Annotated in this window: 95 protein-coding genes, 1 tRNA gene and 1 pseudogene (2 of these 97 cut by a window edge); 68 read left to right on the plus strand and 29 right to left on the minus strand. The window is 71.3% G+C overall.

Translation table 11 applies throughout. The features are described from left to right. Positions 1-228, plus strand: the 3' portion of a protein-coding gene (locus tag ACFYV1_RS10305) for a DUF3040 domain-containing protein (protein ID WP_389394995.1). Its footprint begins 177 nt before the window's first position; the window shows 228 of its 405 coding nt (coding positions 178-405); its start codon lies off the left edge, out of view; the stop codon is at positions 226-228. Positions 229-392: 164 nt separating this feature from the next. Here ACFYV1_RS10305 and ACFYV1_RS10310 read toward each other — a convergent pair whose 3' ends face one another. From ACFYV1_RS10310 to ACFYV1_RS10325, 4 genes are all read right to left on the minus strand, one after another. Then, positions 393-2,921 carry a transglutaminaseTgpA domain-containing protein gene (locus tag ACFYV1_RS10310; protein WP_389394996.1) on the minus strand — a complete coding sequence of 843 codons (2,529 nt, stop codon included), beginning with the start codon at positions 2,919-2,921 and terminating at the stop codon, positions 393-395. Then, positions 2,918-4,282 carry a DUF58 domain-containing protein gene (locus tag ACFYV1_RS10315; protein ID WP_389394997.1) on the minus strand — a complete coding sequence of 455 codons (1,365 nt, stop codon included), beginning with the start codon at positions 4,280-4,282 and terminating at the stop codon, positions 2,918-2,920. The genes ACFYV1_RS10310 and ACFYV1_RS10315 overlap by 4 nt, the downstream gene beginning before the upstream one ends. Further along, entirely contained in the window at positions 4,282-5,328 is a 1,047-nt protein-coding gene (locus ACFYV1_RS10320) for an AAA family ATPase (RefSeq protein ID WP_389394998.1), read from the minus strand. The genes ACFYV1_RS10315 and ACFYV1_RS10320 overlap by 1 nt, the downstream gene beginning before the upstream one ends. Positions 5,329-5,527: 199 nt before the next feature. After that, entirely contained in the window at positions 5,528-6,073 is a 546-nt protein-coding gene (locus ACFYV1_RS10325; protein ID WP_389394999.1) for a beta-class carbonic anhydrase, read from the minus strand. Positions 6,074-6,346: 273 nt separating this feature from the next. On the opposite strand from ACFYV1_RS10325, the gene rsmH reads away from it, so the two are divergent. From rsmH to ACFYV1_RS10405, 16 genes are all read left to right on the plus strand, one after another. After that, complete coding sequence (gene rsmH / locus ACFYV1_RS10330) at positions 6,347-7,303, plus strand: 16S rRNA (cytosine(1402)-N(4))-methyltransferase RsmH (protein ID WP_389395000.1); 957 nt, start codon at positions 6,347-6,349, stop codon at positions 7,301-7,303. Positions 7,304-7,355: 52 nt separating this feature from the next. Then, on the plus strand, positions 7,356-7,979 hold the full coding sequence (locus ACFYV1_RS10335; protein ID WP_389395001.1) for a septum formation initiator family protein: 624 nt from the start codon (positions 7,356-7,358) through the stop codon (positions 7,977-7,979). 4 nt (positions 7,980-7,983) lie between these two features. Further along, complete coding sequence (locus ACFYV1_RS10340) at positions 7,984-9,963, plus strand: peptidoglycan D,D-transpeptidase FtsI family protein (protein ID WP_389395002.1); 1,980 nt, start codon at positions 7,984-7,986, stop codon at positions 9,961-9,963. A gap of 15 nt (positions 9,964-9,978) precedes the next feature. After that, positions 9,979-11,661, plus strand: coding sequence for a UDP-N-acetylmuramoyl-L-alanyl-D-glutamate--2,6-diaminopimelate ligase (locus tag ACFYV1_RS10345; protein ID WP_389395003.1), 1,683 nt, complete (start codon positions 9,979-9,981; stop codon positions 11,659-11,661). A 4-nt stretch (positions 11,662-11,665) separates the two neighbouring features. Then, complete coding sequence (gene murF, locus ACFYV1_RS10350) at positions 11,666-13,093, plus strand: UDP-N-acetylmuramoyl-tripeptide--D-alanyl-D-alanine ligase (RefSeq protein WP_389395004.1); 1,428 nt, start codon at positions 11,666-11,668, stop codon at positions 13,091-13,093. Continuing rightward, positions 13,090-14,160 (plus strand): phospho-N-acetylmuramoyl-pentapeptide-transferase, encoded by a 1,071-nt coding sequence (gene mraY / locus ACFYV1_RS10355; protein ID WP_389395005.1) that lies wholly within the window; start codon positions 13,090-13,092, stop codon positions 14,158-14,160. Before murF ends, mraY begins: the two co-directional genes overlap by 4 nt. Next, on the plus strand, positions 14,142-15,572 hold the full coding sequence (gene murD, locus ACFYV1_RS10360; RefSeq protein ID WP_389395006.1) for a UDP-N-acetylmuramoyl-L-alanine--D-glutamate ligase: 1,431 nt from the start codon (positions 14,142-14,144) through the stop codon (positions 15,570-15,572). Before mraY ends, murD begins: the two co-directional genes overlap by 19 nt. 536 nt (positions 15,573-16,108) lie before the next feature. After that, the gene (gene ftsW, locus ACFYV1_RS10365) at positions 16,109-17,419 is read left to right on the plus strand and encodes a putative lipid II flippase FtsW (RefSeq protein WP_389395281.1); all 1,311 of its coding nucleotides are present in this window, start codon (positions 16,109-16,111) and stop codon (positions 17,417-17,419) included. A gap of 6 nt (positions 17,420-17,425) precedes the next feature. Continuing rightward, complete coding sequence (gene murG, locus ACFYV1_RS10370) at positions 17,426-18,520, plus strand: undecaprenyldiphospho-muramoylpentapeptide beta-N-acetylglucosaminyltransferase (RefSeq protein ID WP_389395007.1); 1,095 nt, start codon at positions 17,426-17,428, stop codon at positions 18,518-18,520. 13 nt (positions 18,521-18,533) lie between these two features. Beyond that, complete coding sequence (locus ACFYV1_RS10375; RefSeq protein ID WP_389395008.1) at positions 18,534-19,349, plus strand: cell division protein FtsQ/DivIB; 816 nt, start codon at positions 18,534-18,536, stop codon at positions 19,347-19,349. Between the two features lie 284 nt (positions 19,350-19,633). After that, positions 19,634-20,845: a cell division protein FtsZ gene (ftsZ, locus tag ACFYV1_RS10380; protein WP_389395009.1), complete on the plus strand. Its 1,212-nt coding sequence runs from the start codon at positions 19,634-19,636 to the stop codon at positions 20,843-20,845. Next, positions 20,842-21,591, plus strand: coding sequence for a peptidoglycan editing factor PgeF (gene pgeF, locus ACFYV1_RS10385; RefSeq protein ID WP_389395010.1), 750 nt, complete (start codon positions 20,842-20,844; stop codon positions 21,589-21,591). Before ftsZ ends, pgeF begins: the two co-directional genes overlap by 4 nt. Continuing rightward, positions 21,588-22,307, plus strand: coding sequence for a YggS family pyridoxal phosphate-dependent enzyme (locus ACFYV1_RS10390; protein WP_389395011.1), 720 nt, complete (start codon positions 21,588-21,590; stop codon positions 22,305-22,307). The genes pgeF and ACFYV1_RS10390 overlap by 4 nt, the downstream gene beginning before the upstream one ends. Positions 22,308-22,431: 124 nt before the next feature. Then, positions 22,432-23,037 carry a cell division protein SepF gene (locus ACFYV1_RS10395; protein ID WP_389395012.1) on the plus strand — a complete coding sequence of 202 codons (606 nt, stop codon included), beginning with the start codon at positions 22,432-22,434 and terminating at the stop codon, positions 23,035-23,037. A gap of 68 nt (positions 23,038-23,105) precedes the next feature. Then, entirely contained in the window at positions 23,106-23,402 is a 297-nt protein-coding gene (locus ACFYV1_RS10400) for a YggT family protein (protein ID WP_005318710.1), read from the plus strand. Between the two features lie 49 nt (positions 23,403-23,451). Further along, entirely contained in the window at positions 23,452-24,561 is a 1,110-nt protein-coding gene (locus tag ACFYV1_RS10405) for a DivIVA domain-containing protein (RefSeq protein ID WP_389395013.1), read from the plus strand. Positions 24,562-25,314: 753 nt separating this feature from the next. Here the strand turns inward: ACFYV1_RS10405 and ileS are convergent. Beyond that, complete coding sequence (gene ileS, locus ACFYV1_RS10410) at positions 25,315-28,452, minus strand: isoleucine--tRNA ligase (protein WP_389395014.1); 3,138 nt, start codon at positions 28,450-28,452, stop codon at positions 25,315-25,317. Positions 28,453-29,002: 550 nt separating this feature from the next. On the opposite strand from ileS, the gene ACFYV1_RS10415 reads away from it, so the two are divergent. The 4 genes from ACFYV1_RS10415 to ACFYV1_RS10430 are packed head-to-tail and all read left to right on the plus strand — an operon-like array spanning position 29,003 to position 32,371. Next, positions 29,003-30,295: a TraR/DksA family transcriptional regulator gene (locus ACFYV1_RS10415; protein ID WP_389395015.1), complete on the plus strand. Its 1,293-nt coding sequence runs from the start codon at positions 29,003-29,005 to the stop codon at positions 30,293-30,295. A 59-nt stretch (positions 30,296-30,354) separates the two neighbouring features. Next, entirely contained in the window at positions 30,355-30,915 is a 561-nt protein-coding gene (gene lspA / locus ACFYV1_RS10420; protein ID WP_389395016.1) for a signal peptidase II, read from the plus strand. A gap of 17 nt (positions 30,916-30,932) precedes the next feature. Continuing rightward, the gene (locus tag ACFYV1_RS10425; RefSeq protein ID WP_389395017.1) at positions 30,933-31,874 is read left to right on the plus strand and encodes an RluA family pseudouridine synthase; all 942 of its coding nucleotides are present in this window, start codon (positions 30,933-30,935) and stop codon (positions 31,872-31,874) included. After that, the gene (locus tag ACFYV1_RS10430) at positions 31,871-32,371 is read left to right on the plus strand and encodes a GNAT family N-acetyltransferase (protein WP_389395018.1); all 501 of its coding nucleotides are present in this window, start codon (positions 31,871-31,873) and stop codon (positions 32,369-32,371) included. Before ACFYV1_RS10425 ends, ACFYV1_RS10430 begins: the two co-directional genes overlap by 4 nt. Positions 32,372-32,493: 122 nt before the next feature. Here ACFYV1_RS10430 and ACFYV1_RS10435 read toward each other — a convergent pair whose 3' ends face one another. Continuing rightward, positions 32,494-33,666, minus strand: a complete 1,173-nt coding sequence (locus ACFYV1_RS10435; protein WP_389395019.1) for a mechanosensitive ion channel family protein — start codon at positions 33,664-33,666, stop codon at positions 32,494-32,496. Between the two features lie 45 nt (positions 33,667-33,711). On the opposite strand from ACFYV1_RS10435, the gene ACFYV1_RS10440 reads away from it, so the two are divergent. Further along, positions 33,712-34,281: a dienelactone hydrolase family protein gene (locus tag ACFYV1_RS10440; protein ID WP_389395020.1), complete on the plus strand. Its 570-nt coding sequence runs from the start codon at positions 33,712-33,714 to the stop codon at positions 34,279-34,281. Between the two features lie 70 nt (positions 34,282-34,351). Here the strand turns inward: ACFYV1_RS10440 and ACFYV1_RS10445 are convergent, their stop codons facing one another. The 5 genes from ACFYV1_RS10445 to ACFYV1_RS10465 all read right to left on the minus strand — a co-directional run bounded on the left by ACFYV1_RS10445 (position 34,352) and on the right by ACFYV1_RS10465 (position 40,476). After that, positions 34,352-35,353: a zinc metalloprotease gene (locus tag ACFYV1_RS10445; protein WP_389395021.1), complete on the minus strand. Its 1,002-nt coding sequence runs from the start codon at positions 35,351-35,353 to the stop codon at positions 34,352-34,354. A 284-nt stretch (positions 35,354-35,637) separates the two neighbouring features. Next, entirely contained in the window at positions 35,638-37,287 is a 1,650-nt protein-coding gene (locus ACFYV1_RS10450) for an alkaline phosphatase D family protein (RefSeq protein ID WP_389395022.1), read from the minus strand. A 233-nt stretch (positions 37,288-37,520) separates the two neighbouring features. Then, positions 37,521-38,336 (minus strand): thioredoxin domain-containing protein, encoded by an 816-nt coding sequence (locus ACFYV1_RS10455; RefSeq protein WP_389395023.1) that lies wholly within the window; start codon positions 38,334-38,336, stop codon positions 37,521-37,523. Between the two features lie 59 nt (positions 38,337-38,395). Continuing rightward, on the minus strand, positions 38,396-39,085 hold the full coding sequence (locus tag ACFYV1_RS10460; protein ID WP_389395024.1) for a hypothetical protein: 690 nt from the start codon (positions 39,083-39,085) through the stop codon (positions 38,396-38,398). Positions 39,086-39,150: 65 nt separating this feature from the next. After that, entirely contained in the window at positions 39,151-40,476 is a 1,326-nt protein-coding gene (locus ACFYV1_RS10465; protein ID WP_389395025.1) for a DUF2252 domain-containing protein, read from the minus strand. Between the two features lie 223 nt (positions 40,477-40,699). Here ACFYV1_RS10465 and dnaE point away from each other — a divergent pair, with 223 nt between their 5' ends. Beyond that, entirely contained in the window at positions 40,700-44,239 is a 3,540-nt protein-coding gene (gene dnaE / locus ACFYV1_RS10470) for a DNA polymerase III subunit alpha (protein WP_389395026.1), read from the plus strand. A 108-nt stretch (positions 44,240-44,347) separates the two neighbouring features. Here the strand turns inward: dnaE and ACFYV1_RS10475 are convergent, their stop codons facing one another. Then, positions 44,348-44,521, minus strand: a complete 174-nt coding sequence (locus ACFYV1_RS10475; protein ID WP_389395027.1) for a hypothetical protein — start codon at positions 44,519-44,521, stop codon at positions 44,348-44,350. Between the two features lie 235 nt (positions 44,522-44,756). Here ACFYV1_RS10475 and ACFYV1_RS10480 point away from each other — a divergent pair, with 235 nt between their 5' ends. The 4 genes from ACFYV1_RS10480 to ACFYV1_RS10495 are packed head-to-tail and all read left to right on the plus strand — an operon-like array spanning position 44,757 to position 48,568. Then, positions 44,757-46,049, plus strand: coding sequence for an NYN domain-containing protein (locus ACFYV1_RS10480; protein ID WP_389395028.1), 1,293 nt, complete (start codon positions 44,757-44,759; stop codon positions 46,047-46,049). Positions 46,050-46,069: 20 nt separating this feature from the next. Continuing rightward, a complete protein-coding gene (locus ACFYV1_RS10485) occupies positions 46,070-47,044 on the plus strand; it encodes an ABC transporter ATP-binding protein (RefSeq protein ID WP_389395282.1) in 975 nt (324 codons plus the stop codon). Beyond that, complete coding sequence (locus tag ACFYV1_RS10490; RefSeq protein WP_389395029.1) at positions 47,041-47,865, plus strand: ABC transporter permease; 825 nt, start codon at positions 47,041-47,043, stop codon at positions 47,863-47,865. Before ACFYV1_RS10485 ends, ACFYV1_RS10490 begins: the two co-directional genes overlap by 4 nt. A 34-nt stretch (positions 47,866-47,899) precedes the next feature. Further along, positions 47,900-48,568: an ABC transporter permease gene (locus ACFYV1_RS10495; protein WP_389395030.1), complete on the plus strand. Its 669-nt coding sequence runs from the start codon at positions 47,900-47,902 to the stop codon at positions 48,566-48,568. Between the two features lie 95 nt (positions 48,569-48,663). On the opposite strand, the gene ybaK is transcribed toward ACFYV1_RS10495, so the two are convergent. From ybaK to ACFYV1_RS10515, 4 genes are all read right to left on the minus strand, one after another. Beyond that, the gene (gene ybaK / locus ACFYV1_RS10500; protein ID WP_389395031.1) at positions 48,664-49,161 is read right to left on the minus strand and encodes a Cys-tRNA(Pro) deacylase; all 498 of its coding nucleotides are present in this window, start codon (positions 49,159-49,161) and stop codon (positions 48,664-48,666) included. Between the two features lie 17 nt (positions 49,162-49,178). Continuing rightward, positions 49,179-49,919, minus strand: a complete 741-nt coding sequence (locus ACFYV1_RS10505) for an LON peptidase substrate-binding domain-containing protein (protein WP_389395032.1) — start codon at positions 49,917-49,919, stop codon at positions 49,179-49,181. Between the two features lie 5 nt (positions 49,920-49,924). Then, positions 49,925-50,956, minus strand: a complete 1,032-nt coding sequence (locus tag ACFYV1_RS10510; protein ID WP_389395033.1) for a hypothetical protein — start codon at positions 50,954-50,956, stop codon at positions 49,925-49,927. Positions 50,957-51,059: 103 nt separating this feature from the next. Beyond that, on the minus strand, positions 51,060-52,664 hold the full coding sequence (locus ACFYV1_RS10515; protein ID WP_389395034.1) for an oxidoreductase: 1,605 nt from the start codon (positions 52,662-52,664) through the stop codon (positions 51,060-51,062). A 152-nt stretch (positions 52,665-52,816) separates the two neighbouring features. Between ACFYV1_RS10515 and hisD the strand changes: the two genes are divergently transcribed. From hisD to ACFYV1_RS10570, 11 genes are all read left to right on the plus strand, one after another. After that, complete coding sequence (hisD, locus tag ACFYV1_RS10520; protein WP_389395283.1) at positions 52,817-54,151, plus strand: histidinol dehydrogenase; 1,335 nt, start codon at positions 52,817-52,819, stop codon at positions 54,149-54,151. Further along, a complete protein-coding gene (locus ACFYV1_RS10525; protein WP_389395035.1) occupies positions 54,148-55,260 on the plus strand; it encodes a histidinol-phosphate transaminase in 1,113 nt (370 codons plus the stop codon). Before hisD ends, ACFYV1_RS10525 begins: the two co-directional genes overlap by 4 nt. Continuing rightward, a complete protein-coding gene (hisB, locus tag ACFYV1_RS10530; RefSeq protein WP_389395036.1) occupies positions 55,257-55,853 on the plus strand; it encodes an imidazoleglycerol-phosphate dehydratase HisB in 597 nt (198 codons plus the stop codon). The genes ACFYV1_RS10525 and hisB overlap by 4 nt, the downstream gene beginning before the upstream one ends. Next, positions 55,850-56,017, plus strand: a complete 168-nt coding sequence (locus ACFYV1_RS10535; RefSeq protein ID WP_389395037.1) for a hypothetical protein — start codon at positions 55,850-55,852, stop codon at positions 56,015-56,017. Before hisB ends, ACFYV1_RS10535 begins: the two co-directional genes overlap by 4 nt. After that, positions 56,014-56,664, plus strand: coding sequence for an imidazole glycerol phosphate synthase subunit HisH (gene hisH / locus ACFYV1_RS10540; protein ID WP_389395038.1), 651 nt, complete (start codon positions 56,014-56,016; stop codon positions 56,662-56,664). Before ACFYV1_RS10535 ends, hisH begins: the two co-directional genes overlap by 4 nt. After that, positions 56,664-57,389 (plus strand): bifunctional 1-(5-phosphoribosyl)-5-((5-phosphoribosylamino)methylideneamino)imidazole-4-carboxamide isomerase/phosphoribosylanthranilate isomerase PriA, encoded by a 726-nt coding sequence (priA, locus tag ACFYV1_RS10545; protein WP_389395039.1) that lies wholly within the window; start codon positions 56,664-56,666, stop codon positions 57,387-57,389. The genes hisH and priA overlap by 1 nt, the downstream gene beginning before the upstream one ends. After that, entirely contained in the window at positions 57,386-57,799 is a 414-nt protein-coding gene (locus ACFYV1_RS10550) for a RidA family protein (RefSeq protein WP_389395040.1), read from the plus strand. The genes priA and ACFYV1_RS10550 overlap by 4 nt, the downstream gene beginning before the upstream one ends. Next, complete coding sequence (hisF, locus tag ACFYV1_RS10555; protein WP_389395041.1) at positions 57,796-58,551, plus strand: imidazole glycerol phosphate synthase subunit HisF; 756 nt, start codon at positions 57,796-57,798, stop codon at positions 58,549-58,551. Before ACFYV1_RS10550 ends, hisF begins: the two co-directional genes overlap by 4 nt. Before the next feature lie 338 nt (positions 58,552-58,889). Continuing rightward, positions 58,890-59,819 (plus strand): alpha/beta hydrolase, encoded by a 930-nt coding sequence (locus tag ACFYV1_RS10560; RefSeq protein ID WP_389395042.1) that lies wholly within the window; start codon positions 58,890-58,892, stop codon positions 59,817-59,819. A gap of 267 nt (positions 59,820-60,086) precedes the next feature. Then, entirely contained in the window at positions 60,087-62,861 is a 2,775-nt protein-coding gene (locus ACFYV1_RS10565; protein ID WP_389395043.1) for a LuxR C-terminal-related transcriptional regulator, read from the plus strand. Positions 62,862-63,014: 153 nt separating this feature from the next. Next, a complete protein-coding gene (locus ACFYV1_RS10570) occupies positions 63,015-64,424 on the plus strand; it encodes a PucR family transcriptional regulator (RefSeq protein ID WP_389395044.1) in 1,410 nt (469 codons plus the stop codon). A gap of 378 nt (positions 64,425-64,802) precedes the next feature. Here ACFYV1_RS10570 and ACFYV1_RS10575 read toward each other — a convergent pair whose 3' ends face one another. Next, entirely contained in the window at positions 64,803-65,435 is a 633-nt protein-coding gene (locus tag ACFYV1_RS10575) for a TIGR03085 family metal-binding protein (RefSeq protein WP_389395045.1), read from the minus strand. A gap of 84 nt (positions 65,436-65,519) precedes the next feature. On the opposite strand from ACFYV1_RS10575, the gene hisI reads away from it, so the two are divergent. From hisI to lgt, 11 genes are all read left to right on the plus strand, one after another. Further along, positions 65,520-65,891, plus strand: a complete 372-nt coding sequence (hisI, locus tag ACFYV1_RS10580) for a phosphoribosyl-AMP cyclohydrolase (protein WP_389395046.1) — start codon at positions 65,520-65,522, stop codon at positions 65,889-65,891. An 11-nt stretch (positions 65,892-65,902) separates the two neighbouring features. Next, positions 65,903-67,414, plus strand: coding sequence for an anthranilate synthase component I (locus ACFYV1_RS10585; RefSeq protein WP_389395047.1), 1,512 nt, complete (start codon positions 65,903-65,905; stop codon positions 67,412-67,414). Positions 67,415-67,421: 7 nt separating this feature from the next. Continuing rightward, the gene (locus ACFYV1_RS10590; RefSeq protein ID WP_389395048.1) at positions 67,422-68,060 is read left to right on the plus strand and encodes a TIGR02234 family membrane protein; all 639 of its coding nucleotides are present in this window, start codon (positions 67,422-67,424) and stop codon (positions 68,058-68,060) included. A gap of 116 nt (positions 68,061-68,176) precedes the next feature. After that, positions 68,177-68,431 carry an HGxxPAAW family protein gene (locus tag ACFYV1_RS10595; protein WP_389395049.1) on the plus strand — a complete coding sequence of 85 codons (255 nt, stop codon included), beginning with the start codon at positions 68,177-68,179 and terminating at the stop codon, positions 68,429-68,431. An 82-nt stretch (positions 68,432-68,513) separates the two neighbouring features. After that, entirely contained in the window at positions 68,514-69,104 is a 591-nt protein-coding gene (locus tag ACFYV1_RS10600) for a DUF2752 domain-containing protein (RefSeq protein WP_389395050.1), read from the plus strand. A 127-nt stretch (positions 69,105-69,231) separates the two neighbouring features. After that, the gene (gene trpC / locus ACFYV1_RS10605) at positions 69,232-70,041 is read left to right on the plus strand and encodes an indole-3-glycerol phosphate synthase TrpC (protein ID WP_389395051.1); all 810 of its coding nucleotides are present in this window, start codon (positions 69,232-69,234) and stop codon (positions 70,039-70,041) included. A 7-nt stretch (positions 70,042-70,048) separates the two neighbouring features. After that, the gene (trpM, locus tag ACFYV1_RS10610; RefSeq protein ID WP_389395052.1) at positions 70,049-70,438 is read left to right on the plus strand and encodes a tryptophan biosynthesis modulator TrpM; all 390 of its coding nucleotides are present in this window, start codon (positions 70,049-70,051) and stop codon (positions 70,436-70,438) included. Between the two features lie 470 nt (positions 70,439-70,908). Then, complete coding sequence (gene trpB, locus ACFYV1_RS10615; protein WP_389395053.1) at positions 70,909-72,201, plus strand: tryptophan synthase subunit beta; 1,293 nt, start codon at positions 70,909-70,911, stop codon at positions 72,199-72,201. Beyond that, a complete protein-coding gene (trpA, locus tag ACFYV1_RS10620) occupies positions 72,198-73,013 on the plus strand; it encodes a tryptophan synthase subunit alpha (RefSeq protein WP_389395054.1) in 816 nt (271 codons plus the stop codon). The genes trpB and trpA overlap by 4 nt, the downstream gene beginning before the upstream one ends. A 63-nt stretch (positions 73,014-73,076) precedes the next feature. After that, complete coding sequence (locus ACFYV1_RS10625; RefSeq protein ID WP_389395055.1) at positions 73,077-73,916, plus strand: DsbA family protein; 840 nt, start codon at positions 73,077-73,079, stop codon at positions 73,914-73,916. Positions 73,917-74,069: 153 nt separating this feature from the next. Next, positions 74,070-75,089 (plus strand): prolipoprotein diacylglyceryl transferase, encoded by a 1,020-nt coding sequence (gene lgt / locus ACFYV1_RS10630; RefSeq protein ID WP_389395056.1) that lies wholly within the window; start codon positions 74,070-74,072, stop codon positions 75,087-75,089. A 316-nt stretch (positions 75,090-75,405) separates the two neighbouring features. Here the strand turns inward: lgt and ACFYV1_RS10635 are convergent, their stop codons facing one another. The 7 genes from ACFYV1_RS10635 to ACFYV1_RS10665 all read right to left on the minus strand — a co-directional run bounded on the left by ACFYV1_RS10635 (position 75,406) and on the right by ACFYV1_RS10665 (position 83,838). Beyond that, on the minus strand, positions 75,406-76,206 hold the full coding sequence (locus tag ACFYV1_RS10635; protein WP_389395057.1) for an HpcH/HpaI aldolase/citrate lyase family protein: 801 nt from the start codon (positions 76,204-76,206) through the stop codon (positions 75,406-75,408). Then, positions 76,203-77,408 (minus strand): CaiB/BaiF CoA transferase family protein, encoded by a 1,206-nt coding sequence (locus ACFYV1_RS10640; protein ID WP_389395058.1) that lies wholly within the window; start codon positions 77,406-77,408, stop codon positions 76,203-76,205. The genes ACFYV1_RS10635 and ACFYV1_RS10640 overlap by 4 nt, the downstream gene beginning before the upstream one ends. Then, on the minus strand, positions 77,405-78,292 hold the full coding sequence (gene rbsK / locus ACFYV1_RS10645) for a ribokinase (RefSeq protein ID WP_389395059.1): 888 nt from the start codon (positions 78,290-78,292) through the stop codon (positions 77,405-77,407). Before rbsK ends, ACFYV1_RS10640 begins: the two co-directional genes overlap by 4 nt. Next, positions 78,289-79,824: an ADP-ribosylglycohydrolase family protein gene (locus tag ACFYV1_RS10650; protein ID WP_389395060.1), complete on the minus strand. Its 1,536-nt coding sequence runs from the start codon at positions 79,822-79,824 to the stop codon at positions 78,289-78,291. Before ACFYV1_RS10650 ends, rbsK begins: the two co-directional genes overlap by 4 nt. After that, the gene (locus tag ACFYV1_RS10655; RefSeq protein ID WP_389395061.1) at positions 79,821-81,023 is read right to left on the minus strand and encodes an ADP-ribosylglycohydrolase family protein; all 1,203 of its coding nucleotides are present in this window, start codon (positions 81,021-81,023) and stop codon (positions 79,821-79,823) included. Before ACFYV1_RS10655 ends, ACFYV1_RS10650 begins: the two co-directional genes overlap by 4 nt. Before the next feature lie 56 nt (positions 81,024-81,079). Beyond that, entirely contained in the window at positions 81,080-82,579 is a 1,500-nt protein-coding gene (locus ACFYV1_RS10660) for an ADP-ribosylglycohydrolase family protein (protein ID WP_389395284.1), read from the minus strand. A 233-nt stretch (positions 82,580-82,812) separates the two neighbouring features. Next, a complete protein-coding gene (locus ACFYV1_RS10665) occupies positions 82,813-83,838 on the minus strand; it encodes an ADP-ribosylglycohydrolase family protein (RefSeq protein ID WP_389395062.1) in 1,026 nt (341 codons plus the stop codon). A 244-nt stretch (positions 83,839-84,082) separates the two neighbouring features. Between ACFYV1_RS10665 and ACFYV1_RS10670 the strand changes: the two genes are divergently transcribed. From ACFYV1_RS10670 to ACFYV1_RS10700, 7 genes are all read left to right on the plus strand, one after another. Continuing rightward, the gene (locus ACFYV1_RS10670; RefSeq protein ID WP_389395063.1) at positions 84,083-84,811 is read left to right on the plus strand and encodes a VIT1/CCC1 transporter family protein; all 729 of its coding nucleotides are present in this window, start codon (positions 84,083-84,085) and stop codon (positions 84,809-84,811) included. 409 nt (positions 84,812-85,220) lie between these two features. Then, the gene (gene gltB / locus ACFYV1_RS10675; RefSeq protein ID WP_389395064.1) at positions 85,221-89,792 is read left to right on the plus strand and encodes a glutamate synthase large subunit; all 4,572 of its coding nucleotides are present in this window, start codon (positions 85,221-85,223) and stop codon (positions 89,790-89,792) included. Continuing rightward, a complete protein-coding gene (locus ACFYV1_RS10680) occupies positions 89,785-91,245 on the plus strand; it encodes a glutamate synthase subunit beta (RefSeq protein WP_389395065.1) in 1,461 nt (486 codons plus the stop codon). The genes gltB and ACFYV1_RS10680 overlap by 8 nt, the downstream gene beginning before the upstream one ends. A gap of 225 nt (positions 91,246-91,470) precedes the next feature. Beyond that, positions 91,471-92,187 carry a vWA domain-containing protein gene (locus ACFYV1_RS10685; RefSeq protein ID WP_389395066.1) on the plus strand — a complete coding sequence of 239 codons (717 nt, stop codon included), beginning with the start codon at positions 91,471-91,473 and terminating at the stop codon, positions 92,185-92,187. A 111-nt stretch (positions 92,188-92,298) separates the two neighbouring features. After that, a complete protein-coding gene (locus ACFYV1_RS10690) occupies positions 92,299-92,772 on the plus strand; it encodes a pyridoxamine 5'-phosphate oxidase family protein (RefSeq protein ID WP_389395067.1) in 474 nt (157 codons plus the stop codon). 360 nt (positions 92,773-93,132) lie between these two features. Then, on the plus strand, positions 93,133-93,336 hold the full coding sequence (locus ACFYV1_RS10695) for a cold-shock protein (RefSeq protein WP_005318814.1): 204 nt from the start codon (positions 93,133-93,135) through the stop codon (positions 93,334-93,336). Between the two features lie 102 nt (positions 93,337-93,438). Further along, entirely contained in the window at positions 93,439-95,145 is a 1,707-nt protein-coding gene (locus ACFYV1_RS10700; protein ID WP_389395068.1) for a DEAD/DEAH box helicase, read from the plus strand. A gap of 69 nt (positions 95,146-95,214) precedes the next feature. On the opposite strand, the gene ACFYV1_RS10705 is transcribed toward ACFYV1_RS10700, so the two are convergent. After that, positions 95,215-96,117: a hypothetical protein gene (locus ACFYV1_RS10705; protein WP_389395285.1), complete on the minus strand. Its 903-nt coding sequence runs from the start codon at positions 96,115-96,117 to the stop codon at positions 95,215-95,217. Positions 96,118-96,304: 187 nt separating this feature from the next. On the opposite strand from ACFYV1_RS10705, the gene ACFYV1_RS10710 reads away from it, so the two are divergent. Beyond that, positions 96,305-97,120 (plus strand): S1 family peptidase, encoded by an 816-nt coding sequence (locus ACFYV1_RS10710; RefSeq protein ID WP_389395069.1) that lies wholly within the window; start codon positions 96,305-96,307, stop codon positions 97,118-97,120. 217 nt (positions 97,121-97,337) lie between these two features. On the opposite strand, the gene ACFYV1_RS10715 is transcribed toward ACFYV1_RS10710, so the two are convergent. Then, a complete protein-coding gene (locus ACFYV1_RS10715; RefSeq protein WP_389395070.1) occupies positions 97,338-99,086 on the minus strand; it encodes a beta-galactosidase family protein in 1,749 nt (582 codons plus the stop codon). Positions 99,087-99,210: 124 nt separating this feature from the next. Here ACFYV1_RS10715 and ACFYV1_RS10720 point away from each other — a divergent pair, with 124 nt between their 5' ends. The 5 genes from ACFYV1_RS10720 to ACFYV1_RS10740 all read left to right on the plus strand — a co-directional run bounded on the left by ACFYV1_RS10720 (position 99,211) and on the right by ACFYV1_RS10740 (position 106,360). Beyond that, positions 99,211-100,098 (plus strand): helix-turn-helix domain-containing protein, encoded by an 888-nt coding sequence (locus ACFYV1_RS10720; RefSeq protein WP_389395071.1) that lies wholly within the window; start codon positions 99,211-99,213, stop codon positions 100,096-100,098. An 11-nt stretch (positions 100,099-100,109) separates the two neighbouring features. Next, positions 100,110-100,490 (plus strand): chorismate mutase, encoded by a 381-nt coding sequence (locus ACFYV1_RS10725; RefSeq protein ID WP_389395072.1) that lies wholly within the window; start codon positions 100,110-100,112, stop codon positions 100,488-100,490. Between the two features lie 251 nt (positions 100,491-100,741). Then, the gene (pepN, locus tag ACFYV1_RS10730) at positions 100,742-103,237 is read left to right on the plus strand and encodes an aminopeptidase N (RefSeq protein ID WP_389395073.1); all 2,496 of its coding nucleotides are present in this window, start codon (positions 100,742-100,744) and stop codon (positions 103,235-103,237) included. Positions 103,238-103,550: 313 nt separating this feature from the next. Continuing rightward, complete coding sequence (locus tag ACFYV1_RS10735) at positions 103,551-104,921, plus strand: pyridoxal phosphate-dependent decarboxylase family protein (RefSeq protein WP_389395074.1); 1,371 nt, start codon at positions 103,551-103,553, stop codon at positions 104,919-104,921. Continuing rightward, on the plus strand, positions 104,918-106,360 hold the full coding sequence (locus ACFYV1_RS10740) for a lysine N(6)-hydroxylase/L-ornithine N(5)-oxygenase family protein (protein ID WP_389395075.1): 1,443 nt from the start codon (positions 104,918-104,920) through the stop codon (positions 106,358-106,360). Before ACFYV1_RS10735 ends, ACFYV1_RS10740 begins: the two co-directional genes overlap by 4 nt. Positions 106,361-106,474: 114 nt before the next feature. Here the strand turns inward: ACFYV1_RS10740 and ACFYV1_RS10745 are convergent, their stop codons facing one another. Then, a complete protein-coding gene (locus ACFYV1_RS10745) occupies positions 106,475-108,286 on the minus strand; it encodes a bifunctional metallophosphatase/5'-nucleotidase (RefSeq protein WP_389395076.1) in 1,812 nt (603 codons plus the stop codon). A 109-nt stretch (positions 108,287-108,395) separates the two neighbouring features. On the opposite strand from ACFYV1_RS10745, the gene ACFYV1_RS10750 reads away from it, so the two are divergent. Further along, positions 108,396-109,151 (plus strand): SIMPL domain-containing protein, encoded by a 756-nt coding sequence (locus tag ACFYV1_RS10750; RefSeq protein WP_389395286.1) that lies wholly within the window; start codon positions 108,396-108,398, stop codon positions 109,149-109,151. 134 nt (positions 109,152-109,285) lie between these two features. After that, a complete protein-coding gene (pyk, locus tag ACFYV1_RS10755) occupies positions 109,286-110,713 on the plus strand; it encodes a pyruvate kinase (RefSeq protein WP_389395077.1) in 1,428 nt (475 codons plus the stop codon). 10 nt (positions 110,714-110,723) lie between these two features. Here pyk and ACFYV1_RS10760 read toward each other — a convergent pair. Continuing rightward, positions 110,724-111,289: pseudogene (locus tag ACFYV1_RS10760) on the minus strand (transcriptional regulator). A 109-nt stretch (positions 111,290-111,398) separates the two neighbouring features. Further along, positions 111,399-111,473: transfer RNA gene (locus tag ACFYV1_RS10765), tRNA-Leu, on the minus strand. Between the two features lie 96 nt (positions 111,474-111,569). Here ACFYV1_RS10765 and ACFYV1_RS10770 point away from each other — a divergent pair. From ACFYV1_RS10770 to ACFYV1_RS10785, 4 genes are all read left to right on the plus strand, one after another. Further along, positions 111,570-112,226, plus strand: a complete 657-nt coding sequence (locus ACFYV1_RS10770) for an ANTAR domain-containing response regulator (RefSeq protein WP_389395078.1) — start codon at positions 111,570-111,572, stop codon at positions 112,224-112,226. A gap of 533 nt (positions 112,227-112,759) precedes the next feature. Further along, positions 112,760-113,917, plus strand: coding sequence for a branched-chain amino acid ABC transporter substrate-binding protein (locus ACFYV1_RS10775; RefSeq protein ID WP_389395079.1), 1,158 nt, complete (start codon positions 112,760-112,762; stop codon positions 113,915-113,917). A 135-nt stretch (positions 113,918-114,052) separates the two neighbouring features. Continuing rightward, entirely contained in the window at positions 114,053-114,976 is a 924-nt protein-coding gene (locus tag ACFYV1_RS10780) for a branched-chain amino acid ABC transporter permease (protein WP_389395080.1), read from the plus strand. Then, positions 114,973-115,343: the beginning of a branched-chain amino acid ABC transporter permease gene (locus ACFYV1_RS10785; protein ID WP_389395081.1), read on the plus strand. Its footprint extends 988 nt past the window's final position; only the first 371 of its 1,359 coding nucleotides appear in the window; it begins with the start codon at positions 114,973-114,975; the stop codon falls past the right edge of the window. The genes ACFYV1_RS10780 and ACFYV1_RS10785 overlap by 4 nt, the downstream gene beginning before the upstream one ends.

Genomic DNA, 115,343 nt, shown 5'->3' on the forward strand with positions numbered 1-115,343 from the left:
ATGGTCGCCCAGCAGATCTGGATCAGCGTGGTGGGCTTCCTCGTGATGCTCGGCTGCGCGGTTCTCGCGGTCACCGGCTGGCGCAAAGCACCGAAACCGGGCGAGCAACAGACGACCGCCGGCACGCAGGGGCGTCGAAAGTCGCACCAGCACCGGTCGATGATGAACCGGATCGAACAGCGCTGGCAGCGCCGCCGTGACGAGCAGGGCGGGCAAGGCGGCAACTGAGACCGCCGGCAGTCACTCGGCCACTGACGTGGCTGCCGTGGCCGCACATTCGACAGTATGTGTGAGGGGCGACGCTCGACAGCGTCGCCCCTCACACATGTCTCCAGTTGTTCCGGGGCCGGGGCCGGGCGGGTGCCCGGCCCCGGAACAACTTCCGAGCGTCCTCAGCCCCGCTGCCGCAACGGGCGGCGCAGGACCTCCGCCCAACGGTCCAGCCGCAACCTGCGGACGTTCCACCTGTCCGTGACAGCCGACCAGCGTTCCGACAGGGCCCATACGACCCGCACGGAGGAACGCGGCAGCAGCAACGCCCGCATCCGGGTCCCGAAACCCACCGCCCCGATCAGACCCGTCTGGATGCGCCGGGCGTCGGCGGCGAGTTCCCCGCCGGACTGCGGCACGGGCGCGTACAGGACCTGCTCCACCGAACGGGCCATCCGGTGCACGGCAGCCGCCGGCTCGTCCTCCAGCTTGCCCAGCCGGACGATGCGTGCCGCCGCCTTGCGCGGCGTCAGCGCGTCGTCGGGCAGGATGCCGACGTCCCAGGCCGAGTCGGTGACCTCCTGCCACGCCGCCAGTGTCCTACGGGTCACGTCCACGGCCGTACGTCCGCCGGTTCCGGTGCCACCCGCCTCGAAGACCACGCCGGAGGACCCCGGAAGGTGAGCGTCCGGACCCGGCGGCGGTGCCGGGGCCTTCGCCGAGCGGCGTACGGGTGCGGTCAGGCGCCGCGACCGGGCCATGAGCCGCAGCAGCAGCGGCACCGAGAGCAGCAGCAGTCCGGCCACCACGCCGAGGGCCGTCAGCACGACCGTGCCCAGGGCGGAGCCTGCGGCTGCCGGGGGCTGGACGTCACGCGGCTCGGCCGCTCCGCACTCGCCCATCTGACGTTCCTGCCGAGGGCAGGCGTCCTGGGGCCTGTTCGTCTCCTCCGGAGCCGCGGACGTGCCCGCCTCCGGCTGCGCCGGGTCGGAAGGACTGCCGGTGGGAGCCTGCTCCTGCGTGTACTCGGGCTGGAAGCCGCGCCTCGGCGTCGGCTCGAACCGGGTCCACCCCACGCCCTCGAAGTACAGCTCCGGCCAGGCGTGGGCGTCACGCAGACCGACCGACACCGTGCCGTCGGACTGCGCCGTGCCCGGCTGGAAGCCCACGGCGACCCGGGCCGGGATGTCCAGGGTCCGGGCCATCGCCGCCATCGAGAAGGAGAAGTGGATGCAGAAGCCCTCCTTCTGCTTCAGGAACCGGCTGATCGCGCTGACGCCCGTACCGGAGCGGACCTCGGTGCTGTAGGTGAAGCCGCCGCTCGTGGAGAACCAGTCCTCGAGCCTGGCCGCGCGCTCGTAGTCGTTCGACGCGCCCTCGGTCACCGTGAGCGCGGTCCGCCTGACGTCGTCCGGCAGCACGTCGGGGACCTGCGTGTACTCCTGAAGCAACGGGGCGGGCGCCGCGGGAGCTTCGGCCAGCTGCTCCCTGGTCGGCTTCACGATCAGACTGCTGACCGAGTACTGCACACCGGCGGTGGTCTGCGAGCGGTCGCCGACCAGCGTCCGGCCGGCCGGTTCGTAGCGCCAGCGGCCGTCGATGGCCACGGTCGTCGCCGGATAGGGCATCGGCAGCCAGTTCTGGCGGTACGACCCGGCCGCGGACAGGTTCGTCTTCACCTCGGTGACCTGGACCGACGGGCTCAGGCCGGCCGGCTCCGGCAGCCGGTCCGGGACACCGGTGACCTTGCGTTCCGAGGAGCGCCACGATGTGCCGTCGAACCGGTCGAGGGCCAGGATCCGCAGATACATCTCCTGGTTGTCGGTCGCGTTGCTCCGGTACCGCAGCACCTCACGGTTCTGCGGCTGGTTCAGATCGTCCTGCAACGAGACCAGCGGGTTGACGGCCGAGATCGTGCCGCCGCCGCCGTCCCCGCCGCCGGGACCGTTTCCCACACCGCCGAGCAGCCCGCCGTCCAGGGCGGGCAGCGCCGCCGGCACGACGAGTGCCACGCCGAGCGCGAGCACACCGATCCTGCGGCCGGCGCGGATCGGTGCCTGGGGCCGCCCTTCCGTCGGGTCGAAGCCGCCCGTCGAACGGTTCCGGCCTCCGGCGGCACCACCGAACACCCGCCCCCACTGGGACAGCCGGTCACGGCCCTCCGCGAGCAGCAGCAGCAGGTAGCCGGTGGCGGCCAGCAGGAACCACAGCCAGCTGGTCCCGCCGCCGGAGAGGCCGGCGGCCACGGAGTAGAGCGCCAGCAGCGGCAGGCCGGCCGGGGCCGCGGTTCGGAACGTCACCGCGAGCGCGTCCACCACGAGACCGATGACCAGCACACCGCCGATCACCATCAGCCGGATGCCGTCGGTCGCCGGGGCGGGGATCGCGTACTGGCCCACGTCGTCGGCTCCGGCGCGCAGCAGCTCGGCGAACCTGGCGAAGGCGTCGGGTCCCGGCAGGACACCGAGGACCGCCTGACCGCGGGCGAAGACGACGGTCAGCGCGAGCACTGTGACCAGGACCTGCACCGCCAGGGTCAGCGGCCTGGCCAGCGGGACCCGTCTGGCGAGCGCGCCCGCGCCGGACTGGATCGCCAGCAGGAAGGCCGCCTGGAACAGCCAGTTGGGGGGATCGACCAGCGGCAGAATGGCTGCCGCCGCCATCAGGGTGGCGGCGAAGGCGCACACCGTGAGCCTTCCGCGACCGCTCATGACCAACCTCCCGGGAAACCGTACGAACCGGCGCCTGCCGACTCGGCGCGCTCCTGTGCCGCCCGGTGCCACAGATCGGGGAGCCGCGCTCCCGGCGTCACGGCGAGCGCGGTCCAGCCCGCCTCGCGCAGTTGGCGCAGGCGCTCCTCCCCGCGGCCCGGCACCGTGCCGCCGGTCAGCCACGTACCGCTGTCCAGCACGAAGGCGACGGCGGAACCGCTGCGCTGACGCATACGCGCCGCCAGCGCGGTCTGCTCGTCGTCGAGATCGCCGAGGAAGGCGATCAGCAGTCCTTCGCTCCCGCCGCGCAGCACGTCGTACGAGCGGGACAGGCCCGCGCCGTCGGAGTGGTCCACGACGGCGAGCGTGTCCATCATCAGACCCGCGGAGTCCGCCGACTCCTGCGAAGGACCGGCGTAGCCCTCCGCGCCCTCACCGGGTACGGCGCTTCCGGTGTCCGTCAGCAGCCGTACGGAGAAGCCGCGTTCCAGCAGGTGCATCAGAGCCGACGCGGCGCCGGAGACGGCCCACTCGAACGCCGAATCCGGTCCGGCGCCCTCGTAGGCCACGCTCCGGGTGTCCAGGAGCACCGTGCACCGGGGCCGCTGGGGCTGCTCCTCGCGCCGGACCATCAGCTCGCCGTAGCGGGCGGTGGAGCGCCAGTGCACCCGGCGGAGGTCGTCCCCGTAGCGGTACGCGCGCGGGATGATGTCGTCGTCGCCGGCCAGGGCGAGCGAGCGCCGCCGTCCGTCACCGAGGCCGGAGGCCTCACCGGCCAGCCCCACCGCGGGCAGCGACTCGGTGCGCGGAACGACCGTGAGCGTGTCGAACGCGCTGAACGAACGGGTGAGCTCGCACATGCCGAACGGGTCGGTCAGCCGCAGCTGGAGCGGCCCCAGCGGATAGCGGCCCCGCAGGTCCGAGCGGACCCGGTAGGAGACCTCGCGCCGGCCGCCCGCCTCGACCCGGTCGAGCACGAAGCGGGGCCTCGGACCCAGCACGTACGGCACATGGTCCTGGAGCATCAGCAGACCGGTAGGCATCCGCGAGACGTTGTCCATGCGCAGGTGGACCCGCGCCTCGGAACCCGCGGGCACACGTCCGGGCGACAGCCGCCGGCTGGCCGCGACGCGGTAGCGGGTGCGGTACAGCACGGCGACACAGATCAGCGGCAGCCCGGCCAGCAGCAGTCCGACGCGCAGCAGGTCGCTCTGGCCGAGGACGTACGCGCACGCGGCAGCCGCCACGCCGGCCGCGAGGAAGGAGCGGCCGCGTGTGGTCAGTCCGCCGAGCGCGGCGCGCACCCCGCCGCTGTTCCTGCCGTCCGGGCCCGTCGGGGCGGCGGCCCCTGCGGGCTTCATCACAGCCGCCGGGCGCCGGGCTGGTGACCGTAGAGCGGCGGCTGGGCCGGGTGGTCGCCGCCGTACGAGCTGTCGAAGGTGCCCGTGGTGGGCACCGGCGTGCGCTGGACGATGTCCAGGACGACCTGCTCCGCGGTGCGGCGGTTGAGCTGGGCCTGCGCCGTGGGCAGCAGCCGGTGTGCGAGCACCTGTACGGCGAGTGCCTGCACGTCGTCGGGAAGGGCGTACTCGCGGCCGCTGAGTGCGGCGGACGCCTTGGCGGCGCGCAGCAGGTGCAGCGTCGCGCGCGGCGACGCGCCGAGTCTCAGGTCGGGATGGCTGCGCGTCGCGGCTACGAGGTCCACCACGTAACGGCGGACGGACTCGGCGACGTGCACCGCGCGAACAGCCTCGATCAGCTTCACGATGTCGTGGGCGTGGGCCACCGGCTGCAGGTCGTCCAGCGGGGAGACACCGCCGTGCACGTCGAGCATCTGCAGCTCGGCGGCGGCGCTGGGGTACCCGATCGACACACGCGCCATGAAGCGGTCCCGCTGGGCCTCCGGGAGCGGGTAGGTGCCCTCCATCTCCACCGGGTTCTGGGTGGCCACCACCATGAAGGGACTGGGCAGCTCGTAGCTGTGCCCGTCGATGGTGACCTGGCGCTCCTCCATCGACTCCAGCAGCGCCGACTGGGTCTTGGGCGATGCGCGGTTGATCTCGTCGCCGATCACGATCTGCGCGAAGATCGCACCGGGCTTGAACTCGAATTCACGCTGCTGCTGATCGAAGATCGACACACCGGTCACGTCGGACGGCAGCAGGTCCGGCGTGAACTGGATACGCCGCACGGAGCCGTCGATCGACCGTGCCAGCGCCTTGGCCAGCATTGTCTTGCCGACGCCGGGAACATCCTCGATGAGCAGATGTCCCTCGGCGAGCAGCACGGTCAGCGAAAGCCGTACGACCTCTGGCTTGCCCTCGATCACGCTCTCGACCGACCTGCGGACACGGTCCGCTGTGGTGGTCAGATCCGTGAGGCTCGCTCGATCGTCATAGGTCGTCACCCGGCCCTCCTCGGCCCTTTCATAGGGCCGGTGCACTTCAGACGGCACGGCCCACCCCGGAACACGGACGCCTCTTCCGGGGGGTTCGGAAGGGAGTCACACACGCATTCTTGTTGCCGTTGCCGCGTTGTGTCACTCGCCTGTGGATAAGTGAGAGGGATGTGCCGGGTTTGAGCCGTTTAGTGAAGTGCTCGGACGGTCACTCGGCGGGGTCGATCTCCCGCAGGAGTCCCGTCGTGACGTCGAAGACGAAGCCGCGGACGTCGTCCGCGTGCAGCAGGAACGGCGAGGTGCGCACCCGCTGCATCGACTGCCGGACGTCCTGGTCCACATCGCGGAACGCCTCGACCGCCCATGCGGGCCGCTGGCCGACCTCCTCCTCCAGCTCGATACGGAAATCCTCGGTGATGCTCTCGAGGCCGCAGCCTGTGTGGTGCACGAGGATCACGCTGCGGGTGCCCAGAGCGCGCTGGCTGATGGTGAGCGAGCGGATCACGTCGTCGGTGACCACACCGCCGGCGTTGCGGATCGTGTGGCAGTCGCCCAGGTCGAGCCCGAGCGCGGCGTGCAGGTCCAGTCGGGCGTCCATGCAGGCGACCACGGCGACCTTGAGTACGGGACGGGCGTCCATCCCCGGGTCGCGGAACTCGGCGGCGTAGCCCCGGTTCGCTTCGACGAGACGATCAGTCACGGTGCCACCGGTGCGTGCGGGGTCGGTGGCGGGCTGGTGCGCAGAAGTCGACATGGAATGAAGGTAACGGGCACCGGCCGGATGGGCCCGGTGTGAGAGCGGACAAAAGAACGTCAACGACCCGCTCTGTGAGGTAACCCACAAGCCTGACACAGCGGCCCGCGCGACGCGCTGGCCGGTTGATTGACCGGCCGGACCAGTGCACTAAAGTGACGCGAAGTTCACGGACACCACCCGCACATCCGGTGGCTTCCCGCACAATTCCCCGCGTGCGCGGCGTACGCACGGCCCGGCCATGACCCGCCCGCGCCGGATCTGAGAGGGCGCATGAGCCAGACCCGACACGTCCCCGTGATGCTCCAGCGGTGCCTGGACATGCTGGCCCCCGCGCTGCAGGAGCCCGACGGGGTCGTCGTCGACTGCACCCTCGGCCTCGGCGGACACAGCGAGGCCCTGCTCGAGCGGTTCCCCCGGACACGCCTTGTCGCGCTCGACCGCGACAAGGAGGCGCTGCGCCTGTCCGGCGAACGGCTCGCCCCGTACGGCGAGCGGGCGACTCTGGTGCACGCCGTGTACGACGAACTCCCCGACGTGCTCGAACGCCTCGGCATCCCCCGGGTCCAGGGAGTGCTGTTCGACCTCGGCGTCTCCTCCATGCAGCTCGACGAGGCCGACCGCGGGTTCGCCTACGCCCAGGACGCCCCGCTCGACATGCGCATGGACCAGACCACGGGCATCGGCGCCGCGGAGGTCCTCAACACCTACCCCGCCGGTGAACTGGTGCGGATTCTGCGCTCGTACGGCGAGGAGAAGCAGGCCAAGCGGATCGTGTCCGCCATCGTGCGTGAGCGGGACAAGGAGCCGTTCACCAACAGCGCCCGCCTCGTCGAACTCATCCGCGACGCGCTGCCCCAGGCCGCCAAGCGCACCGGCGGCAACCCGGCCAAGCGCACCTTCCAGGCGCTGCGCATCGAGGTGAACGGCGAGCTGACGGTGCTCGAGCGGGCGATCCCCGCCGCGGTCTCCGCGCTCGCGGTCGGCGGACGGATCGCCGTCCTGTCGTACCACTCCCTCGAGGACCGGCTCGTCAAGCAGGTGTTCGCGGCAGGCGCCGCGATCACTGCGCCGCCCGGCCTTCCCGTGGTGCCCGAGCAGTACCAGCCGCGGCTGAAGCTGCTGACCCGCGGAGCGGAGCTCCCGACCGAGGAGGAGATCGCGGAGAACCGCCGCGCCGCTCCGGCGCGTCTGAGGGGGGCACAGCGGATCCGGGAGGACGTCGGGTGAGGACAGCGGGCGGAAAGACGCGCACGGCCGGAGCAGCGAACCGGAGGACACCTTGAGCACACCGGCCAGGCAGCTCAAAGGGAGGGCCGCGCGGCTCACGCGGCTGATGCCGTCGGGGCCCGCCACGGCGGCCCGCGCGCCCTTCGTCCTGCTGGTCGTGATCCTGCTCTCCGGCGGCCTGATCACCTTGCTGCTGCTGAACTCGTCGCTAAGCCAGGGCTCGTTCGAACTGAGCGAACTGAAGAAGAAGACCACCGAGTTCACCGACGAACAGCAGGCCCTGCAACGGGACGTGGACCTCCGGTCGGCCCCCGACGCCCTCGAGCGGCGCGCCCGAGAACTGGGCATGGTCCCCGGCAGCGGTCCCGCCTTCCTCGGCCCGGACGGCAAGGTGCTCGGCGTCCCGCAGAAGGCCACCGCACAGCCGCTGCCGCCCGCCCCGGAGCCGTCCGACGCCGCGACCGCCTCGCCGTCGGCGACGCCGTCCCCCCGCACCCCGGCCGGAGCGCCCGCCTCCGTCCCGGCGCAGCCGAGCGACTCGCCGGCCGCACAGACGCAGGAGCCGGCCGCGCAGACCCAGGAGCCGACCGGACCGTCCGAGGAGCCGCGGACCTCCGTGCCGGGCCCGTCCTCCGGTACGTCCCCCCAGCCGACCCCGACGACCCCCGGCAGGTGACGCAGTGCCCCCCAAGGAACCACCGCGGCGCCGGGTGCCCGGTCCCGCCCGGCGGCCCTCCGCGCAGTCCGCCCGGCGCTCCGGACAGCGTCCGGGACAGCGGCCCGCGGCTCGCAGGCCCAGGCAGGAACCGCGCCCCGCCGCCCGCCGCGTACGGCTCGGCAGCCCGCGTCCCCGGCTGAGGCTGGTCAGCCTCGGACTGACGCTCGTGATGATCGCGTTCGTGGTCCGGCTGCTGCAGGTACAGGCCGTGGACGCGAGCGCGTACGCGGCCAAGGCGGAGAAGAACCGGTACCTCAGCCACACACTCTCCGCCGAACGGGGAGAGATCACCGACCGGGCCGGGATCGCGCTCGCCACCAGTGTCGACGCGCACGACATCACGGCCGACCCGAAGATGTTCACCCCGCAGGAGAGCAAGTCCCCCAACGCTCCGGAACAGGCCGCGCAACTGCTCGCCCCCATCCTCGGCAAGGAGCCCGCCGACCTCGCGGAGAAGCTCGCCAAACCCGGCTCCCGCTACGCCGTGCTGGCACGCCGGCAGACCCCGCAGGTGTGGAACCAGATCAAGGACCTCAAGGGCGTCTACGCCGAGAAGGCCGCAGCCGACCGGCGCAAGGGCGGCGCCGGGGCGAACGTGCTGGCGGGAGTCTTCCAGGAACCCAGCAGCAAGCGCGTCTACCCCAACGGTGATCTCGCCGCCGGAATACTGGGCTTCGTCAACGCGGCGAACCGGGGCGGCGGCGGCATCGAGTCGATGCTCGACGAGACACTCGCCGGCAAGGACGGCACCATCACCTACGCCCAGTCCGGCGGCCGCCGGGTGCCCACCGCCACCTCGAGCGAGGTCCCCGCGGTACCCGGCTCCGACGTCGAGCTCACCATCGACCGCGACATCCAGTGGGCCGCACAGCAGGCCATGGAGGAGCAGGTCGAGAAGTCGAAGGCCGACCGCGGCTACGTCATCGTGCAGAACACCCGCACCGGCGAGATCCTCGCCATGGCGAACGCCCCCGGCTACGACCCGAACGACCTCGGCACCATCACCGCCGGCACCCTCGGCAACGCCGCCCTGCAGGACGCGTACGAGCCGGGCTCCACCGCCAAGGTGATGTCCATGGCCGCCGTGCTCGAGGAGAAGAAGGCCACCCCGGGCACCCATGTCGTCGTCCCCAACCGGCTCCACCGCGGCGACCGGCTCTTCAAGGACGACATCGACCACCCCACCTGGTACCTCACGCTCAACGGCGTCCTCGCCAAGTCGAGCAACATCGGCACCATCCTGGCCACCGGGCAGCTCGGGAAGACCCAGCCGGAGGCCAACAAGGTGCTCCACTCCTACCTGCGCAAGTTCGGCATCGGCCGCCCGACCGGACTCGGCTACCCCGGGGAGACCCAGGGCATCCTCGCGAAGCCCGGGGACTGGTCCACCTCACAGCAGTACACGATTCCTTTCGGCCAGGGACTGTCCCTCAACGCCGTGCAGGCCGCCTCCGTGTTCTCGACCGTGGCCAACGGGGGCGTACGCATCGAACCCACGCTGGTACGCGGCACCAGGGGCCCCGACGGGCGGTTCACCGCGGCCGAGGAACCGGAGAGGACCCGGGTCGTCAGCGAGAAGACCGCCGACACCCTGGCCGAGATGCTCGAGTCGGTGGTCGACGACGAGGAGGGCACCGGCACCAAGGCCCGTATCCCCGGCTACCGCGTGGCGGGCAAGACCGGAACGGCCAACCGCGTCGACCCCGAACTCGGCGTCTACAAGGGATACACCGCGTCCTTCGCCGGCTTCGCACCGGCCGACGACCCGCAGATCACCGTCTACTGCGCCATCCAGAACCCCACCAAGGGGAGCTACTTCGGCGGTCAGATCTGCGGACCCATCTACCAAAAGGTCATGGCGTTCGCCCTGAAGACCCTGCAGGTCGCCCCGACCGGCAAGGGTCCCGCCAGGCTGCCCGTGACCTTCGAACCCGGCGAGTGACCGGAGGTACACCCAGTGACGACGATCACCCCCGATTCCGGGAACCCGCCCGGGGAGCGCCCCTCATTTTCGCCCGCGCCCGGTGCGCCCGGTACGCTCACCGCCGTGCCACAAGCTGATCAGTACCGAACCACCCAGCAGGACGCCCCGGCGAAACACACGGGAGCGCCCCGCCCGGACCGGGCCCGCCCGACGAAGCTCGCGGAGCTGGCGGCCCGGCTGGGGGTGCAGACCCCAGGCTCCGCGGAGATCACCGGCATCACCCACGACTCGCGGGCGGTACGCCCGGGCGACGTGTACGCCGCACTGCCGGGCGCCAGATTCCACGGCGCGGACTTCGCCGCCCAGGCGGCGGATCTCGGGGCGGCCGCGATCCTCACCGACGAGGCGGGCGCCGAACGCGCGTCGGACACGGGTCTGCCGGTGCTCGTCACGGACGACCCGCGCGGCCGGATGGGCGAACTCGCCGCCGAGATCTACGGTCACCCCGGCAGGGACCTGCTCCAGATCGGTATCACCGGCACCTCGGGCAAGACCACCACCGCCTACCTCGTCGAGGGCGGCCTCCAGGCGGCCGGACGCTCCACCGGCCTGATCGGCACGGTCGAGATGCGCATCGGCGACGAGCGCATCAAGTCGGAGCGCACCACGCCCGAGGCCACCGACCTCCAGGCACTGTTCGCGGTGATGCGTGAACGCGGCGCCGACTCGGTCGCCATGGAGGTCTCCAGCCACGCCCTCGTGCTCGGCAGGGTCGACGGCTGTGTCTTCGACATCGCCGTCTTCAACAACCTCAGCCCCGAGCACATGGAATTCCACTCCGACATGGAGGACTACTTCCAGGCGAAGGCGCAGCTGTTCACCCCGCTGCGCAGCCGGGAAGCAGTGGTCAACTTCGACGACGAGTACGGCCGCAGGCTCGTCGACGAGGCCACCGTCCCCGTCACCACCTTCTCCGCGGAGGGCCACCCGGACGCCGACTGGCGTGCCGAGAGCGTCGAAGTGGGCAGCCACGGATCGACGTTCACCGCGGTGGGCCCCAAGGGCGAGCGGGTGCGCGCCAAGGCGCCGCTGCCCGGCCCGTTCAACGTCGCGAACACGCTGGCCGCCGTCGTCACGCTCGCCGTCGCCGGGCTCGACCCGCAGACCGCAGCCGACGGCATCGCGGCCGTCCCCGGCGTCCCCGGCCGCCTCGAGCGCGTCGACGCCGGGCAGCCCTACCTCGCGGTCGTCGACTACGCCCACAAGACCGACGCCGTCGAATCCGTCCTGCGCTCACTGCGCAAGGTCACGGAAGGCAGGGTGCACATCGTGCTCGGCTGCGGCGGCGACCGCGACAAGACCAAGCGCGGCCCCATGGGCGCCGCCGCCGCGCGACTGGCCGACACCGCGGTGCTGACCTCCGACAACCCCCGCGGCGAGGACCCGCTCGCGATCCTCGCGACGATGCTCGCCGGCGCCGCGGAGGTACCGATCCACGAACGCGGTGACGTGATGGTCTACGAGGACCGGGCCGCGGCCATCGCCGCCGCGGTCGACCGCGCCGAGGCCGGTGACACCGTGCTCGTCGCCGGCAAGGGCCACGAACAGGGACAGGACATCGCCGGAGTGATCCGCCCGTTCGACGACCGTCAGGTACTGCGCGCCGCCATCGAACGCGTCGTCGGCGGCGCGGCAGCCGAGAAAAGTCAGGGATGACCAAGTGATCGCCCTCTCCCTCGCCGAGATCGCGGAAATCGTCGGCGGGCAGTCGCACGACATACCGGATCCGGCCACGCCCGTCACAGGCCCCGTCGTCATCGACTCCCGCGCGGTGGAGCCCGGCAGTCTCTTCGCCGCCTTCCGCGGCGAGAACGTCGACGGACACGACTACGCCGAACAGGCGGTCGCGGCAGGGGCGGTGGCCGTACTGGCCACCCGCCCCCTCGACGTACCCGCCATCGTCGTCGACGACGTGCAGAACGCCTTGGGGCGCCTGGCCCGATTCGTCGTCGAGCGACTCGGCACCAAGGTCGTCGCGTTGACCGGTTCGGCCGGAAAGACCAGCACCAAGGACCTGATCGCGCAGGTGCTGGAGCACAAGGCGCCCACCGTCTGGACGCCCGGCTCCCTCAACAACGAGATCGGGCTGCCCCTCACCGCACTGCGCGCCACCGAGCAGACCGAGCACCTGGTGCTCGAAATGGGAGCGCGCGGAATCGGCCACATCCGCTACCTCACCGGACTCACCCCGCCCCGGATCGGCCTGGTGCTGAACGTCGGCACCGCCCACATCGGGGAGTTCGGCGGCCGCGAGCAGATCGCACAGGCCAAGGGCGAGATGGTCGAATCGCTGCCGAAGGACGGTGTCGCCGTCCTCAACGCCGACGACCCGCTGGTCCGCGCCATGGCCTCCCGTACCGAGGCCCGGGTACTTCTGTTCGGCGAGGCCGACGACGCCGCCGTACGCGCCGAGAATGTCCGGCTCACCGAGCACGGACAACCCACCTTCACGCTCCACACACCCACCGGGTGCAGTGACGTGACCATGCGGCTGTACGGTGAGCACCACGTGTCGAACGCGCTCGCCGCGGCCGCCGTCGCCCACGAGCTGGACATGTCCGTCTCCGAGATCGCCCGCGCGCTCTCGGAAGCGGGCACCCTCTCCCGCTGGCGTATGGAGGTCACCGAGCGTCCGGACGGCGTGACGGTCGTCAACGACGCCTACAACGCGAACCCCGAGTCCATGCGCGCCGCGCTGCGTGCGCTGGCCGCCATGGGCGAGGCCGCGCGGGCGAAGGGGGGCCGCACGTGGGCGGTGCTCGGCATGATGGCCGAGCTCGGTGACGACGCACTCGTCGAGCACGACGCGGTCGGACGGCTCGCCGTCCGGCTCAATGTCGGCAAGCTCGTCGCGGTCGGGGGCAGGGAAGCGTCCTGGTTGCAACTGGGCGCATACAACGAGGGTTCGTGGGGTGAGGAGTCGGTGCACGTGTCCGACGCGCAGGCGGCGGTCGACCTGTTGCGCAGAGAGTTGCGCCCGGGAGACGTCGTGCTGGTGAAGGCTTCCAGGTCGGTCGGTCTGGAGCGGATCGCACAGGCGCTGCTCGAAGGTGTCGGCGGCTTCGAGGGTGAGGGTGCCGTCCGATGAGGCAGATCCTCTTCGCGGGAGCCATCGGTCTCTTCCTGACCCTGATCGGCACCCCGCTGCTGATCAAGCTCCTGGCCCGCAAGGGATACGGGCAGTTCATCCGCGACGACGGCCCCCGCGGCCACGCCGGGAAGAAGGGCACGCCCACCATGGGCGGCATCTCCTTCATCCTGGCGACGCTCATCGCGTACGCGCTCGCCAAGGTCATCACCGGTGAGGACCCGACCTTCTCGGGTGCCCTGGTGCTCTTCCTGATGGCGGGCATGGGCCTGGTGGGCTTCCTCGACGACTACATCAAGATCGTCAAGCAGCGTTCGCTGGGCCTGCGGGCCAAGGCGAAGATGGCCGGCCAGCTGATCGTCGGCATCGCCTTCGCGGTGCTGTCACTTCAGTTCGCCGACCAGCGCGGCAACACCCCGGCCTCCACCAAGCTGTCGTTCATCACCGACTTCGGCTGGGCGATCGGCCCGGTGCTGTTCGTCGTCTGGGCGCTGTTCATGATTCTCGCGATGTCGAACGGCGTGAACCTGACGGACGGTCTGGACGGCCTCGCCACTGGCGCGTCGGTGATGGTCTTCGGCGCGTACACCTTCATCGGGCTGTGGCAGTTCCAGGAGTCCTGCGCCAACGCGGTGACCCTGACCAACCCCAACGCCTGTTTCGAAGTGCGAGATCCCCTCGACCTCGCGGTCGTGGCCTCCGCACTGATGGGCTCCTGCTTCGGCTTCCTGTGGTGGAACACCTCACCCGCCAAGATCTTCATGGGCGACACCGGCTCGCTCGCTCTCGGCGGCGCGCTCGCGGGCCTCGCGATCTGCTCCCGCACGGAGCTCCTGCTCGCCCTCCTCGGCGGACTGTTCGTCCTCATCACCATGTCCGTGGTGATCCAGGTCGGTTCGTTCAAGATGACCGGCAAGCGGGTCTTCCGGATGGCACCGTTGCAGCACCACTTCGAACTCAAGGGGTGGTCCGAAGTCCTTGTGGTGGTCCGGTTCTGGATCATCCAGGGCATGTGCGTGATCGTGGGCCTCGGTCTCTTCTACGCGGGATGGGCAGCCGACAAGTGAGCGACATCTGGCAGGGCAAGCGCGTCACCGTGGCCGGTATGGGGGTGAGCGGCATTCCCGCCGCCCGCGTGCTGCACGGCCTCGGCGCGCGCGTCACGGTCGTCAACGACGGGGACGACGAGCGCTCCCGTGCGCAGGCGGCACAGCTGGAGGCGGAGGGCGTCACCGTCCGCCTCGGCGACGGCGCGACCCTGCCGGAGGGCACCGAACTCATCGTCACCACCCCCGGCTGGGCGCCCGGCAAACCGCTGTTCGCCGCGGCGGCAGAGGCGGGCGTCCCGGTCTGGGGCGACGTGGAGCTGGCCTGGCGGCTGCGCGGGCCCGACGCGGCCCCCTGGCTCGCGGTCACCGGCACCAACGGCAAGACGACGACGGTGCGGATGCTCGCCTCCATCCTGGAGGCGGCGGGCCTGCGGACGGCTGCCGTCGGCAACATCGGCGTCTCCCTCCTCGACGCCGTGCTCGGCGACGAGGAGTACGACGTGCTCGCCGTCGAGCTCTCCAGCTATCAGCTGCACTGGGCGCCCTCGCTGCGCGCCCACTCCGCGGTGGTGCTCAACCTCGCACCCGACCACCTCGACTGGCACGGCTCCATGGCGGCCTACGCCGCGGACAAGGGCCGCGTCTACGAGGGCAACACGGTCGCCTGCGTCTACAACGCGGCCGACCCCGCGACCGAGGAACTGGTGCGCGCCGCCGACGTCGAGGAGGGCTGCCGGGCGATCGGCTTCACCCTCGGCACCCCCGGTCCGTCCCAACTCGGCGTCGTCGAGGGCATCCTGGTCGACCGCGCCTTCGTGGCCGACCGCCACAAGCAGGCGCAGGAACTCGCGGAGGTCGCGGACGTCGACCCGCCGGCGCCGCACAACATCGCCAACGCCCTCGCGGCGGCGGCGCTGGCCCGCGCCTTCGGCGTCGCGCCCGCCGCCGTACGCGACGGACTGCGGGGCTTCCGGCCCGACGCGCACCGCATCGAGCATGTCGCGGACGTGGCGGGCGTCGCGTACATCGACGACTCCAAGGCCACCAACACCCATGCCGCACAGGCCTCCCTGGCCGCGTACGACCCGATCGTCTGGATCGCCGGGGGACTTGCCAAGGGCGCGACCTTCGACGAACTGGTGACGGCGTCGGCGAAGCGGCTGCGGGGCGTTGTTCTCATCGGGGCCGACCGCGCCCTGATCCGCGAAGCCCTCGCGCGACACGCCCCCGAGGTCCCGGTCGTCGACCTCGAGCGGACCGACACTGAAGCGATGTCCGCGGCGGTACGGGAGGCGGCCTCGCTCGCCCGGCCCGGAGACACGGTGCTGCTGGCGCCGGCCTGCGCCTCGATGGACATGTTCACCAACTACAACAAGCGGGGCGAGGCCTTCGCGCAAGCGGTCCGGGCCCTCGCCGACGAGCACGCCTGACAGCCGCGATGTCCGGCCGGCGCCGGGCACGACTGGAGGGGAGAGCGACCATGCCGCCCACCGACGGGCCTGTGGCCCCGGGAGACGCCCTCCCGGCCCCCATCGCGGGGGCCGTTCCCACGCCGTCGCCACCGCGACGGTCCGCCCGGGAGACCGCATCACTCGCGGCGGCCTCGCACACCGCCGCGACGGACGTCCCTGAGACCTTGCCGGGGGCGGCGCGCGCGGCCCGGCCGCCTCGAGCCGGGCATCCGGCGGCTGCTCCCGCCACCGACGACGGCACTCCGCCCCAGGACCTTGCCCCGTCGGAGCGCGGGCGCGGACCCGCGGCCGGACCGCGGGGCGCGGACAGCCGGGCCGGCCAGGCCCACCGGGCCCCTGCTGTCCTCATCCGTGACGCCGCACGCACCGCACGGGCGTGGATCACCGGTCTCGTGCCGGCGGGTCCGGTACCCGCCTTCGCCGGCGCGGCCGGGGCCGTACCCTCGCACACCGGCGGAGCCGGCGTCGCGCTGCGGAGCCGGACCGGCCCGGAGGTGCGCCGTGCGCCCCGTGTGCGGGGCGGCGGGGCCCGCGCGCCGCGGGCGCCCCGCGGCGGTGGCACCGAGGGGCCGCGCGGGCCACGGCGGCTGTACGAGCAGGCCCGCAGGGCCTGGGACCGGCCGCTCACCGCGTACTACCTGATTCTCGGCAGCAGCCTCCTGATCACGGTCCTCGGCCTGGTCATGGTCTACTCCGCGTCGATGATCCAGGCGCTCGAGTACTCGCTGCCCGCCTCGTACTTCTTCCAGAAGCAGTTCGTCGCCGCGGTCATCGGCACCGTCCTGCTGCTGATCGCCTCCCGGATGCCGGGCAAACTGCACCGGGCCCTGTCCTACCCACTGCTGCTGGTCACGGTCTTCCTGATGGTCCTGGTCCAGGTCCCCGGGATAGGGCACGCGGTCAACGGCAACCAGAACTGGATCTATCTCGGCGGCCCCTTCCAGTTGCAGCCCAGCGAGTTCGGCAAGCTCGCCCTGATCCTCTGGGGCGCGGACCTGCTGGCCCGCAAGCAGGACCGGCGGCTGCTGACCCAGTGGAAACACCTGCTCGTGCCGCTGGTGCCGGTCGCCTTCCTCCTGCTCGGCCTGATCATGCTCGGCGGCGACATGGGCACCGCCATCATCCTGACCGCGATCCTGTTCGGCCTGCTGTGGCTGGCGGGGGCGCCCACCCGGCTCTTCGCGGGGGTCCTGGGCATCGCCGGGTTCGTCGGCCTGATGCTCATCAGGACCAACGAGAACCGCATGTCACGGCTCGAGTGCATCGGCGCCATCGACCTCGGCCCGGAAGGCGAGTGCTGGCAGGCGGTGCACGGCATCTATGCTCTTGCGTCTGGCGGATGGTTCGGTTCCGGTCTTGGCGCAAGTGTGGAAAAATGGGGCCAACTACCAGAACCGCACACCGACTTCATCTTCGCCATCGCCGGGGAGGAACTGGGCCTGGCGGGGACGCTGTCGGTACTCGCCCTGTTCGCGGCTCTAGGCTATGCGGGTATCCGCGTCGCCGGACGCACGGAGGACCCCTTCGTGAGGTACGCGGCGGGAGGCGTCACCACGTGGATCACCGCTCAGGCGGTGGTCAACATCGGTGCGGTGCTCGGTCTGCTGCCGATCGCCGGCGTCCCGCTGCCGCTGTTCTCCTACGGGGGGTCGGCCCTGCTGCCGACGATGTTCGCCGTAGGGCTGCTGATCGCCTTTGCGCGAGAGGATCCCGCGGCAAAGGCGGCCCTGGCCGTGCGGAGGCCCGGGGTGAGATGGAAGACGATGAGACGGCGCGTCAAGAAGCGTCCGTCCGGAGAGCGGTGAATTTCGGTGCATGTCGTACTCGCCGGTGGGGGGACCGCCGGCCACATCGAGCCCGCGCTCGCCCTCGCGGACGCCCTGCGCAGGCAGGACCCGACCGTGGGCATCACAGCCCTGGGCACGGAGCGTGGTCTGGAGACCAGGCTCGTGCCGGAGCGCGGCTATGAGCTCGCGCTCATCCCCGCCGTACCGCTGCCCCGCAAACCCACACCCGAGCTGATCACGGTTCCGGGTCGGCTTCGCGGCACCATCAAGGCCGCGGAGCAGATCCTCGACCGCACGAAGGCCGACTGCGTCGTCGGCTTCGGCGGCTACGTGGCCCTGCCCGGCTACCTCGCGGCGAAGCGCCTCGGCGTCCCGATCGTCATCCACGAGGCCAACGCCCGCCCCGGCCTGGCCAACAAGATCGGCTCGCGGTACGCGGCGGGCGTGGCCGTCGCCACGCCCGACAGCAAGCTGCGCAACTCCCGGTACATCGGTATCCCGCTGCGCCACACCATCGCGACGCTCGACCGGGCCAGGGTGCGTCCCGAGGCACGTGCCGCATTCGGTCTCGACCCCAACCTGCCGACCCTGCTGGTCTCCGGCGGTTCGCAGGGCGCCCGCCGCCTCAACGAGGTGATCCAGCAGATCGCTCCGGTGCTCCAGCGCTCCGGTATCCAGATCCTGCACGCGGTCGGACCCAAGAACGAAGTGCCGCGCGTGGACAACATGCCCGGTATGCCGCCCTACGTGCCGGTACCGTATGTGGACCGGATGGATCTCGCGTACGCCGCGGCCGACATGATGCTCTGCCGCGCGGGCGCGATGACCGTCGCGGAACTCTCCGCCGTGGGCATGCCCGCCGCGTACGTGCCGCTGCCGATCGGCAACGGCGAACAGCGGCTCAACGCCCAGCCGGTGGTCAAGGCGGGCGGCGGACTGCTGGTGGACGACGCCGAACTGACCCCCGAGTGGGTGCAGGGCAACGTCCTTCCGGTGCTGGCCGATCCGCACCGGCTGTACGAGATGTCCCGTGCGGCCGCGGAGTTCGGCAGAAGGGACGCCGACGAGCTGCTCGTCGGCATGGTGTACGAGGCGATTGCTGCACGCCGCCAGGCGTGAGAAGGCAGGGAGCGTGGCCGGACCGACCACCGCGGAACGCAGCGCGCCGGGCCCCTCGGGCGGCCCGAACGGAACGGGTGGCAGCCCCCGTCCGTCCCGCGAGGACGTCCCCGCCGGCGGCTTCCGGCGGCCGGGCCTCCGCTCCCTGCTGATCGCCCTCGGCGCGCTCGTCCTCGTCGCGGGTTGTCTCTGGCTGCTCTACGGCTCCTCGTGGCTGCGCACCGAACGCGTGGAGACCAGCGGCACCGACGTGCTCACGCCGGCGGAGGTGGAGGCAGCGGCGAAGGTGCCGATCGGTGCCCCTCTCGTCTCCGTCGACACGGACGCCGTCGAGGCGCGACTGCGAAGTGCCCTGCCGCGCATCGATTCCGTGGACGTCGAGCGGTCGTGGCCGGACGGTATCGAACTGGTCGTGACCGAGCGAAAGCCGGTTCTTCTGCTCGAAAAGGGTACCGAGTTCGTCGAAGTGGACGCGTCCGGTGTCCGGTTCGCCACCGTCGTCAAGGCGCCCAAGGGCGTTCCCCTGCTGCGACTGGAAGTTGACGACTCGGCGAGCCTGAAGCGATTCGGGAAGGACCGGCTGGTCGGGGAGGCGGTCCGGATCCGGGGCGAACTTCCCGCCGAAGTCGTAACCGCCATGAAGAGTATGAAAGTAGTCTCGTACGACTACATTTCCCTGGAGCTGACCGGCAATCGCACCGTCGTGTGGGGCAGTTCCGAGGAGGGTGAGGCGAAGGCGCGGGCGCTCGACGCACTCATGAAAGCAGCTCCGAAGGCCCGGCACTTCGATGTGAGCGCGCCCAGCGCCCCTGCCTCGTCAGGGAGTTGACGGGCATCCGTGCTGGCCAGCACCCTGGTTGGTCATCGCTGTGCGTGATCACATAGGGTGAAAAGAAAAACGGGAGGTTCGGCGTGTTCGTTGAACGGGCGCCACTTGTCGACTTAGTGTCCTGTTCGGAAGAGTCAAGGGAACAGACACGCTGGTAACCCTAAACTTCAACGTTAGGGTTCGGGTCGGCGACCGGGCTGGTCGGGCCGTCCCAATTCGACATCAGTCGTCGCAACGCGGTCCGCGAGGCGACGACACGTAACTCGAGGCGAGAGGCCTTCGACGTGGCAGCACCGCAGAACTACCTCGCAGTCATCAAGGTCATCGGTGTCGGCGGCGGTGGTGTCAATGCCATCAACCGAATGATCGAGGTCGGTCTCAAGGGCGTCGAGTTCATCGCTATCAACACGGACGCCCAGGCGCTGTTGATGAGCGACGCCGACGTCAAGCTCGACGTCGGCCGCGAACTGACGCGAGGCCTCGGCGCCGGAGCGAATCCGGCAGTCGGCCGCAAGGCGGCAGAGGACCACCGCGAGGAGATCGAGGAGGTCCTCAAGGGGGCCGACATGGTCTTCGTCACCGCCGGTGAAGGCGGTGGCACCGGCACCGGCGGCGCACCCGTCGTCGCCAACATCGCCCGCTCTCTGGGCGCACTGACGATCGGTGTGGTCACCCGCCCGTTCACCTTCGAGGGCCGTCGGCGCGCGAACCAGGCGGAGGACGGCATCGCCGAGCTCCGCGAAGAGGTCGACACCCTCATCGTCATCCCCAACGACCGGCTGCTGTCCATCTCGGACCGCCAGGTCAGCGTGCTGGACGCGTTCAAGTCCGCGGACCAGGTGCTGCTCTCGGGTGTCCAGGGCATCACCGACCTCATCACCACCCCCGGCCTGATCAACCTCGACTTCGCCGACGTCAAGTCCGTGATGTCGGAGGCCGGCTCGGCCCTGATGGGCATCGGATCGGCCCGCGGCGACGACCGCGCGGTGGCCGCGGCGGAGATGGCCATCTCCTCGCCGCTGCTCGAGGCCTCCATCGACGGCGCCCGCGGCGTGCTGCTCTCCATCTCCGGCGGCAGCGACCTCGGCCTGTTCGAGATCAACGAGGCCGCCCAGCTGGTCAGCGAGGCCGCGCACCCCGAGGCGAACATCATCTTCGGTGCCGTGATCGACGACGCCCTCGGCGACGAGGTGCGGGTCACGGTCATCGCCGCCGGCTTCGACGGCGGTCAGCCGCCGACCCGCCGGGAGAACGTGATCGGCTCCACCTCCGCCAAGCGCGAGGAGCCGTCCCCGGCCCCGGCCCGCACCGGCGACGGCTCCCGCCCCGCCGGCGGACTCGGCACCGTGCCCGTCCGTGACGAGCCCGTGCCGGCCGAGCCCGCTCCGGTCGCCGGCGACCTGGGACAGCCCTCCGGTTCGGCGCAGGTCCCGCCGGCCCGCCCGTACGCGGACAGCCAGGCCGAAGAGCTGGATGTCCCGGACTTCCTGAAGTGACAGTGCGGCACGACGCGATACACGAGAACGGCGCGCACTTCGCCTTCACCGACAGGTGGGGCGGGGTGAGCGCCGTTCCGTACGAGGAGCTCAACCTCGGCGGCGCGGTCGGTGACGACCCCGAGGCCGTGCTGGCCAACCGGGCGATCGCGGCCAAGTCCCTCGGGCTCGACCCGGGGCAGGTCGTCTGGATGAACCAGGTCCACGGCAGGGACGTCGCCCGGGTCGACGGGCCGTGGGGGGACGGCGCGGCCCCGGAGGTCGACGCGCTGGTCACGGCGCGGCGTGGTCTCGCCCTCGCCGTCCTCACCGCGGACTGCACACCGGTCCTGCTCGCCGATCCGGTCGCCGGAGTGGTGGGTGCGGCACACGCCGGCCGCCCGGGAGCGGTCGCGGGCGTCGTGCCCGCCGCGGTCGAGGCGATGAGGGAACTGGGCGCCGAGCCGGAACGCATCATCGCCCGTACTGGACCGGCCGTCTGCGGTCGTTGTTACGAAGTCCCCGAGCAGATGCGGTCGGATGTGACCGCGGTCGAACCGGCCGCCTGGTCGGAGACCAGCTGGGGCACCCCTGCCGTGGACGTCACGGCCGCCGTGCACGCCCAGCTCGAGGCGCTCGGAGTGCGCGACCGCCGGAAGTCGCCGGTCTGCACACTCGAATCGCGCGACCACTACTCGTACCGCCGCGACCGCACGACGGGGCGGCTCGCCGGATACGTCTGGCTGGAGGACCGGGAAACCCCATGAGCGACCGCAGAACCGAACTCGCCGAGAACCTGGCGGCGGTGGAGGAACGTATCTCCTCCGCATGTGCGGCGGCGGGCCGCGAGCGGGACGAGGTGACCCTCATCGTGGTCACCAAGACCTACCCCGCGAGCGATGTGCGCATCCTCCACGAGCTCGGTGTGCGTCATGTGGCGGAGAACCGTGACCAGGACGCCGCCCCGAAGGCCGCCGCGTGCGCGGACCTCGATCTGCAATGGCACTTCGTCGGTCAGCTGCAGACCAACAAGGTCCGTTCTGTCGCGAGTTATGCCGATGTGGTGCAGTCCGTGGACCGGTTGAAGCTCGTTTCCGCCCTTTCCGCCGCCGCGGCGCGGACGGAGCGGGAGCTCGGCTGCCTCATCCAGGTCGCGCTGGACGCCGAGTCCGGCCGGCAGGGGGAGCGGGGTGGCGTGGCTCCGGACGGGGTCGAGGAGTTGGCCGCGGCGGTCGCGAGCTCTCCAGGGCTGCGGCTCGACGGTCTGATGACCGTCGCACCGCTCGCCGGGCCGTACGCGGGCCGGCAACAGGCGGCGTTCGAGCGGCTGATGGAATTCTCATCCGGCCTGCGCGCGACCCATCCGGCTGCGAACATGGTGTCAGCAGGGATGAGTGCGGACCTCGAGCAAGCCGTGGCGGCCGGAGCGACACATGTACGCATCGGTACGGCGGTACTCGGAGTCCGACCCCGGCTCGGGTAACGTCGCGAAGCAAGTCGGACCACAGTAGAAAATATGGTCATTCCCGCCCAAAGCGGGCAGACCTAGTGGATCGCGGGCACTTGGTGACGAATGCCGATCCACCACAGAGCGGAGGACTCAGAGAATGGCCGGCGCGATGCGCAAGATGGCGGTCTACCTCGGCCTCGTGGAGGACGATGGGTACGACGGCCGGGGTTTCGACCCCGATGACGACTTCGAACCCGAGCCGGAGCCCGAGCGGGAGCACCGGCGGCACCAGCCTCCCCGCCAGATGGAGCGCGAGGAGCCCGTGCGGGTGGCGGCACCGCCCGCGCAGCGAGAGCCCGCGCCGCTCCCGGTCGAGAGCGGACGCCCGGCGCGAATCGCCCCCGTGGCATCCATCACACCTGAACGCCCGAGCATGGAGAAGAACGCACCCGTGATCATGCCCAAGGTCGTGTCCGAGCGGGAGCCCTACCGCATCACCACACTGCATCCGCGGACCTACAACGAGGCCCGTACCATCGGGGAACACTTCCGCGAGGGCACCCCCGTGATCATGAACCTGACGGAGATGGACGACACGGATGCGAAGCGACTTGTCGACTTTGCCGCGGGACTCGTCTTCGGTCTGCATGGCAGCATTGAACGCGTGACGCAGAAGGTGTTCCTGTTGTCGCCTGCTAACGTCGATGTCACGGCGGAAGACAAGGCCCGCATCGCAGAGGGCGGGTTCTTCAACCAGAGCTGAGAAACGACACCGGGAACGACCGGCCGCACGGCCGGTCGAACGAGAGCCAGGGGAGAGGTAAGCGCGGGATGGGCGTGGCACTGGATGTGGTCTACATCGCGCTGATGTGCTTCCTTGTCGTACTGATCTTCCGGCTGGTCATGGACTACGTCTTCCAGTTCGCCCGTTCATGGCAACCCGGTAAGGCGATGGTGGTCGTTCTTGAGGCCACTTACACTGTCACCGATCCACCGCTCAAGCTTCTGCGGCGATTCATCCCGCCGTTGCGTCTCGGGGGCGTGGCACTCGACCTGTCCTTCTTCGTTCTGATGATCATCGTCTACATCCTGATCTCCATCGTGCGCGGCTTGGGGAACTCGATGTGAGCGATACGGTCCTGCCGACTGCCGACGACTACGTAGAGGTGAAGAAGAGATGCCGCTGACTCCTGAGGACGTGCGGAACAAGCAGTTCACGACCGTCCGCCTGCGAGAAGGCTATGACGAGGACGAGGTCGATGCCTTCCTCGACGAGGTCGAGTCCGAGCTGACCCGTCTGCTCCGTGAGAACGAGGACCTGCGCGCGAAGCTGGCCGCGGCGACCCGTGCCGCCGCGCAGAACCAACAGCAGCAGGGCATGCGTAAACCTCCGGAGCCACAGGACGGCCGCGGCCCGGGCGGACCGGGCGCACCGGTACCTGCCGCCATATCCGGACCACCGGTCCAGCAGCAGCCGCCGCAGATGGGTCCCCCCCAGCTGCCCGGTGGTGCGCCTCAGCTGCCGGCCGGTCCCAGCCACGGCGGCCCCCAGGGTCCCGGCGGCCCCATGGGCCCCGGCCCGATGCAGGGCGGTCCCATGGGTGGCCCGATGGGCGGCCCCATGGGTGGTCACGGTGGCCCGCAGGGTCCCGGCCCGATGGGTCAGGGTCCCGGCGGTGACAGCGCCGCGCGTGTCCTCTCGCTGGCTCAGCAGACCGCCGACCAGGCGATCGCCGAGGCCCGCTCCGAGGCCAACAAGATCGTCGGCGAGGCGCGTTCGCGCGCCGAGGGCCTGGAGCGGGACGCCCGCGCCAAGGCCGACGCCCTCGAGCGGGACGCCCAGGAGAAGCACCGCGTCGCGATGGGCTCCCTCGAGTCCGCGCGCGCCACGCTGGAGCGCAAGGTCGAGGACCTGCGGGGCTTCGAGCGCGAGTACCGGACCAGGCTGAAGTCCTACCTGGAGAGCCAGCTGCGTCAGCTGGAGACCCAGGCGGACGACTCGCTGGCACCGCCGCGCACGCCGGCCGCCGCGTCGCTGCCGCCGTCCCCGGCGCCTTCCATGGCCCCGGCCGGTGCGAGCGCGCCGTCCTACGGCGGCGGTCAGACGATGGGTGGCCACGGCGGCCACGGTGGCCCGCCGCAGTCCGGCCCGTCGTACGGCGGCCAGCAGCAGATGTCGCCGGCGATGACCCAGCCGATGGCACCGGTGCGGCCGCAGGCGCCGCAGCCGATGCAGCAGGCGCCGTCGCCGATGCGCGGCTTCCTGATCGACGAGGACGACAACTGACGGGGTCGCGCGCGCAGCGCGCGTAGCCGTCGGCAGACTGCGGGGCCGGGCCCTGGACGTGGATCACGTCCAGGGCCCGGCCTTTTGCGCTGCGCGGGTGGGTGTGGTTGCTGCGGGTGCGTGGCCGCTGCGCGGGGCGTGTCCCCCTACCCGCCTCTTCCCGCTGTACCGATGTGCGCCTCCGCCGCGTGACGGGCTCCGTGCGGACCCGTTCACCGCGCTGCGCGCGGTGTTTCAGGGGCTCCGCCCCCTACGCCGCCCGGCGGCGTGAGAGGGGTACCCTCCCAGCCCTTGACCCCGTGCCTCAATCGCCGGCGGGGCTGGATGCGCTCCCGCCGCGGGGGCTGATTTCGCGGGGCGAAAGCCAGCCTGGCTGGAGGTGCTCCCTCTTCGCCCTGCGGCGTGGGAAGGGCCTGGTTGGTCTTCTTCGTCCGGCGGCGTGGGAGAGCCTGGCTGGGGGCACTTCCTCTACGCCTGGCGTCGTGGGAAGTACCCCCGCTCACGGCCGCCGGGCCGTAGAGGGAGATTGAGGCGACCCGCGGCCCGCAGGGCGACAACAAGGCCCGCCGGGGCGGTGTACCGCGGCCCGCAGGGCGGCAACAGGCACCCCGGGGCGGCGCCTGGGGGCCTGCCCCGGGCCCAGCCGGCCTCGGGACCCGGGGGCTGCCCCGCGGTTCGGGAAGGGGCGGGGCGGGGGACGGCGAAGGGCCCGGCCAACATGTGGCCGGGCCCGGTTCGTTCGCGGTCGAGCCGTTACGCCTTGCGCAGGCGGAACGTCAGGGACAGACCCTCGTCGGTGAACGGCGAGCCGTACGTCTCGTCCGCGTCACCACCCGCGAAGTCCGTCGCCAGTACCTCGTCCGCGATCAGCGACGCGTGGTCGGAGAGCGCCGACGTGACCTCGGGGTCCTCGGAGGACCAGCGCAGGGCGATCCGGTCCGCCACGTCGAGGCCGCTGTTCTTGCGGGCCTCCTGGATCAGGCGGATCGCGTCACGCGCCAGCCCGGCCCTCCGCAGCTCCGGCGTGATCTCCAGGTCGAGCGCGACCGTCGCACCGGAGTCGGAGGCGACCGACCAGCCCTCCCGCGGGGTCTCCGTGATGATGACCTCCTCCGGGGAGAGCATGATCGTCTCGCCGTTCACCTCGAGGGGCGCCTCGCCGGAGCGCAGCGCCAGCGACAGGGCCGCCGCGTCCGCCGCGGCCACGGCCTTGGCGACGTCCTGGACGCCCTTGCCGAAGCGCTTGCCGAGGGCCCGGAAGTTCGCCTTCGCCGTGGTGTCCACCAGCGATCCGCCCACCTCCGACAGGGAGGCGAGCGAGGAGACGTTCAGCTCCTCCGTGATCTGGTCCCGGAGTTCCTCGGAGAGCGAGGCGAACCCGGTCGCGGCCACCAGCGCCCGGGAGAGCGGCTGCCGGGTCTTCACCCCGGACTCGGCACGCGTCGCGCGGCCCAGCTCGACCAGGCGGCGCACGAGAGCCATCTGGGACGAGAGGGTCGGGTCGATCGCGTCCAGGTCGGCCACCGGCCACGACGACAGGTGGACGGACTCCGGCGCGTCCGGTGTCACCGGCGCGACCATGTCCTGCCAGACCCGCTCCGTGATGAACGGGGTCAGCGGGGCCATCAGCCGCGTGACCGTCTCCACCACGTCGTGCAGCGTCCGCAGCGCCGAGGCGTCGCCCTGCCAGAACCGGCGGCGCGAGCGGCGCACGTACCAGTTCGACAGGTCGTCGACGAAGGCGGAGAGCAGCTTGCCGGCACGCTGGGTGTCGTACGCCTCCATGGCCTGCGTGACCTGGTCCACCAGCGCGTGCAGCTCGGAGAGCAGCCAGCGGTCGAGGACCGTGCGCTCGGCCGGGGCCGGGTCGGCCGCCGACGGGGCCCAGCCCGACGTACGGGCGTACAGGGCCTGGAAGGCCACCGTGTTCCAGTACGTGAGGAGGGTCTTGCGCACGACCTCCTGGATCGTGCCGTGGCCCACGCGCCGCGCCGCCCACGGCGAACCGCCGGCCGCCATGAACCAGCGGACCGCGTCCGCCCCGTGCTGGTCCATCAGCGGGATCGGCTGCAGGATGTTGCCCAGGTGCTTGGACATCTTGCGGCCGTCCTCGGCGAGGATGTGGCCGAGGCAGACCACGTTCTCGTACGACGACTTGTCGAAGACCAGCGTTCCGACGGCCATCAGCGTGTAGAACCAGCCGCGGGTCTGGTCGATCGCCTCCGAGATGAACTGCGCCGGGTAGCGCTTCTCGAAGATCTCCTTGTTCTTGTACGGGTAGCCCCACTGAGCGAACGGCATCGAACCCGAGTCGTACCAGGCGTCGATGACCTCCGGTACACGGGTCGCGGTGCCGGAGCACTGCGGGCAGTCGAAGGTGACGTCGTCGATGTACGGGCGGTGCGGGTCGAGGCCCGACTGGTCGGTGCCGGTCAGCTCCGACAGCTCGCCGAGCGAGCCGACGCAGGTGAGGTGGTTCTCCTCGCAGCGCCAGATCGGCAGCGGGGTGCCCCAGTAACGGTTGCGGGACAACGCCCAGTCGATGTTGTTGTTCAGCCAGTCTCCGAACCGGCCCTGCTTGACCGAGTCGGGGAACCAGTTGGTCGCCTCGTTCTCGGCGAGCAGCCGGTCCTTGACGGCCGTGGTGCGGATGTACCAGGACGGCTGCGCGTAGTAGAGCAGCGCGGTGTGGCAGCGCCAGCAGTGCGGGTAGCTGTGCTCGTACGGGATGTGCTTGAACAGCAGCCCGCGAGTCTGCAGATCCGCGGTCAGCTGTTCGTCCGCCTTCTTGAAGAAGACACCACCGACCAGCGGCACGTCCTCCTCGAAGGTGCCGTCGGGGCGGACCGGATTGACGACCGGCAGACCGTAGGAGCGGCAGACCTTGAGGTCGTCCTCACCGAACGCGGGGGACTGGTGGACCAGACCCGTACCGTCCTCGGTGGTCACGTAGTCGGCGTTGACGACGTAGTGCGCGGGCTCGGGGAACTCGACCAGGTCGAACGGCCGCTGGTACGTCCAGCGCTCCATCTCGGCGCCGGTGAACGTCTGCCCGGTGGCCTCCCAGCCCTCGCCGAGCGCCTTCTCCAGCAGCGGCTCGGCGACGACGAGCTTCTCGTCGCCGTTCGTCGCCACGATGTACGTGACGTCGGGGTGCGCGGCGACCGCCGTGTTGGACACCAGGGTCCACGGGGTGGTCGTCCACACCAGGAGCGCGGCCTCGCCCGCGAGGGGGCCGCTCGTCAGCGGGAAGCGCACGAAGACGGAGGGGTCGACGACCGTCTCGTAGCCCTGCGCCAGCTCGTGGTCCGACAGGCCGGTGCCGCAGCGGGGGCACCAGGGGGCGACGCGGTGGTCCTGGACCAGCAGGCCCTTGTTGAAGATCTCCTTCAGCGACCACCACACCGACTGGACGTAGTCCGGGTCCATGGTGCGGTAGGCGTCGTCGAGGTCGACCCAGTAGCCCATGCGGGTCGTCAGCTCGGCGAAGGCGTCCGTGTGCCGGGTCACCGACTCGCGGCACTTGGCGTTGAACTCGGCGATGCCGTACGCCTCGATGTCCTTCTTGCCGGCGAAGCCGAGTTCCTTCTCGACCGCGAGCTCGACCGGCAGACCGTGGCAGTCCCAGCCGGCCTTGCGGGCCACGTGGTAGCCGCGCATGGTGCGGAAGCGGGGGAAGACGTCCTTGAAGACGCGGGCCTCGATGTGGTGGGCGCCCGGCATGCCGTTCGCCGTGGGCGGGCCCTCGTAGAACACCCACTCGGGGCGGCCCTCGGACTGCTCGAGGCTCTTGGCGAAGATCTTGCTCTCGCGCCAGAAGTCGAGCACGGCGTGCTCGAGCGCGGGCAGGTCGACCTGGGCCGGCACCTGACGGTACTGGGGGGGTGTCATCTACGAACTCCTCCGGCGGACAGCTTCTCTTCCGTCGGAGGGACGAGAACGCCGGTGCGGCGCGGCTCCCGCGGTACCACCCTCCTTGGCGGTGCACAGGTCACCGCCCCCTCATTGGGGTCGCGACGCCGGTTCTACCGGCCACGGGGTCTCCGCGGCTTTCTTCCGGCGGCTCCGGGGTGATGCTTCACATCGCGCTCGCCCCCGGGCTCTCACCGTCCCCGGGTCGCTCTTGGCTGCGTACGACGCTACTCGTCCCCATCCACGCCTCTCGCTGCGCCCAGTGTACGGGCCCACGCGGGCGGAGGCCGACCGCTTTACGACCGCGGCCCGGTTGACCCGAATGGCCACACCGCCGTCGGCGGTGCGTGTCGCGTCCCGCCGGGCGGATTACCGGGCGGGGAGCTGGGCACAACGGATGCAGGCCGGCTTCTCGCAGCCCAGGGGCGGGCCGAACCGGCGGCGTGCCCCGTTGCCGCGGGGCTGGTGTCGATTTATCGTCCCAGCACGATTCGCGAGCAAGATCACAATATGTGAAGGGGCCGCGGCCATGGTGGCGAAGAAGACTGCCGAGAAGACGGCGTCCGCGCGTTCCGCCGCCGCGGGGGCGGTCACCGGGAGGCATGCCTCCCGGGAGCCCGCCGCGAAGACGGCCACGGCCCGCAAGACCACGTCCGGGGCGGCCGTCGCCTCGGACAAGGCCGCCGGGAAGCCGGTGACCGCAGGCCCCGGGGCCGCGAAGAAGACGTCGTCCGCGGGCGAGGCGAAGAAGGCCGCGGCGAAGAAGTCCACGGCCAGGAAGACCACCACGACCGAGCAGCCCCGCACCGGCACCGCGAAGCCCGCGAGGAGGACGACGGCCGCCGGCAGGTCCGCTGCGGCCGAGGAGGTTGTGCCGGCGGCTGAGGCGGCTGGAGGGACAGTGCCGGAGACGGCCGCACCCAAGAAGGCCCCACCCAAGAAGGCTGCGGCCAAGAAGACCGCGGCGAAGAAGACCGCGGCGAAGAAGGCCGCGGCGAAGAAGGCCGCGGCGAAGAAGACGGCAGCCAGGAAAGCGGTGGCCGAGCAGGCCGCGGCTGAGGCTGCCGAAGGGACGGTGCCGGAGAAGGCGGCAGCCAGGAAGGCCACGGCGAAGAAGGCCACGGCGAAGAAGGCCACGGCGAAGAAGGCCGCGAAGAAGGCGTCCGCCAAGAAGACCACGGCCCGCAGGGCCGGGAAGAAGACCGTTCCGGAAGCCGAACCGGCGCCCGGGCCGGTCACCGAGGAGGTCGCCGACAAGGCGACCGCCGACAAGAAGGCCGCGCCCGCGGCCGAGGGGGCGGCCGAGGCCGCCGAGCAGACAGGAGCCAGGACGGTGGCAGCGAAGAAGACCGCGGGTAGGGCATCAGGCGGAGGCGGTAGCGCGGTGGCGGTGCCCACGGCCCGTGCGGCGGCCGCGACACCGCCGGGAGAGCTGGCGGTACGGCCCGGTGAGGATCCGTGGACCCAGGAGGAGGTCGACGAGGCGCGCACCGATCTCGAGGGCGAGGCCGCGCGGCTGAACGCGGAGATCGCCTCCTCGGAGGCGGCGCTCGCCGGCCTGATGCGGGATTCCGGTGACGGCGCGGGCGACGACGAGGCCGACACCGGCGCGAAGAACATCACGCGTGAGCACGAGATGGCGCTCGCCGCGAACGGCCGCGAAATGCTGGAGCAGACCGAGCACGCGCTGCATCGACTCGACACCGGGACGTACGGCATCTGCGAGAGCTGCGGTCAGCCGATCGGGAAGGCGCGCATGCAGGCGTTCCCCCGCGCGACGCTGTGCGTCGAGTGCAAGCAGAAGCAGGAGCGCAGAGGCTGACCCGGCGAAGGCGTGCCGTACCCTCGTCCTCAGTCAGGTACCTAGGTTGAGGGACTCACGTGGCAGAGGCGGAGCGCGTCATCGGTACGCCAGATGTTGACGACGAGGCTGCGGCGCCCGCCGAGCCGCCGAAGGGCAAGCGCAAGATCGCCGTGCTGTTCGCGGTGGCACTCGTGGCCTACCTGCTGGACCTGGGCAGCAAGCTGCTCGTGGTGGCCAAGCTGGAGCACCACGAGCCCATCGAGATCATCGGTGATCTGCTGAAGTTCGAGGCGGTCCGCAACCCGGGCGCCGCCTTCGGCATGGGTGAGGCATTCACCGTCATCTTCACCTTCATCGCGGCGACGGTGATCGTCGTGATCGTGCGTCTGGCGCGCAAGCTCTACAGCGGTCCCTGGGCGGTCGCCCTGGGGCTGCTGCTGGGCGGGGCGCTCGGCAATCTCACCGACCGGATCTTCCGTTCGCCCGGCGTCTTCGAGGGCGCGGTCGTGGACTTCATCGCGCCCGCGCACTTCGCCGTGTTCAACCTCGCGGACTCGGCGATCGTGTGCGGTGGTGTGCTGATCGTGCTGCTGTCGTTCAAGGGCCTGGACCCCGACGGGACAGTCCACAAGGACTGACAGGGCATACTCGACGGGTGAGTACCCTTCCCGAGATCCGCACCCTGCCCGTACCCGACGGTCTGGAGGGCGAGCGCGTCGACGCCGCCATCTCCCGCATGTTCGGTTTCTCCCGTACGAAGGCGGCCGAACTGGCCGCTGCCGGGAAGGTGCAGGTCGACGGCTCGGTCGTCGCCAAGTCGGAGCGGGTGCACGGCGGCGCCTGGCTCGAGGTCGAGATGCCGCAGGCGCCCGCCCCCGTGCAGATCGTCGCCGAGCCCGTCGAGGGCATGGAGATCGTGCACGACGACGACGACATCGTCGTGATCGTCAAGCCGGTCGGTGTGGCGGCGCATCCGAGTCCGGGCTGGACCGGCACCACCGTGATCGGCGGGCTCGCGGCCGCCGGGTACCGCATCTCGACATCGGGCGCCGCCGAGCGACAGGGCATCGTCCACCGCCTCGACGTCGGCACGTCCGGACTGATGGTCGTCGCCAAGTCGGAGCGTGCGTACACCCTGCTCAAGCAGCAGTTCCGGGAGCGGGTCGTCGACAAGCGCTACCACGCGCTGGTGCAGGGCCACCCCGACCCGCTGAGCGGCACCATCGACGCACCCATCGGCCGTCACCCGAACCTCGACTACAAGTGGGCGGTCACGGCGGAGGGGAAGCCCTCGGTGACGCACTACGACCTGATCGAGGCGTACCGCGCGGCGTCGTTGCTGGACATCAAGCTGGAGACGGGCCGCACTCACCAGATCCGGGTGCACATGTCGGCCCACCGCCACCCGTGCGTGGGCGACCTGACGTACGGCGCGGACCCCACTCTTGCGAAGCGGCTCGGTCTGACCCGGCAGTGGCTGCACGCGGTGCGGCTCGGCTTCGAGCACCCCTCGGACGGGCAGTGGGTGGAGTTCGCGAGCACCTACCCGGCCGACCTCCAGCAGGCGCTGGACCGGATCGCGGCGGAGAGCGAGTGAGCACCGCGGAGCGCGTGAGCGCGTACAGCGTGCGGGTCGCCGTCGGCACCGTCGACCGCGAGGCGTGCTTCGCGGTCCGCAGGCAGGTGTTCGTCGCCGAGCAGCGGGTTCCGGAGGACATCGAGTACGACGCCTACGACGCGGAGGAGTCGGACACGGTCCACGTCCTCGCGGTGGGCACGGACGGTACGGCGCTGGGCACGGGACGGTTGCTGCACGGGGCCACGGCGGTCGGGAAGACGGGCGGCGACCTCACGGTCGGCTCGCTCGGCCGGCTCGCGGTGACCAGGGCGGCCCGCGGTCTCGGCGTGGGCGTGGCCCTGGTGCGGGCCATCGAGGACGCGGCGCGTGACCTCGGCCTCGCGGCCGTCGACCTTCATGCGCAGACCCATGCGCTGGGCTTCTACGAGAGGCTCGGGTACACGGCTTACGGTGCGGAGTTCCTGGACGCGGGCATCGCGCACCTTGCCATGCGGCGGGTGCTCCCCGCCTCCTGACCGACGGCGCCCTCCGTGCGGTGACGGGTGCACGTCCTGTGGCGCGGACGCCCGCCCCGCGGAGGACGGGACGGGCGTGGCGGGTACGGGGCGGGGCAGGCCCGGTGCGCGGCGGGCGGGAGTCAGCCGCGGCCCGTGCGGGGCGTGCTCCCCTCCGTCTCCGGCGTCTCCACCGCCTCCGTGTAGTCGCTCGCGTTGTTGCTGTGGATCTCCTCCGTCCGCGGTGGCCGGGTCTTCCTCGGCCACTGGCCCTCCGGCGGCAGCGACGCCGCCGACGTGGCGATCCGCGGCAGCGCGTAGGGGTGCTTCTCGCACAGCCAGGCGATCATCTGCTCCCGTACCACGCACCGTGCCGTCCATATGTCGTCCGCGTCCTTGGCGGTCACGACGGCCCGTACCTCGATCGTGCTCGGTGTGGTGTCCGTCACGGCGAGGCTCCAGTCCCTGCCGTCCCAGGCCTTGCAGTCGTCGAGGATCTCCTGGAGCTTCTCCCGCATGAGGGCGACCGGTGCGGAGTGGTCCAGCTGGAAGTAGACCGTTCCGGTCATCTGGACGCCGCCGCGGGACCAGTTCTCGAAGGGCTTGCCGGTGAAGTACGACACCGGCATGGTGATCCGGCGCTCGTCCCAGGTCCGTACGGCGAGGAACGTGAGGGTGACCTCCTCGACGACGCCCCACTCGCCGTCCACGACCACCGTGTCGCCGATCCGCACCATGTCGCCGAAGGCGATCTGGAAGCCGGCGAAGAGGTTGCCGAGGGTGGACTGCGCCGCGACACCGGCGACGATGCCGATGATGCCCGCGGAGGCCAGCATGGACGTGCCGAACTTCTCCATCGCGGGGAACGTCAGCAGCATCGCCGCGACCGCCACCACCGCGACGACCGCGGTGACGATCCGCATGATCAGTGTGATCTGGGTCCGTACCCGTCGGACGCGGGCGCGGTCGCGGGTGCCGGAGGCGTAGCGCGTGTACGTGGACTCCACCACGGCGGACACGGCCCGGACCACCAGCCAGGCGCTCGCGCCGATCAGGATCAGTGAGAGCACATGTCCGATCCCGGCCTCGTGCCGTTCGACGAGGGCCCAGCGCGTCTCGTGGTAGACGCCTCTGAGCAGCCCTCCGAGAAGCACGAGCTGGAACGGCAGGCGGCACCTGCGCAGCATGTCCCACAGGGGGGTCTCGGGGTGGCGTTCGTCGATGCGGCGCAGCAGCCGGTCGACCGCCCAGCCGAGCAGCAGGGCCAGTAGGACCGCTCCGCCTATGACGGCGAGCGGGCGCAGTACGTTCTCCATGTCTCCTTGACTCCTGGTGGCGAAGGCGGCTGGCAGGATGGCCGGATGAACATCATCCTTTTCCATTCGACCTTCGGTCTGCGTCCGGCGGTGCACGCGGCCGCCGACCGGCTGCGTGCCGCCGGGCACGAGGTTCGCGTGCCCGACCTGTTCGAGGGGCAAACCGCGGAGACAGTGGAGGAGGGCAGGGAGCTCAGGGAGACGATCGGGACGGACGAACTGCTCCGGCGGGCGATCCGCGCCGCCGCGCCGTACTCCGACCAGGGGCTGGTGTACGCGGGGTTTTCGCTCGGTGGGGCGCTCGCACAGAATCTGGCGCTCGCTGACGAGAAGGCCCGAGGGCTGCTGCTCCTGCACGGGACCTCCGACATCGCGGAGGGCGTGCGGGTGGACGACCTGCCTGTGCAGCTGCACGTCGCCAGTCCCGACCCGTTCGAGCCCGACGACTGGCTGAACGCCTGGTACCTGCGGATGCAGCGGGCGGGCGCGGACGTAGAGGTCCACCGCCACCCGGGCGCCGGGCACCTCTACACCGACCCCGAACTGCCGGACTACGACGAGGAAGCGGCCGAGCAGACGTGGCGGACGGTGCTCGGGTTCCTCGAGTCGCTCTGAAAGGCCGCGGGAGGGACGACGGAGCCGCCCGGCCCGCTGGTGGCGGGCCGGGCGGCGGGTGTGGATCCGATCAGCCGCGGTAGGCGGTCCAGTGGTCCTTCATCCGCTGCACCTGGCCAGAGGTGAACTGGTACATGCAGGCGTCGTAGGTGTAGTCCATGAAGTTGTGGATCGGGTCCGCACCGGCCTTGCGGGTGCAGGAGTCCTGGCCCTCCGGGCAGGCGTAGGCCGGGCTCTTCTCGGCCGGGGTGTCCTCGACGTAGTCGCCGTTGCCGTTACAGCCGCCCTGGAAGGTGTGGTACAGCCCCATCCAGTGGCCGACCTCGTGGGTGGCGGTGTCGCCCTCGTCGTAGTTGGTGGCGGAGCCGCCGGGCAGCGAGGCGTCGAGCACGACCACGCCGTCCATGGACGGGTTGGAGTTGTACGAGGACGGGAAGGTCGCCCAGCCGAGGAGGCCGCCGCCGAGCTTGGCGGTGTAGAAGTTCAGCGCGTTCGCGCCACCCTGGCGGAGGGTGGACTTCATCTCCTTCTCGGCGGTGGAGCCCGAGGTCAGGTTGTACCAGGACGCGTTGTCCGAGTAGTCGGTCCCGGCCAGGGTGAACTGGAAGCTCGAGTCGACGTTGCCGGTGCCCTGGCCGGCGAACGCCGAGTTCAGGACGGCGAGCTGGCTGTTGATCTGGGTGCTGGTGAGCTTGCCGGTCTCGCCGTCGTGGATGACGTGGAAGTAGACCGGGATCGAGGTCGCGGCGGTGGCCGAGAAGCCACGGCCGCTGGTGCGCGCGGCGTCCAGTCTCTTCTTCAGATCGGCGTCCATGGCCTTGGCCTTGGACTCGGTGATCTCGTTGGGCTCGTGGGCGTGGTCGGCGCCGGGGCGGCTCTCTCGTGCCGCGGCGCCCGCGTGCTCGTCCTCCACGCACTCGGCGGCGGATGCGGAGGCGGCCGACACCGGCGCCTTGGGGGCCGCGACGCTGCCCGGGGCGGAGAGCGGGGCGAGGGCCAGGGTTCCGGCCATGATCGCCGTACCGACGGCGCGGTGGCGCAGTCGGGGGGATATACGGGCAAGAGCGCGCATTACGTCTCCTCGCGGGGGGTTTTGAGGGGGCCGTTCCTGGCCACCGCGGGGAGATTACGGGTGCATGTCAGATCTTGATGAGGACCCTTCAAGCCCAATCAATCCATGGGGCATTGCGGACATCGGGGAGAAACGTTTCGGCCGTGTCCGGTGATTGAGATCCGCGCGTAACTGTCGCAGTGACGGCGACGGGTGGTGTGTCCGTATTCATGGCGCAAAACACGCCACCCGTCGTAGCGATCTGATCTTCCGTCGGCGGTGCAGCGCTTGGCTGAAAATCGCCCCTAGCGCACCGGCTGGTTCACTCTCTCGACCTTCTGCGTTCCGCTGAGGGTCCGATAGGAGCGGGACCAGGAGGACGATGCGTCCTGCTTCGTCCGGTCGGAGATCGTGTAGTAGTCCATCTGCGAGCGCTCCGCGGTGACGTCCAGGACGCCGTAGCCGTGGGCGTCCATGTCCACCCACTTCACATGGCGGTTCGCCGCCCGCACCGCCGCCGACGCGACCAGCGAGACGGTTCCCGGAGCGACATGGAGGATGTCGTCCAGGTTGTCGGAGCTCACCGACGTCACGACGAACTCCGTGGCCGCCGAGCCCGACAGCGGATACGTCGCCGCCCTGACCGGGACGTCGTTCGCCCACGCCATGTGGATGTCCCCGGTGAGGAAGACGGTGTTCTCGACACCCCGCTGCGTCAGATGCGCCAGCAGTTCCCTGCGGTCGTCCGTGTAGCCGTCCCACTGGTCCACGTTGACGGCGAGGCCCTCCTTGGGCAGCCCCGCCAACTCGGCTATCGGCTCCAGCAGATACGCGGGAAGCGAGCCGAAGGCGACCGGCGAGATCATCACCGAGGTGCCGACCAGCTGCCACGACGCGTCGGACGTCGCGAGACCCGTCTTCAGCCAGTCCAGCTGCGCCCGGCCGGTCAGCGTGCGGTCCGGGTCGTCCACGTCCCCGTTGCCGATGCCCGACTGCTGCGAGCGGAAGGAGCGCAGGTCGAGCAGATGCAGATCGGCGAGCCTGCCGAAGCGCAGCCGCCGGTAGACCGTTCCCTCGGTCGAGGCGCGCACCGGCATCCACTCGAAGTACGCCTGCTTGGCCGCCGCGACGCGGGCCGTCCAGTCGCCCTCCGTGCCGGGTGTGTGGTTCTGCGCACCGCCCGACCAGGCGTCGTTGGCGAACTCGTGGTCGTCCCATATCGCGATGACCGGATGCGCGGCGTGCAGCGCCTGGAGGTCGGCGTCCGTCTTGTAGGTGGCGTGCCGCAGCCGGTAGTCGGAGAGCGTCACGATCTCGTGTCTCGGCTCGTGCGGGCGCACGACGTACTGCTCCGCCGGGTAGCCGCCGGTCGCGTACTCGTAGATGTAGTCGCCGAGGTGGAGGACGGCGTCGAGGTCGCCGCGGGCGGCGAGGTGGCGGTACGCGGAGAACCAGCCGGCCTCCCAGTTGGCGCACGACACGACACCGAAACGCACCCCCGGCGTGGCCGCGTCCGGGGCGGGGGCGGTGCGGGTGCGTCCGGACGGAGACACGGTGTCGCCCGCGGCGAAGCGGTACCAGTAGGAGGTGCCCGGACGGAGGCCGCGGACATCCACCTTGACGGTGTGGTCGGAGGCGGCCCTCGAAGTGGTGGTGCCCCGGGCGGCGATCCGGGTGAAGCCCCTGTCCTCCGCGACCTCCCACACCACTTCGGTGTCGGCGCCCAGACCGGAGCCGGGAACGGCCTCCGCGCTCGGCGTGACACGGGTCCACAGCAGGACGCCGTCGGGCAGCGGGTCGCCGGAGGCGATGCCGTGGAGGAATGCGGGAGCCTCCTCCGCCGCTGCGGCGGGGGAGGCGGCGGCCGTCGCGAGGACGGGGGTGGCGACGGCGGTGGCGGCAGCGGCCTTGACGACCGTGCGGCGACTGGGAGTTGAGGAAAATCGACTGGTCACGGCCGATCAGACTACTGATCAGTACGTCGAAAGGGCGGGCGAACGTGGAAAGTTCGCCCGCCCATCCGGAGCGGTAAACCGGGTGTTTCCTCCGGACCGCCGGCGCCCGCCGTCAGGGGGCGCTCGGCGACCGGTGATCAGCGAGTCGCGATGGAACAGGGAGCGACCGGGTTCAGGGATCCGCGGCCGGGAGCGGCCGTCGGTCAGGGGCCCGCGAGACGGGGCCGGGCCGGTCAGCCCTTGAGCGCCTTGTCGATCGCCGCGGTGAACTCCGGTACGGTCATGGGCGCGTTGTCACTGCCTTCCGCGGTCACCTTCTTGCCGTCCATCATCAGCGTCGGTGTGCCGCTGACCCCGCTCTTGTCGAACGCCCCCGACATCTTGAGGGCCCAGGCGTCGAAGGTGCCGTCCTCGACGTTCTTCTTGAACTTCGCGTTGCTCTTGAGCGCGGGCACCGAATCGGCGATCTTGATGAGGTAGGAGTCCTTGGCGAACTTGTCGTCGTTCTCCTCGGGGTGGAACTCGGCCGAGTAGAGCGCCGCCTTGTAGGCGAGGAACGCGTCGGGGCTCACGTCCAGCGCGGCGCCGAGGGCGCTCAGCGCGTTCTTGGAGCCCTCGCCGTTGGTGGCGTCGTCGATGAAGGTGGCGCCGACGAACTTGATCTTGTATTTGCCGGCCTTGACGTCCTTGTCGACCGTCGGGCCGATCGCCTGCTCGAAGGTCGAGCAGATCGGGCAGCGGGAGTCCTCGTACAGCTCCAGCGTCTTCTTCGCGCTGTCCTTGCCGATGACGACGGTCGTGCCGTTCTCGCCGGAGGTGTTCTTCGGCGCGGTGACCTTCGACTCCTTGGCCACCGACTCCCAGTGGCCCGGCTTGTTGGCCTGCACGATGCCGTAGCCGATGGCACCGGCCACCGCGAGCACCGCGACGCCCGAGCCCGCGACGACGAGCTGCCGGCGCGCCTTGTCCTTCTTGGCCTGCCGCTCGCGCTCCTGGCGCAGCCGCTCGCGGGCCGCCGACTTGTTGGCGTGGCTGTTGCGCTTGCTCATGATCATTCACTCCGTGGGGACGTGTGCGGGATGCGAAAAGAGAAGATGGGGACTTCGTGTCAGGCGCAGAGCGCGACCGGACGAGGAGGTCCCCTCCGTCCCACGGAGTGCACCAGCAGACGCGTACGGGAGGAGCGGGGCGAGTACGGCTCCGGGCGCGGCGCGGTGCGCGCACCCCGGGGGGCGTGCGCCGCGGCGACCGCCAGGAGCAGCGGCCGGAACGCGAACGTGCCCACCGTCCGCACCAGCCCGGCCAGGGCAGCCTCTCCACGCCGCAGCCACGCCGCGGCCAGCAGACCGACACCGACGTGCGCCGCCAGCAGCAGCCACGGCTGTGCCGGATCGGGGGAGCTCAGCAGGGCGGCGAGCCCCTGCCGGTTCACGGGCAGGGCGGCACCCGTCAGCGTGGCGCCCACCTCGCCGCCGCAGAGCACGTCGAAGCCGACCGCGCGCAGCGAACCGGCGACCGGGCCGCCGGCGGGGCCGTAACAGACGTGCTGACCCGTGGTGAAGATCGTGTCCGCGGCCAGCTCCAGCGGGATCAGCAGCCCCGCGATGCGGCGGAAGCCCTGCTCACGGCCCGACAGCATGAAGGCGACCGCGAAGACGCCCCCGGTGACAGCGGCCACGGTGGTCAGCGGCAGCGGGGCCCGGGACAGCAGGACATGGGAGGCGACGGACAGCGTCACGACCAGTGCCGTGAAGATCGCTGCCCGCAGCCCCCTGAGCCGCGTCCCTGAGATGTCCATCGCCGCCGAGTGTGCCATGCCTGTATTAAGAGAGTCTTAAAGAGGATCCGCCGGTGCCGGCGGGTCTACAGCCCAGGAATACGGCCGTTGCGGAACAGATCCACGAAGATCTGGTGGTCGGCCCGCGCCCTGGCCCCGTAGCTGTGCGCGAAGTCGACGAGCAGCTCGCCGAAGCTCTCCTCGTCCGCCGCGATCGCCGCGTCGATGGCCCGCTCGGTGGAGAACGGCACCAGCGAGTGGCCGCTCTCGTCGTCGGCCGCGGCGTGCATGGTCGCCGCCGCCCTGCCGAGGTCGGCCACGACCGCCGCGATCTGAGCCGTGTCGTCGATGTCCGACCAGTCCAGATCCACCGCGTACGGCGAGATCTCCGCCACCAGCTGGCCGCAGCCGTCCAGTTCCGTCCAGCCCAGCCACGGGTCCGCGTGGTCCTGGAGGGCGCGCTGGGAGATCACCGTGCGGTGCCCCTCGTGCTGGAAGTAGCCCCGCACGGCGGGGTCGGTGATGTGCCGGGAGACCGCGGGGGTCTGTGCCTGCTTCATGTAGATCACGACATCGTTCTCGAGGGCGTCGCTGTTGCCCTCCAGGAGGATGTTGTACGACGGCAGGCCCGCGGAGCCGATGCCGATGCCGCGGCGGCCCACGACGTCCTTCACCCGGTAGGAGTCGGGACGGGTGAGGCTCGCCTCTGGCAGCGTCTCCAGGTACCCGTCGAAGGCCGCCAGGACCTTGTACCGGCTGGCGGCGTCCAGCTCGACGGACCCCCCGCCGGCCGCGAACCGGCGCTCGAAGTCACGGATCTCCGTCATCGAGTCCAGCAGCGAGAACCGGGTGAGCGAGCGAGCCACGCGCAGCGCGCCGAGCAGCGGGCCCTCCGCCGTGTCCAGGGTGAACGGCGGCAGCTCGTCGTCCTTCGCGCCGGTCGCCAGGGCGTGGATGCGCTCCCGGTAGGCGGCGGCGCAGATCCGCACCAGGTCGGTGATCTGGTCGTCGCCGAGGGCCTTGGTGTACCCGATCAGGGCCAGCGAGGCGGCGAGCCGCTTCAGGTCCCATGTGAACGGGCCCACATAGGCCTCGTCGAAGTCGTTGACGTTGAAGATCAGCCGGCCGTTGGCGTCCATGTACGTGCCGAAGTTCTCCGCGTGGAGATCGCCGTGGATCCACACCCGGCCCGTCCGCTCGTCCAGGTAGGGGCCGGCGTGCTGCTCCCGCTCCAGGTCGTTGTAGAACAGACACGCCGTGCCCCGGTAGAAGGCGAACGCGGAGGCCGCCATCTTGCGGAACTTGACCCGGAAGGCGGCCGGGTCGGCGGCCAGGAGTTCGCCGAAGGCGGTGTCGAAGACGGCGAGGATCTCCTCGCCGCGCTGCTCGGCGGTGGGCTGCGGGTCCGGCATCGGGGGGTGCCTCCTGGTGCATGGCGGACGGTACGGCTTTTCCGCCCCTCCAACGCGTGAAGGCCCGCAGGAGTGCCCGCGCGTCCCATCCGCCGCCGTCCCTCATCGAGGGGCCTCACTCGCGGCTTCCCCTCGAAGTGTCGGTCCGGCGACGTAGACTTCCAGGCTGTCCACCCAGACTGCTCGCAGCCTGTCGCCCACTGTTCCTCGGAGGCCCGCCGCCGTGACCAAGCCGCCCTTCACGCACCTTCACGTCCACACCCAGTACTCGCTGCTGGACGGTGCTGCGCGGCTCAAGGACATGTTCGACGCGTGCAACGAGATGGGCATGACCCATATCGCCATGTCCGACCACGGCAACCTCCACGGGGCGTACGACTTCTTCCACTCCGCGAAGAAGGCCGGGGTCACCCCGATCATCGGCATCGAGGCGTACGTCGCCCCCGAGTCCCGGCGCAACAAGCGCAAGATCCAGTGGGGCCAGCCGCACCAGAAGCGCGACGACGTCTCCGGCTCCGGCGGCTACACCCACAAGACGATCTGGGCGTCGAACGCGACGGGTCTGCACAACCTCTTCCGGCTCTCCTCCGACGCCTACGCGGAGGGCTGGCTGCAGAAGTGGCCCCGGATGGACAAGGAGACCATCGCCAAGTGGTCCGAGGGCCTGATCGCCTCCACCGGCTGCCCCTCCGGCGAGCTCCAGACCCGTCTGCGCCTCGGCCAGTTCGACGAGGCACTGAAGTCCGCCTCCGAGTACCAGGACATCTTCGGCAAGGACCGGTACTTCCTCGAGCTGATGGACCACGGCATCGAGATCGAACGCCGGGTCCGCGACGGACTGCTGGAGATCGGCAAGAAGCTCGGCATCCCGCCCCTGGTCACGAACGACTCCCACTACACGTACGCGCACGAGGCGACCGCCCACGACGCGCTGCTGTGCATCCAGACCGGCAAGAACCTCTCCGACCCCGACCGCTTCAGGTTCGACGGCACCGGCTACTACCTCAAGTCGACCGACGAGATGTACGCGATCGACTCCTCCGACGCCTGGCAGGAGGGCTGCCGCAACACCCTCCTAGTCGCGCAGCAGGTCGAGACGGAGGGCATGTTCGTCGAGCGCAACCTGATGCCGAAGTTCGACATCCCCGAGGGCCACACCGAGGTGAGCTGGTTCCGCGAGGAGACGATGCGCGGCATGCACCGCCGGTACCCGAACGGCATCCCGGACGACCGGATGAAGCAGGCCGAGTACGAGATGGACACCATCATCTCGATGGGCTTCCCCGGGTACTTCCTCGTCGTCGCCGACTTCATCATGTGGGCCAAGAACCAGGGCATCGCGGTGGGCCCCGGCCGAGGCTCCGCGGCCGGTTCGATCGTCGCGTACGCCATGGGCATCACCGACCTCGACCCGCTCACCCACGGACTGATCTTCGAGCGGTTCCTCAACCCCGAGCGCATCTCCATGCCCGACGTCGACATCGACTTCGACGAGCGCAGGCGCGTCGAGGTGATCAGGTACGTCACGGAGAAGTACGGCGCCGACAAGGTCGCCATGATCGGCACGTACGGCAAGATCAAGGCGAAGAACGCCATCAAGGACTCCGCCCGCGTGCTCGGCTACCCGTACGCGATGGGCGACCGGCTCACCAAGGCCATGCCCGCCGACGTCCTCGGCAAGGGCATCGACCTCAACGGCATCACCGACCCCTCGCACCCGCGCTACAGCGAGGCCGGCGAGATCCGCGCGATGTACGAGAACGAGCCGGACGTGAAGAAGGTCATCGACACCGCCAAGGGTGTCGAGGGCCTGGTCCGGCAGATGGGTGTGCACGCCGCCGGCGTGATCATGTCCAGCGAGACCATCACCGAGCACGTACCTGTGTGGGTCAGGCACACCGACGGCGTGACCATCACCCAGTGGGACTACCCCCAGTGCGAGTCGCTCGGCCTGCTGAAGATGGACTTCCTCGGCCTGCGCAATCTCACGATCATGGACGACGCCATCAAGATGGTGAAGTCCAACAAGGGCATCGACCTGGAGATGCTCTCCCTCCCGCTCGACGACCCCAAGACCTTCGAGCTGCTCCAGCGCGGTGACACCCTCGGCGTCTTCCAGTTCGACGGCGGCCCCATGCGGTCCCTGCTGCGGCTGATGAAGCCCGACAACTTCGAAGACATCTCCGCCGTGTCCGCGCTCTACCGCCCGGGCCCGATGGGCATGAACTCCCACACCAACTACGCGCTGCGCAAGAACAAGCAGCAGGAGATCACGCCGATCCACAAGGAGCTGGAGGAGCCGCTCGAAGAGGTCCTCGCGGTCACCTACGGCCTGATCGTCTACCAGGAGCAGGTCCAGAAGGCCGCCCAGATCATCGCCGGGTACTCGCTCGGCGAGGCCGACATCCTCCGCCGCGTCATGGGCAAGAAGAAGCCCGACGAGCTGGCGAAGAACTTCGTCCTCTTCCAGAAGGGCGCCCGCGAGAAGGGCTACAGCGACGAGGCCATCCAGGCGCTGTGGGACGTGCTGGTCCCGTTCGCCGGATACGCCTTCAACAAGGCCCACTCCGCGGCGTACGGCCTGGTCTCCTACTGGACGGCGTATCTCAAGGCCAACCACCCCGCCGAGTACATGGCGGCGCTGCTCACCTCGGTCAAGGACGACAAGGACAAGTCGGCCGTCTACCTCAACGAGTGCCGGCGCATGGGCATCAAGGTCCTCCCGCCGAATGTCAACGAGTCGATGTCGAACTTCGCCGCGCAGGGCGACGACGTGATCCTCTTCGGCCTCACCGCCGTGCGCAACGTCGGTCAGAACGTCGTCGAGTCGATCATCAAGTCCCGCAAGGCGAAGGGGAAGTACAGCTCCTTCCCGGACTTCCTCGACAAGGTCGAGGCAGTCGTGTGCAACAAGCGCACCGTCGAGTCCCTCATCAAGGCCGGCGCCTTCGACGAGATGGGCCACACCCGCAAGGGACTCGTCGCCCACCACGAACCCATGATCGACAACGTGGTCGCCGTCAAGCGCAAGGAGGCCGAGGGTCAGTTCGACCTCTTCGGCGGCATGGGCGAGGAGGCGACCGACGAGCCGGGCTTCGGACTCGACGTCGAGTTCTCCGACATCGAGTGGGAGAAGTCGTACCTGCTCGCGCAGGAGCGCGAGATGCTCGGCCTGTACGTCTCCGACCACCCGCTCTTCGGCATCGAACACGTACTGTCCGACAAGACGGACGCCGCGATCTCCCAGCTCACCGGCGGTGAGCACTCGGACGGCGCGGTCGTCACCATCGGCGGCATCATCTCCGGCCTGCAGCGCAAGATGACCAAGCAGGGCAACGCCTGGGCGATCGCCACCGTCGAGGACCTGGCCGGCTCCATCGAGTGCATGTTCTTCCCGGCGACGTACCAGCTCGTCTCCACCCAGCTCGTCGAGGACACCGTCGTCTTCGTCAAGGGCCGACTCGACAAGCGCGAGGACATCCCGCGGCTGGTCGCGATGGAGCTGATGGTCCCCGACCTGTCCTCCGCCGGCACCAACGCCCCGGTGGTCGTGACCATCCCGACCGTCAAGGTCACCCCGCCCATGATCAGCCGTCTCGGCGAGATCCTCAGCCACCACAAGGGCAACACCGAGGTACGGATCAAGCTCCAGGGCCCGCGCAAGACCACGGTCCTGCGGCTCGACCGGCACCGGGTCCAGCCCGACCCCGCGCTCTTCGGCGACCTCAAGGTGCTCCTCGGCCCGTCCTGCCTGGCCGGCTGACCGCACCCGCACAGCCGCCGCGCACGCAGAAGGGGCGCTCCCGTTCTCACGGGAGCGCCCCTTCTGGCGTTGCGCTTCACACGTCGAGGCGTGCGGTCAGCACTCCGGTCAGTTGTGGCCGAAGCGCTTCTGCCGGCCCTTGTGGGCCACGTCGGAAGGTGTGACCGACTGCGCCCGTTGCTCGGCCTGAGCCTCCATCGCGGAGCTGCGGGCCTGCTCGGTGCCGCGCTCGGCGGCAGAGGACTTGTTCTGAGCACGATCCTGCTTCTTGTTCTTGGCCATGGGGTGCCTCCTGTGGGGGTGTAGGGGCCAGGGCCGCGACCAGACTCACATACCCGTATAACCGCCGCATTTTGGATCATTGCGGACCGTGACCGGCCCCAGGTGCGACGGTACGGACGTGATCCGCCACGCCGATGATCGAGTTCCGGCCGTTAACCCTCCCGTGGTCGGGCAGACTCGAAGGAAAGCCGGAACAATCCCCGATCCCGAAGCACCGTTGAGCTCGCGAAAGAGGGTGGAACGCGTGGACCGCTGCGTCGTCCTGGTGGACGCCGGCTATCTGCTGGGCGCCGCCGCCAGCCTTCTCGCCGGAGAGCCCGCACGATCGCGGATCACCGTCGACCACGCCGCCCTCATCCAGGGCCTGCGCGAACTCGCGGAAGCCGACACGGAACGGCCCCTGCTCCGTATCTACTGGTTCGACGGCGCCCCCGACCGGGTCCCGCAGCCCGAACACCGGCGGCTGCGGGTCATGCCCCGGGTCACCGTCCGGCTCGGCGCTCTGACCCGCAGCGACGGCCGCTGGGCGCAGAAGGGCGTCGACGCGGCGATGCACGCGGAACTCACCGAACTGGCCAGGAACCGCGCCTGCTCCGACGTGGTCCTCGTGACCGGGGACGGCGACCTGCTGCCCGGCCTGATGTCCGCCAAGGAACACGGCGTCGCCGTCCACCTCTGGGCCGTGCAGGCCGCGGACGGCGACTACAACCAGTCCGAGGACCTCGTCGCGGAGGCGGACGAGCGCCGGGTGCTCGACCGGGCGTGGATCACCCGGGCGGTGCGGGCCAAGGAACTCACCGGCATCTGCGCGCCGCCGCCGGTGCCACGGCCCGAGATCGCGGCCATCCTGTCGGCACCGCTCCCCGAGTCCGCGCTCGCCGCGGCCGCCGAGCGCGCGGAGGACGCCGCGCGCAACGGCAGCCGCACGGCCCCGACGGACAACGGCGCGGAGCCGGTCACCGCGCCCGCCCCCTCGAAGGGCGTGCCCACCCCCAAGGACCTCGCCGGACTGCGCGCCCCCGGCCAGCACACCGTGGCCCCCGCGGCCCCCCAACCCGCCAACGCCACCCTGCGCTGGTCCTCCGACAGGGGCTGGATCGAACGGCCCGGCAGCGGAACGATGGGCGAGCCCCCGGAGACGGCGTCACTGCCGACACTGGCCCAGCTCACCAGCGCGGAACAGCGCTGGGCGGACCGCGAGGAGGACATCACCACCGTCGGTGGCGACCCCTTCGAGGTGGGGCAGGTCTTCGCCCGGCGCTGGATGGAACGGCTGCCTGAGACGGGGCATGTGCAGAAGCTGTCCACCCTCTATCCCCGCATCCCGCACCGCATCGACGGCGAACTGCTGCGCTACGCGGCACGATTCGGACTTCTGGCGCACAAGGACGACCAGATCGACGAGCACGACCGCTATGCGATCCGGGCCGGATTCTGGCGTGAGATCGACGTGAGGACCGCCGCCGAGCACGGCCCGACGGCGGACCAGCCGGGGCCCGAGGGCATCCGGGGCGGACGGACCCCGTAGTCTCGTACCTCGTGAGTACGGTGTGCGTGGTGCGGGATCTGGTCAAGACGTACCCCGCCGCGCGCGGCAGACGGGGTGCGCCGGGGACGCCCGAGGTGCGTGCCACCGACGGCATCAGCCTCGAAGTGCGGCGCGGCGAGATCTTCGGGCTGCTCGGACCCAACGGTGCGGGCAAGTCGACCCTGGTGCGTCAGCTCACCGGACTCATGCGCCCGGACTCGGGCAGTGTCCACCTCCTCGGCCACGATCTCGTACGCCACCCGGAGCGCGCCGCCCGGCTCGTCGGCTACCTCGGCCAGGAGTCCACCGCCCTCGACGAACTGACGGTCGCCCTCGCCGCGGAGACCACCGGACGGCTGCGCGGACTGACCGCACGCGACGCCCGCGCCGAACGGGACGCCGTCCTCGAGGAGCTCGGGCTGACCGGCCTCGCCGCCCGCCCGCTGAAGAAACTGTCCGGCGGCCAGCGCCGGCTCGCCTGCTTCGCCGCGACGCTCGTGGGGCAGCGGCCGGTGCTGGTGCTCGACGAGCCCACCACCGGCATGGACCCCGTCGCGCGCCGCGCCGTCTGGGCGGCGGTCGACCGCCGCCGCGCCGAGCACGGCGCGACCGTGCTGCTCGTCACCCACAACGTCATCGAGGCCGAGACCGTCCTCGACCGGGTCGCCGTCCTCGACCGCGGCCGGGTCATCGCCTGCGACAGCCCCTCCGGGCTGAAGGAACGCGTGGCGGGAGAGGTGCGGGTGGAACTCGTGTGGCGCGACCGCGCCCCGCTCGACGTACCCGAGGTCGCCGCGCTCAGCGGCTCCGCGCAGGAGTCCGGGCGGCGGTGGGTCCTGCGGCTCGCGCCCGAGGAGGCCCGGGCGGCGGTCGCCGCGGTGACCGGCGGTGCGGCGTTCGCGGCGCTCGACGACTTCACGCTGGCCACGCCGAGCCTGGAGGACGTGTATCTGGCACTCGGGGGGAACGCGACGAAAGGGCTGGTCAAGGCGTGAGCATCGTGTCCGCGGAATCCGCCGCGGCGGTGGCCGCACGCGCGACGACGGCGGCGGAGGAGCCCGCCGCGCCGCTCGCGCCGAGGGCGCGGCTGCTGCCCGCGCTGGCCGCCGTGTACCGGGCGCAGCTGTCGCGGGCGCGGGTCGCCCGTATCCCGCTGCTGTTCGTGGCGACCTTCCAGTCGGTCGGGATCATGGTCCTGATGCGGGGAGTCGTCGACGGTGGTGCGGAGGCGCGGGCTGTCGTCGCCGGAGCGAGCGTGCTCGTCGTCGCCTTCGTCGCGCTCAATCTGCTCGCCCAGTACTTCGGCCAGCTGCGTGCCGGGGGCGGCCTCGACCACTACGCCACACTGCCCGTGCCACCCGCGGCCGTGGTGCTGGGCGCCGCCGGGGCGTACGCCTCCTTCACCGTGCCCGGGACGGTGGTGACCGCCGTCGCGGGCAGCGTGCTGTTCCAGCTGCCGCTCACCCATCTGTGGGTGCTGGCCGCGGTGATCCCGCTGTCCGGGGCGGCACTGGCCGGCCTCGGCGCGGCCCTCGGGCTGCTGGCACCGCGTCAGGAGCTGGCCACACTGCTGGGGCAGCTCGGCATGTCGGCGGCGTTGCTGCTCGGCGTGCTCCCGGCCGACCGGCTGCCCGGTCCGGTCTCGTACGCGCGTGATCTGCTGCCGTCCACGTACGGGGTCGAGGCCCTGGCCAGAACGTTCGACGCCCGCCCCGACTGGGCGGCCGTCGGGCTCGACCTCGCGGTCTGCGCGGCCGTGGGTGTCGTCTCGCTGGCCGTCGCGACGTGGGCCTACCGGCGGGCGGCGGTCCGGTGAGGCGTCGCCAGGGCGGGCCTGGCACGATGGCGGGGTGACCGCACCTCTGACGCCGCCGCACCAGCCGCACGACTCCTCCCGGGAGGACAACCCCTGGCAGGCGCCGCCCGCCGGGCCGGGGCCGTCCTCGATGTACGCGCACGAGACGGCGAAGGACCGGGCAGCGGCGGCCGCGGAGCTTCGGAAGGACCTGCGGGACGCCGCGCTCGTGCTGGTGGCCGTGACGCTGCTGGGTGTGGCGCTGGGCCTGCTGTGGCTGTGGCTGGCGCCGCGGGTGCCCCTGATCTCGAACTCCGAGGGTGTCTTCCTCAAGGACACGGAGGGCGAGGCGGCGATCGGCGCGGACGGCACGTTCGTGCTGCTGGCGGTGGCCCTCGGTGCGCTGACCGCGGCCGCGGTCTTCGTCCTCCGCAGGCACGGCGGCGTCGCGCTGGTGCTCGCCCTGGCGCTGGGCGGACTGTTCGCCTCCCTGCTGGGCTGGGGCATCGGCGTGTGGTTCGGGCCGTCGCAGGACGTGGTGGAGCGGGCCCGTGAGGCCGGCGAAGGGGTCACCTTCGACGCGTATCTGGAGCTGCGGGCGAAGGGGGCGCTGCTGGCATGGCCGGTGGCGGCGATGGTGGTGCACCTGGGGCTGACGGCGCTGTTCGGCCCCCGCGACCCGGAGCCGGACTGGCCGGACGCTCCGTCCACGCCTCTGCAGTGACGTTTCGCCCTGTATGTCCCCACCTCCCGCGCCCGAAGGCCGCGGGGAGGCGCGGTGCCGGGGCACGGGAGCCCGGGGGATCCGAACGAGAGGCCTTAGGCGCGGGCGATGGGGGCCAGGGTCGCGGCCGTGTGCGTGGCCAGGTCGGTGGGGGAGAGTTCGACCTCGAGGCCGCGGCGGCCCGCCGACACGCAGATCGTGGCGTGCGCCGACGCCGACGCGTCCAGCACCGTGGGCAGCCGCTTGCGCTGCCCCAGCGGGGAGATGCCGCCACGGACGTAGCCCGTCGTGCGTTCCGCCGCCGCCGGGTCCGCCATCGCCGCCCGTTTGCCGCCGACCGCCGCCGCGAGTGCCTTCAGGTCGAGTTGGCCGGCCACGGGGACGACCGCCACGGTCAGGGTGCCGTCGACGTCCGCGACCAGGGTCTTGAAGACGCGGTCGGGTGAGACGCCGAGTGCCTCCGCCGCCTCCTCGCCGTAGGAGGCGGACGACGGGTCGTGGTCGTAGGCGTGCAGCGTGAAGGCCGTGCCCGCGGCAGTCAGGGCCACGGTGGCGGGCGTGCCGGCCGCCTGCTTCTTCGTCTTCTTCGCCAAGGCAGGTGTCCCTTGCGTCAGTTGGGGCTCGTCGGCCGCCATGTCAGGTCCACCGCGGGCAGCGACGGCAGGTGGCGCAGCAAGGCCGTCTCCGCGCGCAGCAGTGTGAGTTCCTCGCGCAGCCGGGTCGCCGTGTCCGGCGCCTGGAGCAGGCGCTGCCTCGCGGGGTTGTCGAGCACCGCGGCCGCGGCGACGAGGTAGGAGACGACCGACGGCTCGTCGGGGAGCTCCGCGCCCGTCGACAGTGATCGCTCGCGCGCTCCCGCGAGCCGCTTCTGGTAGCTGCGGAAGGCCCGCATCACACCCTCCGCCAGCGCTCCCGCGCCTTCGCCGGGCTCCTCGGGGAGCTCCTCGAGCTCCGCCGTCAGGAACGGCCCGCTCGCGTCGACGGAGAGCAGCCTGACCCGGGTCGTACCGGTGGCGAGCACCTCGAAGCTGCCGTCCCCGCGCTCGCGGATGGTCGCCGCGTCGGCGATGCAGCCCACGCGGTGGAAGGCCTGGAGAGGGTCGGGGCCGAAGCCCGCGGCGGGGCCGCGTTCCAGGGTCGTCGTCGGGTCCGGCATCCCGGGCGCGGCGGGCGCGACCTCACGGCCGTCGCGGATGGCGACCACGGCGAAGCGTCGCGGCTCCTCCTCGTCGGTCTTCAACAGCTCGCGCATCATGGCGCGATAGCGCTCCTCGAAGATGTTCAGAGGCAGCACAAGGCCCGGGAACAGAACCGAGTTCAGCGGGAAGAGCGGCAGGCGAGCGGTGGTCACAGCGGTCAAGAGTAATGGTCGAGCAGACGTACCCGTCGGCCCCGTCCACGCAGCGGCGTCGCCGACGCGACCTCGATGCGTACGCCGTCGCGTGCCTGGAGGAACCGGCCGAGCGGGTCCTCGGTCACCGACGACCAGGGGAAGGACGTCGCGTACGGGCCGATCAGCCGGAACTGCGTGAGCGCCTCGTGCCAGCGTCCTCGCGCCACCAGCACGTACGTGAGCAGGTTGCGGACCTCGGCCGGCCACGGGTCGCCGGGCCCGTACTCGCGGGAGAGCGTGACCGCGAGGTCCGCCGCCGCGTCGATCCGGTCGTCCTGCACAGAGGTCCGCGACTCGCCGCCGAGCAGCTGGGTGTACGCCGCCCGTACCGGAAGCGCCTGCACCAGCGAGCCCGGCAGCGCGTCCGCGGCGGCCTTCTCCGCGAAGTCGAAGCACTCGCGGTGTGAGCCGTACCACTGGGCGGACAGGTATTTGAGGGCCGCCACATGGCAGCCGTAGTGGTGGGAGGAGCGGCGGACGGCCTGCTCCCAGAGCAGCTCGAAGGCGGAGTGCGTGGCGTGTGTGCCGCGGGCGTGGTCGAGCGCGATCCGCCAGGGCACGGGGTCGCCCGGTTCGGCCTGCGCCGCCGCGTCGATCAGCGGGCCCACCTCGCGCAGCTGCTCCGGACGGGCCGGCGACTCCCAGGCCCTGCGGACGGCGAGCTCGGCCTTGACCAGGAGGGCGTCGGCGTCGCGCGGTGCCGCGCCGAGCCAGTCACCGAGCCATTCGTCCCGGTTCCTGGCGAAGGCCGCGAGCCTTCTGACGTACCGGTCGCGGTTCTCCCATTCGGCTGATTCCCGTGTGGTCGCCAGCAGCTTCGCGGCCGGTTCGTACTCACCGAGGGCAGCCGCGACCAGCGCCGGGGCGAGCCGCTCGTCGGGGGCGTCGAGCAGGACCGCCCCGTCCGGGGTGAGGCCGTCGGCGAGCCGCGGCGTATGACGGATCATGCGCGCGGTACGGATCATGGCGCGGAGCAATGGCATGGTGCGGACCATTGAAAACGCGCAGGTGAACGCCGCGCCAGAGGGCGCCTGTGAAGCTTTGGCAGAGGCGGAATGGTTGTCCGGGCGAAGGTCAAGAGACGGTAAAGAAAGAGGTTCAGCCGCGACGGAGCAATCGCGACGCGCCCGCCGCCACGGTGGTGGCGAGAATCCATCCCAGCAGTACCAGCACGGCAGCGGCCCACTGCCAGCCGCCCTGCAGCCGCCAATGGCCGTCCTGGCCGAGATTGATCACCGGCACGAGCAGATCGAGGGCGTACAGCGCCGCGTTCCACTCCGGATGCTCGTCGGGCTTGATGGGCGGCGGGGCGACCTGTGAGAAGGCGATCGCGCCGGCCGCCCACAGGACCGCCATCCACAGCGCCGCCCGGCCCGGCCGGTAGCCGTACGCGACCGTCAGGTCCTGCAGATAGCCCCACAGTTTCCCGGCCAGCGGCAGCGTCTCCCTGCGGCGGCGGTGCTTCGCCAGCAGCACCTCTCGCGCGTCGGCGTCCTCCCCGCTGTTGCGCAGCACGGTCGCCAGCCGCTCGTACGGCTCCGGGGAGTACTCCGGCGTCGCGGAGGCCACCCACTCCAGCCGCCGCGACAGCGGGAACTCCTCGTACGGCACCAGGTTCTCGTAGACGAAGCCGCCCATCGCGAGCCCGCCTGGCCCCGGCCAGCTCGCCGCCAGGTCGATCAGCGTCACGACCTTGGCGCCGTTCAGCACGACCCGCCCCTCCTCGGGGCGCTCCGCGTTGAACCGCAGCTCGGGCGTGGCGATCCGGCGCAGCGACAGCTCCTCGCGAGGGCTCAGCACGAACCTCGCCCGCTGGAGGTCCACCGCGTCGCCGAACCGGCCGTCGTCGAGGCGGACGCCGCCGTGGCACTCGAAGGGCTGGAGCCGGGAGCCACGGGTGACGGGGTTGCCGTACGGATCGGTCCCGAACGGGGGAGTGGCGCCCTGGTTGCCGGTGGACACGCTCACCCAGGCCCCCGTCATGTAGAGCGTGCGCTCCACGGTCAGCTGCGGAGCGTTGAGCGCGCGGCGCTCCGCAGCCGCGCGCAGCCGGCTGCCCCGCAGGCTGAGTGAGACGCCGATCTTCGCGCCGCGCAGGCTGAACTCGCCGTACGTCTCTATCAGCTCGGCCTGTAAGTCCTGGGCGACGGACAGGCCGTCCGCCGTGATCGCCCGGCCCCGGCGGTCCGGCCGGACATGGATCTGGTTGATCAGCAGGTCCGTGCCGATCTGGGCGTCGGTGAGCCGGATGCCGGAGTCGACGCGGCAGCGCGGCAGGTGCAGATCGCCCTCCGTGCGCAGCCTGGCCGCCTCGATGCGCGGGATCGCGCAGCTCACCATGCGCACGGTGGCGAAGTGCGCCTCGGGCATCAGCAGCTCGTTCTCGAAGCGGCAGCCGTTCAGCTCCACGTACGGAGCGATGTTGCCGCCCGCGAGTTTGAGGGTGCCGGTGATCTGGGCGCCGCGCAGTTTGAGCGCCGACACCCGGCCGGGCCGGGCGGCGGGTCCGTTCAGCAGCAGCCGGGCGACGATCGACGCGCGGACACTGCGCTCGGGGCCCCAGGGGCGGGCCGAGAAGGGATCGTTCAGCAGGGGATCGGTGTCACTCAGGTCGTGCGTGCTTCCGTTTCTGAATGCGTTCCACATGCGCAGCTCGGACGGGCTCAGCCCGTCCGGAACCCCGTCGTCCAGCGGCTCGGTCACTGCCGCTCCTCCGCTTCGTTGGCTCGTACAGCTGTTCTTCCCGCTGAGTGACGGGCTGAACGCTAGTGGTGATGGTCAACTTGCGGGACGGATATCAGCCAGTGATACGGAAGAACAGGGGCCGGATCCGGTCTGAGAGAATTGTCTGCGTGCTGCGATCTAAGTTTCTGGCTCGAATCGATTTGCGCGGTGCCGCCCTCCCCGAGGGCGGCGCCCTGCGCGACCTCCTGCCCCGTGCCGAGTTCGACGTGGAAGCCGCCCTGGAGAAGGTGCGGCCCATCTGCGAGGACGTGCATCATCGCGGCGACGCGGCGCTGATCGATTTCGCGGAGAAATTCGACGGTGTGAAGCTGGACCGGGTACGGGTGCCCGCCGAGGCCCTCGCCAGGGCGCTCGAGGAGCTCGACCCCGAGGTCAGGGCCGCCCTCGAGGAGTCCATCCGCCGGGCCAGGATCGTGCACCGCGCCCAGCGCCGCAGCGAGCACACCACCCAGGTCGTCCCCGGCGGCACCGTCACGGAGAAGTGGGTCCCGGTCGACCGTGTCGGCCTTTACGCGCCCGGCGGCCGGTCCGTCTACCCGTCCTCCGTGATCATGAACGTGGTCCCGGCGCAGGAGGCGGGCGTCGAGTCCGTCGCCCTGGCCTCGCCGGCCCAGAAGGAGCACGGCGGCCTGCCGCACCCGACGATCCTCGCCGCCTGCGCACTGCTCGGCGTCGACGAGGTGTACGCGGCCGGCGGCGCCACCGCCGTCGCGATGTTCGCGTACGGCACGGAGTCCTGCGCGCCCGCGAACATGGTCACCGGCCCCGGCAACATCTGGGTCGCCGCAGCCAAGCGCTACTTCACCGGCCGGATCGGCATCGACGCGGAGGCCGGTCCCACCGAGATCGCCGTCCTCGCCGACTCCACCGCCGACCCCGTCCACGTCGCCGCCGACCTGATCAGCCAGGCCGAGCACGACCCGCTGGCCGCCGCCGTGCTCGTCACCGACTCGGAGGAGCTGGCCGACGCTGTGGAGCGGGAGCTGGAGCCGCAGGTCGCCGCCACAAAGCACGTCGAGGACCGGATCAGGCCCGCGCTCACCGGCCGCCAGTCCGCGATCGTGCTCGTCTCCGGCATCGAGGACGGACTCGAGGTCGTCAACGCCTACGGCGCCGAGCACCTGGAGATCCAGACCGCCGACGCCGCCGCCCTCGCCGCCCGGGTCCGCAACGCGGGCGCGGTCTTCGTCGGCCCGTGGGCGCCCGTCTCGCTGGGCGACTACGCGGCCGGCTCCAACCACGTACTGCCGACCGGAGGCTGTGCCTGCCACTCGTCCGGGCTTTCCGTCCAGTCCTTCCTGCGCGGCATCCACATCGTGGACTACACGCGCGACGCCCTCGCCGAGATCACCCACCACGTGGTGACGCTCGCGGAGGCCGAGGACCTGCCGGCGCACGGCGCCGCCCTCAAGGCGAGGTTCGACTGGAAGGTGCCCGGGCAGTGACCGACATCGGCATCGACGATCTCCCGATCCGCGACGAGCTGCGCGGCAAGACCCCGTACGGCGCGCCGCAGCTCGACGTGCCCGTCCGGCTGAACACCAACGAGAACCCCTACCCGCTGCCCGAGCCGCTGGTCGAGCGGATCGCCGAACGGGTGCGCGAGGCCGCCCGGCAGCTCAACCGCTACCCCGACAGGGACGCGGTCGAGCTGCGCACCGAGCTGGCCGCCTACCTCACCCGCACCACCGGCCACCGCGTCGCCTGCGAGAACGTCTGGGCCGCCAACGGCTCCAACGAGGTCATCCAGCAGCTGCTGCAGACCTTCGCCGGGCCCGGCCGCATCGCGATCGGCTTCGAGCCGTCGTACTCGATGCACGGTCTGATCTCCCGCGGCACCGGCACCGGCTGGATCTCCGGGCCGCGCAGGGACGACTTCACCATCGACACCGCGGCTGCCGAGGCCGCCCTCGCGGAGCACCGCCCGGACGTGGTGTTCATCACCTCGCCCAACAACCCCACGGGCACCGCGGTCGACGCCGCGACGGTCCTCGCGCTGTACGACGCCGCGCAGGCGGCGAAGCCGTCGCTGGTCGTCGTGGACGAGGCCTACGTGGAGTTCAGCCACCGCCCCTCGCTGCTGCGCCTGATCGAGGGCCGGCCGAATCTGGTGGTCTCCCGGACCATGTCCAAGGCGTTCGGCGCCGCCGGACTGCGTCTCGGCTACCTGGCCGCGCACCCCGCCGTGGTCGACGCCGTACAGCTGGTGCGCCTGCCGTACCACCTGTCCGCCGTCACCCAGGCCACCGCGCTCGCCGCGCTGGAGCACACGGATACGCTGCTCGGGTACGTGGAGCAGCTGAAGACCCAGCGCGACCGGCTGGTCGTGGAACTGCGGGCGCTCGGATACGAGGTCACCGAGTCCGACGCCAACTTCGTGCAGTTCGGCCGGTTCGACGACGCCCAGGCGGCGTGGCGGCGGATCCTCGACCGGGGCGTGCTGGTCCGCGACAACGGCGTACCGGGATGGCTGCGGGTCACCGCAGGCACACCGGAAGAGAACGACGCGTTCCTCGATGCGGTTCGCGCTTTGAAGAAGGAGCACAGTTCATGAGCGGCCGCGTAGGACGGGTCGAGCGCACCACCAAGGAGACCTCCGTCGTCGTCGAGATCGACCTCGACGGCACCGGCAAGGTCGATGTCGCCACCGGCGTCGGCTTCTACGACCACATGCTCGACCAGCTCGGCCGGCACGGTCTGTTCGACCTCACCGTCAAGACCGAGGGCGACCTGCACATCGACACGCACCACACCATCGAGGACACCGCCCTCGCGCTGGGCGCGGCCTTCAAGCAGGCCCTCGGCGACAAGGTGGGCATCTACCGCTTCGGCAACTGCACCGTGCCCCTGGACGAGTCCCTCGCCCAGGTCACCGTCGACCTGTCGGGCCGCCCGTACCTGGTGCACACCGAGCCGGAGAACATGGCGCCGATGATCGGCGGCTACGACACGACGATGACCCGGCACATCTTCGAGTCCTTCGTCGCGCAGGCGCAGATCGCCATGCACATCCACGTCCCGTACGGGCGCAACGCCCACCACATCGTGGAGTGCCAGTTCAAGGCCCTCGCCCGCGCCCTGCGGTACGCCTCGGAGCGCGACCCGCGCGCGGCCGGAATCCTGCCTTCCACGAAGGGTGCGCTGTGACCGGCCTGTCGACCGTTCTCATCGTCGTCGGGCTGTTCCTCGCCGGCGGTGTGTACTCCTTCAAGAAGCAGCAGATGCCCAAGGGCCCCGTCGTGCTCCTCGCGGGGGCCTCCGCGATGTGTCTGGTCGCCGGCGTCATGCGGATCCAGGGGATCTGGGGATGACCACCACGACACCGCGGAAGAAGGTCGTCGTCTTCGACTACGGGTTCGGAAACGTCCGCTCCGCCGAGCGCGCGCTCGCCCGGGTCGGTGCCGACGTCGAGATCACCCGCGACTACGACAGGGCGATGAACGCCGACGGGCTCCTCGTCCCCGGCGTGGGCGCGTTCTCCGCCTGCATGGACGGTCTGAGGAAGGCCCGCGGCGAGTGGGTCGTCGACCGGAGGCTCTCCGGCGGACGCCCCGTCATGGGCATCTGCGTCGGCATGCAGATCCTCTTCGCCCGCGGCATCGAGCACGGCGTGGAGACCGAAGGCCTCGACGAGTGGCCCGGCACCGTCGGCCCGCTCGACGCCCCTGTCGTACCGCACATGGGCTGGAACACCGTCGACGCCCCCGCGGACAGCAAGCTCTTCGCCGGCGTCGACGACGACGCCCGGTTCTACTTCGTGCACTCCTACGCCGTCCACGAGTGGAGCCTCGAAGTCACCAACCCGGCCATCCGCGCACCCCAGGTCACCTGGGCGACGCACGGCGAGCCCTTCGTCGCCGCCGTCGAGAACGGCGCCCTGTGGGCCACCCAGTTCCACCCCGAGAAGTCCGGCGACGCCGGCGCCCAGCTGCTCACGAATTGGATCGAGACGCTCTGATGCCGAAGCTTGAACTCCTTCCCGCAGTCGACGTCCGCGACGGCCAGGCCGTCCGCCTCGTCCACGGCGAGTCCGGTAGCGAGACGTCCTACGGCTCCCCGCTCGAGGCCGCGCTCACCTGGCAGCGCGCCGGCGCCGAGTGGCTCCACCTCGTGGACCTCGACGCCGCCTTCGGCACCGGCGACAACCGCGCGCTGATCGCGGAGGTCGCCGCAGCCATGGACATCAAGGTCGAGCTCTCCGGCGGCATCCGCGACGACGCGTCGCTGGAGGCCGCGCTCGCCACCGGCTGCCGCCGCGTCAACCTCGGCACCGCCGCGCTGGAGACCCCCGAGTGGGTCGCCAAGGTCATCGCCGAGCACGGCGACAAGATCGCCGTCGGCCTCGACGTACGGGGCACCACCCTGCGCGGCCGCGGCTGGACGCGCGACGGCGGCGACCTGTACGAGACCCTGGCCCGCCTCGACTCCGAGGGCTGCGCCCGCTACGTCGTCACCGACATCGCCAAGGACGGCACCCTCCAGGGCCCCAACCTGGAGCTGCTGAAGAACGTCTGTGCGGCCACCGACAAGCCGGTCGTCGCCTCCGGCGGCGTGTCGTCCCTCGACGACCTCCGTGCCATCGCGTCCCTGGTCCCCGAGGGTGTCGAGGGCGCCATCGTCGGCAAGGCCCTGTACGCCGAGGCGTTCACTCTCGAGGAGGCCCTCGCGGCGGTGTCCGAATGACCGGTTCCGTGCGCCGTGTCGGCTCCGACGGCCCGTGGGAGGAGTCCTTCGGCTACTCCCGCGCCGTCGAACTGCCGAACGGCCTGGTCCTGGTCTCCGGCTGCACGTCGGTCCGCGGCGGCGAGATCGCCGCGGGCAGCCCGTACGAGCAGACCGTGACCGCCTTCGGCGTGGCGATCGACGCGCTCCGGCAGCTCGGGCTCGGCGCCGGGGACGTCGTGCGCACCCGGATGTACATCACGCACGCCCGCGACGTGGACGAGGTCGGGCGCGCCCACAAGGAGATCTTCGACGAGGTCCGGCCGGCCGCGTCGATGCTCGTGGTCTCCGGCTTCGTCGACCCCTCGCTGGTCGTCGAGGTCGAGGTCGAGGCGTACCGGCCGACCGGAACCGATGGAGGTGCCGCATGACCCTCGCGGTACGGGTGATCCCCTGCCTGGACGTCGACAACGGACGGGTGGTCAAGGGCGTCAACTTCCAGAACCTGCGTGACGCGGGCGATCCCGTCGAGATGGCCAGGCTGTACGACGCCGAGGGCGCCGACGAGCTGACCTTCCTCGACATCACCGCCTCGTCCGGCAACCGGGAGACCACCTACGACGTGGTGCGCCGCACCGCCGAGCAGGTCTTCATCCCGCTCACCGTCGGCGGCGGCGTGCGCACGGCGGAGGACGTCGACAAGCTGCTGCGGGCGGGTGCCGACAAGGTCGGCGTCAACACCGCGGCGATCGCACGGCCGGACCTGATCCGCGAGATCGCCGAGCGGTTCGGCCGCCAGGTGCTGGTGCTCTCCGTCGACGCCCGGCGCACCCCGGACGGCTCGTTCGAGGTGACGACGCACGGCGGTCGCAAGGGCACCGGCATCGACGCCGTCGAGTGGGCGCACCGGGCGGCCGAGCTGGGGGCGGGGGAGATCCTGCTCAACTCCATGGACGCCGACGGCACCAAGGACGGCTACGACACCGAGATGATCGCCGCCGTCCGTGGGCACGTCACGGTCCCGGTGATCGCCTCCGGTGGCGCGGGCCGGCTCGCCGACTTCCCGCCGGCCGTCGACGCGGGCGCGGACGCGGTGCTCGCGGCCTCGGTGTTCCACTTCGGCGACCTGCGGATCTCGCAGGTCAAGGACGCGCTGCGGGAGGCGGGCCACCCGGTCCGCTGAGGGTCCTCCGTGGCCCGGTCCCGGTGACGAGGCCGTCCGGTCCCGGTGATGGGGCTGCTCGGGCTGGTGATCCGGCCCTCCGGTCCCGGTGATGAGACCCCTCGGGTCCCTGACCCAGCCGTCCGTCCCGGTGACCCCCGCCGTCCGGTCCTGGTGACCCCGCCGTCCGGCCGGGTCACCAAGACCGGTGAAGTTGCCGATGTGCGCCGACCGGATGCACCCCGACGGTGGTACCGCCATCAACACGGCGGTATCCACCGGTGCATCCCCCCGGCCCCTGGCGACGACGGGCCGGTCCGCTCCGGTGTGGCTCCGCCACGACCGAGAGGACCACCCTCGTGCAGCACCCCCACCCCTCCCGGAGCCGCACCCGCAGGCTTCGGACCGCGCTGGCCGCGGCCGCGGCGGCCGTCGGCCTGTGCACGGCGTTCATCCCCGGCGCCCAGGCCGCCGACAGCACTGCGGGCACCGGCACCCTGGCCGCCAACCCGTACGAGCGGGGCCCCGCCCCGACCGTGTCGAGCATCGAGGCGCCCAGGGGCCCCTACGCCGTCTCGGAGACGTCCGTCTCCTCATGGTCCGTCACCGGATTCGGCGGCGGCACCATCTACTACCCGACGTCCACCGCGGACGGCACGTTCGGCGCCGTGGCCGTCTCGCCGGGATTCACCGCGTACCAGTCGAGCATCGCCTGGCTCGGCCCGCGGCTCGCCTCCCAGGGCTTCGTGGTCTTCACCATCGACACCAACTCCACGTGGGACCAGCCCGCGAGCCGCGGCGACCAACTCCTCGCCGCGCTCGACTACCTGACGCAGCGCAGTTCGGTCAGGGGCCGGATCGACAGCTCCCGGCTCGGTGTGATGGGCCACTCCATGGGCGGCGGCGGATCCCTGGAGGCCGCCAAGGACCGGCCCTCGCTGCAGGCGGCGATCCCGCTGACCGGCTGGAACACGGACAAGACCTGGCCGGAGCTGCGCACGCCCACGCTGGTGGTCGGGGCCGACGGCGACAGCATCGCGCCGGTGAGCTCGCACTCCGAGCCGTTCTACGAGTCGTTGTCGTCGTCGCTCGACAAGGCCTATCTGGAGCTGAACGGAGCGTCCCACTTCACTCCGAACTCGTCGAACACGACCATCGCGAAGTACAGCATCTCCTGGCTGAAGCGATTCATCGACAACGACACCCGCTACGAGCAGTTCCTCTGCCCGCTGCCGCGGCCGAGCACGACCATCGAGGAGTACCGGGGCAACTGCCCGCACACCTCGTGATCGCGTACCGATCGAGTGCGTGACCGTGGGCTGATCACGCGCGGATGAACGCACGTTGCCGGTGACGGCCCGCCCGCCACCGGCAACGTGCTGTGCGGGCGCACAAGCCCGGGCGCCTTGCGCTGGGAGGCGGCCCATCGGTGCGGACCGGCCTCTACCGGACGGTACTTACCTGGGAGTAAGTTCCCAGATGTGACCCTATCGACGACCGTGCGCAGTCCGCTTCGGCTGTACGGCCGGAACGGTGAACTCGCCGTGATCGCAAGCATGCTGAGAAATCTCCGGGAGGGCGGTGGCAGCACCCTCGTACTCACCGCCCCACCGGGCCTCGGGCGCAGCGCGCTCGCGCGCCATGCCGTCGGCAGCCATCGCGAGGGAACGCTGCTGCACACCAGGGCCGCGACCGCGGAGTCGTCCCTTCCGTACAGCGGGCTGCACGCCCTGCTCTGCTCCGTGCCCGGCCGCCCCTGGCGCGAGCCCGCCAGCGGCCCGGCCCGCGCGGGACTCTCGCCCGCGGCACTGCTCGAACTGCTGAGGGCCCTCGGCGCCCGCGCACCGCTGCTGGTCTGCGTCGACGACGCCCACACCTGGGACCGTGACTCGCGCATCGCGCTCGGCTTCGCCGCCCGCCGCCTCACTCCCGCCGACCGCGTCGCCGTGCTGCTCACCGCCGCCGACGCCCCGGGCGGCCGGGACGCCTTCGCCGGACTGCCGCGGATACGGCTCGGACCGCTCGACGACACCGCCGCGGGGGCGCTGCTCGACCGGCTGACGGACGGCCCGGCGGACCCCGTCGTACGGGACGAACTGTGCCGGGAGGCCGCGGGCAATCCGCGGCTGCTGACCGCCCTCGCCCGGTGCCTCACTCCCGACCAGATCGCCGGCCACACACCGTTGCCGCACCCGCTGCCCGGAGCGGACGACATCCTCGACGCGTACGCCTGTGCGGTTCGGGCGCTGCCCCCGGACACCCGGCTCCTGCTGCTGCTCGCCGCGGCGGCCGAGGAACACGAGCCGGACGGAACCGGCGCGGACGCGGCGCTGCTGACCCGCGCGGCACGACTGGCCGGCGTCGACCCGGCCCGGCTGCTGCCCGCCGAACGCGCCGGCGCGGTCCACGGCGACGGCACGCGCATCCGCTTCATCCACCCTTTGCTTCGCACGGCACTGCTGCGGCGCGCACCTCTGCCGCGCCGCCGCGCCGCACACCGGCTGCTGGCCGCCGCGCTCGACGGCCCCCATCTCGCACTCCCGCGCCTGGTCCAGCGGGCCTGCGCGGCAGGCGGCTACGACCCGTTCCTCGCCGAGGCGCTGACCGGGGCGGCGGCCCCGCCCCTCGCGCACACCGACCGCGCCACCGCACTCGCCCGGGCCGCCGAGCTCACGGCCGACGAGACCCGGCGCGGCGTACGGTTCGCGATGGCGGCCGAGCACGCCTGGCTGGACGGCGAACCCCGCAGGGCCCGCGCTCTGCTGGCCCGCGTCCGCACCTCGCCCGCCCTCGGTCACGCCCCTTACGTGCGAGGCCTGCTGACCCTCGGCGACGGCCCCGTGGCCGACGCCCACGAGTCCCTGCTCGCCGCGTCCGCGCTCCTGGCCACGCACGACGCCCCACGCTCCGACGCGGCCCTGCTGGCGGCGGCGGACGCCGCCTGGTCCATGGGCGACGCGCCCGCCTACGCCGACGCCCTGGGCCGCATCGGTACGGCACTCCCGCCACAGGAAGCCGCCGGCCCGGCCACGCCCGCACCCGACCGTGCGGCGCCGCACCCGGCCGCTCCGGGTGCCGGCGGGGCCGGCGGCCCGGTCACGTCTCCGTCCCACGGCGAAGACGCGGTCGCGGCATACGTCGCGGGGATACGGGCCGTCTTCGACGGGCGGACCGCGAAAGGGCAGGCACTGCTGCGCAGTTGTGTCGAGGCGGCTGGACGCGCCGGTGACCCGGCCGCGCTGATGCGCGCGGTGGACGCCGCACTCGTCGTCGGAGACGTGGACGCCGCCTGCCGGGCGGGCGCCAGGGCGCTGGCCGCCGTACGGGCCCACGGGCCCGATGCGCTGCTGCCCCAGGCGCTGGAGCACCTCGCGTACGGAGAGCTGCGCGCCGGCCGGCACGCGTCCGCCCGCGTGCACGCCCACGAGGGACTGCGCGCCGCCGGCCGGCTGTCCCGGCGCAACGACGCCGCGCATCTGCACGCCGTGCTCGCCCTGACCGCGTCCGTGGAGGGCGATGCCGCCGCCTGCGCCGAACACGCCGGCGCCGCCGAGTCCGCCGCCGCGGCGCACGGCCTCGCCCAGGCCGCATGCCTCGCCGTCTGGGCCGTGGCCCGGACCGACCTCGCGGCGGGCAGGTGCGCACAGGCGGCCGCCCGCCTGCACCCTCTCGTCGTGCCGGGGCCGCGACGCGGCCACTTCGCGGTCAGGATGCTCGCCGTGCCGTGCTTCGTGGAAGCGGCCGTGCTGGCCGGCCGGGCGGCGGGCACGGCCGGGGCGGTCGAGGAGTTCCAGCTCTGGGCGGCGGGCACCGCGGACCCGCTAGCACCCGCCCAGCTGGCCCGCTGCCGGGCTCTGCTCGCGCCGCCGGAGGAGGCCGACGCCCGCTACGGGGAGGCCCTCGCCCACCACGACCGGGCGGGCGGCGACTTCGAGCGCGCCCGCACCCTGCTGCTCTACGGGCACTGGCTGCGGCGCAGGCGCAGGACGCGGGAGGCGCGCGTTCCGCTGCGGGACGCGCTCGTCGCCTTCGAGCGCTGCGGGGCACGCAGCTGGGCCGAACGCGCGAGCGGCGAGCTGCGAGCGGCCGGTGAGTCGGTGGCCGGTGAGGCGGCGTCCGGCGACACCGCGGGCGTCGCGCTGGACCGGCTCACACCACAGCAGCGGCGGATCGCCCGCCACGTCGCGGAGGGCGCGACCAACCGGGAGGTGGCACTGCGTCTCTCCGTCAGCACGAGGACCGTCGACCATCATCTGCGCAATGTGTTCGCGCTGCTGGGAGTCCGCTCCCGGACCGAACTCGCACGCCTTCTGGAGCGGTCCGGGCACTGAGGACACCCGCCCGCGTTGCTGGACCGTGATGAGGAGAATGCCGCAAACCCCTGGGTACCGACTGGGCGGTATGCCATTCTGCGAGCGTCAGGTAGATCCGGTGCGCCCGTTTCCCGCGGCACCGGAGCGAGCCGACTCCGGTGGAGGCCGCCCATGTCGAATCTCGTACGTTCGCGCGTCAGGGCGGTTCCCACGCCCCACGCGGCTTTGCCCCGCACCCGTTCCCTGCTGGACGCGGAGGCCGTCGCCGTACTTCACCGGGCCGCCCAGGTACTGCTGGACGACGTCGCGGGACTGACCACCAGCCTGGTCGGCGAACTGCGCGAGCAGGAACCCGCGTACCGCGTCGCGATCGAGGCCGACGCCGCCGAGGTGTGGCAGGAGGTGCACCAGTCGCTCCGCCACAACGTCGCCTCCCTGATCCGTCCCCGTGAGTGCCGGGACATCGCCCGGCGCACCTCGCGGATGATCGGCGCCGCCCGCGCCGAGCAGGACGTCCCGCTCGACGCCGTGCTGCACGCGTTCCGGATGGGCGGGGCGATGGTGTGGCAGGGGCTGGTGGACGAGACCGCGCGACGCCACCCCGAGGACATGCGGCTGCTCGTCCATGTCGCCGCGGACGTCTGGAACTTCGTCGACGAGCACTGCGCCATAGTCGCCGACGCCTACCGGCAGGCCGAACGCCGGATGGCGTGGCGCAGGGAGAACCGGCTGCGGCTGACGACCGCGGCACTGCTGGACGGTACGGCCCGCATCACCGACCTGCCCGACGCCTCGACGCTGCTCGGCGTGCCGGAGGACGGCCGCTTCGTGGTGATCGCGGCCGCCTCGGCCCATCCGCACACGGCCGGGCCGCTGGTGACGCTGCCGCCGGGCGTGCCCGTGGTGTGGCACTCCACCCCGGAGGCGGAACTGGGGATCGTGCACCTGGTGGACGAGCGGGCCGGAGGCGGCACCCGCCGCTGCGCCGATCCGGCCGGGACCGGCGCGGTGGACGGCGCACCCGCCGGGGCCGAAGCCGCCGCACCCGACGCCGGCAACCCCGCCGTCGGCGCCCCTGCCGCACCTGCCGCGGTCGCTCCCTCCGTCGTGTCCGTCGACCCCGCCGAACTCGCCGCCGGGCTGCACGCGGCCCCCGGCGTCCGCGTGGGAGTCGGCTCGGCGGTCGTCGGACTCGCCGCCATCGGCGAGGGCAGAAGGCTCGCCGGCACCGCGCTGCGTGCCTGCCCTCGCGACGGCGGTGTCGTGCTCCTCGACGACCACCTGCCCGCCGCCGTCGTCGTCTCCTCCCCGAACCTCGGCCGTGCGCTCGCCGATCGCGTACTGGGGCCGCTGTACGCGATCGACCCGACCGACCGCGACCTTCTCGTCGACACGCTCACCGCGTGGCTCGACGCGGAGGGCTCCGCGCAGCGCGCGGCGACGCGGCTCTACTGCCACCGCAACACCGTCCTCAACCGGCTCCGCCGCTTCGAACAGCTCACCGGCCGTTCGCTGTCCCGGCCGACCGACGTCGTCGAGGTCTCCCTCGCGCTCACCGCACGCCGACTGCTGGATTCCTAGGGGCAGTCGGTGCTGCACGGCGGTGTGCCCCGGCACACCCCGGACCGTGACCGCCTGTGTGCGGGCACCGAAGCCCGGCCGGTGGCTGCACGAGCCACCGGCCGCGCCGGTGCCGTAACCGTCATGCCGTCCCATGTGCGCCTGGCCGGCTCCCTCGCCTCCGGCGCCGGGTTCGAGGGCCGGTCCCCGGCCCTCGTCGTCCTCCTCGCCCGGTGACCGTCCCGGCCGGCTTCCTGCCGGCCCTGAGCGGCTCGAGGCGCGGCGGGCCGGCCCCCGCGTCCCGGACCGGGACCTTCGGCGCGCACAGAAGCCGACCGCACGGTGGGCACTGGGCCGCTGACGCCATCCCGCGAGCCGCCGACCCTCGGAGAGCAGGGTTCAGAAGCCGAGCCTCACCTCGCGCAGCCTGGCGATCGCGTCCTTGTCGCCGTCCAGTTCGACACGCACCGTGTCCTGCCGTCCGAACGCGAACAGGGTCAGCTCGCCCGCCTCGCCGGTCACCGTCACCACCGGCGTGCCCTTGTGCGCCACCGCCGTCTGACCGTTCGACCTGCGCAGCACCAGACCCACGGGCGACTTCCGGCCCAGCAGCCGCGCGCCCTTCTCCAGGCGCGACCACAGCGCGTTCTCGAAGACACGGTCCAGCGCACGCGGCGTCCACTCCTGCTGCGCCCGCCGCACGTCCTCGGCGTGCACGAAGAACTCCACCGTGTTGGCGGCCTCGTCGATCTGCTTGATCCCGTACAGGGACATCCGCGGCGGTCCCGTACGGATGAGGTGGACCAGCTCCTCGTACGGCTTGGCGGCGAACTCGGCCTGGATCCGCTCGGCCCTGTCCTTGAGCGCGCTGAGCAGTATCCCGCCCGCCGCGTCGGGCCGCCGCTCACGCATCACCACATGGGCCGCGAGATCCCGGGTCAGCCACCCGTCGCACAGGGTCGGCGCGTCCGGGCCGGCCGCCTCCAACAGGTCCGCGAGCAGGAGTCGTTCACGCTTGGCATGGGTCGACATGCCCGCCAGCGTACGGGGGGCACACCGGGTCCGCCCAGTGGACGCACCGCCCGGTCACCCACTTCGGCACGGCACAATGGCGGTATGACCAGCAGTGTCCCCAGCGTCCCCGCCAGCAGCCTCGACCCGGCCGTCGCCGCCCGCCTCAAGCGGAGCGCCGACGGACTCGTCCCCGCCATCGCCCAGCAGTACGACACCGGTGAGGTGCTGATGCTCGGCTGGATGGACGACGAGGCCCTGCACCGCACCCTGACCACCGGCCGGTGCACCTACTGGTCCCGCAGCCGCCAGGAGTACTGGGTCAAGGGGGACACCTCCGGCCATGTGCAGCACGTGAAGTCCGTGGCCCTCGACTGCGACGCCGACACCGTCCTCGTCAAGGTCGACCAGGTCGGCGCCGCCTGCCACACCGGGGCCCGCACCTGCTTCGACACCGACGTACTTCTCGGCAAGTAGGGTCTGGCGCCATGGATCTCGAGACGTTCCGCAAGCTCGCCGCCGACCGCCGCGTCATCCCCGTCAGCCGCCGGCTGCTCGCGGACGGCGACACACCCGTCGGGCTGTACCGCAAGCTCGCCGCGGAACGCCCGGGCACGTTCCTGCTGGAGTCCGCGGAGAACGGCCGCACGGCCCAGCTGTGGTCCCGCTACTCCTTCATCGGCGTACGCTCCGACGCCACGCTGACCGTCCGCGACGAGCAGGCGCACTGGCTGGGCAACCCGCCGGTCGGCGTGCCGGTCGACGGAGATCCGCTGCACGCGCTGCGCGAGACCGTCGAGACCCTGCACACCCCGCGCGACCTGGCCTCCGGGATGCCGCCGTTCACCGGAGGCATGGTCGGCTACCTCGGTTACGACATCGTCCGCCGGCTGGAGAAGATCGGCCCCGGCGAGCGGGACGACCTGGGACTGCCCGAGCTGACGATGCTCCTCACGTCGGACCTCGCCGTCCTCGACCACTGGGACGGCACGGTCCTGCTGATCGCCAACGCGATCAACCACAACGACCTCGACACCGGCGTCGACGAGGCCTACGCGGACGCCGTCGCCCGCCTCGACGCCATGGAGTCCGACCTCGCCGGGCCGCTCGCCTCCCCGCCCACCGCGCTGCCCGCCTCCGAGCTGCCGGAGTTCTCCACCCTGTGGGGCGGCACGGACTACCAGGCGGCCGTCGAGGACGTGAAGGAGCGCATCCGCGCCGGCGAGGCCTTCCAGGTCGTTCCCTCGCAGCGGTTCGAGACCCCGTGCGCCGCGAGCGCGCTGGACGTCTACCGGGTGCTGCGGGCCACCAATCCCTCGCCGTACATGTACCTCTTCCGCTTCGACGGCTTCGACGTCGTCGGCTCCAGCCCGGAGGCCCTGGTCAAGGTCGAGGACGGGCACGCGATGGTCCACCCCATCGCCGGCACCCGCCCGCGCGGCGCCACCCCCCAGGAGGACAACGACCTCGCGGAGGAACTCCTCGCCGACCCGAAGGAGCGCGCCGAGCACCTGATGCTCGTCGACCTCGGCCGCAACGACCTGGGCCGTGTCTGCGAGCCCGGCAGCGTCGAGGTCGTCGACTTCATGTCGATCGAGCGGTACTCCCACGTCATGCACATCGTCTCCACCGTCACCGGCAAGGTGGCACCGGGACGCACCGCCTTCGACGTGCTCACCGCCTGCTTCCCCGCGGGCACCCTCTCGGGCGCGCCCAAGCCCCGCGCCATGCAGATCATCGACGAACTCGAGCCCTCCCGCCGCGGCCTCTACGGCGGCTGCGTCGGCTACCTCGACTTCGCGGGCGACTCCGACACCGCCATCGCCATCCGCACCGCCCTGCTGCGCGACGGCACCGCCTACGTCCAGGCCGGAGCAGGTGTAGTGGCCGACTCCGACCCGGTCGCGGAGGACACGGAGTGCCGCAACAAGGCGGCCGCCGTGCTGCGCGCCGTCCACACGGCCAACCGCCTGGGTGAACGAAGCGGCGGTAAGGGATAGTGGGTACGTGAGTGCCGTACCCGTACCCCAGCCCCGAGCCGCAGCCGCGACGGCCGCCACGAGCCGCCGCCGCAGCCTTGCCGCCGCCCTGTTCCTCGGCGCCGCCGGCGCGACCGTCGTCCTGCTCGCCGCCGGCCGGATCTGGGCCGAGGGCACCACGTCGGTCGGCGGCGGGACCGTCTCCCTCGGCGCCACGGGCTCGGACGTCACCGGCGTCCCCACGGCGCTGGCGATCGTCGGCCTGGCCGCCCTCGTCGCCGTCTTCGCGGTCCGCCGCGCCGGACGGGTCCTCGTCGCCGCGCTGCTGACCCTGAGCGGAGCCGGTGCCGCCACGGCCGCGCTCCTCGGCGCCTTCGACGCCGACGCGCTCGACGAGAAGGCCGCCCGCACCACCGGCGACACCGCCGCCACCGTCGACGCCCTCACGCACACCGTCTGGCCCTACGTCACCGCCGCCGGCGCCGTGCTGCTGCTTCTCGCCGGTCTGCTCGCCCTGCGATACGGCCGGCAGTGGCCCTCCATGTCGGGCCGCTACGAACGCGACGGCCGCCCCCGTCCCCGTCGGGAACGGCCGGTAGACCCGGACCGCCCCGAGGACCTCTGGAAGGCCCTGGACCGCGGCGAGGACCCCACCCGCGAGGAATGATCCCCGATCCGACCCCCGAGCCGGGCGCGTCCCGGCGTACGGGACAATGACTGACGAGCGTCCGGCTCAGCACGAGCACCGGCTCACGACATCGCACCAGAAACGAGGAGCAACTCATGGCGGGCAGCAGCCACGGACACACCCCGGCCGCCTGGACCGGCACCATCATCGCCTTCATCGGCTTCTGCGTCGCAGGCGTCTTCATGGTGGCCAACAGCCCGCTCGGCTTCTGGGCAGGCTGCGCTGTCATCGCGCTCGGCGCGATCGTCGGCGGCGCGATGAAGATGGCCGGCCTCGGCACCCCGAAGGACCCGGACGACGTCGTGGCAGCCCGTCAGCGCGCGGCGGCACGGGAGCACGCGGCCGCCTGACACCGAGCGGCAGATGTCGAACGACGGCGCAGCCCGGCACGGCCGGGCTGCGCCGTCGTCGTCGAACGTGGACAATCACCGCGTGGACGCCACACCTTCTCACCCCGAGCCCCGGCCCTCCTCCCCGGACCCGGCCGGCGCGCCGGACCCCGGCAATCCCCCCGCGACCGGGCCCGTGCCGGACCCGGCGGGGACCTGGGCCGCAGGTTCCCCGGCCCTGCGGACCGCCCCGTTCCTCCCCGGGCCGCCCGCCCCGTTCCTCCCCGGGACACCCGCTTCGTTCGCACGGCGCGTCGCAGCGCCCCTCGGGGCGATCGCGGCGGTCGCCGCGGCCTTCGCGTACGTCGGCAACGTCGATCCGAACGAGGCCGGCCACTACCCCGTCTGCCCGCTCCTGCGCTTCACCGGCATCCTCTGCCCCGGCTGCGGCGGACTGCGCAGCGCCCACGCGTTCATCCACGGTGACCTGGCCGGGGCCTTCGGCGCCAACGCCGCCGCCACGGTCGGCTACGCGGTCTTCGCCGTCGTGTGGGTGGTGTGGCTGATTCGCGCCGTACAGAACCGACCTCTGAGGATCGGGCTGTCCCCCGGAGCGTGGTGGGTCGTGGGCGGTGCGCTGCTGATCTTCAGCGTGGTGCGGAACCTGCCGTTCGGCTCGGCGCTCGCCCCGTGAAGTCCCAGGTAGTGGGACAGGCCGTGACCGGATGCGGGCCGTCGGCCGTCCTGCGGATACCATCGACATGGCTGATCCCGATCTGTCTCATGATCCATCCAGACCGTCCCGGAAGGGGGCCGCTCGCGTGAGTGTGCTCGACGAGATCATCGAAGGTGTGCGCGCCGACCTGGCAGAGCGGCAGGCGCGTGTCAGCCTCGACGAACTCAAGGAGCGCGCCGCCAAGGCTCCTGCTGCCAAGGACGGCGTCGCCGCGTTGCGCGGCGAGGGCGTCAAGGTGATCTGCGAGGTCAAGCGCTCCAGCCCGTCCAAGGGCGCGCTCGCCGCGATCGCCGACCCGGCAGGGCTGGCCGCCGACTACGAGGCGGGCGGCGCGGCCGTCATCTCCGTGCTGACCGAGGAGCGCCGCTTCGGCGGATCGCTCGCCGACCTCGAGGCCGTACGCGCCAAGGTCGACATCCCGGTGCTGCGCAAGGACTTCATCGTCACGGCCTACCAACTGTGGGAGGCGCGTGCGTACGGCGCCGACGTCGTACTGCTGATCGTCGCCGCGCTCGACCAGGAGGCCCTCGTCTCGCTGATCGAGCGTGCCGAGTCGATCGGCCTGACCCCGCTGGTCGAGGTGCACGACGAGGACGAGACGGAGCGCGCCGTCGACGCCGGAGCGAAGATCATCGGTGTGAACGCGCGAGACCTCAAGACCCTCAAGGTCGACCGCTCCACGTTCGAGCGGGTCGCCCCCGAGATCCCGGCGCACATCGTCAAGATCGCCGAGTCGGGTGTTCGCGGCCCGCACGACCTGATCGCCTACGCCAACGCCGGCGCGGACGCCGTCCTCGTCGGCGAGTCCCTGGTGACCGGCCGCGACCCGAGGGCCGCTGTCGCGGACCTGGTGGCCGCGGGGGCGCACCCGGCGCTGCGGCACGGCCGGAGCTGATCCAGGCATGACCACCGCCCGCCGCCGCTCCGCACCGACCCCGGGTTCCCGCCCGGGGCGGCGGAGCGTGCCGAGCCCGACCGGCGACGCCGTCTCGGCCGCCGGCGGGTTCGCGTTCGAGGCGGGGGCGTCCGGCGCCCCTCGTGACCCGTACGCGCGGCTGGCCCGCGGCTGCCGCCCGCGCGGCTGCCGTGCCCCGGCGCGACGCGTGCACGGGCGACGCGTGCGCTATGTCATCGGCGACGAGCCCGGCCAGGTCAACGGGATGCGATGGCGCGGCGCGCCCGCGCGCGCCGGCCGCTGGTGCCCCTCCCGACAAGCTCTGCCCTGTCGCGCCCGTGACGGGCAGGCATTGCCGGGCACGGCACCAGTCCCTCGCCCGGATCGGCCGCGCTGATCCGAACGAGAGGCACCAGGCCTTTCCGGCGGGTTCCCCGCCTCCCCCTCCACGGCCCGTCGGCCGTGGGTGGTACCGCATCCCGAAACCGGGGCACGCCCCGGACCCGTGCACCGCGCATCGCGCGGTGTCCGCGATCTCCCTCCACGGCCGGGCGGCCGTGGGTGGGGTCGGCTCCGACTTCGCCGGGGCGTCCCCACCCGCACCACCCGGCCGGGGACCTTCGCTTCGACGAACCCGCCACGCCGGGCCGGAGCGACCGGCCCCGGCGCCTTCGGGGCGTGGAGGTCCGGGCGGATCACGGTTCGGGACGCACTCCGGCTGCGCACGGCGCCGCGGGGGGTACCTCCACGCATGCTCGCCGAGCCTGGGGGAGGGTGGGACACACACCCGCGCAACGGACCCGCGCACACCGCGTCCCTCACACCCACCCACCCCGGGGCACCGCCCCGACAAGGAGATCCGTCGCCATGTCCAGCGACTACTTCATCCCCGACCCGCAGGGTCAAGTCCCCAACTCGGACGGCTACTTCGGCGCGTTCGGCGGCAAGTTCATCCCCGAAGCCCTCGTCGCCGCCGTCGACGAGGTCGCGGTCGAGTACGACAAGGCCAAGTCGGACCCGGCCTTCGCCGCAGAGCTGGGCGAGCTGTTGGTCGACTACACCGGCCGCCCCAGCGCGCTCACCGAGGTCTCCCGGTTCGCCGAGCACGCCGGCGGTGCGCGCATCTTCCTCAAGCGTGAGGATCTGAACCACACCGGCTCGCACAAGATCAACAACGTGCTGGGTCAGGCCCTTCTCACCAGGCGGATGGGCAAGACCCGTGTCATCGCGGAGACCGGCGCGGGCCAGCACGGCGTGGCGACTGCCACCGCCTGCGCGCTCTTCGGCCTCGAATGCACCATCTACATGGGCGAGATCGACACCGAGCGCCAGGCGCTGAACGTCGCCCGGATGCGGATGCTCGGCGCCGAGGTCGTCGCGGTGAAGTCCGGCAGCCGCACCCTCAAGGACGCCATCAACGAGGCGTTCCGCGACTGGGTCGCCAACGTGGACCGCACGCACTACCTGTTCGGCACCGTCGCGGGCCCGCACCCCTTCCCGGCCATGGTCCGCGACTTCCACCGCGTCATCGGCGTGGAGGCGAGGCGACAGATCCTCGAGCGGGCCGGCCGGCTGCCCGACGCGGCCGTCGCGTGTGTCGGCGGCGGATCGAACGCGATCGGCCTGTTCCACGCCTTCATCCCCGACGCCGGCGTCCGGCTGGTCGGCTGCGAGCCCGCCGGCCACGGCATCGAGACCGGGGAGCACGCGGCGACCCTGACCGCGGGCGAGCCGGGCATCCTGCACGGTTCCCGCTCCTATGTGCTGCAGGACGAGGAGGGCCAGATCACCGAGCCGTACTCGATCTCGGCCGGCCTGGACTACCCGGGCATCGGGCCCGAGCACTCGTACCTGAAGGACTCGGGCCGCGGCGAGTACCGCGCGGTCACCGACGACGCGGCGATGCAGGCACTGCGGCTGCTGTCCCGCACCGAGGGCATCATCCCGGCCATCGAGTCGGCGCACGCGCTGGCCGGTGCGCTCGAAGTCGGCCGTGAGCTCGGCAAGGACGGACTGATCCTGGTCAACCTCTCCGGCCGGGGCGACAAGGACATGGACACCGCCGCCCGCTACTTCGGGCTGTACGACACCGACGCCGAGGTCGAGGCGGACGCCTCCGCCGACGACGGCGCCGCCGAGATCCAGGGGGACGCCAAGTGAGCGGCAACATCGAACTGCTGGACACCACCCTCGCGGCCGCGAGGAGCGAGGGCCGGGCCGCGCTCATCGCGTACCTGCCCGCCGGATTCCCCACCGTCGACGTCGGCATCGAAGCGGTCAAGGCCGCGTTCGACGGCGGCGCCGACGTGGTGGAGGTCGGACTGCCGCACAGCGACCCGGTCCTCGACGGGCCGGTCATCCAGACCGCCGACGACATCGCCCTGCGCGGCGGCGTCAAGATCGCAGACGTGATGCGCACGGTCCGCGAGGCGCACCGGGCCACCGGCAAGCCGGTCCTCGTGATGACGTACTGGAACCCGATCGACCGCTACGGCGTCGAGCGGTTCACCGCCGAGCTGGCTGAAGCGGGCGGCGCCGGGTGCATCCTGCCCGACCTGCCCGTCGAGGAGGCCGGGCTGTGGAGGGAGCACGCCGGGAAGCACGGCCTCGCCACGGTCTTCGTCGTCGCGCCGAGCAGCAAGGACGCCCGCCTCGCCCGGATCACTGAGGCGGGATCCGGTTTCGTCTACGCGGCCTCGCTCATGGGTGTCACCGGCACCCGTGAGTCGGTGGGCGAGCAGGCCCAGGACCTGGTGCGGCGCACCAAGGCCACGACCGACCTGCCGGTCTGCGTCGGGCTCGGCGTGTCCAACCCCGCACAGGCCGCGGAGGTGGCGGAGTTCGCCGACGGTGTGATCGTCGGCTCGGCGTTCGTCAAGCGGATGCTCGACGCACCCGACGACGACGCGGCCGTCGCGGCCGTACGGGAACTGGCGGGCGAACTCGCGAGGGGTGTACGCGCGAAGTCGTAGCCCGTACGAGTGGAACAGGGACCGGGGAGGCGTGCGGACGCCTCCCCGGTTCGTTTGCCGGGTGTGAGCGAGAACCAAGAGCGAAAGCGGGTCGCCCGCGAGCGACTCCAGCAGGAGCGGGCGCGCGACAAGGCACGTGAGAAGCGCCGCAGGACCCTGATCGTGGCGGCGGCCGTCGTGGGCGTGCTCGGACTGGCCGCGGTCGCCGGTCTCGTCGCCGCCAACAGCGGCGACGACGACAGCGGCGGCGGTGCCACGGAAGCCGGGCCGCTGCTCGCGCCGAGCGGGGCGCAGGGCGAGGAGCAGCTCGCGATCCCGGTCGGCGCGACCGACGCCCCCTCCACCCTCACCGTGTGGGAGGACTTCCGCTGCCCGGCCTGCGCCCAGTTCGAGAACGCTCTGCGGGACACGATCCACGAGCTGGAGAAGGCCGGCCAGATCAAGATCGAGTACCACCTCGCCACCATCATCGACGGGAACATGGGCGGCAGCGGCTCCCGGCGTGCGGCCAACGCGGCGGCCTGTGCCCAGGACGCCGGAAAGTTCGCCCCGTACCACGACGTGCTCTACATGAACCAGCCGCCGGAGCCGGACGACGCCTTCGCCGACAACGGCAGGCTGATCGAGCTCGCCGGCAAGGTCGAGGGCCTCGACACGCCCGCGTTCCGCAGCTGCGTGGAGGACGGAAAGCACGACAGCTGGGTCGACAAGTCGAACGCGGCGTTCCAGAAGGGCGGCTTCCGCGGCACCCCGACCGTGCTGCTCAACGGCGAGTCGATCTTCCCGACGAAGGGCAAGGAGCAGATCTCCGTCGCGAACTTCAAGAAGTGGGTCAAGGAGGCCAACGAGAACAAGCCGCCGGGCAGCCAGAGGCCGGGGGCGTCGGGAGCACCGGCCTCCTGACCGGCCGGGCGCGGGGCGGACCGGCGTCCCGGCCGGTCCGGGAAGCAGCGTCCCGGACGGTCCCGGAACCGGCACCGGAGCCGGGCTCGTTACCCATACGTTGCCGGGCGGGTTGCCGTCGGTCCCGCCCGGCAGGGTAGCGTCGGTCCTGCCATGGACATCGCCTACATTCCCAGCCCGTCGACCGGAGTGATCCACCTCGGACCGCTTCCGCTGCGCGGCTACGCGTTCTGCATCATCATCGGCGTCTTCGTAGCCGTCTGGTACGGCAACAAGCGTTGGATCGCCCGCGGCGGCAAGGCCGGGACGGTCGCCGACATCGCCGTCTGGGCCGTGCCGTTCGGCCTCGTCGGCGGTCGGCTCTACCACGTGATCACCGACTACCAGCTGTACTTCAGCGAGGGTGAGAACTGGGTCGACGCCTTCAAGATCTGGGAGGGCGGCCTCGGTATCTGGGGCGCGATCGCGCTGGGCGCGGTCGGCGCCTGGATCGGCTGTCGCCGCCGCGGCATCCCGCTGCCCGCGTGGGCCGACGCCCTCGCGCCCGGGCTCGCCTTCGCCCAGGCGATCGGCCGCTGGGGCAACTGGTTCAACCAGGAGCTGTACGGCCGGGAGACCGACGTGCCCTGGGCGCTGCGGATCACCGAGGGCGCGAACCGCGAGGCGGGCCTGTACCACCCGACGTTCCTGTACGAGTCCCTGTGGTGCATCGGCGTCGCGCTGCTCGTCATCTGGGCCGACCGGCGCTTCAAGCTCGGCCACGGCAGGGTGTTCGCCCTGTACGTCGCCGCCTACTGCACGGGCCGCGGCTGGATCGAGTACATGCGCGTCGACGAGGCGCACGAGGTCCTCGGCCTGCGGCTGAACGTGTGGACCTCGATCGGGGTCTTCGTGCTGGCGGTCGTGTACTTCGTGATCTCGTCGCGGCTGCGGCCGGGGCGTGAGGAGATCGTGGAACCGGCGACGGTGGGACTGTCGAAGAGCGAGGACGGGGCCGAGTCCGAGTCCGGGGCCGGGTCGGAGTCCGGGGCCGGGTCGGAGCAGGAGGACGCTGCTTCGGAGTCGGCGTCGGATGCGGACGACGACGGAACCGGGGCCGGGGACGGTGCCGGTACGGTGAAGTCCGAGACCGCGGAGGCCGCGGACGCGGCGGAGTCGACGGGCAAGGCGTGACGTTGGGTGGGGCCGGGTAACGCCTGCGGCGTGCCCGTTCCCCTCCCCGTCCCTTCCCAGAACCGGGGCAGGCCCCGGACCCGTACCGCCCTGCGGGCGGTGTCGTCAATGTCCTCCTACGGCCTGGCGGCTGCGGGAGGGACGCCCGGACGGGCCGGATATGCCGCGCGGCGGCATCTTCGGCCTCGTCTGCGTTTGAGGCGCGTGGGTGCGGGTGGGGGTACCTCCCACGCCGCCGGGTGTAGGGGCGGAGCCCGCCGCGCGGCGGGAAGGGGCGGGGAGAGGAACACGCCCCGTGCAGCGGCGCCCGCACCGCTCAGACCTCCTCCCGCTCCGCCAGTGCCAGCGTCCGTCGGGCCGACGCCACCACCGCCGCGTCCACGAAGCGGCCGTCCGGCAGTGCCAGCGCCCCCGCGTCCGCCGCGGCGGCCTTCACGATGTCCTCGGCCGCCTCGATCTCCTCGTCGGTCGGCCGGAAGGCCCGTTCGATGACGGGCAGTTGGCGTGGGTGGATGGCCGCACGGCCCAGGAAGCCCAGGGACCTGCCGTGGGAGCAGGAGGCGTAGAGGCCGTCGAGGTCGAGGATGTCGGGGAACACCGACTGCGGCGGCGGCGCGAGCCCCGCCGCGCGGGCCGCCAGCACCGTGCGGGTGCGTGGCCAGTCCAGACCGGCGTCGCCGCGCAGTCCGAGGTCGGCGCGGAGATCGGACTCGCCGAGCGCGATACCGGCGACGGACTCGTGCGCCGTGGCGATCGCGTACGCGTGCTCCACGGCGAGCGCGGACTCGATGAGCGGGTACAGCGGAACCCCGGGGGCGCGGGCCGCGAGCTGCTGGATGTCAGTGGCGTATGCGACCTTGGGGACACGCAGTGCACCGAGGCCCGGCAGCTCCGCGAGGGCCTCGAGATCCTCGGGGGAGTTGATGCGGACATGGACAGGGACGGGCTGCGGTACCGACAGCAGTTCCACGGTTGCGTCCAGGGCGTACGGCTTGCGCCCCTGGGCGACGGCGTCCTCCAGGTCGACGATGACGATGTCGGCGCCGGAGGCGAGGGCCTTGCGCACGACTTCGGGGCGGTCGCCCGGGACGTAGAGCCAGGTGAGGGGGATGGTCATAGTGCCCCTTGGGTCCGTAGAGCGGTGATGTCGGAGGGCGTCAGGCCCAGTTCGGCGAGGACTTCTTCGGTGTCGGCGCCGTGCGGGCGGCCCGCCCACCGGATACCGCCCGGGGTCTCCGACAGCCGGAAGAGGACGTTCTGCATACGCAGCGGGCCGAGCTCCTCGTCCGGGACCTCGGTGATGGTGCCCAGCGCCCGGTACTGGGGGTCGTCGACCACGTCGCGGATGTCGTAGACGGGGGCGATCGCCGCCTCCGCCTTCTCGAACGCGGAGACCACCTCGTCGCGGGTGCGGCGGGCGATCCAGCCGCCGACGGCGTCGTCGAGGTCGTCGGCGTGTTCGGCACGGCCGCTTCCGCTGGAGAACCAGGGCTCGTCCACGAGTTCGGGCCGGCCGACGAGGCGCACGACGCGTTCCGCGACGGACTGGGCGGAGGTGGAGACTGCGAGCCAACTGCCCTCCGCGGTGCGGTAGATGTTGCGCGGCGCGTTGTTGCGTGAGCGGTTGCCCGTGCGCGGCTGGACATAGCCGAGCTGGTCGTACCAGAGCGCCTGAGGACCGAGCACCGAGAGGATCGGTTCGATGATCGCCATGTCGACGACCTGCCCGCGGCCGGTGGTGGCTCGGGCGGCGAGTGCGGTCATGACGGCGTAGGCGGAGGCGAGGGCGGCCACGGAGTCGGCGAGGCCGAACGGCGGCAGAGTGGGCGGGCCCTCGGGTTCGCCGGTGGCGGCGGCGAAGCCGCTCATCGCCTCGGCGAGCGTGCCGAAACCGGGCCGGTGGGAGTACGGCCCGAACTGACCGAAGCCGGTGATCCGGGTGAGGACCAGCCGGGGATTGGCCCTGCTCAGTTCGTCCCAGCCGAGTCCCCACTTCTCCAGGGTGCCGGGACGGAAGTTCTCGACGACCACGTCCGCGGTCGCCGCCAGGCGCAGCAGCGTGTCGCGCCCGCCGGGGGCGGACAGGTCGAGCGTGACGTTGCGCTTGTTGCGGCCGAGGACCTTCCACCACAGGCCGACGCCGTCCTTGGCGGGACCGTGCCCGCGTGAGGGGTCGGGGCGGGTCGGGTGCTCCACCTTGATGACCTCGGCGCCGAAGTCGCCGAGCATCGTGGCGCACAGCGGACCGGCGAAGAGGGTCGCGAGGTCGAGGACACGCAGGCCCCGCAGCGGCGGCGGGGCGGACGGCGAAGTGTTCATGAGGCGGCGTCGATCTCTGTGCGGTACGGCATGGAGGAGGACGCCCCCGGACGCTGGACGGACAGGGCGGCGGCCGCGCACGCCCAGGCCAGGCTTCGCGCGACCGGTCTCTTCTCGCCGAGAGCAACGGCGAGGGCCCCGACGAAGGTGTCGCCCGCCGCGGTGGTGTCCACGGCGGTCACGGACGGAGCGGGGACGGTGACCGGCTCGGCGTCACGGGCGGCGTACAGACAGCCTGCCGAGCCGAGGGTGATCACGACCTCGGGCACCTGACGCAGCAGTTCCAGCGCCGCGGCGCGCGGATCGGCGATGCCGGTGAGGGTGGCGGCCTCGTGCTCGTTGGGGACCAGGAGGTCGGTGGCGGCGAGGAGTTCCGGTGGCAGCGGCTGCGCGGGGGAGGGGGTGAGGACCGTCCGCACCCCGTGCCTGCGTGCGGCCTCCGCCCCGTCGAGCACGGCGCTGAGGGGGAGTTCGAGCTGGAGGAGCAGCGTGTCACCGGTGGCGATGAGGGCCTCCTCCCCGGGGGCGAGGCCGGTGACGGTGCCGTTGGCGCCGGGGATCACGACGATGGCGTTGCTCCCGTCGTCGTCGACGACGATGTGCGCCGTACCGGAGGGGCCTTCGGCGGTTCTGAGGAGGTCGGTGTCGACGCCGGAGGACTCGAGCGTATGGCGCAGCTGCGGGCCGAACGTGTCGGAGCCGACAGCTCCGATCATCGAGACCTCACCGCCGGCACGGGCCGCGGCGACGGCCTGGTTGGCGCCCTTGCCGCCGGGGACCGTACGGAATTCGCGTCCCGTGACGGTCTCCCCGCGCTTGGGCGCGTGGGCGACGAAGGCGACGAGGTCCATGTTGGTGCTGCCGAGCACCACGATGCCGGTCATGGGCGGAAGGCCTCCTTGAACGTGAGGTGGGCGAGAGTGTCGAAGCCGACACCGTCGAACCCGGCGACCGAGGTGGCGAGCCGGTTCTTCAACGGGGCGGTCCAGCGGTCGGGCAGGGCGCTCGGGTGTCCGGCCAGCAGACCCGCGAGCGAACCGGCCGTCGCGCCGTTCGAGTCGGTGTCGAGCCCGCCGGACACGGCGCGGCAGACGGAGCCGGTGAAGTCGCCGTCGGCGTGGGTGAGGGCGGCGACGAGCAGCGCGGCGTTGGGCAGGACGTGGACCCAGTGGTACCCGTCGTACGCGCGGTGGATGCTGTCGACGGCGTCGGCGAAGTCGGCATGGGTGCGGGCTGCCTCGATGCCGAGACGCACGGCCGAGGCGTAGCGGGAGCGGGGCGGGACGACGGTGAGACCGGCGGCGATCGCCCCGTGCACGTCCACGGTGCCACCGGCCGCGGCGGCGACGGCGGCCGCGGTGAACATGGCGCCGTACACCCCGTTCGCGGTGTGGGTGAGCGTCGCGTCCCGGTACGCCTGGGCTGCGGCACCGGCGGGGGAGCCGGGATTGGTCCAGCCGTGGACGTCGGCGCGGATGGCGGCGCCGATCCACTCGCGGAACGGGTTTCGGCGGGATGCGGTAGCCGGCGGCTCGATGCCGTGGAGCAGGTTGCGGTAGGCGACGCGCTCCGCGGTGAACGTCCGCCCCGCGGGCAGCTCGTCCAGCCACAGCCGGGCGACGTCGGCGGTGGTGAAACCTCTGCCGTGACGCTGGAGGAGCAGCAGCCCGAGCAGCGGGTAGTTGAGGTCGTCGTCCTCCGGCATGCCGTCGATGTTCTCGGCGAGGGAGTTCGGGGCGCTGCGCCGGTTCCAGGGATGCGCGGCGGCGAGTTCGCCGGGCAGTCCCTTGGCGGTGAACCAGGTGGTGAGGGGCCAGTTGCCGGTGGCGCGGGCGAGGGCGCGGATCGCGTGCAGCGGCAGCTTCTCGACGGGCTTGCCGAGCAGGCATCCGACGGCACGGCCGAGCCAGGCGGCGTGCAACGCGTCCTTCGCCACCGGGACCGCCGCCGTTGCAACCGCCGCTGCCGCTGCCGCTGCCGCCGCCGGCTCCGGCGGAGCGGGAACGGCAGGCGCCGGAGTGGCCGTGCCCGTGCCCGTGCCCGTGGTCGCGGGTGCGGGTGCGGGTGCGGGTGCGGGTACGGGTGCGCCCGTCCCGGACAGTGCGCGCCCGCCGGAACCCGGTGCCGACCAGGCGGCGCCGACAGCCATGATCGCGGGCAGCGACGTGGGCTCGTCGGCCGTCAAGGGGGAGGGCAGTGCGTCCAGTTCGGCCAGCAGAGTGTCCGCCAGCGCGCGCAGCGCCGGCGACGCGGGCTCGGGCGAGGCACCCGCGCGCGCCGGTGCGGGGGCGCCGCCCGCCGCCAGCCAGCGGTCGCGCAAGGCCGACACGTCCCTGCCGTCCTCCTCGGCCTGGCGCAGTTCATGGCCGATCAGGTCCTCCGGCTGCACCCATGTCAGACGCAGCGGCCCGGTCATCGCGCGGTGTCGGTCAGTGCGGCGAACGCCGTCTCGTGGGCCCTGCGGCACTCGACGTCACGGACGTGGATCTCACGAGCCACCGCCGTCAGTTCGGCCGCCGGCGCGTGCAGATCGACACGGCTCGCCGCCGCGACCCGCTCCGCCCACTCCTTCGGTACGGCGGCCTCGCCGCTCAGGGCGCCCGCCAACGCCCCCGCCATCGTCGCGATCGAGTCGCAGTCCCGGCCGTAGTTGACGGACGCCAGGACCGTACGGCGGTAGTCGCCGCCGCACACGAGCAGCATGCCGAGCGCGATCGGGAGCTCCTCGATCGAGTGCAGGCGGGAGGGCCGGCGGGCGCCCAGGGACGGGGCGCGGTAGTCCGGTCCGACCGTGTCGAAGGGGGCGACCGCCGCCCGCAGCGGCACCAGCGCCGACTCGAAGTCCTCGTGCCGCGAGGCCGCTTCGGCCACCGACTCGATCGCCGCCTGTGTGCCGTCCTTCGCCAGTGCCATCGCGCTCTCCACCACCGACTCGGGCGTGGCGCCCGGCAGGCAGGCCGCGGCGACGGCCGCCGCGAACACCCCGGCCGCCTCCCTCCCGTACGAGGACTGGTGCGCGCCGGCGATGTCGACGGCCTCGGCGTAGGCGGCGGCGGGATTGGCCGCGTTCACCAGGCCCACCGGCGCCATGTACATCGCCGCACCGCAGTTGACGATGTTGCCCGTGCCCGCCTCCCGCGGGTCGTGGTGTCCGTAGTGCAGGCGGGCGACGAGCCACTTCTCCGCAAGGAAGAGGCGCTGCAGAGGGATGGCCTCGGCCTCCAGCTCCGGGATCCAGCGGGGATTGGTGATCAGGTCCGGGACGAGGTGGTCGGCCATGGCGTAGGCGTCCAGGTGGTCGCGGACCGTGGCGTACACCCCGATCAGCGCATGCGTCATGAGGGTGTCGTCGGTGATGTGGCCGTCGCCCTTGTGGTACGGGGCGATGGGGCGGGCGGTGCGCCACTTGTCGCCGTGCCAGGGGCCGACGACTCCGGTGACCCTTCCGCCGTGGCGCTCCAGGATCTGATCGGGCGTGTAGCCCTCGACGGGACCGCCGAGAGCGTCACCGACAGCTGCTCCGACCAGGCTGCCGGTGATTCGGTCGTCGAGGAGAAGTGTCGGGGTGGCCGCCGTTTCCGCCGCCTTGTTCGTCGCCGCCGTAGTGGTCGTCATGCCCGAATTGTCCACCTGGGGCGGTCGTGTTCGGCGGACCCCGCGCAGGGTTTCGGCTAGTCGGCGCTCCGTGGCAGGCCGGACGCCCGCCCGGCCGAGGCATGCGGCGCGGCTCCGAGCGCTGCCGCGGACGGTGTTTCCTGAGACGTCTCGTGCGGCGTTTCGACCGGCGTTTCCTCCGGCGTTTCGACCGGCGTTTCGTGCGGCACGACCGAGAGCAGTGCCGCGCGCGGCGTTCGGTGGCCGGCACCTGCGGGCAGCGCCGCCTCGAGCAGTGCGGCGAGCTCCACCAGGTCGATCCCGGCGAGGCGGGGAAGCGCGCAGCCGGCGAGGGTACGGCAGGCGTCGCGCCAGGAGACGGGGACCGGTCCGGCGCCGAGCGCCCCCGTCAGTGCTCCCGCCAGGGCTGGTGCGGAGTCGGCGACGCGCGAGAGGCAGACGGCGGCGGGCACCGCTTCCGCGACCCTGCCGCGGGCGGCGGTGGCTACGGCGAGCGCGACCGGCACGGTCTCCGCGGCGGCGATGCCGTAGCTGTAGACGTGATCGACGATCTGGTGCTCGAGCAGCGGCACGAGCTCGAACGCCCCCGCCGCCTCCCGGGCGAGCCTGACGGCGTGGTGCGCGTTGCGGCCGATCTCGGTGGCCTCCGGGAGCTCGGCGAGCGCGGCGTCGACGGCGTCGTCCACGGCCGCGCCGCCGAGCGCGGCGGCAACGGCGGCGGCCATGGCACGGGCGCCGTGTACCCCGTCGCCGTCCTGCGTGTACCGCGCGTCGAACTCGGCGAGCGCGGCGGCGGCGCCCGGATCGCCGGGGTGTACGGAGGCGAGCACGGCGGCCCGTACACAGGCGGCGTCGTCGAAGTAGTGCGGGTTGTCGTGGCCGGTGGCCGGCGGGCGCAGGCCGGTGGCCAGGTTGCCGAGCCCCGCGCGTACGGAGATCCGTGCCCGCAGGGGAAGCACGGCGGACTCGACCTCGGGGGCGCGTGCCGCGGCCGCCGCGACCTCGCCGGCGAGGGAGTTCCAGGCCAGGTCGATCGCGGCCCGCGTCCGGCGGCCGGGCGGGAGGTGCGAAAACCGTTCCCCCGCGGCCGTGAGCACGGTCTGCGCTGTGAACGCCGCCCACTCCGCGTCGTCGGAAGGACCGAGCCTGAGGGGTTCCGGCGGCTGGTTGAGCGCGATCGGGACGGGGAGGGTGGTCGTGGCGTTCTGCTCGGCGAAGGTGTCGAGTTCGCGGGTCAGACGCCGGGTCCACTCGGGCATGCGCGCGGCCCGGTGCCTGGCCGCGGGCCACCCGGCCGCGTCTCCGGCGGCCAGCCCGAGGAGGAGTCCCTCGACACGGCGGGCCCCGCCCGCGCGCGCCGGGAGGCCCGCCTCGCACGACCCGGCCCGTTCCGTGCCACCGCGGGCTGCGCCCTCCACCACCCCACACGCGCTCACGGCCACAGCCGCGACCGGGGCCGCGCCGCCGCGCGCACCGGCCGTCGTCGTGCCCCGGCCGGCTCCCGCCGCAGCGGTCGGACGGGCGGGTGCCGCCTGCGTCGCCGCCGGGACGATCAACCGGCGGACACGCGGCGTCTCGGTGGCCCCCTGATCGAGGGGCGTCGTGGGCGTCTCCGCTCCGGTACCGGTGGCACGGGAGCGGGCTGTCCGTTCGGTGACCTCTCCCGCCGGCCCCGTACGGCGGAGGCGTGGACCGGGCTCCTGCTCCTGGTCGCGTTGCACGGCCGGGGTGGTGGGGCGCGGTGCCGGGGTGTGCTCCGGGTCGGGGGCGCCGCGGGCCGCAGCCGGCCTCACAGCGCGCCCCTCGGGTCCTCGTCGGGGCTCAGCAGGTCGGCGATGTCCAGGACGTGATGGCCGCGCATCGAGGGGAGGCAGCTGCCGCGGACCGGGCCGATCGCCGCGGCCCACTTCGCCGGGACGGCCCCCGCCCCGGCGACGGCGCCCGCCAGGGCTCCCGCGACCGCCGCGGTGGTGTCGGCGTCGCGGCCCATGTTGACGGCGGTCAGCACCGACGTACGGAAGTCGCCCCGCGCGGCCGCGAACGCGCCGAACGCGAGGCCGACCGCCTCCGGTGCCAGGTCCGTCCACGGGTAGCCGCCGATGACGACCGCCGAGCGGACCGCGCGCTCCATGGACAGGGCATCGGGGTGGGTGCGCCCCGCCGCGACGACCGCGCGGCGCATGGAGCGGGCGGTCCAGGAGTCCATGGGGACGACGGACAGCGCGGCGCCGATCACCCCGGCCGGCCCGGCGCCGCCCATCGCCGCGGCCACCCCGGCCGCCACGGCCCGGCCGCCGTGGATTCCCTCGCCGTCGTGGCTGACGCTGCCGTCGATCGTCACCAGTCGGGCCGCTTCCGCGGGCCGGCCGGCCGCGAAGACGCCGAAGGGCGCCGCCCGCATCGCGAGACCGTCGCTCCAGGCGTGCCGGTGCTGGGCGGAGATCGGGGCGGCGAGGCCCCTGCGGAGGTTCTCGAGAGTGCCGCGCTCACTGAACCCCGCCCCACGGAACGGCCCTTCGTCCAGGTCGGCGATCCACCGGTGCCAGGCCGACTCGACGTGCGCGACGGTGAGCGCGGAGCCGTGCCTGGCGAGCAGCAGGCCGGAGAAGATCGCGTACTCGGTGTCGTCGGTGCCCGCGGGGTCGTCGCTGACGAAGTCCTCGATACGGCCCCAGCGGCGGCGGATCTCCGAGGGTCGCAGGTTCTCCGCGGGTGCGCCGAGCGCGTCGCCGACCGCGAGGCCGAGGAGCGCGCCGCGGGCCCGGTCGCGCAGGGTGGCGGCAAGGACGCGGCCGGGCGCTGTCTGCACTTGCATGAAGGTCCCCATTCGCGCGCGCGAGCCTTGGTTGCCGGATCTGTGCCACGGACCGCGGGGAACGAGTCGGTGAATCGTTTCTGTCACCCGGTTCGCCCATCGCCGGGGGGTCAGGTAAGTAAAGCCTGCCTTGCTGGTACGCCCCTTACAATCCGCGTATCTTCGAGGACGTGGAGGGAGCCGGGCCGACCGGACCTCCGCTGCCGGGAAACCGGGGCCTTCGCCGCCGGAAAAGGGGAGAGCTGTGTCCATCATCGAAACCGAAGCCACACTTCACGAGGCGCACCGTGACAACCACACGCACCGTGACGTCAACGGCGGCTGGCTGCGCCCGGCGGTGTTCGGGGCGATGGACGGACTGGTCTCCAACCTCGCTCTGATGACCGGTGTCGCGGGCGGTGCCGTCTCCCAGCAGACGATCGTCATCACGGGCCTCGCCGGTCTCGCCGCGGGCGCGTTCTCGATGGCCGCCGGCGAGTACACCTCCGTCGCCTCCCAGCGTGAGCTGGTGGAAGCGGAACTGGCTGTGGAGCGACGCGAGTTGCGCAAGCACCCGGTCGACGAGATGGAGGAGCTGGCGGCGCTCTACGTCGCCCGCGGGGTGGAGCCCGCGCTCGCCCGCGAGGTCGCGATGCAGCTCTCCAGGGACCCGGAGCAGGCGCTGGAGATCCACGCCCGCGAGGAACTCGGCATCGACCCGGACGACCTCCCCTCGCCGCTCGTCGCCGCGGTCTCCTCCTTCGGCGCGTTCGCGCTCGGCGCGCTGCTGCCGGTGCTGCCGTACCTGCTCGGCGCGAGCGCGCTGTGGCCCGCGGTACTGCTCGCCCTGCTCGGACTGTTCGCGTGCGGCGCCCTGGTGGCGAAGGTCACGGCGCGCAGCTGGTGGTTCAGCGGTGTGCGCCAGCTGGCCCTCGGTGGCGCGGCCGCCGCGCTCACGTACGGCCTCGGCATGCTCATCGGTGCCGCTGTCTGATGCCTCTCCGCCCGTGAGGGCCTGTGTCGCGCCGGTTCCCCGTGAGCCGGCGCGTTCGCGTTTCCGGACTCCGTCACGGACGCTGTGACGTACGTCCTCCCGCGACGAGGCCCAGGAATGAGACACTATGCAATGCACGGCATAAGTAGTCGTTACTCGTTGGTTTCGATGCCTCGATCGCGGGGCATCAGCCGTAAACGCTGTGGGCAATGAAGCCCGCTCTGCGAAGGCCATCCGGATGTCGATCTGTCCGCTGTGGCCCCCCTTCACCGCCGACGCGGTGTCCGCATGCTGGAATGAGCTATCCGCTTTCCGAGAAGCACTCCATCATGTAACCTGCACGAAATTTCGCGGAGGGCCAACGTCGTCCCTCGGCACTGCACATGCCACGACGACGACGGGAGAGCCAATGCGTTCCGACGCCTGGTCGCCCATGGACGGTCGCCCCGCCCCTCAGGGGATGTACGACCCCCGTAACGAACACGACGCCTGCGGTGTCGGGTTCGTGGCCACCCTCACCGGTGTTGCCAGCCATGAGCTGGTCGAGCAGGCGCTGACCGTACTGCGAAACCTCGAGCACCGCGGTGCCACCGGCTCCGAGCCCGACTCCGGCGACGGCGCGGGCATCCTGCTCCAAGTCCCCGACGCCTTCCTCCGCGAGGTCACCGGCTTCGAACTGCCCGCCGCCGGCTCCTACGCCGTCGGCATCGGCTTCCTCCCGGCCGACCCCGAGGAGAACGAGGCCGCCGTCTCGAGGATCGAGACGATCGCCGGCGAGGAGGGCCTGACCGTCCTCGGCTGGCGCGAGGTCCCCGTGACGCCCGACCTGCTCGGCAACGGCGCCCGCGCCACCATGCCCGCATTCCGGCAGCTGTTCGTCGCCGACCACACCAGCGAGGGCATCGCGCTGGACCGCAAGGCGTTCGTCCTGCGCAAGCGCGCCGAGCGCGAGGCCGGTGTCTACTTCCCGTCGCTCTCCGCGCGCACCGTCGTCTACAAGGGCATGCTGACCACCGGCCAGCTGGAGCCCTTCTTCCCCGACCTCTCGGACCGGCGCTTCGCCACCGCGGTGGCCCTCGTCCACTCGCGGTTCTCCACGAACACCTTCCCGAGCTGGCCGCTGGCCCACCCGTACCGCTTCGTCGCGCACAACGGCGAGATCAACACGGTCAAGGGCAACCGCAACTGGATGCGCGCCCGTGAGTCGCAGCTCGCCTCGAAGCTGTTCAACTCCGGCGCCGGCAAGATCGACCGGATCTTCCCCGTCTGCACGCCGGACGCCTCCGACTCCGCTTCCTTCGACGAGGTCCTGGAGCTGCTGCACCTCGGCGGCCGGTCGCTGCCGCACTCCGTGCTGATGATGGTCCCCGAGGCGTGGGAGAACCACGACTCCATGGATCCGGCCCGGCGCGCCTTCTACCAGTACCACTCCACGATGATGGAGCCCTGGGACGGCCCCGCCTGCGTCACCTTCACCGACGGCACCCAGGTCGGCGCGGTCCTCGACCGCAACGGCCTGCGCCCCGGCCGCTACTGGGTCACCGACGACGGCCTCGTCGTGCTCTCCTCCGAGGTCGGCGTCCTCGACATCGACCCGGCGAAGGTCGTCCGCAAGGGCCGCCTGCAGCCCGGCAAGATGTTCCTCGTCGACACCGCCGAGCACCGCATCATCGAGGACGACGAGATCAAGTCCGCCCTCGCCGCCGAGAACCCGTACCAGGAGTGGCTGGAGGCCGGTGAGATCGAGCTCGAGGACCTCCCCGAGCGTGAGCACATCGTCCACACCCACGCCTCCGTCACCCGACGCCAGCAGACCTTCGGCTACACCGAGGAGGAACTGCGCGTCATCCTCGCGCCGATGGCCCGCACCGGCGGCGAGCCCCTCGGCTCCATGGGCACCGACTCGCCGATCGCGGCCCTCTCCGAGCGCCCGCGTCTGCTGTTCGACTACTTCACCCAGCTGTTCGCGCAGGTCACCAACCCGCCGCTGGACGCCATCCGCGAGGAGCTCGTCACCTCGCTGCACTCCTCGCTCGGCCCCCAGGGCAACCTGCTGGAGCCGACCGCCGCGTCCTGCCGCAGCGTCACACTGCCCTTCCCGGTGATCGACAACGACGAGCTGGCCAAGCTCATCCACATCAACGCCGACGGCGACATGCCCGGCATGAAGGCCGCCACACTGGCCGGCCTCTACCGCGTCTCCGGCGGCGGCGACGCCCTCGCCGCCCGTATCGAGGCGATCTGCCGCGAGGTCGACACCGCCATCGAGGACGGCGCCCGCCTGATCGTCCTCTCCGATCGCCACTCGGACGCGGAGCACGCGCCGATCCCGTCGCTGCTGCTCACCTCCGCCGCCCACCACCACCTCATCCGCACCAAGCAGCGCACCCAGGTGGGCCTGCTGGTCGAGGCCGGTGACGTCCGCGAGGTGCACCACGTCGCGCTGCTCATCGGCTACGGCGCCGCCGCGGTCAACCCGTACCTGGCGATGGAGTCGGTCGAGGACCTGGTCCGCGCCGGCACCTTCATCGACGGCCTGGAGCCCGAGAAGGCCATCCGCAACCTGATCCACGCCCTCGGCAAGGGCGTCCTGAAGGTCATGTCCAAGATGGGCATCTCCACGGTCGCCTCCTACCGCGGCGCGCAGGTCTTCGAGGCCGTCGGCCTGGACGACACTTTCGTGGAGAAGTACTTCAACGGCACCGCCACCAAGATCGGCGGCGCGGGCCTGGACGTCGTCGCCAAGGAGGTCGCCGCCCGCCACGCCAAGGCGTACCCGGCCTCCGGCATCGCCGCCACCCACCGCGCGCTGGACATCGGCGGCGAGTACCAGTGGCGCCGAGAGGGCGAGCCGCACCTGTTCGACCCGGAGACCGTCTTCCGCCTGCAGCACGCCACGCGCAACAAGCGGTACGACATCTTCAAGCAGTACACGGACCGGGTGAACGAGCAGTCCGAGCGGCTGATGACGCTGCGCGGCCTCTTCGGCTTCAAATCGGACCGCGGTCCGATCCCCGTCGACGAGGTCGAGCCCGTCTCCGAGATCGTCAAGCGCTTCTCCACCGGCGCCATGTCGTACGGCTCCATCTCCAAGGAGGCGCACGAGACGCTGGCCATCGCCATGAACCAGCTGGGCGGCAAGTCCAACACCGGCGAGGGCGGCGAGGACCCCGAGCGCCTGTACGACCCCGAGCGCCGGTCCTCCATCAAGCAGGTCGCCTCCGGCCGCTTCGGCGTCACGTCCGAGTACCTGGTCAACGCGGACGACATCCAGATCAAGATGGCCCAGGGTGCCAAGCCCGGCGAGGGCGGCCAGCTGCCCGGCCACAAGGTCTACCCGTGGGTCGCCAGGACCCGGCACTCCACCCCGGGCGTCGGCCTGATCTCCCCGCCGCCGCACCACGACATCTACTCCATCGAGGACCTGGCTCAGCTGATCCACGACCTCAAGAACGCCAACCCGGCCGCCCGCATCCACGTGAAGCTGGTCTCCGAAGTCGGTGTCGGCACGGTCGCCGCGGGTGTCTCCAAGGCCCACGCGGACGTCGTCCTCATCTCCGGCCACGACGGCGGCACGGGCGCCTCCCCGCTGACCTCGCTCAAGCACGCGGGCGGCCCCTGGGAGCTCGGCCTCGCCGAGACCCAGCAGACCCTGCTGCTCAACGGTCTGCGCGACCGCATCGTCGTCCAGACCGACGGCCAGCTCAAGACCGGCCGCGACGTCGTCATCGCCGCCCTGCTCGGCGCCGAGGAGTTCGGGTTCGCGACCGCGCCGCTCGTCGTCTCCGGCTGCGTCATGATGCGCGTCTGCCACCTGGACACCTGCCCGGTCGGCATCGCGACCCAGAACCCGGTACTGCGCGAGCGGTTCTCCGGCAAGGCGGAGTTCGTCGTCAACTTCTTCCGGTTCATCGCGGAAGAGGTCCGCGAGATCCTCGCCGAGCTGGGCTTCCGCAGCATCGAGGAGGCCGTCGGCCACGCCGAACTCCTCGAGACCGACCGTGCCGTCGACCACTGGAAGGCCCAGGGCCTCGACCTCGCCCCCCTCTTCCACGTGCCCGAGCTGCCCGACGGCGCGGTGCGCCACCAGGTGATCGAGCAGGACCACGGCCTGGAGAAGGCCCTCGACAACGAGCTGATCGAGCTCGCCGCGGAGGCGCTGAACGCCGCCACCGCCGAGGACGCCCAGCCGGTCCGCGGCCAGGTCGCGATCCGCAACATCAACCGGACCGTCGGCACCATGCTCGGCCACGAGGTGACGAAGAAGTTCGGTGGCGCGGGCCTGTCCGACGACACCATCGACATCACCTTCACCGGCTCCGCGGGCCAGTCCTTCGGCGCGTTCGTGCCGCGCGGTGTCACCCTGCGTCTCGAGGGCGACGCCAACGACTACGTCGGCAAGGGCCTCTCCGGCGGCCGTGTGATCGTCCGCCCCGACCGGGGCGCCGACCACCTGGCCGAGTACTCGACCATCGCGGGCAACACCATCGCCTACGGCGCCACCGGCGGCGAACTGTTCCTGCGCGGCCGCACCGGCGAACGCTTCTGCGTCCGCAACTCCGGTGCGCTCGTCGTCTCCGAAGGAGTCGGCGACCACGGCTGCGAGTACATGACCGGCGGTCACGCGGTCGTCCTCGGCGAGACCGGCCGCAACTTCGCGGCCGGCATGTCCGGCGGCATCGCCTACGTCATCGACCTCGACCGGGACAACGTCAACTCCGGCAACCTCGGCGCGATCGAAGCTCTGGACGAGAGCGACGGGCAGTGGCTGCACGACGTCGTGCGCCGCCACTTCGAGGAGACCGGCTCGACCGTCGCCGAGAAGCTTCTCGCCGACTGGTCCGTGAACGTGGACCGCTTCAGCAAGATCATCCCGACCACGTACAAGGCAGTGCTCGCCGCCAAGGACGCCGCTGAGCTCGCCGGTCTCTCCGAGCAGGAGACCACCGAGAAGATGATGGAGGCGGCGACCAATGGCTGACCCCAAGGGCTTCCTGACCACCGGGCGCGAGGTCGCCGAGACCCGCCCCGTCGAGGAACGCGTCAAGGACTGGAACGAGGTCTACGTCCCCGGCTCCCTGCTGCCGATCATCAGCAAGCAGGCCGGCCGCTGCATGGACTGCGGCATCCCGTTCTGCCACAACGGCTGCCCGCTCGGGAACCTCATCCCCGAGTGGAACGACTACGCCTACCGCGAGGACTGGGCCGCCGCCTCCGAGCGGCTGCACGCCACCAACAACTTCCCGGAGTTCACCGGCCGGCTGTGCCCCGCTCCGTGCGAGGCCGCGTGCGTGCTCGGCATCAACCAGCCCGCCGTCACCATCAAGAACGTCGAAGTCTCCATCATCGACAAGGCCTGGGACACCGGCGACGTCACACCGCAGCCACCGGAGCGCCTGTCCGGCAAGACCGTCGCCGTCATCGGCTCCGGCCCCGCCGGACTCGCCGCGGCCCAGCAGCTCACCCGCGCCGGCCATACGGTCGTCGTGTACGAGCGCGCCGACCGCATCGGCGGACTGCTCCGGTACGGCATCCCCGAGTTCAAGATGGAGAAGGTGCACATCAACCGGCGCATCGAGCAGATGCGCGCGGAGGGCACCAAGTTCCGCACCGAGGTCGAGATCGGCCGCGACATGCCGGCCGACGCGCTGCGCCGCCGGTACGACGCGGTCGTCGTCGCCGCGGGCTCCACGGTCTCCCGCGACCTGCCCGTCCCCGGTCGCGAGCTGAACGGCATCCACTTCGCCATGGAGTACCTGCCCCTCGCCAACAAGGTGCAGGAGGGCGACTTCGTCGCCCCGCCGATCACCGCGGAGGGCAAGCACGTCGTCGTCATCGGCGGCGGCGACACCGGCGCGGACTGCGTCGGCACCGCCCACCGCCAGGGCGCGGCGTCCGTCACCCAGCTGGAGATCATGCCGCGGCCGGGCGACGAGCGGAACGTCGGCCAGCCGTGGCCGACGTTCCCCATGCTCTACAAGGTCACCTCCGCGCACGAGGAGGGCGGCGAGCGGGTCTACTCCGTCTCCACCACCCACTTCGAGGGCGACGAGGACGGCAACGTCCAGGCCCTGCACCTGGTCGAGGTGTCCTTCGAGGACGGCAAGCTGGTCCAGAAGCCCGGCACCGAGCGGAGGATCCCCGCGCAGCTGGTCACCCTGGCCATGGGCTTCACCGGCATCGACCGGGCGAACGGCCTGGTCGAGCAGTTCGGCCTCGGCCTCGACGAGCGCGGCAACGTGGCGCGGGACGCGGACTTCGCGACCAACGTCGACGGTGTCTTCGTCGCCGGCGACGCGGGCCGCGGCCAGTCGCTGATCGTGTGGGCGATCGCCGAGGGCCGCTCGGCGGCACGCGGCGTGGACCGCTACCTGACGGGCGCCAGCGCCCTGCCGGCCCCGATCCGTCCGACGGATCGTGCGCTGACGGTCTGACCGTCGGCCCCTCTTACGTCCCGTACAACGGCGTGCGGAACTGAACACGGCGCCTGCCTCGTCCCCGACCGGACCATGGCAGGCGCCGTGGCGTGCGCGGGGAGGGGAAAGCGGGCGGCCGCACACCGGCTCCGTCAACGCCGCCCGCGTACCGCCCGGTTGCCCTCGTCGGCCGGGATATCGTCGGACAGCCGTCCCCACCCCGTCCGACACAACGGAGCCAGCATGCCCGTCAGCCTCCAGAAGCTCGAGCAGAGCGCCCCCGCTCTCGTCGGCCTCTACAACACCGCGGGTGTCTCCCTCAGGAAGCACGGCCTGCACGGGCAGCGTGCCGCGGTGTACCTGGTGGTGGACTACTCCGGGTCGATGAAGGAGTACTACAGGGACGGCAGCGTCCAGGCACTCGCCGACCGGGTCCTCGGACTGTCCGCCAACCTCGACGACGACGGCTCCGTGCCCGTCGTGTTCTTCTCGACCGACGTCGACGCGGTCACCGACATCGCCCTGGAGAACCACCACGGACGCATCGACGAGATAGCGGCCGGCCTCGGGCACATGGGGAAGACCAGCTACCACCTGGCGATGGACGCCGTCATCGACCACTACATGGACAGCGGTTCCACCGCGCCCGCGCTCGTCGTCTTCCAGACCGACGGCGGCCCGATCAACAAACTCGCCGCGGAGCGCTACCTCTGCAAAGCGGCCCGGCTGCCGCTGTTCTGGCAGTTCGTCGGCTTCGGCAACAAGCGCAGTACGCAGTTCGACTTCCTGCGCAAGCTCGACGAACTGGCCGTCCCCGCCAAACGCCCGGTCGACAACGCGGGCTTCTTCCACGCCGGATCGGACCCCCGGCAGGTCCCCGACACCGAGCTGTACGACCGGCTCGTCGGTGAGTTCCCGCTGTGGCTGGCGGCCGCCCGCGCCCAGGGCATCGTGCGGTGACCGCGGCCCGCGCCCCCGAGGCGCGGGTGCCCGCCGTCCCGGGGCAGTACACCGGCGCGTCCTCTCCGTAACCGGACAGAAGATGTCCGGTTTCCGCGATTCCATGACCTCATGACGTCTTCTCCGTGGTCCGCCTTCCGTGCGGCCGAGCCCGCCTTCGCCGAGTCCGTCCAGAGCCGTTTCCAGCAGTACGGACATCACGTCCTGGCCACACTCCGCAGCGACGGCTCGCCCCGTCTGAGCGGGCTGGAGGTGAACTTCCGGTTCGGGGAGCTGTGGCTCGGCATGATGCCCAGCTCCCGCAAGGCGCGGGACCTGCTGCGCGATCCGCGTTTCGCCCTGCACACGAACCCGGGGGCCGACGACGCGACGGACGCCGGCGACGCGCGGATCTCCGGTCGGGCCCACGAGGTCACCGAGCCGGGGCGCAAGCGCCGCTTCGCCGACGACGTGCAGCCGCCGGAACCGTTCCATCTGTTCCGTGTCGGGATCGGCGAGGTCGTGCGGACCTCGGTCGAGGGCGACGAACTGGTCGTACGGTCGTGGAGTCCGGGCGCCCCGCTCCGCACGCGTCGGCGGCGCTGAGCCGGTGACGCCGGGCCCGGCAGGGCCCGGCACGCCCGGCCGCTGCCCCGATCCGGTGAAGAGGCATGTCGGGGACGGCCGCGCCGTCCGCCGCCCCCTACCGCCCCGCCGAGGGGGAGCGGACGGGCAGCCGGGTGAATGTCTTGATCATTGATCGTGTCCGATCCGGGCTTTCCCGGCGAGAGCATGCTAGGGTTGCACTGTTGCAGTTTTGGTACCCATGAACTTTGTGTGCGCCTGACGGGAATGCTTCCTCAGGCGCACATTATTGTTTCCGGCTTCTCCGGATGGGGCTCAATGCAGCGACGGGAAATTCACGAGGTGTGAGTTTTCGGCTTGCCCCTGTTTTAGGAGAATGACATGGCTACTGGAACCGTGAAGTGGTTCAACTCGGAAAAGGGCTTCGGCTTCATTGAGCAGGACGGCGGCGGCGCCGACGTCTTCGCCCACTACTCGAACATCGCCACCTCGGGCTTCCGTGAGCTCCAGGAGGGCCAGAAGGTGACGTTCGACGTCACGCAGGGCCAGAAGGGCCCGCAGGCGGAGAACATCCTCCCGGCCTGATTGCCGGGCGCGTATCTCGCAGCTCCTGCAGCCGGGGCCCGCACCTTCGTCGGTGCGGGCCCCGGCTCTTGCTGTCCACAGGCCCCAGGAAGGCACATCCGCATGAACCGCTCCGAACGACCGGACCGCTCCGCCGCCAGGTCCGCCCGGCCGCCCCGCAGGCGACCGGCCGACACCGGCGCCGGAAACCGTCCCGCCGCCGGGAACCGCTCCGGCTCGGGCAAGGGCTCCGGCAAGGCGAGCAAGGCGAGCGCCCGCAGCGTGGCGCCCCCGCAGGAATTCACCCTGCCGGAAAGCGTCACGCCCGCGCTGCCCGCCGTGACGGCGTTCGACGAGCTGGACATGCCCGCCGCCCTGCTGAAGACCCTTGTGGCCCAGGGCGTCACAGAGCCCTTCCCCATCCAGGGCGCCACCCTTCCCAACTCACTCGCCGGCCGTGACATCCTCGGCCGCGGCCGTACCGGCTCCGGCAAGACGCTCGCCTTCGGGCTCGCGCTCCTCGCGCGTACCGCCGGCCGCCGCGCCGAGGCGCGGGCGCCCCTCGCGCTCGTCCTCGTGCCGACCCGGGAACTGGCACAGCAGGTCACCGACGCCCTCGCCCCCTACGCGACCTCGCTGCAGCTGCGGCTCGCCACGGTCGTCGGCGGCATGTCCATCACCAAGCAGGCGGGCGCGCTGCGGCGCGGCGCCGAGGTGCTCGTGGCCACGCCCGGACGCCTCAAGGACCTCATAGAACGCGGCGACTGCGCCCTCGGCGCCGTCGCGATCACCGTCCTCGACGAAGCCGACCAGATGGCCGACATGGGCTTCATGCCGCAGGTCACGGCACTGCTCAAGCAGGTGGAGCCGGACGGCCAGCGGATGCTCTTCTCCGCGACCCTCGACAAGAACATCGACCGGCTCGTCCGGATGTTCCTCACCGACCCGGTCGTGCACTCGGTCGACCCGTCCGCGGGTGCGGTCACCACGATGGAGCACCACGTGCTCCACGTCCTGGACGAGACCGACAAGAAGGCCGTCGCCACCCGCATCGCCGCCCGCGAGGGCCGCGTGATCCTCTTCGTGGACACCAAGCGCACCGCGGACCGGTTCGCGAAGCGGCTGCTGGCCAGCGGTGTCCGGGCAGCGGCCCTGCACGGCGGACGGTCCCAGCCGCAGCGCAACCGCACCCTGGACCAGTTCAAGAACGGTCAGGTCACCGCACTCGTCGCGACGAACGTCGCCGCGCGCGGCATCCACGTCGACGACCTTGACCTGGTCGTGAACATCGACCCGCCCGTCGACCACAAGGACTACCTGCACCGCGGCGGCCGCACCGCCCGCGCGGGCGAGTCCGGCAGCGTCGTGACACTGGTCCTGCCGGAGCAGCGCCGCGAGATGACACGCCTCATGGCGAACGCGGGGATCAGCCCCCGTACGGCACGGGTGCAGTCCGGCGACGAGGAACTCAGCAGGCTGACCGGAGCGCGTGAACCGTCGGGTGTCGCGGTGACGATCGAGGTCCCGCAGCCCGCGGCGGCGGCGCCCACCAAGACCGGGGCCTCGTCGTCCCGGCGCCGGCGCCGGCCCGCGGGGCGGCCCGGTGAGACGGCGCAGCGCGGCGGAGCGGCGGCGGAGGGCTCCGGAGCCCCACGCAGGTCCGCCGGGCAGGGGCGCGGACAGGGCCAGGGCGACTCCACCGGCGTCGGCAGGCCACGCCGCGGCGGTCGCGGCGGCGCCGCCGGTGCCGGTGGCGGCAGCGGCAGTGGTGGTGGCCGCGGAGGCCAGGGCGGCCGGGGCCGAACCGGCGGCAGGGGCGGGACGGGCTGACGCCCGCGAGAAGCACGCTCCGGGCAGACTCGGGCTCTGCCGAGCCGCCCGGCCGCCCGGCCGTCCGGGTCAGGTGTCGCATTCGAGAATCGTCCGGCACAGGCCGCAGCGGGCCCGCACCCGTCCCTGTACGGGCACCCGGATGCGCTGGTGGCAGGTGGTGCAGGGGAAGGAGACCCTCAGCCCCTGTGCCCCGTGCTCGAAGGCGTACGCGAACGGTCCCGCAGGCTGGTCGCCCTGATTCTCCCGGGCCCGGCGGCGGTCCTTGACGTAGCGGAGGCGGCCCAGCCGGCCGGCGGTCGTCAGCGGCGGCTGCTGCGCGTCGCGCAGCGCCTGGGCGCGGCCGCGGGTGTACGCGTGGTACGCCTGCGGGCTGGTGAACCAGGGCCGAGGATCCTCGCCGAAGGCCAGCGCGCGCCCGGCGAGGACGTACCCGAACTCCTCGGGGGTGAGATAGCCGAGTTTCTGGCTGGACACGGCGTCCTCACGGAACGCGTCGAGCAGCAGCCAGCCCGCCCCCAGGTAGGTGGTCACCGTGTCGGTGAGGATCTCGTTGTCGCGGGTGCCGGGGAACGACAGATCGAGCCGGTGCAGCAGCACATGGGTGATCTCGTGCGCGAGGGCCGCGCCGATGTCCCGGCGGTGTGTCCGGAACCGGTCGTTCAGTTCGATGAAGTACTCGGGGCCCGCGGCGAGTTCGACGCTGGCCGCGTGCTCCATGTCGCGGAAGCCGACGACCATCCGGGCGTCCGGCAGCCGCAGATGGTGCACCAGCGCCCTGGCCACGCGCTGCGCGCCCAGGTGGAGATCGTCGTCGTCATGGAAGGCCACGTCGGCGGGGAACACGCTCGGCGCGTAGGAGAGCACGCTCTCGGGGGTGAGACGCCGGTACAGCGCGTTGACCGCCGACCGCACGGTGTCCAGGTGCGGAAAGCCGTGCACGACCTCGCTCTGGTTCGACACGCCCATCATCCCCAAGCACGTCTGCCCGAACACGCCTGTACGTCTGCCGCCTCGCACGCCCGGCCGGACGGGTTTCAACTCTACGGCGCGGTCTGCGCGGTCGGAGCCCGGCGATTGGCCGAAAGATGCTTCTTGTGGTGTCCGCTCACCGGGTTCCATACTCCGGACAGCGTCTTGTCGGGCACATGTCACCCACATGTGGCCGACTGGACGTTCCCCTCAACCCCCCACGAGAGGCAGTTCGTTGAAGCTTCTGAGCACTCTCAAAAGATGTCTCGCCGTCGGCGCCGTCCTGCTCGCCGCGGTCAGCCTCCAGCCCACCTCCGCCTCCGCCGCCACACCGCCCGTCGTCGGCGGCACTCGCGCCGCCCAGGGCGAGTTCCCCTTCATGGTCCGGCTCTCCATGGGCTGCGGCGGCGCCCTCTACGCCAAGGACATCGTGCTCACCGCCGCCCACTGCGTCAGCGGCTCCGGCAACAACACCAGCATCACCGCCACCGCGGGCGTCGTGGACCTGTACAGCTCCAGCGCCATCAAGGTCCGCTCCACCAAGGTCCTTCAGGCCCCCGGCTACAACGGCACCGGCAAGGACTGGGCCCTGATCAAGCTCGCCCAGCCCATCAACCTGCCCACCCTGAAGATCGCCGAGACCACGGACTACAACAGCGGAACCTTCACGGTCGCCGGCTGGGGCGCCGCCCGCGAGGGCGGATCGCAGCAGCGCTACCTCCTCAAGGCCCAGGTGCCGTTCGTCTCCGACGCCACCTGCGGGCAGGCGTACGACGAACTCGTCCCGGGCGAGGAGATCTGCGCCGGCTACAACGAGGGCGGCGTCGACACCTGCCAGGGTGACTCCGGCGGACCCATGTTCCGCAAGGACAACGCCGGCGCCTGGATCCAGGTCGGCGTCGTGAGCTGGGGCTACGGCTGCGCACGGGCCGGCTACCCCGGCGTCTACACCGAGGTGTCCACCTTCGCCTCCGCGATCAAGTCCGCGGCCGCGAGCCTGTAGAACACCGGACACAGGCGGAGGGGCAGGCCCGGCGGCCTGCCCCTCCGCCCCGTCCACCGCGGCCGTACGGGTCCGTCCGCCGCAGCCGGACCACCCCCTTCGCCACACCCGCACGGTGTCGGTACGTGGCGGCCGCACCGGGTCGGTACGCACACCCGCACCGCGTCGGTCCGCCACACCCGCACCGGGTCGGTACGTGGCACCCGCACCGCCCCGTTCACCGCAGCCGGACCGCGCCGTCCTCCGCGGCACACTCCAGCTCCAGCACCCACACCTCGTTGCCGCCCTCGCGCAGCACAGGCCCAGGAACGAACAGCGGCCGCACCGGCCCCGCCGACCAGTAACGGCCCAGGTTGAAGCCGTTCACCCACACGAACCCCCTGGTCCAGCCGGGCAGTTCCAGCCTCGCGTCGCCCACGGCAGCCACCTCGAACGTCCCCCGGTACAGGCCGGCCGCCCCCGCCGGCGGAGCGCTCCACTCCATTTTGGCCAGCGCGTCCGGCTCCTCGAACGCCTCCAGCCGCAGCCCCCGGGCCCGTACGCCGTGCAGATACTGCCGCTCGTGCAGCAGCCCGCCGGTAACACCCTTGGGCTCACCCGTCCGCGGCCCGTAGTTGACCCGGCCCAGCGACTCCACCCACAGCTCCACCGACGCCGGCCCCGCGACCGGCATCTCGAGCGCCGACACCTCGGCATCCAGCACACCCGCCCGCACCCCGTCCACGTACACCACCGCACGGTCCCTCAGACCCATGACCCTCAGCGGATACGGCTCGCGCGGCCCCGGCACGTCCACCCGGTAGCGGACCAGCCCCCGCTCCACACCCAGTTCCTCGAACGTCAGGGGCACCGGAGCCTCGCACTCCTTGCCGCCGAGCAGCTCCAGCACCGTCTGCGGCGACGCCCACTCGGCAGGCTCCACGCGGACCGGCGATGCCAGGACCGCGGGCGGCGCCGGAGGCTTTGGCAGCGGCCCCTCCCAGTAGTCCGCCAGAACCTCCCGGAACCGCCAGAACTTCTCCGTCGGCAGACCCGCCTCGTCGACCGGCGCGTCGTAGTCGTACGACGTGACCGTCGGCTCGAGCACGCCGTCGTGCAGCTCCCCCGAACGATTCGCGCCGGCCCAGCCCCCGAAACTCGTCCCACCGTGAGCCATGTACACGTTCACCGACGCCCCCGCGTCGAGGATCTCGCGCAGCGCCCCCGCCGCCTCCCCGGCGTCCCGCCGCCCGGCCTTCGCACCCCAGTGCTCGAACCAGCCGCACCAGAACTCCATGCACATCAGCGGCCCCGACGGCCGGTGCCGGCGCAACGCCGCGAACGCCTCACCGGCGCCGGAACCGAAGTTCACCGTGGCGAGCACCCCCGGTACCGAACCGCCGGTCAGCATGTGGTCCTCGGGACCGTCGGACGTGAACAGCGGCACTCCCACACCGCAGCCCCGCAGCAGCTCCACCAGCCGGAGCAGATACTCCCCGTCACTGCCGTAACTGCCGTACTCGTTCTCCACCTGCACCATCACCACCGGCCCGCCGGCCGTCACCTCGCGCTCCACCACCTGCGGCAGCAGCCTGGTGAACCAGCGCTCCACATGCCCCAGATACTCGGCGTCCTCCGTGCGCGCCCGGCGACCGACCCGGCCGGTCAGCCAGTACGGCAGACCGCCGTTCTCCCACTCGGCGCAGATGTACGGACCCGGCCGCACGATCGCCCACATCCCCGCCGCGTGCACCGCGTCCAGGAACCGGCCCAGCGCCGCGTCGTCCGCGTACCGGCCGGGCTCCGGCTCGTGAAGGTTCCAGGGGACGTACGTCTCCACACAGTTGAGCCCCATCGCCCGCAGCATCGCCAGCCGGTGCTGCCACTGCCCCTCGTGCACCCTGAAATAGTGCAGCGCCCCCGACAGCAGCCGCACCGGCCGCCCGTCCAGCAGAAAGTCCGTGTCACCCACGGTGAAGTCAGCCACCGGCCCGTCCCTCTCTCGCGCACCCGCCGTTCCCACCATCACCCTCTGGCGCGCCGCCGGTCCATGGACAAAGATCGGCTCTCCTTGGACTGGCCGGGAAGCCCGGAAAGGAGCGCACAACGGCATGTACCACACCTGGATGCGCTATTTCACCCCGAGTCCCCTGCACCACCGGCTCGGACTGGTGTGCCTCGGCGTCGGCCTCCAGCACGGCAGCCTCCCCACCGTCGGCCCCCGCACCCTCGACCACCACGTCGCCGTCGTCATCAGCGCGGGCAGCGGCTGGTACCGGGCCGCCGACGGACGGCGCACCACCGTCACCGCCCCCGCCCTCATCTGGCTCACCCCCGGCGTTCCCCACCACTACGGGCCCGACCCCGCCACCGGCTGGGACGAGAGCTTCGTCGACTTCACCGGGCCCGCCACCACGACCTACACCGAACTCGGCTGCATCGAACCCGACCGGCCCGTCGTCCCCCTGTCCGACGCCGCAGGCGCTCGCGCCGCCATCGGCAGGATCGCCCGCGCCGCCCGCCGCGACAACCCGCTTCTCGACGTCGAGGCCGGTGCCGCCGTTCACGAACTCCTCGTCGCCCTGCGCCGGGCCCGCGCCGACCTCGGCCCCGACGGCGACCCCGTCCTCACCGCGCTCGCCCGCGACGCCTTCCAGCCGCTGTCCGTCGCCGAACACGCCGCCCGGCACGGCATGACCCCCGCCGAACTGCGCACCGCCGTACGCCGCGGCGCGGGCTGCAGCCCCAAGGACTACCTCCTCGGTATCCGGCTCGGCCGGGCCAAGGAACTCCTCGCGGCCACCGAACTGCCCGTCGCGGCCGTCGCACGCCGCGTCGGATACGAGGACCCCGCCTACTTCTCCCGCCTGTTCACCCGCCGCGTCGGCCTCGCGCCGATCCGCTTCAGGGAACAGCAGAGCCGGGCCGTACCGGGCGGCTGGAGCACCCGCGTCCCGGACCCTGAACACCCCCCGACCGTCACCACCGCCTCGTCGTAAGCTGCCTGACCATGACCACGAGGGACATCGACGAAACCGTGCGCGCCGAGCTGAACCGCCTGCGCGCGAGCATCGACAACATCGACGCGGCCGTCGTCCACATGCTCGCCGAGCGATTCAAGTGCACACAGCAGGTCGGCCACCTCAAGGCCCGGCACCAGCTGCCGCCCGCCGACCCCGCGCGCGAGGCCAGCCAGATCGAACGGCTGCGCCAGCTCGCGGAGAACGCGAAACTCGACCCGGCGTTCGCGGAGAAACTGCTGAACTTCATCATCGCCGAGGTGATCCGCCACCACGAGCAGATCGCCGACCAGCCGGGACAGGCCGGGGGACCGGAGCAGGCCGGGGGAGCGGAGGAGGCCGTCGCACCAGGGCAACGCGACGACTCCTGAGCCGCAGCACCCCGGCCGGGCCGCGCGGCAGCACACCCACCGGTCGCACTGCGGCGCACCCCGGGCCGCGCACGCCGGCGACGCGGCCGCGCACCCCCGGCCGCACGGTGACGAACACGCGCCGCCCGGCCGCACCGGACCGGGGCACGACCCGGCCGGGCAGCGCACCGCGCCCCGCGCGCGCCGCTGTGCGCTGACAGCGCAACCACCACCCCGTGTGCACACGCGGGCCCATCAGGCAGCATGGGCCCATGTCCGTACTGACGCGCGACGAAGCGCAGACCCGAGCCCGGCAACTCGACGTACACCGGTACACGATCGACCTCGATCTCACCACCGGCGACGAGCACTTCGACTCCCGGACCGTCATCCACTTCACCGCGAAGGCGGCCGGTGACACCTTCGTCGAGATCAAGCCCGCCGAACTGCGCTCCATCACGCTCGACGGACAACCCCTCGACCCCGCCTGCCTCACCGACAACCGGATCACCCTCACCGGCCTCACCGCCGGCGAGCACGAACTGCGCACCGACGCCCGCATGCGGTACTCCCGCACCGGCGAGGGCATGCACCGCTTCACCGACCCCAGCGACGGCGAGATCTACGTCTACACCCAGCTGTTCATGAACGACGTCCAGCGCGTCTTCGCCGCCTTCGACCAGCCCGACCTGAAAGCCGTCTTCGAGCTCACCGTCACCGCACCCGAGAACTGGACCGTCCTCGGCAACGGCATCGCCACCCACCACGGCCAGGGCCGCTGGACATGCGCCCCCACCCCACTGCTCTCCACCTACCTCGTCGCCGTCGCCGCCGGCCCCTGGCACTCCGTGCGCACCGAACACGCCGGACTGCCCTTCGGCCTCCACTGCCGCCGCTCCCTCGCCCCCTACCTCGACACCGACGCCGAAGAACTCCTCGACATCACCCGGCAGTGCTACGACCGCTACCACGAGAAGTTCGAGGAGCCCTACCCCTTCGACTCCTACGACCAGGCATTCGTCCCCGAGTTCAACGCCGGGGCCATGGAGAACCCGGGCCTCGTCACCTTCCGCGACGACTTCGTCTACCGGTCCGCCGTCACCGACACCCAGCGCCAGACCCGTGCCATGGTCATCGCACACGAAATGGCCCACATGTGGTTCGGTGACCTCGTCACCCTCGCATGGTGGGACGACATCTGGCTGAACGAGTCGTTCGCCGAATACATGGGCTACCAGACCCTCACAGAGGCCACCCGCTACACCGACACCTGGACCGACTTCGCGATCACCCGCAAGTCCTGGGGCTACGACGCCGACCAGCGGCCCTCCACCCACCCCGTCGCCCCCGACCCGGAAGCCGTCCCCGACACCGCCTCCGCGCTGCTCAACTTCGACGGCATCTCCTACGCCAAGGGCGCCTCCGCCCTGCGCCAGCTCGTCACCTGGCTGGGGGAGAAGGACTTCCTCGCCGGCATCAACACCCACTTCGCCAGGCACAAGTTCGCCAACGCCACCCTCGCCGACTTCATCGACTCCCTCGCCGCCACCACCGACCGCGACGTGCACGCCTGGGCCCGGTCATGGCTGCGCACCACCGGCGTCGACATCCTCACGCCCACCGTCTCCGACACGGCAGGCGGCTGGACACTGACCGTCGACCACGACGGCAGCCGCCCGCACCGCATCGCCGTCGGCGCGTACGACCTCGACCCCGTCGACCCCGGCACCCTCGTGCTCCGCGACCGCTTCGAGACCGACGTACCCGAAGAAACCGGGACGAAGAGCACCCACCCGGGGCGCCGGCCGGCCCTTCTCGTCCTCAACGACGGCGACACCACCTACGCCAAGGTCCGGCTCGACCCCACCTCCTGGGCCACCGTCCTCGACTCCCTGTCCGGCATCCCCGACGCCCTCACCCGCGCCGTCGTGTGGAACACCGCCCGCGACATGGTCCGAGACGGCCAACTCGCGCCCCTCGCCTACCTCGAGGCCGCCCGTGACCATCTGCCGCGCGAGAACGACCTCGCCGTCGTCCAAGGCGTCCTCGCCTTCGCCGCCGGCCAGATCGCCGACTGCTACCTGCCCGCCGACCACCGCCCCGGCGCGCTCGCCGGCCTGACCCGCATCAGCCGCGACCTGCTGCGCCGCACCGAGGACGGCAGCGACCCCGGCCTGCGCCTGACCGCCGTACGCCACTACATCGACGCCGCCACCCAACCCGAGCCGATCCAGGAATGGCTCACCGAGGGCAGCGTGCCCGGCGGCCCCGAACTCGACCCCGAACTGCGATGGCGCATCCTCCAGCGCCTCGCCGTCCTCGGCGCGACCGACGACGCGACGATCGCATCGGAACTCGAACGCGACCCGAGCGCCACCGGCCAGGAAGGCGCGGCCCGCTGCCGCGCGGCCCTCCCCACACCCGAGGCCAAGGCAGCGGCCTGGGCCCGCCTCTTCACCGGCGACGACCTGTCCAACTATCTGTTCGCGGCAACCGCGCAGGGCTTCTGGCAACCCGAACAGGCCGACCTGGTACGCGAGTACGTGCCGCGCTTCTACCCCGACGCGGTCGCTCTCGCCGCACGCCGCGGTCCCGCCATCGCCGACGCATGCGGCCGCTACGCCTTCCCCGCGCACGCCGTCGACCCGGAAGCACTCCGTGCCGGCGAGGCCTGTCTCGCCGAACAGGACATGCTCCCCGCACTGCGCCGCAAACTGGCCGACCAGGTCGACGACCTCCGCAGGGCGCTACGGGTCCGAGGCTCCTGACCGCTCCGAACCCCTGCTCCGAACCCCTGCTCCTGGCCCTGCTCCTGGCCCTGCTCCTGGCCCTGATTCTGTCCCGACCTCTGCCTCTGTCGCCTCCCGGAACCGGGCGGCGACAGAGGCAGAGGCGTAGGCAGAGGCGTACGGCCCCTCACAGCGAAGCCTTGGCCGCCCATACCAGCCACCACCACCCCGCCCACCCCTCCCACGAAGCAATACCCCTTTCGGGTCCCGATCGTTGAGATCTGCGGGCGCCCCACCGGGCCCCTCGCCACCTTTGAGTGGCACCCCCGCACCTCGCCGAAGGACCCGACTCATGCCGCCGCACACCCCGCCCCTCGCGGGAGGAACCGCCGGACCCGACGCCCTCCGCCCCCTCCTGGACGTCGTCCTCGACGCACTCGGAAAAGGAGCGCACAGCCGCGGCGGACCCATACCGGCCGGAGGGCCAGAAACCGTCGCCACACACCTGCGGCACGCCGCCGGCGACGTACTGCCCCGACACGGCGAAGGCGCCGCCCCCGCCCTGCGCACCCTCGTCCACGCCGTCGCCCACGGCGCCGCCGACCCCGCCGACCCCCTGTGCGCGGCCCACCTCCACACCCCGCCGCTCGCACTCGCCGTCGCCGCCGACCTCGCCGCCGGCGCGCTCAACCCGTCCATGGACTCCTGGGACCAGGCGCCCGCCGCCTCCGAACTGGAAACCCTGGTCACCCGCGCACTCGCCGCCGAGGTCTACCCCCACGCCACAGCCCCCGACGCCCTCGTCACCACCGGCGGCACCGAGTCCAACCAACTCGCACTCCTCCTCGCCAGAGAACGCCACGGACCGATCCGGACCGTCTGCGGCGACACCGCCCACCACTCCGTACGCCGCGCCGCCTGGCTCCTCGGCCTGCCCGAACCGGTCACCGCCCCCGTCCACGACCCGGCCGCCCTCGACGAAGCCCTCGCCGCCCACCACGGCCACCAGCTCCTCGTCGTGGCCACCGCAGGAACCACCGACACCGGCCGGATCGACCCGCTCCCCGCGATCGCCGACATCGCCGACCGCCACCACGCCGAACTCCACATCGACGCCTCCTACGGCGGCCCGCTCCTCTTCAGCGACGAACGCCGCCACCTGCTCACCGGCCTCGACCGCGCCCACTCCGTGACGCTCGACCTGCACAAGCTGGGCTGGCAGCCCGTCGCCGCCGGACTCCTCGCCGTACCCACCACCACCCGCCTCGCGCCCCTCGCCCACACCGCCGACTACCTCAACGCGGAAGACGACACCGACGCCGGGTTCCCCGACCTCCTCGGCCGCTCACTCCGCACCACCCGCCGACCCGACATCCTCAAGATCGCCGTCACCCTCCGAGCGCTCGGCCGCACCGGCCTCGCCGACCTCGTCGACCGCACCTGCGCCGCCGCACAGGACCTCGCCGACCTCGTCGACAAACACCCCCGACTCGAACTCCACGAACGACCCACCCTCTCCACCGTCCTGTTCAGGCCCACCGACGCCACCGACGAAGAGACCGCCGCAATCCGGCGCACCCTCCTCGTCCAGGGCCGCGCCGTCCTCGGCCGCGCCCACGCCGACGGCCGGCTCTGGCTCAAAGCGACCCTGCTCAACCCCCACATCACCCAGGACACCCTCGAAGCCCTGACCCGACTCGTGGAAGGCAGCACACCCCGATGACCGGCACGTCCCCCGACCGGCAACCCGACCGGCACCCCGACCAGCACCCCGACCGTCCCGACCGGCCCCACGACCTCGTGGGCATCGGCATCGGCCCGTTCAACCTGTCCCTCGCCGCCCTCGCCCACGGCGTCCCCGGCGGACTGGCCACCACCTTCTTCGAGCAGCGCCCCGCATTCCGGTGGCACCCCGGCCTCCTCATCGAAGGCGCCACCCTCCAGGTCCCCTTCCTCGCCGACCTCGTCACCCTCGCCGACCCCGCAAGCCCCTGGACCTTCCTCAACCACCTCCGCGCCCGCGACCGGCTCTACCCCTTCTACTTCGCGGAGCGCTTCCACATCCAACGCGCCGAATACGACGCCTACTGCCGCTGGGTCGCCGACAACCTCCCCGGACTCAACTTCGGCCACCAGGTCGACACCGTCCGCTGGAACGCCGAACGCGACCTGTTCGAAGTCGACTACACCCAACTCGACACCGACGGCGAAGCAGAAGCCCTCGGCCGCGCCTACACCCGCAACATCGCACTCGGCGTCGGCACCGAGCCCCACGTCCCGGAACCGCTCCGCCCCCTCGCCGACGCACCCGCCGTGCCCGTCATCCACTCGGCCGACTACCTCGACCACCGCGAACGGCTCCTCACCGCCGAACACATCACCGTCATCGGCTCAGGACAGTCGGGCGCCGAGATCTTCCTCGACCTGCTCCGCGCCCGCCCCGCCGGAGCGGAGAAACTCCACTGGCTGGCCCGCACCGAAGCCTTCGCCCCCATGGAGTACTCCAAGCTCGGCCTCGAACACTTCACCCCCGACTACACCCGCTACTTCCACGCCCTGCCCGAACAGGTCCGCGGCGACCTCGTCCCCCGTCAGTGGCAACTCCACAAAGGCATCGACGCCGACACCATCACCGCCATCCACGACGAGCTCTACCGCCGCAGCATGAACGGCGGCTGGCCCGACACCGTCCTCACACCCGGCGTCACCGTGCGCACCGCGGGCCGCGTCGCCACCACCAAGGTCGAACTCCACCTCGAGCACGTCCAGCAGGGCACCCGCGCCCGGCTCACCACCGACGCCGTCGTCCTCGCCACCGGCTACCGCGAACGCCCCCTCGCCCCGCTGCTCACCGGCCTCGACCCCTACATGCGCCGCGACAGCGCCGGACGCCCCCTCGTCGACGAGGAGTTCCGCCTGAAACTCGACCCCGCCGTCACCGGATCCGTGTACGTGCAGAACGCCGAACGGCACACACACGGCGTCGGCGCCCCCGACCTCGGGCTCGCCGCCTGGCGCAGCGCGTGCATCCTCAACTCGCTCACCGGCAAGGAGCCCTACCCGCTGCCGCGCCGCACCGCCTTCACCAGCTTCGGCCTCGAACGGCGCGAGGCGCCCGGCATTCCCGGCCAGGCGCCCCCACTCGTCCCTCTGCAGTGCTGACCGGCGAACCGCCGCCCCGACGACGGACCGACGGACCGACGGACCGCCGCCCCCACCGGACCGCCACCCCGCCGACCGCTGATGTGCCGACCGGCGCTCCGCCGACCCGACGGCCTAGAACACCGGCACACCGTCCCGCGTCAGCCTCCAGCCGACCGACGCGAACCGAGCCGGATCCACGGTGCCCCGCGCCTGCACCCAGGCGATGATCGTGTTCCGGATCTCCTCCGAGTTCGCCCACAACTGCCGGGCCCCGGCCACATGCGGGAAGTTGCCGCCGCCACTCGCCCGGTAGTTGTTGACCGCCAGCACGAACCGCGCGGCAGGATCGACCGGAGCACCCTCGAACGACAGGTCCACGATCCGTGACCCCGCCGGCTTCGCGATGTCGATGTCGTACGTGAGCCCCGACACGGCGTCGTAGTTGTAGTCCGGCGTGCCACCCGCGTTCGTCAGCTTCGACGTGTCGACGGGACCCCCGCCCGGCGTCTGCACGTAGTAGCGGGCCGAGAACTCCAGATAGTCCCGCAGCTGCGCACCCGTCATCAGACGGGCCTCGAGAGTGTTCTCGAACGGGTAGAGCCCCGCCGCGTCCCTGATCGTCACCTCACCGGCCGGGATCGCCGCCGAACGGGAGAAGCACGACGCCTGCGACAGCACCGGCAGCCCCGCGTACTCGCCGCCCGCCAGCGCGGCCCTCACCGTCTCGGCCTGCACCTCGTTGATCAGGTCGATGATCGGCTCGTCCTTCCACGGCGCGTCCGCCGTGGACATCGCGACGGTCGACGTGCCGATGACCTGATTGACGTACGCGACCACCTTCTCGTGCTCGTCGCCCAGCAGCCCCGTGATCCTCGGATCCTCGTCGACCGTGTTCGAGTTGAGGACCTTCGCTCCGACCTTCTCGACCGTCCAGCGTCCCTTCTCCCACACGAGATCGAAGTCGAACAGCGTCAGCCGCTGGCCCCACTTCAACGGCTCGGAGAGCACCACCCGCTGACCCGTCTCCCTGTTGGTGACGAAGTACTCGGGGATCTCCGTGTGCGCGTGCCCGACCAGGATCGCGTCGATACCCGGGACCTGCTCCGCGACCAGCCCGGCCGCGTTCTCGACGTAGGGGAGCTGGTCACCGTACGAGGACGTACCGCTCGACCCGGAGTGCGCAGAAACGATCACCACATCGGCGCCCATCGAACGCAGCCTCGGCACCCACTTCGCCGCCTGCTCCTCGAGCCCCGGGAAGACCATCTTCCCGCTCACGTTCTGCTTGTCCCAGATCGCGATACCCGGATTCGTCAGACCCAGGACCGCGACCCTCACATCACGTCCGTGCGGCGTGCGCAACCGGTGCATGCTGTACGGCGCGAACGCCGGCCGCAGCGTCTTCGCGTCCAGCGCGTTCGCACCCAGCAGCGGGAAGTCGCACTGCTCCTCGAACTTGCGCAGCACCGGAATGCCGTAGTTGAACTCGTGGTTGCCGAGCGCCACCGCGTCGTACCCGATCGCGTTCATCGCCTGGGCCATCGGGTGCACCGGACCGTGCTCAGCCGTGATCGGGTCGACCTTGGCGTAGTAGTACGACAACTGGGTGCCCTGGATCGTGTCACCGGCGTCGATCAGAAGCGTGTTGCGCCGGCCCTTCTCCTCACGGACCTGGTTCACCAGGGTCGAGATCTTCGCCAGGCCCACATCGTTGTGCGCCTTGTCGTCGAACTCCTTGTCCGTGAAATAGTCCCAGTTGAAGACATTCCCGTGCAGATCGGTCGTTCCCAGAACGGTGAACGAGTACCGCTTCCCCGGACGGCCGTGACCGCGGCCCTCGCTGTGATCAGCGGCCACCGCGGGCGCGGCAGCGGCGCCCGCGACAGCGACACCCGCCCCGGCGGCGGCCGACCGCTCCAGGAACGTTCTACGGTTCAGCGGCATTTCGTCTCCCTCGATCAAGTGCACAACGCGCGTAGATTCTGGCTCAGAAGCCACTCCCGCAACACCCCTGCGGGGTTTCGATCCGGTGACCACCCGCTGTCGGACCCGGATGCGACAGTGGGACCCAGCCCACCCCACCAAGGAGCCGCACGTGACGACACCCCCACTCACCGCCCCCGCCCAGCCCTTCGCCACCCCCGAACAACCACGCGTCGCCGTACGAGGCGAAGCACGCATGGAATTCGACCCCGAGATCGCCCGGATCAGCATCGACATCAGCACCCGCGGCAAGGACCGCCGCACCGCACTCGAGGACCTCACCCGCCGCAACTCCGCCGCCCTCGACCTCATCAAGTCCTACGGCGACGCAGTCGAAAAACTCGAAACCGGCGCCTTCTCCGTAACCCCGCAACTCACCCAGCACGGCCGCACCGAACGCATCCACGCCTACCACGGCCGGGTCCGCATCACCGCCACCCTCAACGACTTCACCAGCCTCGGCGAACTCACCACCCGCCTCGCCGACCTCGAACTCACCCAGGTCACCGGCCCCTGGTGGTCCCTGCGTCCCACCTCACCCGCCCACGGCGAAACCCGCCGCCAAGCAGTACGGGAAGCCGTCCAACGCGCCCGCGAATACGCCGAAGCCATCGGCGGCCGGCTCTCCGCCCTCGTCGAACTCGCCGACATCGGAGCAGAAGCACCCCCGCCCCCCTACGGAATGCCGCCCGCACCCGGCGCCATGCGCGGCTTCGGCGGAGCCGCCGCGACGGAGACCGCCCCCGCCCTCGACCTCGAACCCCAAAGGCAGACGGTCTACGCCCAGGTCAACGCACGCTTCACCATGACCCCGCCCCAACTGTGAGAAAGGCGCTCCCCGTGCTCATCGGAGCGCTGCGGCGCACAATTCAACACTTGTCAATAACCCTTCATGCAAAGGTTGTTGGGTAGTCACGCACCCCCAATTCTCTACCGGTCGGTAAGCCGTAGGGTCGAAACATGCGCCGAGCGAAAATCGTCTGCACCCTGGGCCCCGCCACCGACACATACGACCAGATCAAGGCACTCGTCGAAGCCGGAATGGACATCGCCCGCTTCAACCTCAGCCACGGCACCTACGCCGACCACGAGGAGCGTTACCAGCACGTACGGAAGGCATCCGACGAAACCGGCCGCAGCGTCGGCGTCCTCGCCGACCTTCAAGGTCCGAAGATTCGCCTCGGCCGCTTCCGCGAAGGACCCGTACTCCTTGAACGCGGCGACACCTTCACCATCACCACCGAGGACACCGAAGGCGACCGCCACACCTGCGGAACCACCTACCAGGGACTGGCAGCCGACGTCACCCGGGGCGAGCGCATCCTCGTCGACGACGGCAAGGTCGCCCTCGAAGTCACCGCCATCGACGGCCCCCGCGTCCACACCACCGTCGTCGAAGGCGGCATGATCTCCGACCACAAGGGACTCAACCTCCCCGGCGTCGCGGTCTCCGTCCCCGCCCTCTCGGAAAAGGACATCGAAGACCTCCGCTGGGCCCTCGGCATCGGCGCCGACATCATCGCCCTCTCCTTCGTCCGAAGCGGCCGCGACATCGACGACGTCCACCGCGTCATGGACGAAGAGGGCCGGCGCCTCCCCGTCATCGCCAAGGTCGAGAAACCCCAAGCCGTCGACAACATCGACGACATCGTCGCCGCCTTCGACGGAATCATGGTCGCCCGCGGCGACCTCGGCGTCGAAATGCCCCTCGAACAGGTCCCCCTCGTCCAGAAGCGCGCCGTCAAACTCGCCAAGCGCAACGCCAAGCCGGTCATCGTCGCCACTCAGATGCTCGACTCGATGATCGACAACTCCCGCCCCACCCGAGCAGAGGCCTCCGACGTCGCCAACGCCGTCATCGACGGGACCGACGCGGTGATGCTCTCCGGCGAGACCAGCGTCGGAAAATACCCCGTCGAAACCGTCCGCACCATGGCCCGCATCGTCACCGCCGCGGAACAGGACGTCCTCGCCAAGGGCCTCCCGCCCCTGACCGAACGCAACAAGCCCCGCACCCAGGGCGGCGCGGTCGCCCGCGCCGCCGCCGAGATCGGCGACTTCCTCGGCGCCAAGTTCCTCGTCGCCTTCACCCAGTCCGGCGACACCGTCAAACGCCTCTCCCGCTACCGCTCCCCGATCCCGCTCCTCGCCTTCACTCCCGACCCTGCCACCCGCTCCCAGCTCAACCTCACCTGGGGCGTGGAAACCTTCCTCGGCCCGCACGTCGAGTCGACGGACGCCATGGTGGCCCAGGTCGACGAGGAACTGCTGCGCATCGGCCGCTGCGAGAAGGGCGACATCGTGGTCATCACGGCCGGCTCCCCGCCGGGCGTCCCCGGCTCCACCAACCTGGTCCACGTCCACCACATCGGCGAGAGCCTCAAGTAGCGGGGGGTATTCAGTACTTCGGCCCGACGTGCGCGTCCATGAGCGCCACGGACGCGCGCGGGGCGACGGAGACGTCGACTCCACCGCGTGGGCGCCTGATGGATTTCCACTCGACACCGACCAGGTCGAGTGCATCGGTGAACAGGCCGGTGATGTCGAGGGACACATTGGTGAAGAAGCAGCGGGGGTACTCGTATCGCTTTGTCACGCCGCTGACGAGCCGGGTGGTCCAATTCGTGATCCGGCAGCCGTCGGAGTGGATGAGCCCGCGGATGAATTCCCACGGGTGGGCCTCCACGATCTCCTGCTGCCACGGTTCAAGTGCGATCTTTCGCGCGTGCTTTCTCCCGGCGCCGTGCTGGGGGAACAGACAGGGCTGTAGGCCGCCGCGTTCTCCGGACGGCGGGGCACGTCTTCACAGCGGGGGCACGGGGCGGTCTCTCCGAGTGGTTCGAGCCGAGAGTGCCAGGCGCGTATCGCCACACGGGACACACCGGTTTCGCGGCTCACGGAGTTCAGGCTGCGCCCCTGGGCGACCAGTGTCAGCACGCGCTTTCGCGTTTCCAGGTCGTACACGCTGTCGACCACGGCGCGGGTGGAAACCGCGAGGCTTGGAACTGCGGCGTAATCACTCGATCACGTGAGGCGCGTAATGCGAACGATAACCTTGGAATCCAAGGAGAAGTGCCCCGGGTCGGACTCGAACCGACACTGTATGGGTTTTGAATCCATTGCCTGCTGCCAATTGGGCTACCGGGGCTTGCTGAATCGAAGGTTGTCCTTGATCGGCTGCGCACCACCTTACCGCAGCTGGGTAGGCTCTGGGTGAGCACCCCGCATTGGAACAAGGAGCCCCGTGACCGCCCCCGAGTCGCCCCAGCCCATGCCTGAAGACGACGACAAGTCCCATGTCCCGCCGATGACCACGCGTGTCGTCATCGCCGAGGACGAGGCCCTCATCAGGCTCGACCTCAAAGAGATGCTCGAGGAAGAGGGGTACGCCGTCGTCGGCGAGGCCGGTGACGGTCAGCGGGCGGTCGAGCTGGCGCGGGAGCACCGGCCGGACCTCGTGATCCTGGACGTGAAGATGCCCGTCCTCGACGGGATCTCCGCGGCGGAGAAGATCGCCGAGGAGTCCATCGCGCCGGTCCTGATGCTCACGGCGTTCTCCCAGCGCGATCTGGTCGAGCGCGCACGGGACGCGGGAGCCATGGCGTATCTGGTGAAGCCGTTCAGCAAGAGCGATGTCGTGCCGGCGATCGAGATGGCGGTGTCACGGTTCACGGAGCTGAAGGCGCTGGAGCAGGAGGTCGCTGATCTTTCGCAGCGGCTGGAGACGCGCAAGCTGGTGGACCGGGCCAAGAGCATCCTGCAGACGCAGTACGGGCTGACGGAGCCGGCGGCGTTCCGTTGGATCCAGAAGACGTCGATGGACCGGCGGCTGTCGATGCAGCAGGTCGCGGAGGCGGTCATCGAGGACGCCGAGGAGAAGAAGGCCGCGAAGGGGCAGTAGCGGCGAGTGGAATCGGGCAGGGCCTCCGGTCACATGGGTGACCCGGGGGCCCTGTGGTGTTCCTGGGGATGTTGTGAAGGAGCTTTTCGATTCCGCGGTGCCCGGGGCGGTTGCGCGCTACGGTGGCGCGTCCCGGCAGGAGGAGGCTGTCCGGTGAGACGACGGAGTCGTTCGGGATGTGTGGACCGGGTGGGCAAGGGGCATGTTCCGGCCAGTTCCAGTGGGTGATGCCGGCGGCAGATTCCCAGTTCACGGCCCTGTCGGCGGGCGTGGGGGAGCGGTCGCGAAGGTCGCGCAGGGGTATGTCGGGAAGTTCTGGATCACTGCTGAGATGTCCGGTCGCCGGTAAGGAGTGTTCTGTTTCCGGCGCATGACTCAGGTCACAGGGCGATCACACATCCCTCGGTCACCTATGCGTGTGCCCGAACGCGCGATTACATTCCCCGCACACCGCACCGATTGGCGGTGTCCTGCGGAGGTAAGTCAACTTCCTCCGCAGACAAGATCGTTCGGGCGGCTCCAAGGGGTTCGTAGTGCTGAACAAGAACATCGTCAGGCTTGCCGTACCGCTGGCAGTGGGCGCTCTTGCGCTCACGGGCTGCGCGAATGACTCCGGCAGCGGCGGCGACACGCTGAAAATTGCCTTCCAGGGCCCGCTTTCCGGTGACAACGTGGCGCTGGGCCAGAACATGGAGCGCGGCATCCAGCTCGCGATCGAGCAGGCCAACGCGAAGGGCGACCTGCCGGTCGAGCTCGAGTACGTCCCGGTCGACGACCAGGGTCTGCCCGAGAAGGCGACGGCGGCGGCGCAGAAGGCGATCGACGACCCGGATGTCGTCGCGCTGGTGGGCCCGGCGTTCTCCGGTCCCACGAACTCGGCGGCTCCGCTGCTGGGTGACGCGGGTCTGACGGCCATCTCTCCGTCGGCGACCAACCCGAGTCTGACCGAGCAGGGCTTCAAGACGTTCCTGCGTGGTGTGCCGAATGACAACGCGCAGGGCGCCGGCATGGCGGACTACTACGCGAAGAAGCTGAAGGCCAAGAAGGTCTACCTGGTCGACGACAAGTCGGACTACGGCGTGGGCCTGGCCAAGGTGGCCAACGAGAAGCTGGCGGCGGCCGGTATCGAGGTCGTCAAGGCGTCCGTCCCGGCGAAGACCCCGGACTACAGTGCCGCGGCGAAGGAGGTCGTGAACTCCAAGGCCGACGCGCTGATCTACGCGGGCTACTACCAGGACGCGGCTCCGTTCGCGAAGAAGCTGGCCGAGGCCGGTTACAAGGGTGCCGCGATCTCCGGTGACGGCACGAACGACATGAAGTTCGTCGAGCTGGCCGGTAAGGCGTCGGAGAACTGGTTCCTGACCTGCCCGTGCACGGACGCCACGGTCGAGGCGAGCACGAAGCAGTTCACCGCGGACTACAAGAAGAAGTTCAACGTCGACCCGGGTACGTACTCGGCCGAGGCGTACGACCTGACGAACTACGTCATCCAGGAGCTGAAGAAGCTGGGTGACAAGGCGGACCGTGCGAGCGTCTATGACGCGCTGGCGAAGGGTTCGTACAAGGGTCTGACGAAGGAGTTCTCCTTCGACGACAAGGGCGAGCTCAAGACCTCGAACATCTACCTGTACCAGGTCAAGAGCGGCAAGATCGAGTACCAGGGCTCCATCAACGAGCTGGCCGGCAGCTGATCTCCCGGTGCGGGCCGCGCCCAGTCTCCGTAGGGCGCGGTCCGACGCCGTTCTCGCGCACATGGCGCGGGCCCCAGTCGTGTGCCGATCGCACCTCAGGTCCGCCCGCTCAGCTCCCACAAGGAAGTACGTTCGATGTCCCTTGTTGAATTCTGGGACTATCTGGTCCTAGGGGTGGTGCTCGGCTCCATCTATGCCGTCATCGCCATCGGTTACACCCTCGTCTACGGCGTCCTCCAGCTGATCAACTTCGCGCACAGCGAGGTGTTCATGCTGGGTGCCTACGGCGGTCTCATCGCTCTCACCGTTGTGGCGCCGGGGGATGCTCCCTCGGGTCTCGCCTCGGTCGGATATGTGCTGCTCGGCCTCGGTGCCGGCGCGGCCTTCGGTGCTCTCACCGCGTACGGCCTGGAGAAGGTGGCCTATCGGCCGCTGCGCCGTAGAGGTGCCCCACGGCTCATCTTCCTGATCACCGCGATCGGTGCCTCTTTCTTCCTGTACAACCTCGCCGGCAAGCTCTTCGGCCGTGATCCGCTGCCGATGCCCGCGGCGTACGAGAACAAGAAGGTTCTCTCGGTCTTCGGCGCCGATCTGAATGTGACGCAGCTGCTGCTGCTCGCGTCGGCCGTGGTCATGATGGTCGGTCTCGACATGGTGGTGAACCGCACCAAGCTCGGTTCGGGTATCCGCGCGGTGTCGCAGGATGCCGAGGTCGCCGGCCTGATGGGCGTGGACATCGACAAGGTCGTCTCGCGTACGTTCGTCATCGGTGGTCTGCTCGGCGGTGCCGCGGGCTTCCTGTACGGCACGTTCACGCAGGTCAAGTTCGACATGGGCTTCATTCCGGGGATCACGGCGTTCGCCGCGGCGGTCGTCGGCGGCATCGGCAACATACGTGGAGCCATGCTCGGCGGTCTGATGCTCGGCATCGTGGAGACCCTGACGGTGCCGATGTTCGGTGGCGAGTGGCGTCACGTCGGCGCGTTCGTCGTGCTGATCGCGGTGCTCATGTTCCGGCCGACCGGCATCCTCGGTGAGCGTGTGGGGAGGACGGCATGAGCACGAGTACTTCTGTGAAGTCGCCGTCCGCGGCGGCGAAGCTGCGCCGGACCGCGTGGTACCAGCAGCCGCGTTTCCAGCGGCTGGGCGCCTTGCTGGCGTTGGGACTGGTCGTCACGCTGATGGTGGGCGAGCAGGGCAACACCCGTGATCTGTTCTACTCCGTGAGGACCAGCTTCACCGGGGTGAACCTCTGGATCTGCCTCGCTCTGGCCGTGGTCATCTGGCTTGTGCGGGAGTTCGGCTCCCAGCATGTGTCGAAGGCGGCCGGGGGCGCCAGGTCGGTGACGCAGTGGGCTCCGCTGCTCCAGGCGCGGGACGCGGTGCGTACCCAGCCGAAGGTCAAGTGGGCGCTGATGATCGCGCT

The organism is Streptomyces sp. NPDC003023 (assembly GCF_042888225.1).
Classification (GTDB): Bacteria; Actinomycetota; Actinomycetes; order Streptomycetales; family Streptomycetaceae; genus Streptomyces.

Excerpts from the sequence above, each read along its gene's own strand:
- ACFYV1_RS10310 (WP_389394996.1), bottom strand. The coding sequence starts at position 2,921 with ATGAGCGGTCGCGGAAGGCTCACGGTGTGCGCCTTCGCCGCCACCCTG.
- ACFYV1_RS10690 (WP_389395067.1), top strand. The coding sequence starts at position 92,299 with ATGACGTCTTCTCCGTGGTCCGCCTTCCGTGCGGCCGAGCCCGCCTTC.
- pyk (WP_389395077.1), top strand. The coding sequence starts at position 109,286 with ATGCGCCGAGCGAAAATCGTCTGCACCCTGGGCCCCGCCACCGACACA.
- ACFYV1_RS10585 (WP_389395047.1), top strand. The coding sequence starts at position 65,903 with ATGGATCTCGAGACGTTCCGCAAGCTCGCCGCCGACCGCCGCGTCATC.
- ACFYV1_RS10570 (WP_389395044.1), top strand. The coding sequence starts at position 63,015 with ATGTCGAATCTCGTACGTTCGCGCGTCAGGGCGGTTCCCACGCCCCAC.
- ileS (WP_389395014.1), bottom strand. The coding sequence starts at position 28,452 with ATGACACCCCCCCAGTACCGTCAGGTGCCGGCCCAGGTCGACCTGCCC.
- ACFYV1_RS10595 (WP_389395049.1), top strand. The coding sequence starts at position 68,177 with ATGGCGGGCAGCAGCCACGGACACACCCCGGCCGCCTGGACCGGCACC.
- ACFYV1_RS10565 (WP_389395043.1), top strand. The coding sequence starts at position 60,087 with ATGCTGAGAAATCTCCGGGAGGGCGGTGGCAGCACCCTCGTACTCACC.
- pepN (WP_389395073.1), top strand. The coding sequence starts at position 100,742 with ATGTCCGTACTGACGCGCGACGAAGCGCAGACCCGAGCCCGGCAACTC.
- ACFYV1_RS10575 (WP_389395045.1), bottom strand. The coding sequence starts at position 65,435 with ATGTCGACCCATGCCAAGCGTGAACGACTCCTGCTCGCGGACCTGTTG.
- ACFYV1_RS10700 (WP_389395068.1), top strand. The coding sequence starts at position 93,439 with ATGAACCGCTCCGAACGACCGGACCGCTCCGCCGCCAGGTCCGCCCGG.
- ACFYV1_RS10705 (WP_389395285.1), bottom strand. The coding sequence starts at position 96,117 with ATGATGGGCGTGTCGAACCAGAGCGAGGTCGTGCACGGCTTTCCGCAC.
- ACFYV1_RS10720 (WP_389395071.1), top strand. The coding sequence starts at position 99,211 with ATGTACCACACCTGGATGCGCTATTTCACCCCGAGTCCCCTGCACCAC.
- ACFYV1_RS10650 (WP_389395060.1), bottom strand. The coding sequence starts at position 79,824 with ATGACCGGGCCGCTGCGTCTGACATGGGTGCAGCCGGAGGACCTGATC.
- ACFYV1_RS10460 (WP_389395024.1), bottom strand. The coding sequence starts at position 39,085 with ATGGACATCTCAGGGACGCGGCTCAGGGGGCTGCGGGCAGCGATCTTC.
- gltB (WP_389395064.1), top strand. The coding sequence starts at position 85,221 with ATGCGTTCCGACGCCTGGTCGCCCATGGACGGTCGCCCCGCCCCTCAG.
- ACFYV1_RS10325 (WP_389394999.1), bottom strand. The coding sequence starts at position 6,073 with ATGTCGACTTCTGCGCACCAGCCCGCCACCGACCCCGCACGCACCGGT.
- rbsK (WP_389395059.1), bottom strand. The coding sequence starts at position 78,292 with ATGACCGGCATCGTGGTGCTCGGCAGCACCAACATGGACCTCGTCGCC.
- trpM (WP_389395052.1), top strand. The coding sequence starts at position 70,049 with ATGACCACCGCCCGCCGCCGCTCCGCACCGACCCCGGGTTCCCGCCCG.
- ACFYV1_RS10735 (WP_389395074.1), top strand. The coding sequence starts at position 103,551 with ATGCCGCCGCACACCCCGCCCCTCGCGGGAGGAACCGCCGGACCCGAC.
- ACFYV1_RS10445 (WP_389395021.1), bottom strand. The coding sequence starts at position 35,353 with ATGCGCGCTCTTGCCCGTATATCCCCCCGACTGCGCCACCGCGCCGTC.
- hisF (WP_389395041.1), top strand. The coding sequence starts at position 57,796 with ATGACCCTCGCGGTACGGGTGATCCCCTGCCTGGACGTCGACAACGGA.
- ACFYV1_RS10465 (WP_389395025.1), bottom strand. The coding sequence starts at position 40,476 with ATGCCGGACCCGCAGCCCACCGCCGAGCAGCGCGGCGAGGAGATCCTC.
- hisI (WP_389395046.1), top strand. The coding sequence starts at position 65,520 with ATGACCAGCAGTGTCCCCAGCGTCCCCGCCAGCAGCCTCGACCCGGCC.
- ACFYV1_RS10685 (WP_389395066.1), top strand. The coding sequence starts at position 91,471 with ATGCCCGTCAGCCTCCAGAAGCTCGAGCAGAGCGCCCCCGCTCTCGTC.
- lgt (WP_389395056.1), top strand. The coding sequence starts at position 74,070 with ATGGACATCGCCTACATTCCCAGCCCGTCGACCGGAGTGATCCACCTC.
- ACFYV1_RS10780 (WP_389395080.1), top strand. The coding sequence starts at position 114,053 with ATGTCCCTTGTTGAATTCTGGGACTATCTGGTCCTAGGGGTGGTGCTC.
- hisH (WP_389395038.1), top strand. The coding sequence starts at position 56,014 with ATGACCACCACGACACCGCGGAAGAAGGTCGTCGTCTTCGACTACGGG.
- priA (WP_389395039.1), top strand. The coding sequence starts at position 56,664 with ATGCCGAAGCTTGAACTCCTTCCCGCAGTCGACGTCCGCGACGGCCAG.
- ACFYV1_RS10475 (WP_389395027.1), bottom strand. The coding sequence starts at position 44,521 with ATGGCCAAGAACAAGAAGCAGGATCGTGCTCAGAACAAGTCCTCTGCC.
- ACFYV1_RS10635 (WP_389395057.1), bottom strand. The coding sequence starts at position 76,206 with ATGACCATCCCCCTCACCTGGCTCTACGTCCCGGGCGACCGCCCCGAA.
- ACFYV1_RS10710 (WP_389395069.1), top strand. The coding sequence starts at position 96,305 with ATGTGGCCGACTGGACGTTCCCCTCAACCCCCCACGAGAGGCAGTTCG.
- ACFYV1_RS10395 (WP_389395012.1), top strand. The coding sequence starts at position 22,432 with ATGGCCGGCGCGATGCGCAAGATGGCGGTCTACCTCGGCCTCGTGGAG.
- murD (WP_389395006.1), top strand. The coding sequence starts at position 14,142 with ATGGGCAGCCGACAAGTGAGCGACATCTGGCAGGGCAAGCGCGTCACC.
- ACFYV1_RS10400 (WP_005318710.1), top strand. The coding sequence starts at position 23,106 with ATGGGCGTGGCACTGGATGTGGTCTACATCGCGCTGATGTGCTTCCTT.
- ACFYV1_RS10745 (WP_389395076.1), bottom strand. The coding sequence starts at position 108,286 with ATGCCGCTGAACCGTAGAACGTTCCTGGAGCGGTCGGCCGCCGCCGGG.
- ACFYV1_RS10695 (WP_005318814.1), top strand. The coding sequence starts at position 93,133 with ATGGCTACTGGAACCGTGAAGTGGTTCAACTCGGAAAAGGGCTTCGGC.
- ACFYV1_RS10665 (WP_389395062.1), bottom strand. The coding sequence starts at position 83,838 with ATGCAAGTGCAGACAGCGCCCGGCCGCGTCCTTGCCGCCACCCTGCGC.
- ACFYV1_RS10750 (WP_389395286.1), top strand. The coding sequence starts at position 108,396 with ATGCGACAGTGGGACCCAGCCCACCCCACCAAGGAGCCGCACGTGACG.
- hisB (WP_389395036.1), top strand. The coding sequence starts at position 55,257 with ATGAGCGGCCGCGTAGGACGGGTCGAGCGCACCACCAAGGAGACCTCC.
- ACFYV1_RS10655 (WP_389395061.1), bottom strand. The coding sequence starts at position 81,023 with ATGACGACCACTACGGCGGCGACGAACAAGGCGGCGGAAACGGCGGCC.
- ACFYV1_RS10640 (WP_389395058.1), bottom strand. The coding sequence starts at position 77,408 with ATGAACACTTCGCCGTCCGCCCCGCCGCCGCTGCGGGGCCTGCGTGTC.
- ACFYV1_RS10315 (WP_389394997.1), bottom strand. The coding sequence starts at position 4,282 with ATGAAGCCCGCAGGGGCCGCCGCCCCGACGGGCCCGGACGGCAGGAAC.
- mraY (WP_389395005.1), top strand. The coding sequence starts at position 13,090 with ATGAGGCAGATCCTCTTCGCGGGAGCCATCGGTCTCTTCCTGACCCTG.
- trpB (WP_389395053.1), top strand. The coding sequence starts at position 70,909 with ATGTCCAGCGACTACTTCATCCCCGACCCGCAGGGTCAAGTCCCCAAC.
- rsmH (WP_389395000.1), top strand. The coding sequence starts at position 6,347 with ATGAGCCAGACCCGACACGTCCCCGTGATGCTCCAGCGGTGCCTGGAC.
- ACFYV1_RS10390 (WP_389395011.1), top strand. The coding sequence starts at position 21,588 with ATGAGCGACCGCAGAACCGAACTCGCCGAGAACCTGGCGGCGGTGGAG.
- ACFYV1_RS10725 (WP_389395072.1), top strand. The coding sequence starts at position 100,110 with ATGACCACGAGGGACATCGACGAAACCGTGCGCGCCGAGCTGAACCGC.
- ACFYV1_RS10435 (WP_389395019.1), bottom strand. The coding sequence starts at position 33,666 with ATGGAGAACGTACTGCGCCCGCTCGCCGTCATAGGCGGAGCGGTCCTA.
- ACFYV1_RS10415 (WP_389395015.1), top strand. The coding sequence starts at position 29,003 with ATGGTGGCGAAGAAGACTGCCGAGAAGACGGCGTCCGCGCGTTCCGCC.
- ACFYV1_RS10740 (WP_389395075.1), top strand. The coding sequence starts at position 104,918 with ATGACCGGCACGTCCCCCGACCGGCAACCCGACCGGCACCCCGACCAG.
- ACFYV1_RS10405 (WP_389395013.1), top strand. The coding sequence starts at position 23,452 with ATGCCGCTGACTCCTGAGGACGTGCGGAACAAGCAGTTCACGACCGTC.
- ACFYV1_RS10680 (WP_389395065.1), top strand. The coding sequence starts at position 89,785 with ATGGCTGACCCCAAGGGCTTCCTGACCACCGGGCGCGAGGTCGCCGAG.
- ACFYV1_RS10510 (WP_389395033.1), bottom strand. The coding sequence starts at position 50,956 with ATGGTCCGCACCATGCCATTGCTCCGCGCCATGATCCGTACCGCGCGC.
- ACFYV1_RS10550 (WP_389395040.1), top strand. The coding sequence starts at position 57,386 with ATGACCGGTTCCGTGCGCCGTGTCGGCTCCGACGGCCCGTGGGAGGAG.
- ACFYV1_RS10440 (WP_389395020.1), top strand. The coding sequence starts at position 33,712 with ATGAACATCATCCTTTTCCATTCGACCTTCGGTCTGCGTCCGGCGGTG.
- ACFYV1_RS10455 (WP_389395023.1), bottom strand. The coding sequence starts at position 38,336 with ATGAGCAAGCGCAACAGCCACGCCAACAAGTCGGCGGCCCGCGAGCGG.